The sequence below is a fragment of the Streptomyces sp. NPDC101165 genome, from assembly GCF_044768135.1.
Classification (GTDB): Bacteria; Actinomycetota; Actinomycetes; order Streptomycetales; family Streptomycetaceae; genus Streptomyces.
The window spans coordinates 1-112,367 of the sequence record NZ_JBIWPG010000023.1; the positions used below are offsets into that span (position 1 = coordinate 1).

109 protein-coding genes, 1 tRNA gene and 2 pseudogenes (1 of these 112 running past the window's edge) are annotated in these 112,367 nt (G+C 70.0%); 40 read left to right on the forward strand and 72 right to left on the reverse strand.

Annotated features, from left to right (window positions below; genetic code table 11):
- The 3 genes from ACIRVH_RS37190 to glgB all read left to right on the forward strand — a co-directional run.
- On the forward strand, positions 1-318 hold a 318-nt coding region (locus tag ACIRVH_RS37190; protein WP_403963090.1), incomplete at its 5' end, for an alpha-glucosidase C-terminal domain-containing protein.
- 93 nt (positions 319-411) lie between these two features.
- Positions 412-1,836: a maltokinase gene (locus tag ACIRVH_RS37195; protein WP_403963093.1), complete on the forward strand. Its 1,425-nt coding sequence runs from the start codon at positions 412-414 to the stop codon at positions 1,834-1,836.
- Positions 1,833-4,328 carry a 1,4-alpha-glucan branching enzyme gene (glgB, locus tag ACIRVH_RS37200; protein WP_403963095.1) on the forward strand — a complete coding sequence of 832 codons (2,496 nt, stop codon included), beginning with the start codon at positions 1,833-1,835 and terminating at the stop codon, positions 4,326-4,328. Before ACIRVH_RS37195 ends, glgB begins: the two co-directional genes overlap by 4 nt.
- A gap of 3 nt (positions 4,329-4,331) precedes the next feature.
- On the opposite strand, the gene ACIRVH_RS37205 is transcribed toward glgB, so the two are convergent.
- The 4 genes from ACIRVH_RS37205 to ACIRVH_RS37220 form a co-directional block, all read right to left on the reverse strand.
- Positions 4,332-6,611: a HelD family protein gene (locus ACIRVH_RS37205; protein ID WP_403963098.1), complete on the reverse strand. Its 2,280-nt coding sequence runs from the start codon at positions 6,609-6,611 to the stop codon at positions 4,332-4,334.
- Between the two features lie 193 nt (positions 6,612-6,804).
- Entirely contained in the window at positions 6,805-7,119 is a 315-nt protein-coding gene (locus tag ACIRVH_RS37210) for a thioredoxin family protein (protein WP_403963485.1), read from the reverse strand.
- Positions 7,120-7,133: 14 nt separating this feature from the next.
- Positions 7,134-7,562, reverse strand: coding sequence for a MerR family transcriptional regulator (locus tag ACIRVH_RS37215; protein WP_403963101.1), 429 nt, complete (start codon positions 7,560-7,562; stop codon positions 7,134-7,136).
- Positions 7,563-7,591: 29 nt separating this feature from the next.
- The gene (locus tag ACIRVH_RS37220) at positions 7,592-8,113 is read right to left on the reverse strand and encodes an Lrp/AsnC family transcriptional regulator (protein WP_403963103.1); all 522 of its coding nucleotides are present in this window, start codon (positions 8,111-8,113) and stop codon (positions 7,592-7,594) included.
- A 45-nt stretch (positions 8,114-8,158) separates the two neighbouring features.
- On the opposite strand from ACIRVH_RS37220, the gene ACIRVH_RS37225 reads away from it, so the two are divergent.
- The 3 genes from ACIRVH_RS37225 to ACIRVH_RS37235 all read left to right on the forward strand — a co-directional run bounded on the left by ACIRVH_RS37225 (position 8,159) and on the right by ACIRVH_RS37235 (position 10,453).
- Positions 8,159-9,070 carry an NAD-dependent epimerase/dehydratase family protein gene (locus tag ACIRVH_RS37225; protein WP_403963105.1) on the forward strand — a complete coding sequence of 304 codons (912 nt, stop codon included), beginning with the start codon at positions 8,159-8,161 and terminating at the stop codon, positions 9,068-9,070.
- A gap of 1 nt (position 9,071) precedes the next feature.
- Complete coding sequence (locus ACIRVH_RS37230) at positions 9,072-9,965, forward strand: aldo/keto reductase (RefSeq protein ID WP_403963108.1); 894 nt, start codon at positions 9,072-9,074, stop codon at positions 9,963-9,965.
- A gap of 68 nt (positions 9,966-10,033) precedes the next feature.
- Positions 10,034-10,453, forward strand: coding sequence for a hypothetical protein (locus tag ACIRVH_RS37235; RefSeq protein ID WP_403963111.1), 420 nt, complete (start codon positions 10,034-10,036; stop codon positions 10,451-10,453).
- A gap of 23 nt (positions 10,454-10,476) precedes the next feature.
- Here the strand turns inward: ACIRVH_RS37235 and ACIRVH_RS37240 are convergent, their stop codons facing one another.
- Positions 10,477-11,244, reverse strand: coding sequence for a DUF2127 domain-containing protein (locus ACIRVH_RS37240; protein WP_403963114.1), 768 nt, complete (start codon positions 11,242-11,244; stop codon positions 10,477-10,479).
- Between the two features lie 100 nt (positions 11,245-11,344).
- Positions 11,345-13,036 carry an MFS transporter gene (locus ACIRVH_RS37245; protein ID WP_403963117.1) on the reverse strand — a complete coding sequence of 564 codons (1,692 nt, stop codon included), beginning with the start codon at positions 13,034-13,036 and terminating at the stop codon, positions 11,345-11,347.
- Between the two features lie 118 nt (positions 13,037-13,154).
- Here ACIRVH_RS37245 and ACIRVH_RS37250 point away from each other — a divergent pair, with 118 nt between their 5' ends.
- Complete coding sequence (locus ACIRVH_RS37250) at positions 13,155-13,778, forward strand: TetR/AcrR family transcriptional regulator (RefSeq protein ID WP_403963120.1); 624 nt, start codon at positions 13,155-13,157, stop codon at positions 13,776-13,778.
- Positions 13,779-13,901: 123 nt separating this feature from the next.
- Here ACIRVH_RS37250 and ACIRVH_RS37255 read toward each other — a convergent pair whose 3' ends face one another.
- Positions 13,902-15,320 (reverse strand): cation:dicarboxylate symporter family transporter, encoded by a 1,419-nt coding sequence (locus tag ACIRVH_RS37255; RefSeq protein WP_403963489.1) that lies wholly within the window; start codon positions 15,318-15,320, stop codon positions 13,902-13,904.
- A gap of 121 nt (positions 15,321-15,441) precedes the next feature.
- Between ACIRVH_RS37255 and ACIRVH_RS37260 the strand changes: the two genes are divergently transcribed.
- Both ACIRVH_RS37260 and ACIRVH_RS37265 read left to right on the forward strand, forming a co-directional pair.
- The gene (locus tag ACIRVH_RS37260) at positions 15,442-17,070 is read left to right on the forward strand and encodes an ATP-binding protein (RefSeq protein ID WP_403963123.1); all 1,629 of its coding nucleotides are present in this window, start codon (positions 15,442-15,444) and stop codon (positions 17,068-17,070) included.
- Positions 17,067-17,762, forward strand: a complete 696-nt coding sequence (locus tag ACIRVH_RS37265; RefSeq protein WP_403963127.1) for a response regulator — start codon at positions 17,067-17,069, stop codon at positions 17,760-17,762. Before ACIRVH_RS37260 ends, ACIRVH_RS37265 begins: the two co-directional genes overlap by 4 nt.
- On the opposite strand, the gene ACIRVH_RS37270 is transcribed toward ACIRVH_RS37265, so the two are convergent.
- The 4 genes and pseudogenes from ACIRVH_RS37270 to ACIRVH_RS37285 all read right to left on the reverse strand — a co-directional run bounded on the left by ACIRVH_RS37270 (position 17,644) and on the right by ACIRVH_RS37285 (position 21,990).
- Positions 17,644-18,021 carry a tetratricopeptide repeat protein gene (locus ACIRVH_RS37270; protein ID WP_403963130.1) on the reverse strand — a complete coding sequence of 126 codons (378 nt, stop codon included), beginning with the start codon at positions 18,019-18,021 and terminating at the stop codon, positions 17,644-17,646. The two genes, ACIRVH_RS37265 and ACIRVH_RS37270, sit on opposite strands and share 119 nt — an antisense overlap.
- Before the next feature lie 494 nt (positions 18,022-18,515).
- Positions 18,516-19,220, reverse strand: a pseudogene (locus ACIRVH_RS37275) (NB-ARC domain-containing protein); the annotation flags it as partial.
- The gene (locus ACIRVH_RS37280; protein ID WP_403963133.1) at positions 19,217-19,774 is read right to left on the reverse strand and encodes a hypothetical protein; all 558 of its coding nucleotides are present in this window, start codon (positions 19,772-19,774) and stop codon (positions 19,217-19,219) included. The gene ACIRVH_RS37280 and the pseudogene ACIRVH_RS37275, both read right to left, overlap by 4 nt.
- A gap of 32 nt (positions 19,775-19,806) precedes the next feature.
- The gene (locus tag ACIRVH_RS37285) at positions 19,807-21,990 is read right to left on the reverse strand and encodes a tetratricopeptide repeat protein (protein ID WP_403963136.1); all 2,184 of its coding nucleotides are present in this window, start codon (positions 21,988-21,990) and stop codon (positions 19,807-19,809) included.
- A 341-nt stretch (positions 21,991-22,331) separates the two neighbouring features.
- Here ACIRVH_RS37285 and ACIRVH_RS37290 point away from each other — a divergent pair, with 341 nt between their 5' ends.
- The 6 genes from ACIRVH_RS37290 to ACIRVH_RS37315 all read left to right on the forward strand — a co-directional run bounded on the left by ACIRVH_RS37290 (position 22,332) and on the right by ACIRVH_RS37315 (position 27,757).
- Entirely contained in the window at positions 22,332-23,207 is an 876-nt protein-coding gene (locus tag ACIRVH_RS37290; RefSeq protein WP_403963139.1) for a nucleosidase, read from the forward strand.
- A gap of 107 nt (positions 23,208-23,314) precedes the next feature.
- Positions 23,315-24,682: an extracellular solute-binding protein gene (locus tag ACIRVH_RS37295; RefSeq protein WP_403963142.1), complete on the forward strand. Its 1,368-nt coding sequence runs from the start codon at positions 23,315-23,317 to the stop codon at positions 24,680-24,682.
- Positions 24,679-25,542: a carbohydrate ABC transporter permease gene (locus ACIRVH_RS37300; RefSeq protein WP_403963145.1), complete on the forward strand. Its 864-nt coding sequence runs from the start codon at positions 24,679-24,681 to the stop codon at positions 25,540-25,542. Before ACIRVH_RS37295 ends, ACIRVH_RS37300 begins: the two co-directional genes overlap by 4 nt.
- 8 nt (positions 25,543-25,550) lie before the next feature.
- Positions 25,551-26,378, forward strand: coding sequence for a carbohydrate ABC transporter permease (locus ACIRVH_RS37305; protein ID WP_386578907.1), 828 nt, complete (start codon positions 25,551-25,553; stop codon positions 26,376-26,378).
- 137 nt (positions 26,379-26,515) lie between these two features.
- A complete protein-coding gene (locus tag ACIRVH_RS37310; protein ID WP_403963149.1) occupies positions 26,516-27,223 on the forward strand; it encodes a helix-turn-helix domain-containing protein in 708 nt (235 codons plus the stop codon).
- A gap of 321 nt (positions 27,224-27,544) precedes the next feature.
- A complete protein-coding gene (locus ACIRVH_RS37315; RefSeq protein ID WP_403963152.1) occupies positions 27,545-27,757 on the forward strand; it encodes a hypothetical protein in 213 nt (70 codons plus the stop codon).
- Positions 27,758-28,208: 451 nt separating this feature from the next.
- Here the strand turns inward: ACIRVH_RS37315 and ACIRVH_RS37320 are convergent, their stop codons facing one another.
- Positions 28,209-29,234, reverse strand: a complete 1,026-nt coding sequence (locus ACIRVH_RS37320) for an ATP-dependent 6-phosphofructokinase (protein WP_403963155.1) — start codon at positions 29,232-29,234, stop codon at positions 28,209-28,211.
- A 212-nt stretch (positions 29,235-29,446) separates the two neighbouring features.
- Between ACIRVH_RS37320 and pta the strand changes: the two genes are divergently transcribed.
- From pta to pyk, 3 genes are all read left to right on the forward strand, one after another.
- On the forward strand, positions 29,447-31,537 hold the full coding sequence (pta, locus tag ACIRVH_RS37325; protein WP_403963159.1) for a phosphate acetyltransferase: 2,091 nt from the start codon (positions 29,447-29,449) through the stop codon (positions 31,535-31,537).
- Positions 31,534-32,745, forward strand: coding sequence for an acetate kinase (locus ACIRVH_RS37330; protein ID WP_403963163.1), 1,212 nt, complete (start codon positions 31,534-31,536; stop codon positions 32,743-32,745). The genes pta and ACIRVH_RS37330 overlap by 4 nt, the downstream gene beginning before the upstream one ends.
- A gap of 132 nt (positions 32,746-32,877) precedes the next feature.
- A complete protein-coding gene (pyk, locus tag ACIRVH_RS37335; RefSeq protein WP_403963166.1) occupies positions 32,878-34,305 on the forward strand; it encodes a pyruvate kinase in 1,428 nt (475 codons plus the stop codon).
- 145 nt (positions 34,306-34,450) lie between these two features.
- On the opposite strand, the gene ACIRVH_RS37340 is transcribed toward pyk, so the two are convergent.
- The 4 genes from ACIRVH_RS37340 to ACIRVH_RS37355 form a co-directional block, all read right to left on the reverse strand.
- Positions 34,451-35,785: a hypothetical protein gene (locus ACIRVH_RS37340; protein WP_403963168.1), complete on the reverse strand. Its 1,335-nt coding sequence runs from the start codon at positions 35,783-35,785 to the stop codon at positions 34,451-34,453.
- A complete protein-coding gene (locus ACIRVH_RS37345) occupies positions 35,775-36,332 on the reverse strand; it encodes a DUF6114 domain-containing protein (protein ID WP_403963171.1) in 558 nt (185 codons plus the stop codon). The genes ACIRVH_RS37340 and ACIRVH_RS37345 overlap by 11 nt, the downstream gene beginning before the upstream one ends.
- 119 nt (positions 36,333-36,451) lie before the next feature.
- Positions 36,452-37,099, reverse strand: a complete 648-nt coding sequence (locus ACIRVH_RS37350; protein ID WP_403963174.1) for a DUF6230 family protein — start codon at positions 37,097-37,099, stop codon at positions 36,452-36,454.
- A 620-nt stretch (positions 37,100-37,719) separates the two neighbouring features.
- On the reverse strand, positions 37,720-38,691 hold the full coding sequence (locus tag ACIRVH_RS37355) for a tetratricopeptide repeat protein (protein WP_403963177.1): 972 nt from the start codon (positions 38,689-38,691) through the stop codon (positions 37,720-37,722).
- Positions 38,692-38,901: 210 nt separating this feature from the next.
- On the opposite strand from ACIRVH_RS37355, the gene ACIRVH_RS37360 reads away from it, so the two are divergent.
- A complete protein-coding gene (locus ACIRVH_RS37360; protein ID WP_403963180.1) occupies positions 38,902-39,519 on the forward strand; it encodes a TetR/AcrR family transcriptional regulator in 618 nt (205 codons plus the stop codon).
- A gap of 72 nt (positions 39,520-39,591) precedes the next feature.
- Here ACIRVH_RS37360 and ACIRVH_RS37365 read toward each other — a convergent pair whose 3' ends face one another.
- The 8 genes and pseudogenes from ACIRVH_RS37365 to ACIRVH_RS37400 form a co-directional block, all read right to left on the reverse strand.
- Complete coding sequence (locus tag ACIRVH_RS37365) at positions 39,592-41,292, reverse strand: methylmalonyl-CoA mutase (protein ID WP_403963183.1); 1,701 nt, start codon at positions 41,290-41,292, stop codon at positions 39,592-39,594.
- 96 nt (positions 41,293-41,388) lie between these two features.
- Positions 41,389-41,727 (reverse strand): DUF3817 domain-containing protein, encoded by a 339-nt coding sequence (locus ACIRVH_RS37370; protein ID WP_403963186.1) that lies wholly within the window; start codon positions 41,725-41,727, stop codon positions 41,389-41,391.
- 43 nt (positions 41,728-41,770) lie between these two features.
- Positions 41,771-42,280 (reverse strand): MarR family winged helix-turn-helix transcriptional regulator, encoded by a 510-nt coding sequence (locus ACIRVH_RS37375; RefSeq protein WP_403963188.1) that lies wholly within the window; start codon positions 42,278-42,280, stop codon positions 41,771-41,773.
- Positions 42,281-42,430: 150 nt separating this feature from the next.
- The gene (locus ACIRVH_RS37380) at positions 42,431-43,081 is read right to left on the reverse strand and encodes a TetR/AcrR family transcriptional regulator (protein WP_403963191.1); all 651 of its coding nucleotides are present in this window, start codon (positions 43,079-43,081) and stop codon (positions 42,431-42,433) included.
- Between the two features lie 20 nt (positions 43,082-43,101).
- Positions 43,102-43,263: pseudogene (locus ACIRVH_RS37385) on the reverse strand (DUF4166 domain-containing protein); the annotation flags it as partial.
- A gap of 44 nt (positions 43,264-43,307) precedes the next feature.
- Positions 43,308-44,066: a hypothetical protein gene (locus tag ACIRVH_RS37390; RefSeq protein WP_403963194.1), complete on the reverse strand. Its 759-nt coding sequence runs from the start codon at positions 44,064-44,066 to the stop codon at positions 43,308-43,310.
- Positions 44,067-44,215: 149 nt separating this feature from the next.
- Positions 44,216-44,509, reverse strand: a complete 294-nt coding sequence (locus tag ACIRVH_RS37395; RefSeq protein ID WP_403963197.1) for an MTH1187 family thiamine-binding protein — start codon at positions 44,507-44,509, stop codon at positions 44,216-44,218.
- Positions 44,506-44,856 (reverse strand): DUF3817 domain-containing protein, encoded by a 351-nt coding sequence (locus ACIRVH_RS37400; protein ID WP_403963200.1) that lies wholly within the window; start codon positions 44,854-44,856, stop codon positions 44,506-44,508. The genes ACIRVH_RS37395 and ACIRVH_RS37400 overlap by 4 nt, the downstream gene beginning before the upstream one ends.
- A gap of 200 nt (positions 44,857-45,056) precedes the next feature.
- On the opposite strand from ACIRVH_RS37400, the gene ACIRVH_RS37405 reads away from it, so the two are divergent.
- The 4 genes from ACIRVH_RS37405 (at position 45,057) to ACIRVH_RS37420 (ending at position 47,719) form a co-directional block, all read left to right on the forward strand.
- Positions 45,057-45,695 (forward strand): AIM24 family protein, encoded by a 639-nt coding sequence (locus ACIRVH_RS37405; protein ID WP_403963203.1) that lies wholly within the window; start codon positions 45,057-45,059, stop codon positions 45,693-45,695.
- A gap of 1 nt (position 45,696) precedes the next feature.
- On the forward strand, positions 45,697-46,347 hold the full coding sequence (locus ACIRVH_RS37410) for an AIM24 family protein (protein WP_403963207.1): 651 nt from the start codon (positions 45,697-45,699) through the stop codon (positions 46,345-46,347).
- 41 nt (positions 46,348-46,388) lie between these two features.
- Positions 46,389-47,150, forward strand: coding sequence for an AIM24 family protein (locus ACIRVH_RS37415; protein ID WP_403963210.1), 762 nt, complete (start codon positions 46,389-46,391; stop codon positions 47,148-47,150).
- A 92-nt stretch (positions 47,151-47,242) separates the two neighbouring features.
- Positions 47,243-47,719, forward strand: coding sequence for a MarR family winged helix-turn-helix transcriptional regulator (locus ACIRVH_RS37420; protein ID WP_403963213.1), 477 nt, complete (start codon positions 47,243-47,245; stop codon positions 47,717-47,719).
- Between the two features lie 59 nt (positions 47,720-47,778).
- Here ACIRVH_RS37420 and ACIRVH_RS37425 read toward each other — a convergent pair whose 3' ends face one another.
- The 3 genes from ACIRVH_RS37425 to ACIRVH_RS37435 all read right to left on the reverse strand — a co-directional run bounded on the left by ACIRVH_RS37425 (position 47,779) and on the right by ACIRVH_RS37435 (position 51,359).
- Complete coding sequence (locus tag ACIRVH_RS37425; protein ID WP_403963216.1) at positions 47,779-49,008, reverse strand: MFS transporter; 1,230 nt, start codon at positions 49,006-49,008, stop codon at positions 47,779-47,781.
- A gap of 157 nt (positions 49,009-49,165) precedes the next feature.
- A complete protein-coding gene (gene meaB, locus ACIRVH_RS37430; RefSeq protein ID WP_403963219.1) occupies positions 49,166-50,122 on the reverse strand; it encodes a methylmalonyl Co-A mutase-associated GTPase MeaB in 957 nt (318 codons plus the stop codon).
- A 37-nt stretch (positions 50,123-50,159) separates the two neighbouring features.
- Positions 50,160-51,359 (reverse strand): acetyl-CoA C-acetyltransferase, encoded by a 1,200-nt coding sequence (locus ACIRVH_RS37435; protein ID WP_403963223.1) that lies wholly within the window; start codon positions 51,357-51,359, stop codon positions 50,160-50,162.
- A gap of 149 nt (positions 51,360-51,508) precedes the next feature.
- Here ACIRVH_RS37435 and mce point away from each other — a divergent pair, with 149 nt between their 5' ends.
- From mce to ACIRVH_RS37450, 3 genes are all read left to right on the forward strand, one after another.
- Entirely contained in the window at positions 51,509-51,949 is a 441-nt protein-coding gene (gene mce, locus ACIRVH_RS37440; protein WP_094216060.1) for a methylmalonyl-CoA epimerase, read from the forward strand.
- A 206-nt stretch (positions 51,950-52,155) separates the two neighbouring features.
- Complete coding sequence (gene scy / locus ACIRVH_RS37445; RefSeq protein ID WP_403963227.1) at positions 52,156-56,004, forward strand: polarized growth protein Scy; 3,849 nt, start codon at positions 52,156-52,158, stop codon at positions 56,002-56,004.
- Between the two features lie 183 nt (positions 56,005-56,187).
- The gene (locus ACIRVH_RS37450) at positions 56,188-57,123 is read left to right on the forward strand and encodes a cellulose-binding protein (RefSeq protein ID WP_403963230.1); all 936 of its coding nucleotides are present in this window, start codon (positions 56,188-56,190) and stop codon (positions 57,121-57,123) included.
- 77 nt (positions 57,124-57,200) lie between these two features.
- Here the strand turns inward: ACIRVH_RS37450 and ACIRVH_RS37455 are convergent, their stop codons facing one another.
- On the reverse strand, positions 57,201-58,718 hold the full coding sequence (locus ACIRVH_RS37455) for a PQQ-binding-like beta-propeller repeat protein (RefSeq protein WP_403963233.1): 1,518 nt from the start codon (positions 58,716-58,718) through the stop codon (positions 57,201-57,203).
- Positions 58,719-58,868: 150 nt separating this feature from the next.
- Between ACIRVH_RS37455 and ACIRVH_RS37460 the strand changes: the two genes are divergently transcribed.
- From ACIRVH_RS37460 to ACIRVH_RS37475, 4 genes are all read left to right on the forward strand, one after another.
- Positions 58,869-59,822: an ATP-binding cassette domain-containing protein gene (locus tag ACIRVH_RS37460; protein ID WP_403963236.1), complete on the forward strand. Its 954-nt coding sequence runs from the start codon at positions 58,869-58,871 to the stop codon at positions 59,820-59,822.
- A 4-nt stretch (positions 59,823-59,826) separates the two neighbouring features.
- On the forward strand, positions 59,827-60,600 hold the full coding sequence (locus ACIRVH_RS37465; protein WP_403963239.1) for an ABC transporter permease: 774 nt from the start codon (positions 59,827-59,829) through the stop codon (positions 60,598-60,600).
- 131 nt (positions 60,601-60,731) lie between these two features.
- Complete coding sequence (locus ACIRVH_RS37470; RefSeq protein ID WP_403963242.1) at positions 60,732-61,979, forward strand: ABC transporter ATP-binding protein; 1,248 nt, start codon at positions 60,732-60,734, stop codon at positions 61,977-61,979.
- Positions 61,976-62,854, forward strand: a complete 879-nt coding sequence (locus tag ACIRVH_RS37475) for an ABC transporter permease (RefSeq protein WP_403963245.1) — start codon at positions 61,976-61,978, stop codon at positions 62,852-62,854. Before ACIRVH_RS37470 ends, ACIRVH_RS37475 begins: the two co-directional genes overlap by 4 nt.
- A gap of 1 nt (position 62,855) precedes the next feature.
- Here the strand turns inward: ACIRVH_RS37475 and ACIRVH_RS37480 are convergent, their stop codons facing one another.
- A complete protein-coding gene (locus ACIRVH_RS37480; RefSeq protein ID WP_403963249.1) occupies positions 62,856-63,188 on the reverse strand; it encodes an ATP/GTP-binding protein in 333 nt (110 codons plus the stop codon).
- Positions 63,189-63,409: 221 nt separating this feature from the next.
- Here ACIRVH_RS37480 and ACIRVH_RS37485 point away from each other — a divergent pair, with 221 nt between their 5' ends.
- Positions 63,410-64,438 carry an LLM class flavin-dependent oxidoreductase gene (locus ACIRVH_RS37485; protein WP_403963254.1) on the forward strand — a complete coding sequence of 343 codons (1,029 nt, stop codon included), beginning with the start codon at positions 63,410-63,412 and terminating at the stop codon, positions 64,436-64,438.
- A 116-nt stretch (positions 64,439-64,554) separates the two neighbouring features.
- On the opposite strand, the gene ACIRVH_RS37490 is transcribed toward ACIRVH_RS37485, so the two are convergent.
- Entirely contained in the window at positions 64,555-64,947 is a 393-nt protein-coding gene (locus tag ACIRVH_RS37490) for an SCO5389 family protein (protein WP_014675028.1), read from the reverse strand.
- Positions 64,948-65,246: 299 nt separating this feature from the next.
- On the opposite strand from ACIRVH_RS37490, the gene nucS reads away from it, so the two are divergent.
- Complete coding sequence (gene nucS, locus ACIRVH_RS37495) at positions 65,247-65,918, forward strand: endonuclease NucS (protein ID WP_031171882.1); 672 nt, start codon at positions 65,247-65,249, stop codon at positions 65,916-65,918.
- 183 nt (positions 65,919-66,101) lie between these two features.
- Here the strand turns inward: nucS and ACIRVH_RS37500 are convergent, their stop codons facing one another.
- The 4 genes from ACIRVH_RS37500 to ACIRVH_RS37515 all read right to left on the reverse strand — a co-directional run bounded on the left by ACIRVH_RS37500 (position 66,102) and on the right by ACIRVH_RS37515 (position 70,907).
- Complete coding sequence (locus ACIRVH_RS37500; RefSeq protein ID WP_403963258.1) at positions 66,102-68,513, reverse strand: ATP-binding protein; 2,412 nt, start codon at positions 68,511-68,513, stop codon at positions 66,102-66,104.
- Positions 68,514-68,800: 287 nt separating this feature from the next.
- Entirely contained in the window at positions 68,801-69,124 is a 324-nt protein-coding gene (locus tag ACIRVH_RS37505) for an STAS domain-containing protein (protein WP_030656141.1), read from the reverse strand.
- A gap of 170 nt (positions 69,125-69,294) precedes the next feature.
- Positions 69,295-70,143 carry a 3-hydroxyacyl-CoA dehydrogenase family protein gene (locus tag ACIRVH_RS37510; RefSeq protein WP_403963261.1) on the reverse strand — a complete coding sequence of 283 codons (849 nt, stop codon included), beginning with the start codon at positions 70,141-70,143 and terminating at the stop codon, positions 69,295-69,297.
- Positions 70,144-70,265: 122 nt separating this feature from the next.
- Positions 70,266-70,907: a TetR/AcrR family transcriptional regulator gene (locus ACIRVH_RS37515; RefSeq protein ID WP_403963263.1), complete on the reverse strand. Its 642-nt coding sequence runs from the start codon at positions 70,905-70,907 to the stop codon at positions 70,266-70,268.
- Positions 70,908-70,986: 79 nt separating this feature from the next.
- Here ACIRVH_RS37515 and ACIRVH_RS37520 point away from each other — a divergent pair, with 79 nt between their 5' ends.
- The 3 genes from ACIRVH_RS37520 to ACIRVH_RS37530 are packed head-to-tail and all read left to right on the forward strand — an operon-like array spanning position 70,987 to position 73,144.
- Positions 70,987-71,772, forward strand: a complete 786-nt coding sequence (locus ACIRVH_RS37520) for an ABC transporter ATP-binding protein (RefSeq protein WP_403963266.1) — start codon at positions 70,987-70,989, stop codon at positions 71,770-71,772.
- A gap of 36 nt (positions 71,773-71,808) precedes the next feature.
- Positions 71,809-72,558, forward strand: a complete 750-nt coding sequence (locus ACIRVH_RS37525; RefSeq protein WP_403963269.1) for an ABC transporter permease — start codon at positions 71,809-71,811, stop codon at positions 72,556-72,558.
- A 13-nt stretch (positions 72,559-72,571) separates the two neighbouring features.
- Complete coding sequence (locus ACIRVH_RS37530; RefSeq protein ID WP_403963272.1) at positions 72,572-73,144, forward strand: cob(I)yrinic acid a,c-diamide adenosyltransferase; 573 nt, start codon at positions 72,572-72,574, stop codon at positions 73,142-73,144.
- Here the strand turns inward: ACIRVH_RS37530 and ACIRVH_RS37535 are convergent.
- Complete coding sequence (locus ACIRVH_RS37535; RefSeq protein ID WP_403963275.1) at positions 73,141-73,710, reverse strand: hypothetical protein; 570 nt, start codon at positions 73,708-73,710, stop codon at positions 73,141-73,143. The two genes, ACIRVH_RS37530 and ACIRVH_RS37535, sit on opposite strands and share 4 nt — an antisense overlap.
- A gap of 151 nt (positions 73,711-73,861) precedes the next feature.
- Between ACIRVH_RS37535 and ACIRVH_RS37540 the strand changes: the two genes are divergently transcribed.
- From ACIRVH_RS37540 to ACIRVH_RS37550, 3 genes are all read left to right on the forward strand, one after another.
- Entirely contained in the window at positions 73,862-75,034 is a 1,173-nt protein-coding gene (locus ACIRVH_RS37540; protein ID WP_403963277.1) for a sensor histidine kinase, read from the forward strand.
- Positions 75,031-75,681, forward strand: coding sequence for a response regulator (locus tag ACIRVH_RS37545; RefSeq protein ID WP_403963280.1), 651 nt, complete (start codon positions 75,031-75,033; stop codon positions 75,679-75,681). The genes ACIRVH_RS37540 and ACIRVH_RS37545 overlap by 4 nt, the downstream gene beginning before the upstream one ends.
- A 126-nt stretch (positions 75,682-75,807) precedes the next feature.
- A complete protein-coding gene (locus ACIRVH_RS37550; protein ID WP_403963284.1) occupies positions 75,808-77,628 on the forward strand; it encodes a glycosyl hydrolase family 18 protein in 1,821 nt (606 codons plus the stop codon).
- 67 nt (positions 77,629-77,695) lie between these two features.
- Here ACIRVH_RS37550 and ACIRVH_RS37555 read toward each other — a convergent pair whose 3' ends face one another.
- The 26 genes from ACIRVH_RS37555 to ACIRVH_RS37680 form a co-directional block, all read right to left on the reverse strand.
- A complete protein-coding gene (locus tag ACIRVH_RS37555; RefSeq protein WP_145883641.1) occupies positions 77,696-78,142 on the reverse strand; it encodes a DUF2550 domain-containing protein in 447 nt (148 codons plus the stop codon).
- Between the two features lie 138 nt (positions 78,143-78,280).
- Positions 78,281-78,658: a F0F1 ATP synthase subunit epsilon gene (locus ACIRVH_RS37560; protein ID WP_094216090.1), complete on the reverse strand. Its 378-nt coding sequence runs from the start codon at positions 78,656-78,658 to the stop codon at positions 78,281-78,283.
- 128 nt (positions 78,659-78,786) lie between these two features.
- Positions 78,787-80,223 (reverse strand): F0F1 ATP synthase subunit beta, encoded by a 1,437-nt coding sequence (gene atpD, locus ACIRVH_RS37565; protein WP_403963288.1) that lies wholly within the window; start codon positions 80,221-80,223, stop codon positions 78,787-78,789.
- On the reverse strand, positions 80,223-81,140 hold the full coding sequence (locus ACIRVH_RS37570; RefSeq protein WP_403963290.1) for a F0F1 ATP synthase subunit gamma: 918 nt from the start codon (positions 81,138-81,140) through the stop codon (positions 80,223-80,225). Before ACIRVH_RS37570 ends, atpD begins: the two co-directional genes overlap by 1 nt.
- Positions 81,141-81,161: 21 nt before the next feature.
- Complete coding sequence (gene atpA / locus ACIRVH_RS37575; RefSeq protein ID WP_403963293.1) at positions 81,162-82,754, reverse strand: F0F1 ATP synthase subunit alpha; 1,593 nt, start codon at positions 82,752-82,754, stop codon at positions 81,162-81,164.
- Between the two features lie 129 nt (positions 82,755-82,883).
- Positions 82,884-83,699, reverse strand: coding sequence for a F0F1 ATP synthase subunit delta (locus tag ACIRVH_RS37580; protein WP_403963295.1), 816 nt, complete (start codon positions 83,697-83,699; stop codon positions 82,884-82,886).
- Complete coding sequence (locus ACIRVH_RS37585; protein WP_094216095.1) at positions 83,696-84,241, reverse strand: F0F1 ATP synthase subunit B; 546 nt, start codon at positions 84,239-84,241, stop codon at positions 83,696-83,698. Before ACIRVH_RS37585 ends, ACIRVH_RS37580 begins: the two co-directional genes overlap by 4 nt.
- 41 nt (positions 84,242-84,282) lie before the next feature.
- Positions 84,283-84,525 (reverse strand): ATP synthase F0 subunit C, encoded by a 243-nt coding sequence (atpE, locus tag ACIRVH_RS37590; protein WP_094216096.1) that lies wholly within the window; start codon positions 84,523-84,525, stop codon positions 84,283-84,285.
- Between the two features lie 80 nt (positions 84,526-84,605).
- Positions 84,606-85,436, reverse strand: coding sequence for a F0F1 ATP synthase subunit A (gene atpB / locus ACIRVH_RS37595; RefSeq protein ID WP_403963300.1), 831 nt, complete (start codon positions 85,434-85,436; stop codon positions 84,606-84,608).
- A 210-nt stretch (positions 85,437-85,646) separates the two neighbouring features.
- Positions 85,647-86,087 (reverse strand): hypothetical protein, encoded by a 441-nt coding sequence (locus tag ACIRVH_RS37600; RefSeq protein WP_403963303.1) that lies wholly within the window; start codon positions 86,085-86,087, stop codon positions 85,647-85,649.
- Between the two features lie 499 nt (positions 86,088-86,586).
- Positions 86,587-87,879: an MraY family glycosyltransferase gene (locus tag ACIRVH_RS37605; protein ID WP_403963306.1), complete on the reverse strand. Its 1,293-nt coding sequence runs from the start codon at positions 87,877-87,879 to the stop codon at positions 86,587-86,589.
- A 151-nt stretch (positions 87,880-88,030) separates the two neighbouring features.
- Positions 88,031-89,269 (reverse strand): serine hydroxymethyltransferase, encoded by a 1,239-nt coding sequence (gene glyA / locus ACIRVH_RS37610; RefSeq protein ID WP_403963309.1) that lies wholly within the window; start codon positions 89,267-89,269, stop codon positions 88,031-88,033.
- A gap of 69 nt (positions 89,270-89,338) precedes the next feature.
- On the reverse strand, positions 89,339-90,016 hold the full coding sequence (locus ACIRVH_RS37615) for a protein-tyrosine-phosphatase (RefSeq protein ID WP_403963312.1): 678 nt from the start codon (positions 90,014-90,016) through the stop codon (positions 89,339-89,341).
- The gene (locus ACIRVH_RS37620) at positions 90,013-90,660 is read right to left on the reverse strand and encodes an L-threonylcarbamoyladenylate synthase (protein ID WP_403963316.1); all 648 of its coding nucleotides are present in this window, start codon (positions 90,658-90,660) and stop codon (positions 90,013-90,015) included. The genes ACIRVH_RS37615 and ACIRVH_RS37620 overlap by 4 nt, the downstream gene beginning before the upstream one ends.
- 52 nt (positions 90,661-90,712) lie before the next feature.
- On the reverse strand, positions 90,713-91,558 hold the full coding sequence (gene prmC, locus ACIRVH_RS37625) for a peptide chain release factor N(5)-glutamine methyltransferase (RefSeq protein WP_145883688.1): 846 nt from the start codon (positions 91,556-91,558) through the stop codon (positions 90,713-90,715).
- 29 nt (positions 91,559-91,587) lie between these two features.
- On the reverse strand, positions 91,588-92,664 hold the full coding sequence (prfA, locus tag ACIRVH_RS37630) for a peptide chain release factor 1 (protein WP_403963320.1): 1,077 nt from the start codon (positions 92,662-92,664) through the stop codon (positions 91,588-91,590).
- A gap of 106 nt (positions 92,665-92,770) precedes the next feature.
- Positions 92,771-92,995, reverse strand: a complete 225-nt coding sequence (rpmE, locus tag ACIRVH_RS37635) for a 50S ribosomal protein L31 (protein WP_030672379.1) — start codon at positions 92,993-92,995, stop codon at positions 92,771-92,773.
- A gap of 146 nt (positions 92,996-93,141) precedes the next feature.
- Positions 93,142-94,272, reverse strand: coding sequence for an LCP family protein (locus tag ACIRVH_RS37640; RefSeq protein ID WP_403963323.1), 1,131 nt, complete (start codon positions 94,270-94,272; stop codon positions 93,142-93,144).
- A 196-nt stretch (positions 94,273-94,468) separates the two neighbouring features.
- On the reverse strand, positions 94,469-96,184 hold the full coding sequence (locus tag ACIRVH_RS37645; RefSeq protein ID WP_403963325.1) for a trypsin-like serine protease: 1,716 nt from the start codon (positions 96,182-96,184) through the stop codon (positions 94,469-94,471).
- A gap of 267 nt (positions 96,185-96,451) precedes the next feature.
- A complete protein-coding gene (gene rho, locus ACIRVH_RS37650) occupies positions 96,452-98,488 on the reverse strand; it encodes a transcription termination factor Rho (protein ID WP_403963328.1) in 2,037 nt (678 codons plus the stop codon).
- 403 nt (positions 98,489-98,891) lie between these two features.
- On the reverse strand, positions 98,892-99,809 hold the full coding sequence (gene thrB / locus ACIRVH_RS37655; protein WP_403963332.1) for a homoserine kinase: 918 nt from the start codon (positions 99,807-99,809) through the stop codon (positions 98,892-98,894).
- Between the two features lie 282 nt (positions 99,810-100,091).
- Positions 100,092-101,150: a threonine synthase gene (thrC, locus tag ACIRVH_RS37660; protein ID WP_403963334.1), complete on the reverse strand. Its 1,059-nt coding sequence runs from the start codon at positions 101,148-101,150 to the stop codon at positions 100,092-100,094.
- A gap of 6 nt (positions 101,151-101,156) precedes the next feature.
- Positions 101,157-102,449, reverse strand: coding sequence for a homoserine dehydrogenase (locus ACIRVH_RS37665; protein WP_403963337.1), 1,293 nt, complete (start codon positions 102,447-102,449; stop codon positions 101,157-101,159).
- 157 nt (positions 102,450-102,606) lie between these two features.
- Positions 102,607-103,998 carry a diaminopimelate decarboxylase gene (lysA, locus tag ACIRVH_RS37670; protein WP_403963340.1) on the reverse strand — a complete coding sequence of 464 codons (1,392 nt, stop codon included), beginning with the start codon at positions 103,996-103,998 and terminating at the stop codon, positions 102,607-102,609.
- 60 nt (positions 103,999-104,058) lie between these two features.
- A complete protein-coding gene (gene nrtL, locus ACIRVH_RS37675; RefSeq protein WP_403963343.1) occupies positions 104,059-105,030 on the reverse strand; it encodes an ArgS-related anticodon-binding protein NrtL in 972 nt (323 codons plus the stop codon).
- A 225-nt stretch (positions 105,031-105,255) separates the two neighbouring features.
- Positions 105,256-105,885, reverse strand: a complete 630-nt coding sequence (locus ACIRVH_RS37680; RefSeq protein ID WP_403963345.1) for a response regulator — start codon at positions 105,883-105,885, stop codon at positions 105,256-105,258.
- A gap of 147 nt (positions 105,886-106,032) precedes the next feature.
- On the opposite strand from ACIRVH_RS37680, the gene ACIRVH_RS37685 reads away from it, so the two are divergent.
- Positions 106,033-106,104: transfer RNA gene (locus tag ACIRVH_RS37685), tRNA-Arg, on the forward strand.
- A 340-nt stretch (positions 106,105-106,444) separates the two neighbouring features.
- Positions 106,445-106,915 carry a GNAT family N-acetyltransferase gene (locus tag ACIRVH_RS37690; RefSeq protein WP_403963348.1) on the forward strand — a complete coding sequence of 157 codons (471 nt, stop codon included), beginning with the start codon at positions 106,445-106,447 and terminating at the stop codon, positions 106,913-106,915.
- A 48-nt stretch (positions 106,916-106,963) separates the two neighbouring features.
- On the opposite strand, the gene ACIRVH_RS37695 is transcribed toward ACIRVH_RS37690, so the two are convergent.
- The 11 genes from ACIRVH_RS37695 to ACIRVH_RS37745 form a co-directional block, all read right to left on the reverse strand.
- Positions 106,964-107,509, reverse strand: a complete 546-nt coding sequence (locus ACIRVH_RS37695; protein ID WP_403963351.1) for a DUF6083 domain-containing protein — start codon at positions 107,507-107,509, stop codon at positions 106,964-106,966.
- Between the two features lie 32 nt (positions 107,510-107,541).
- Positions 107,542-108,915: a tyrosine-type recombinase/integrase gene (locus ACIRVH_RS37700; protein ID WP_403963354.1), complete on the reverse strand. Its 1,374-nt coding sequence runs from the start codon at positions 108,913-108,915 to the stop codon at positions 107,542-107,544.
- Positions 108,912-109,085 carry a helix-turn-helix transcriptional regulator gene (locus ACIRVH_RS37705; protein WP_403963491.1) on the reverse strand — a complete coding sequence of 58 codons (174 nt, stop codon included), beginning with the start codon at positions 109,083-109,085 and terminating at the stop codon, positions 108,912-108,914. The genes ACIRVH_RS37700 and ACIRVH_RS37705 overlap by 4 nt, the downstream gene beginning before the upstream one ends.
- 11 nt (positions 109,086-109,096) lie before the next feature.
- Complete coding sequence (gene repSA, locus ACIRVH_RS37710) at positions 109,097-110,488, reverse strand: replication initiator protein RepSA (RefSeq protein ID WP_403963357.1); 1,392 nt, start codon at positions 110,486-110,488, stop codon at positions 109,097-109,099.
- 30 nt (positions 110,489-110,518) lie between these two features.
- Positions 110,519-110,932, reverse strand: coding sequence for a hypothetical protein (locus ACIRVH_RS37715; protein WP_403963359.1), 414 nt, complete (start codon positions 110,930-110,932; stop codon positions 110,519-110,521).
- Positions 110,929-111,165, reverse strand: a complete 237-nt coding sequence (locus ACIRVH_RS37720; protein ID WP_403963362.1) for a hypothetical protein — start codon at positions 111,163-111,165, stop codon at positions 110,929-110,931. The genes ACIRVH_RS37715 and ACIRVH_RS37720 overlap by 4 nt, the downstream gene beginning before the upstream one ends.
- Complete coding sequence (locus tag ACIRVH_RS37725; protein WP_403963366.1) at positions 111,162-111,368, reverse strand: hypothetical protein; 207 nt, start codon at positions 111,366-111,368, stop codon at positions 111,162-111,164. Before ACIRVH_RS37725 ends, ACIRVH_RS37720 begins: the two co-directional genes overlap by 4 nt.
- Positions 111,369-111,460: 92 nt before the next feature.
- Positions 111,461-111,778 (reverse strand): SpdD-like protein, encoded by a 318-nt coding sequence (locus ACIRVH_RS37730; RefSeq protein WP_403963371.1) that lies wholly within the window; start codon positions 111,776-111,778, stop codon positions 111,461-111,463.
- Between the two features lie 24 nt (positions 111,779-111,802).
- On the reverse strand, positions 111,803-111,958 hold the full coding sequence (locus ACIRVH_RS37735; RefSeq protein ID WP_235460801.1) for a hypothetical protein: 156 nt from the start codon (positions 111,956-111,958) through the stop codon (positions 111,803-111,805).
- Between the two features lie 17 nt (positions 111,959-111,975).
- Positions 111,976-112,179, reverse strand: a complete 204-nt coding sequence (locus ACIRVH_RS37740) for a mobile element transfer protein (protein WP_399726905.1) — start codon at positions 112,177-112,179, stop codon at positions 111,976-111,978.
- 19 nt (positions 112,180-112,198) lie between these two features.
- Positions 112,199-112,367, reverse strand: partial view of a DUF2637 domain-containing protein gene (locus ACIRVH_RS37745; RefSeq protein WP_403963376.1) — the 3' end only. Its footprint extends 497 nt past the window's final position; 169 of the gene's 666 nt are visible here — the last part of the coding sequence; the start codon falls outside the window, past its right edge; it ends in the stop codon at positions 112,199-112,201.

Genomic DNA, 112,367 nt, shown 5'->3' on the forward strand with positions numbered 1-112,367 from the left:
ATGATCGAGATCCGCAAACAGAACCCCGCCTTCGGACTCGGCACCTACACCGAACTCCAGTCCTCCAACCCCGCCGTCCTCGCCTTCCTCCGCGAGGCCCCCTTGTCCGAGGAGGGAGGGGACGACCTGGTGCTCTGCGTCCACAACTTCTCCCGGTTCGCACAGCCCACGGAGCTGGATCTGAGGCGGTTCGGGGGGCGGCATCCGGTCGAGCTGTTCGGCGGGGTGCGGTTCCCGGCGATCGGCGAGCTGCCGTACCTGCTGACCCTGGCGGGCCACGGCTTCTACTGGTTCCGGCTGCGCCGGGACGCCGCGTAGTCCGGCCGGGCGGGACGGCGACCGGTTTCCGCCGTCCCGCCCGGGGCACCCATCAGTCACACCCCGACGACCCGGGGAAAGGACGTGACGCCCATGGCGGATACGGTCACCCCTTCCGGTACGACTCCCACTTCCGGTCGCCTCCTCACCTCGCTCGAACCCCTGTTGCGCGAGTGGCTGCCCAGACAGCGCTGGTTCGCGGGCAAAGGCCGCCCGATCACCGGGTTCACCCAGGTGGCGGCCACCGAACTACTGCCCCACGACCGTCGGCTGGGGCTCCACCACCTGCTCCTGCGCGTGCACCAGCCGCCCGTGCTCGGCGCCCCGGCGCACCCCGGTGACTGCTACCAGCTGCTGATAGGCGTGCGCGAGGCGCTGCCGCCCCGGCTGGCGCCCGCGCTCATCGGACATGTCACCGAGGGCCCGCTCGCCGGCCGCACGGTGTACGAGGCCCTGTACGACCCCCGGCCCGCCGACGTTCTCCTGGAGGCCCTGCGCACCCGGGCGCGCGTCGGCGGGCTTCGGTTCGAACGGGACCTGGACCAGGAGATCCGGGAGGGACTGGTGGCCCGTCTGATGACCGGCGAGCAGTCCAACTCCTCGATCGTCTACGGCGATACGTTCATCCTGAAGCTGTTGCGCCGGGTGGTCCCCGGCGTCAACCCCGATCTGGAGATACCGCGCGCCCTGGCCCGCGAGGGCTGCGCCCGGGTGCCCGCGCCGACGGCGTGGCTGCGGACCGAGCCTGCCGACGAGGCCGACGCGTCGTACGTCCTGGCCGTGCTCCAGCCGTTCGTGAGCGGCGCCGCCGACGGCTGGGAGCTGGCACTGCGCGAACTGGCCAAGGGCGAGGACTTCGTCGCCGAGGCCCGGGCGCTGGGCCGGGCCACCGCCGAGGTGCACACCGCCCTCGCCCACGCCCTGCCGACGGTCACCCTGGGCCATGCCCAGCTGCGGCTGCTGGTGGACGGCATGACCGAGCGGCTGACGGCGGCCGTCCAGGCGGTGCCGGCGCTCAGGCCGTACGAGCAGGGGCTGCGCTCGGCCTATGCGGCGCTGGACGACCTGGCCGCCGAGGGGCGCACCTGGACCGCCCAGCGCATCCACGGCGACCTGCATCTCGGCCAGTGTCTGCGCTCACCGTCCGGCACCTGGTCGCTGATCGACTTCGAGGGCGAGCCGGCCCGGCCGCTGGCCGAACGGCGCCTGCCGCAGCCGCCGGTGCGGGACATCGCCGGGATGCTGCGCTCCTTCGACTACGCCGCACACTCGGTCAGCCCGCCCGCGCCGGGCTGGGCCGAGCGCTGCCGGGCCGCGTACTGCTCCGGGTACGCGGAGGCGGCCGGCCGCGACCCGCGCACCGATCCCGTACTGCTGCGGGCCTACGAGACGGACAAGGCCGTCTACGAAGTCGTCTACGAGGCCCGCCACCGCCCCGACTGGCTGCCTGTACCCCTTGCCGCGGTACGCCGCCTCGCCACGTCCGACCCGACCCTCGCCCGGGAGACCCGTCCGTGACGTCCAAGAAGCCTGCCACCTCGAAGAACGACAAGTCCGGCAAGAGCAAGGCCGAGCAGAGCAGAGAGGAGACGAGCACAGCCGAGCAGGCCGGGGCCGGGAAGAAGGCCGCGGCCAAGAAGACCGCCGCCAAGAAGGCCACGGCCAAGAAGACCACGGCCAAGAACGTCGCTGCCAAGAAGGCCACTGCCAGGAAGGCCGGTGCCGCCGCGAAATCCGGTTCTGCCGCAAAGACCGGTGCCGCCAGGATCCCGGGCGCCCGCAAGCCCGAACCGCCCGCCCGGGAGCGCCCTGCCGAGGTCGCCGTCTCCCCCGCGCTCGACGCCGGCGACCGCGAGCGGCTGCTGCACGGCGCCCACCACGCCCCGCACGCCGTCCTCGGCGCCCACCCGGTGCCGGGCGGGGTCGCCTTCCGCGCCTTCCGTCCCTACGCGCAGGCGGTGACCGTGGTCTCCGGCGGCCTGCGGGCAAACCTGCACGACGACGGGGACGGCTTCTTCTCCGGGCTCCTCCCGCTCACCGAAGTCCCCGCCTACCGGCTGCTGGTGACGTACGACGGCACCGTCCACGAGACCGAGGACGCCTACCGCTTCCTGCCCGCGCTCGGCGAACTGGACCTGCACCTGATCGGCGAGGGCCGGCACGAGCAGCTGTGGGGGGTGCTCGGCGCCCACGTCCTGACCCACCAGGGCGTGACCGGCACCCGGTTCTCGGTGTGGGCACCGAACGCGCGGGGAGTGCGCGTCGCGGGGAACTTCAACTTCTGGGACGCCGGCGGACACCCGATGCGCTCGCTCGGCTCCTCGGGGGTGTGGGAGCTGTTCGTGCCGGGCATCGGCGAGGGCGAGCTGTACAAGTTCGAGATCACCCGCCCGGACGGCTCGCGCACCCTGCGCGCCGACCCGATGGCCCGCCGTACCGAGGTCCCGCCGGCCACCTCGTCGATCGTGCACTCCTCGCACCACGAGTGGGGCGACGCGGAGTGGATGGCCCATCGCGCCGACACGCCCGTGCACGAGGCGCCGCTCTCCGTGTACGAGGTCCATCTGCCCTCCTGGCGTCCCGGCTTGACGTACCGCCAACTGGCCGACCAACTCCCCGCTTACGTCACGGAGATGGGCTTCACCCACGTGGAGATGATGCCGGTCGCCGAGCATCCCTTCGGCGGCTCCTGGGGTTACCAGGTCACCGGCTTCTACGCCCCGACGGCCCGGCTCGGCACCCCGGACGACTTCAAGCACCTGGTGGACCGGCTGCACCAGGCCGGTATCGGCGTCCTGATGGACTGGGTGCCGGCGCACTTCCCGCGCGACGACTGGGCGCTGGCCGAGTTCGACGGGCGCCCGCTGTACGAGCACCACGACCCGCTGCGGGCCGCGCACCCCGACTGGGGCACCCTGGAGTTCGACTTCGGCCGCCGCGAGGTGCGCAACTTCCTCGTCGCCAACGCCGTGTACTGGTGCGAGGAGTTCCACATCGACGGGCTGCGGGTGGACGCCGTCGCCTCCATGCTCTACCTCGACTACTCACGCGAGCCCGGCCAGTGGACGCCGAACGAACACGGCGGCCGGGAGAACCTGGACGCGGTGGCCTTCCTGCAGGAGATGAACGCCACCGTGTACCGCCGCTGCCCCGGGGTGGTGACCATCGCGGAGGAGTCCACCGCCTGGGACGGTGTCACCCGCCCCACCCATCACAGGGGCCCCAGCGGCTTCGGCGGTCTGGGCTTCGGCCTGAAGTGGAACATGGGCTGGATGCACGACTCGCTCCAGTACATGACCCACGACCCCGTCCACCGCAAGTACCACCACCACGAGATGACCTTCTCGATGGTGTACGCGTACAGCGAGAACTACGTGCTGCCGATCTCCCACGACGAGGTCGTGCACGGCAAGCGGTCCCTCGTCTCGAAGATGCCGGGCGACTGGTGGCAGCAGCGGGCCAACCACCGCGCCTACCTCGGCTTCATGTGGGCCCACCCCGGCAAACAACTGCTCTTCATGGGCCATGAGTTCGCCCAGGGCGCCGAGTGGTCCGAGGCGCACGGCCCGGACTGGTGGCTGCTCGACCCGTCGTACGGCGCGGAGGCGGACCACCGGGGCGTCCGGGACCTGGTCCGCGACCTGAACGCCGGCTACCGCGCCGCTCCGGCCCTGTGGCAGCGCGACACCGATCCGGCGGGCTTCCAGTGGATCACGGGGGACGCGGCGGACGACAACGTCTTCGCGTTCCTGCGTCACTCCGCCGACGGCACCCCGCTGCTGGCGGTCTCCCACCTGGCCCCCGTGGTCCGCCACGACTACCGCATCGGCGTCCCCGAGGACGTCCCGGCCTGGCTGGAGGTCCTGAACACCGACGCGGCCCGCTACGGGGGCAGCGACGTGGTCCACCCCGACCCGGTCAAACCGGAGCCGCCGGGCGCCCATGGGCGTCCGGCGAGCATCCGGCTGACCCTGCCTCCGCTGGCCACGGTATGGCTGCGGCCGGCCTAGCGATCAAGGCCGGTCCGCCACCGCCTCGGCCAGGGCCCGCGGCAGCGGTCCCGTGTGCAGCACGCCGAGTCGCTGGGTCGCCCGGGTCAGTGCCACGTACAGGTCGCTGGTGCCGTACCGGCCCGGCTCGACGACCAGCACCGAGTCGAACTCCAGGCCCTTGGACTGGCGGGGGTCGAGGAGGACGACGGTGCGGGTCAGGTCGGGCTCCGCGCCCGCCGTCACCCCGTCCAGCCGTGCGGCCAGCTTGCGGTGCAGGTGGCGCGGGGCGATGACCGCGAGGCGGCCCTCGGTGGGGGTCAGTTCCGCGACGGCCTTGGCTACGGCGCCGGGCAGGTCGTCGGTGGCGCGCACCCAGGGCCGTACGCCGGTCGAACGGACCGAACTCGGGGGTTCGAAGCCGGGGTTCTCGGCGCGGACGACGGCAGCCGCGAGTTCCATGATCTCGGCCGGCGTGCGGTAGTTGACGCCGAGGCGCGTGTGCTCCCAGCGGTCCTCGACGTACGGACGGAGGATCTTCGACCAGGAGCCGACGCCCGCCGCCTCCGCCGTCTGGGCCGGATCGCCGACCAGGGTCATCGAGCGGGTCGGACTGCGCCGCATGAGCAGCCGCCACGCCATCGGCGACAGCTCCTGCGCCTCGTCGACGATGATGTGCCCGAACGCCCAGGTCCGGTCGGCCGCGGCCCGCTCGGCGGCGCTGCGGTGGTCCGCCTCCTCCTGGCGCTCGGCGAACCGCTCGGCGTCGATGATGTCGTGGGCGGACAGGACCTCGGAGGCGTCGGGGTCACCGTCCTCCTTGTCCTCGAACTCGTAGGTGCGGGAGGCGTAGGAGACGTCGAGCACGCCCTGTGCATAGGCCACCTGCGTCTCCCGCTCCCGCTCCGCCCGCGCCCGCGCCCACCGCTCGTCCACGCCGAGCAGCTCGGCCGCCTCGTCCAGCAGCGGTACGTCCGCCACGGTCCACTCCCGGGTCACCGGCCGGCGGATGACCGCCGCGTCCTCGTCGGAGACGTAGCCCACGGGGTCGGCGAGGAAGTCCGCGACCAGGCGCTGCGGTGTCAGGCGCGGCCACAACTGGTCGATGGCCGCCCAGACCTCGGGGTTCTCGGCCAGCTCGTCGCGGATCTGGGTGATGTCGGAGGCGTCCAGCAGGCTGCTGCCGTCGTACGGGTCGGTGCCCACGCGCTCGGCGTACAGCTCGGTGAGCGTGTTGAGGATGTGGCCCTCGAAGTACTCCCGGGCCACGTTGTGCGGCAGCTTGGCGGCGCGGGTGCGTTCGCGGGCGACCTTCACCAGGCCGTCGTCGAGCATCAGGATCTCGCGGTCGTGCTCGATCGCGATCACCGGATCGGGCAGCGACTGCCAGTCCTGTACGACCTCGGCGAGTACGGCCGCCATGTCGGCGCGGCCCTTCACCGCGGCCGCCTCCCGGCCGTCGGTCACCGTCGCCTTCACACCGGGGAACAGCTCACCGACCGTGGCCAGCAGCACTCCGGTCTCACCGAGGGAGGGCAGCACCTCGCCGATGTAGCCGAGGAAGGCCGGGTTGGGGCCGACGATGAGGACCGCACGGCGGGCCAGCAGCTCCCGGTGTTCGTAGAGGAGATACGCCGCCCGGTGCAGCGCCACCGCCGTCTTGCCGGTGCCGGGGCCGCCCTCGACGACCAGCACCCCGCGGTGCGGTGCCCGGATGATGCGGTCCTGGTCGGCCTGGATGGTCTGCACGATGTCGCCCATCCGGCCGGTGCGGGCCGAGTTGAGCGCGGCCAGCAGCACGGCGTCCCCGGTCGGGTCCTCGTGACCGGTGCGGGTGGCGTCGCCGAGGTCCAGGATCTCGTCGTGCAGCGAGGTCACCGTCCGGCCCTGGGTGGCGATGTGCCGGCGGCGGCGCAGGCCCATCGGGGTGTGACCGGTGGCCAGGTAGAAGGGACGGGCGACGTCGGCCCGCCAGTCGACGAGGACGGGTGTGTGTTCGGTGTCGTCCTCGCGCAGCCCGATCCGGCCGATGTGGTGGACCGTGGCCGATGGGGGTCCCCCCTGCTCGAGCGAAGTCGAGAGCTTGGGGGACAGGTCGATCCGGCCGAAGCAGAGCGAGCCGTCGACGGCGTTCAGCGCGGCGAGCAGCCCCGAGCGCTCGGCGACCAGGATGTCCCGCTCCAGCCGGGCCTGCATGGGCTTGTCGCCCTGGGCGAGCGCATCCGCGACCGAGGTCTCGGCCTCACCGCGCAGCACGTCCACGCGCGCGTACAGTCCGTCGATGAATTCCTGTTCGTGGCGCAATTCATCATCTGGAAATTCGGTGTTTGACAATTCCGCTCCCGCCCGGATATACTGTGCCCAGTGAACTTCTCCGCGACCGCTCCGAATTGAAGTCGCGAATCACTGAATATACGCAGAGAAATCCCCCGAGCGCAATTGCTCGGGGGATTTCTCGTGTCAGGCGACGCTCAGGCGCTTCAGTGTGCTGGGGGCGCTACAGCACGTCGGCCAGCTCGTCCAGCAGTCGGCGCTTGGGCCGTGCGCCCACCATCGACCGCACGGGCTCGCCGTTCCGGAAGAGCATGAGGGTCGGGGTCGACAGCACCCCGTGGGCGACCGTCGTGGAGGGATTGCGGTCCACGTCGATCTGGACGATTTTCAGCCGGTCGCCCTCCTCGAAGGCGATGTCCTTCAGCACGGGCGCCAGCTGCCGGCACGGCCCGCACCAGTCGGCGGTGAACTGCACCAGCACCGGAAGGTCCGCGCCGATCACCTCCGCCTCGAAGTCCGCGTCCGTCACCTCGGCCAGTCCGCTCACCAAGCTCACCACTGCTGCCCTCCCAGCTCGCACAGGGGATCCGGACCTCCCGGAACCAGCGCCTCGGCGGCCAGCTCGTTCCGGGCCTCCTCCGCCCGCCGCAACTGCCCCGCGACCGTCTCCCGCACCGCCGTCAGCTGCCCGATCAGCGCGTCCAGTTCGTCCAGCTTGCGCCGGTAGACCACGAGGGACGCCGGGCAGGAGTCGCCCTCCGGGTGCCCGGCCCGCAGGCACTCCACGAACGGCCGCGTCTCCTCCAGGTCGAACCCGAAGTCCTGCAGCGTCCGGATCTGCCGGAGCAGCCTGACGTCCGCCTCGTCGTACGTGCGGTGTCCCTTGTCGTCGCGCCGGGCGGGCAGCAGCCCCCGTGCCTCGTAGTAGCGCAGGGTGCGGGTGGTGGTCCCGGCCCGTGCGGCCAGCTCGCCGATTCGCATACCCACGACCGTAGGTGTTGACGTCGGCGTCAAGGCAAGACGGGCGGCAGCAGCGGCTTGCGGCGCACCGGTGAGGACAGCACGATCGAGGTCGTCGTACGGCCCAGCGCCGAGGTCTGCTCCAGGATCTCCTCCAGGTGCACGGTGTCGGTGACGGCGACCTTGACGATCCAGCAGTCCTCCCCGACGACGTGGTGCACCTCGGTGATCTCCGGGCGGTCGAGCAGCTCCAGGGTCCTCGGGTGCTTGAGGGTGTAGCCGCCGTGCGGGTTGACCCGGATGAAGGCCTGGATGCCGTAGCCGAGGCGGGCGGGCGCGACCTGCGCGCCGTACCCCTCGACCACCCCCGCCGCCTCCAGCCGGCGCACCCGCTCGGCGACGGCCGCCGGGCTCAGACTGACCCGCCGCCCCAGCTCGCTGAGCTTGATCCGCCCGTCGGTCTGCAGCAGTTCGAGGAGGTGCCGGTCCACCGCGTCGAAGGCCACTGGTGTTTCGTTGGTGACGGCCCGCAGATGCCGTTGTTCTTTCGGTGCGGTGACCGCATCTCCCATGTCTCCCCCTTCAGGAACCCGTGTGACGCCCGGAGAATTATGGTCATGGAAAAGGCGCGAGAGGTACTGGTCATCGGCGGCAACCGCTATTTCGGCAAGCGGCTGATCGCCCGTCTGATGGCGGCCGGCGACCGGGTCACGGTCCTGAATCGCGGTTCGTCCGCACCCCCGCCGGGAGTGGTGCATCTGGTGGCCGACCGCGACGACGAAAAGGCCCTGGCCGAAGCCGTCGGCACCCGCGTGTTCGACGTCGTCCTCGACCAGGTCTGCTACACCCCGCGCCAGGCGGCCGTCGCCCGCCGCGTCTTCGCCGGACGCACCGGCCGCTATGTGCTGACCTCGACGGTCGAGGTGTACGAACACGAGGACTCCGGGGAACTGGTGCCGGAGGGTGCCGTGGACCCCGCCACGGTCGCCGTGGACCTGGAACTGCCCTGGGACGAACCCGAGTTCCTGGAGTCCCACTACGGCGAGGGCAAGCGGCAGGCGGAGGCGGTGTTCACGACCGACCCCGCGTTCCCGTTCGTGTCCGTCCGGGTGGCCCACGTGCTCGGCGGCGACGACGACTTCACGGGCCGCCTCCAGCACTACGCCGACCGCATCCGCACCGGCGCCCCCGTCGCCGTACCACCGGTCACGCACCCGGCGACGTACGTCCACGTCGAGGAGATCGCCGACTTCCTGTTCTGGGCGGCCGGCGAGGACTTCACGGGCCCGGTGAACGCCGCCTCCCACGGCCTCCTGGCACTGGACGAGCTGGGTACGGCCGTGGCGTCCCAACTCCCCGACGGGGCAGTGGTGTTCGAGGTGACCGAGTCCGGCGAGGTCTCCCCCTTCGCCTTCCGCCGCCGCTACGGCATGGACAACTCCCGGGCCACGCGGCTCGGTTTCACCTTCGGTGACGTACGGCAGTGGCTGCCGAAGGCCGTCGCCGAGACCCTCGGAAAGGACGACTGACGTGCGGTACCGCACCCTTGGCGGACTGAAGGTGAGCGCGGTCGGGCTCGGCGCCATGCCGCTGTCGATCGAGGGCCGGCCCGACGAACGACGCGCCCTGGCCACGGTGCACGCGGCCCTCGACGCCGGCGTGACCCTGCTGGACACGGCCGACTCCTACCATCTGCCGGGCCAGGACCCCGGCCACAACGAACTCCTCCTCGCCCGCGCCCTCGCGGCCTACGGCGGTGACACCGATGCCGTGCTCGTGGCCACGAAGGGCGGCCGGGGCCGCCCCGCCGACGGCAGCTGGACGGTGACGGGCTCACCCCGGCACCTCAGGACGGCCGCCGAGGCCTCCCTGAAGCGGCTCCGCGTCGAGGCGATCGGCCTCTACCAGCTGCACAAGCCCGACCCGGCCGTGCCCTTCGAGGACTCCGTCGGCGCACTGCGCGACCTGCTGGACGAGGGCAAGATCCGCCTTGTGGGCCTCTCCAACGTGACCACGGAGCAGATCCACCGCGCCCGCGCCGTCCTCGGCGACCGGCTGGCGTCGGTCCAGAACCGCTACTCCCCCGAGGTCCGCGACAGCGAGCCCGAGTTGCGGCTGTGCGCGGAGCTGGGGCTGGCGTTCCTGCCCTGGAGCCCGCTGGGCGGGATCTCACGCAGCTCACTGGACGGCCCGTCGAGGCCGGCGGGCAGCGCCCGGTTCGCGGCGTTCCACGAGGTGGCCCGGGAACGCGGGGTGAGCCCCCAACAGGTGTGCCTCGCCTGGCTGTTGTCCCTCTCCCCGACCGTGGTCCCGATCCCGGGCGCGAGCCGTCCGGAGACTGTCCAGAACTCGGCCGGGGCAGCGAACCTGGTGCTGAGCGAGGAGGAGCTGACCCGGCTGACGCGGTCCACGCGGACGCCGTGAATCCCCTCCCCCGTCACCCGCACGGTCCGAAGAACCACGCCATCGCCCCATGAAGCCTGGAGATTCGCATGGACGCCCTGCACCTCACCGACGCCAGCCGCATCCTCGCCGGCGTCGTCCTGCTCACCGTTCCGACCATCGAGATCGGCGGCTGGTTCATGACCCGCATCGTGCGCGGCATGGTGCCGATGACACCGTTCCAGAAGTCGTTCGCCCGAGCGGGCCACGCGCACGCCGGTGTGCTCGTCATCCTCAGCCTGGTGTGTCTGCTGTACGCCGACGCGGCCGGCCTGTCCGGCGCGGTCGGCTGGATCGCGCGCCTCGGGGTCCCGGCCGCGGCGATCCTGCTGCCCGGCGGCTTCTTCGCCTCCGCCATGGGCCCCGGCGACATCGACCGCCCGAACGGGATGTTCGCTCTGGTGTGGGCCGGGGCCGTCGCGCTCGCCGTAGGCGTGGTCAGCGTGGGAATCGGGCTCCTGACAGCCTGATCCGGCCCGGGGTGGGGGTCGGCTCAGCCGACGGCCACCCCGGCCGACTCCTCGACCTCCATCAGGGAGGCACTGTGCCGCTCCTCCTCGAACTTCCGGCGGCCGCCGCGCAGGCCGAACAGGCGCTTGGTCAGGGCGATGTAGAGCACCGCGAGGATGTTGAGGACCAGGGTCGCGATCTTCAACCAGCTGATGTGCTCGGTGAGTTCGTAGATCTCCAGCGGGAGGAAGGCGGCGGTGGCCACCACCGTCAGGTACTCCGCCCAGCGCTTGGCGTACCAGAGGCCGACCGCCTCCACCAGCTCGATCAGCGCGTATGCGAGGAGCAGGGCCGCGACCAGCAGCAGCGTGTCGTGCTTGTAGCCGAAGGCCTTCTGGATGGAGCCGACGACGGGTGAGTGGTCGAGGTCGTAGTGGAAGTGCCGGAACACGGGCCGGAAGGCGTCCAGGTAGTCGTTGAAGAGCTTCCGTACCGCGTCCTGGCTGTTGCTGAACTTCCACACCGCGACCGCGACCAGCACGATGAACACTCCGCGCACCGCCCGCTCGATCGCCAGGAAGCGCAGGATGAACAGGTCCCGCAGCACCTTCCCGCGCGCCACCAGCGGCGCCTCGTCGGCCGGCCCCGAGCCGTGCGGCTCACCCAGCACGAAGTCCCCGCAGCGCAGACAGCGCCACACGTCACCGAGCGCGGTCTGCGCGTGCAGCGGTACCCGCAGCCGGGGATCATCGGGCGCGTAGGTCACGTGCCCCTTCCGCGCGCAGGTCCGCCGGTCCCAGTCGATCTTCATCCCCCGTGCCTCCATGCTCGTTCGGGAACACGCACGAACGTGCCGTTCCGGTTCCGGATCGGCACGTTAGTGGACGCGGGTGAGAAGACGTCGTGGGGGATCAGCCGGCTGCGCTCTCCGCGAGTTCCCTTTCCTCGGCCTTCTGCTCCGCCACGGCGGCCTCGTCCTCTACGGCGGCCTCGCGGCGCGGCAGCAGCACGGCCACCAGAATCGTGCCGATGCCCAGGACCACCGCGCCGATCAGGCTGGTGTGGGCGACGGCGTCGGAGAAGGCGGAGCCGACCGCTTCGGCCATCCGGTGGGCGCCGGAGGCGAGCTGTGTGGCCTGCTGCTTGAGCTGGGCGGCCTGCTGCGGGTCGCTCGTCCGCGCGGCCTGTACGGCCAGCTGGTGCGCCTTGTCGCCGATGCCCTGAGCGACGGCGTATCCGGCGCCGACGGAGTCCTGTGCGGTCTCGAGGGCGCTCGCCGGGAGCTTGCTGCCTGCGGTGGCGTCGGTGAGGTGGTCGCCGTACGAGGTGGCGAGCAGGGAGCCGAGGATCGCGATGCCGAGCGAGCCGCCCAGCTCCAGCGAGGTGTCGTTGACCGCGCCGCCGACGCCCAGCTCGGACTCCGGGAAGGCGCCCATGATCGCGTCGGTGCAGGGCGAGAGGGCGAGGCCGATGGCGAGGCCCAGGATGATCAGGGGGGCCAGGAAGTCGGTGTACGTCGAGCCGGCGTCGACCCGGGTGAGCAGTGCCAGTGCCGTCGTGCCGCCGACCATGCCCGCGGTGACGGTGAGCTTCATGCCGACGCGCGGGGTGAGCCAGCCGGTGAGGGCCGAGCCGACGAAGACCGCGCCGGCCAGCGGCAGCATGCGGACGCCGGTCTCCAGGGCGTCGTAGCCGAGGACGAACTGCAGGTGCTGGGTGAGATAGTAGAAGGCACCGAAGACCGCGAGGAAGAACAGGGCGACGGCGAGGTTGGAGCCGGCGAAGCGGCGGTCGGTGAAGCGGCGCACGTCCAGGATCGGGCGGGGGTGGCGCAGCTCCCGGACGACGAAGGCGACCAGGCCCAGGCCCGCGACGACGGCGGCGGTGACGGCCTTGGTGCCCCAGCCGAAGTGCGGCCCCTCGATGATCATGTAGACCAGCGAGCCGGTCCAGATCACCGACAGCAGTCCGCCGACGTAGTCGATGCGGTCGTGGTGCCCGGCCTTGGACGGCGGTACGAGGACGAGGGCGCCGATGATCGCCAGCGCGGCGATGGGCACATTGATCAGGAAGGTCGAGGACCAGCCGTGGTCGCGCAGCAGGGCGCCCGCGACCACGGGTCCGGCGGCGATGGCGAGCCCGGCGGTGGCGGTCCAGAGCGTGATGGCCTTGGCCCGCTCGGCGCGCGGGAAGGTCGCGGCGAGGAGGGAGAGCGTGGCGGGCATGATCAGCGCGGCACCGACACCCATCACGGCGCGGGCCGCGATGACCGCCGTGGAGCTGTCGGCGAGGTAGCCGGCGATCGCTCCGCCGCCGAAGACGACGAGGCCGAGGACGAGGGCGCCGCGGCGGCTGTACTTGTCGCCGATCGCGCCGAGCAGCAGCATCAGCGCCGCGTACGGGACGGTGTAGCCGTCGATCACCCACTGCAGGTCGGCGCTGGACAGACCGAGGTCCCGGGTCATGTCGGGCGCCGCGACCGTGAGGGCGGTGTTGGCCATCACGATGATCAGCAGGCTCAGGCAGAGCACCAGGAGCGCCCACCAGCGCCGGGCATAGGGCCGGTCCGTCCTTTCGACCGGTTCGTTCATGACGAGTCGCATGGCAGGGGTCGCCTTCCTCGGTTACGCGACGGGACTTGCACAGCGGCGTGCAATTGCACAACCATGTGCAATGTACGCCGTTGCACAGCACTGTGCAAGTCGCGGAGGGGCGTGCAGAATGACTGCCATGACCACGGGTAGCTCCAGCCGCGCCGACGCCAACCGGCGCCGCATCCTCGACGTCGCCCTCGCCGAGCTGCTGCGCGACCCCGACGCCTCCATGGACCAGATCGCCCGCGCCGCGGGGGTCGTACGGCGGACGGTGTACGGGCACTTCCCGAGCCGTGAGGCGCTGATCAGCACGCTCGTCGACGGAGCGGTGGAGGCGCTGGCGCAGGCGGACGCGGGGGCTCGTGCGGGGGTGGCCGACCCGGCGGAGGCGGTGGCCCGGTCGGTACTCGCGATCTGGCAGATCGCCGACCGCTACCGGCTGCTGGTCGCCCTGGCCCAGCGCACGGTCACCGTGCAGGGCATCCGCGAACGCCTCGCACCCCTGCGCGAGAACAAGGTCCAGCTGCTCCAACACGGCCTGGACGAGGGCGTCTTCAGCTCCCCGCTGCCCGCGCCGGCCCTCGCGTACGTGCACGAGCAGCTGCTGTTCGCGGTGACGGAGGCGGTGAACGACGGCCTGGTGACAGCGGAGGAGGCGGGCCGCTCGGCCACGGTCACCGTACTGACCGCGGCGGGCGTACCCGCCTCCACGGCCACCGAGCTGGTGGCCAAGGTGAGCGCGGAGTCGTAGACCCCTAAAGACATGGAAGCCGGGCGGCTGGGTGAACGGGGGGAGACCCAGCCGCCCGGCGGTGGTTCCCGGACGCCCGGCCCGGGTTCAGGCGGGGCCGGACGTCCGGAGCTTTCTCAGGAGTCAGGCCTTGGCCAGCTCCTTCTCCCCGTCCTCGCGAGGCTCGGGAAGCTCCTTGACCGCGGCCTCGTGCTCGTCCAGCAGGGTCGTCTCGTCGAACGGCAGCTCACCGGCGAGGACCTGCCTGACCCGGCTCTTGTCGATCTCCTTCGTCCAGGTGCCGACCAGGACGGTGGCGACCGCGTTGCCCGCGAAGTTGGTCAGCGCACGCGCCTCGCTCATGAAGCGGTCGATGCCGACGATCAGACCGACACCGTCGACCAGCGCGGGCTTGTGCGACTGAAGGCCGCCGGCCAGCGTCGCCAGACCCGCACCGCTGACGCCCGCCGCGCCCTTGGAGGCCAGCAGCAGGAAGAGCAGCAGCGGGATCTGCTCGCCGATGGACATCGGGGTGCCCAGGGCGTCGGCGATGTAGAGGGACGCCATGGTCATGTAGATCATGGTGCCGTCGAGGTTGAAGGAGTAGCCGGTCGGCACGGTGATGCCGACGACCGGCTTGCTGATGCCCAGGTGCTCCATCTTCGCGATGAGCCGCGGCAGCGCGGACTCGGAGGAGGAGGTCGACAGGATCAGCAGGAACTCGCGGGCCAGGTACTTGAAGAGCGTGAAGATGTTCAGCCCCGCGACGATCCGCAGCAGCGCGCCGAGCACGATGAAGACGAACAGGAAGCAGGTCACGTAGAACCCGAGCATCAGCACGGCGAGGCTCTTCAGCGCGTCCAGGCCCGCGGAGCCGACGACGGCCGCGATGGCACCGAAGGCGCCGATCGGCGCGGCCCACATGACCATGGACAGGATGCGGAAGACCAGCCGCTGGATGTGCTCGACGCCCCGCAGCACCGGCTGCCCGGCCGGCCCCATGGCCTGCAGCGCGAACCCGGCGAGCAGCGCGACCAGCAGGGTCTGCAGCACCTGGCCCTCGGTGAACGCGGACACGAAGGTGAGCGGGATGATCGACAGGACGAAGTCGACCGGCGGCAGCGCGTCGGGGGACACCTGGTCGTGCCCGGTCGCCTTGATGGCGTTGGTGATGTGCAGCCCGTCCCCCGGGTGCAGGACGTTGCCGACGACGAGGCCGATGGCGAGCGCGACGAGCGACATCACCAGGAAGTAGCCGAGCGCGATACCGCCGACGGCACCGACCTTCGCGGCCTTCCGTACGGAGCCGATGCCGAGCACGATCGTGCAGAAGATGATCGGCGAGATCATCATCTTGATCAGGTTCACGAAGCCGGTGCCCAGCGGCTTCAGCTCGACTCCGGCATCGGGCCAGATGAGCCCCACAGCGATGCCGAGCGCGACCGCCACAATGACGGCGATGTACAGGTAGTGGGTCCGGTCCCGCTTCACGCGGGGTGCGGCAGGTGCCGTATCGGGGGAACTGGCGGCCACGGCTGCCCTCCTTGACGTCTTCGTCGGCATCACCGGCGTGCGGCTCACGTCCGGGGGTTGTGGGGGATGCCTGGACTATCTCCCGGTCTGTGAGGGCGGTCACCCTTCCGTTCATTTAGTTCATGCTTAACCCGAGAGGCACACTGCTGACATGCGCTTCCCGTCCCTCCCCCGCCCCCGCAGCCTGGCCGGCCAGCTGTTCGCCATGCAGGCCGTGCTGATAGCGGTGGTCGTGGCCGGGTACGCGCTGTTCACCTACGTCAGCGACGAACGGCAGGCCGAGGACGCGGCCGCCCGGCACGCGACGGCCGTGGCCCGCTCGATCGCGGACTCCCCCTCGGTCCGCTCGGCGATCCACACCCCCGATCCGACCGAGCGGCTCCAGCCCTACGCGATGCAGGTCATGCGGGACGCGAACGTCGACTTCGTGACGATCATGACCCCGGCCGGGATCCGCTGGACCCACCCCGACGAGAATCAGATCGGCAAGCACTTCCTCGGCCGCATCGGCCCCGCGCAGCACGGCCGCACCTTCACCGAGACCTACACCGGCACCCTCGGCGCGTCCGTCCGCGCGGTCACCCCGGTGGAGGAGAACGGCAGGGTCATCGGCCTGGTCAGCGCCGGCATCAAGGTCGAGGCGATCAGCGCACGGGTCCGGGGCCAGGTCACGGCCCTGCTCGGCGTGGCCGGCGTCGCACTGCTGCTGGGCGCCGTCGGCACGTACGTGGTCAACGCCCGTCTGCGCCGCCACACCCACGGCATGAACGCGGCCGAGCTGAGCCGGATGCACGACTACCACCAGGCGGCGCTGCACGCGGTCCGCGAGGGGCTGCTGATGCTGGACGGGCAGTTCAGGGTGGCGCTGATCAACGACGGCGGCCGGGAGCTGCTGGGGGTCGGCGAGGAGGAGGACGTGATCGGCAGGTCGGTGGCCGACCTCGGCCTGCCGACTCCGCTGACCGGGGCGCTGCTGTCCTCGGAGCCGCGCGTGGACGAGGTGCACCTGACGGCGTCCCGGGTGCTGGTGGTGAACACCTCACCGGTGTCCGGGGGCGAACGCCGCGGCACCGTGGCGACCCTGCGAGACGTCACCGAACTCCAGTCCCTCATGGGTGAGTTGGACTCGGAGCGGGGCTTCACACAGGCCCTGCGCTCGCAGGCTCACGAGGCGGCGAACCGCCTCCACACGGTCGTCTCGCTGATCGAGCTGGGCCGGGCGCAGGAGGCCGTGGACTTCGCCACGGCGGAACTGGAGCTGGCCCAGGCCCTCACCGACCAGGTGGTGGCCGCCGTGAGCGAGCCGGTGCTGGCCGCCCTGCTGCTGGGCAAGACGGCCCAGGCGAACGAGCGGGGCGTCGAGCTGGTGGTGTCGCCGGACAGCCGGCTGGACGACGGCGTGCTCCCCGCCGAGCTGTCCCCGCGGGACCTGGTCACGGTCCTCGGCAATCTGATCGACAACGCCGTCGACGCGGCCCAGGGCAGTGCACGGGCGCGGGTGACCGTGACGGCGTACGCCTCGGCCGCCGAACTGGTGCTGCGCGTGTCCGACACGGGACCTGGTGTCGACCCCGCCCATGCCGACCTGGTATTCCAACGGGGGTTCACGACGAAGCCGGCGGGACCCGGCGGGCGGGGCCTGGGTCTGGCCCTGGTCCGGCAGGCGGTGACCCGGCTCGACGGGACGTTGACGGTGGCGGAGTCCGACGAGGAAGGGGAGGGCGGAGCGGTGTTCGAGGTGCGGTTGCCGTTGCGCACATCGGTGGGTGACAGCAGATGACGGGTTCGGTGTCGCAACCCATTCGGGTCCTCGTCGTCGAGGACGACCCGGTGGCCGCCGACGCGCATGTGATGTACGTCGGCCGGGTGCCGGGATTCGTGGCGGTGGGCAAGGCGCACACGGGCGCCGAGGCGCGCCGCTTCCTGGACCGTACGCCCGTGGACCTGCTGTTGCTGGACCTGCATCTGCCGGATGTGCACGGGCTGCAGCTGGCACGGTCACTGCGGGCGGCCGGGCATCACGCGGACGTGATAGCGGTGACGTCGGCGCGGGACCTGGCGGTGGTGCGGGAAGGGGTCTCGCTCGGGGTCGTCCAGTACGTCCTGAAGCCGTTCACGTTCGCGACGCTGCGGGATCGGCTGGTGCGGTATGCCGAGTTCCATGCGGCCGTGGGGGAAGCGAGCGGTCAGGACGAGGTGGACCGGGCGTTGGCGGTGCTCCGGGCGCCTGGGCCTGCGGCGCTTCCGAAGGGGTTGAGCGCGCCGACGCTGGAACGGGTCACGGGGGTGCTTCGGGAGGCGTCGGAGGGGCTTACGGCTGCGGGGGTGGCTGAGGCTGTGGGGATTTCGCGGATTACTGCTCGGCGGTATCTGGAGCATCTGGTGGAGGCGGGGCGGGCTGGGCGGGAGCCGGTTTATGGGCAGGTGGGGAGGCCGGAGTTGGTTTATCGGTGGGTTTCTCAGGGGCGGTGAGGGCGGCGGCCTGGGCGCGGGCTTGGGCGGCTTGGGCGAGGGAGTTGGCCCGAGCGAAGGCTCCAGCGGCTTGAAGCCACACGGCACGGGCTTGGGCGGGGCCGCTACTGGCCACCTGGATGAGGGTGAGATTCGCAAGGGTCTGCCCTTCTCTGTACCAGTCCTCGAACCCTCTGTAGATGTCCAGCGCCTCCTTGTACGCTTCGACGGCCTCCTCCGTCCGGCCTGCTTCCTGCAGAGCCTTACCGAGGTTGAACAAGGCAGGGCCCTCCCTGTGACGACGTCCAAAGGCCGACGGTAAAACCCCATCACCCGATCCCGCGCCGCCCCGCCCTCCGCCTGCAAGTGCACGCCCTGTGCCACGACACCGGCCCCGAACGCCCGGACCAGGTCATGCGACCTCCACCGCCCACGCGCACTCCCCCGCTCCACGAGATGCGCACGTGCCAGCGACCTCAGGTCCCTCAGCGGAGGAGCCTCGGTGCCGACGAGCACGGCGGCGACCTCATCGCTCGCCTCGGGGCCCGGCGCGAGGGCAAGCAGACGTAGCAGACGGGCCTGGTCAGAAGGCAGTCGCCGGTAGGAGAGGTCGAAGGCGGCGCGGACGGTGCGCGCGCCGTCGTCGAGGAGACCGAGACGGTCGCGCGCGGCAGCGAACTCATCGACGAGTTCCGCCACCGGCTGATCCGGGTCCTCCGCCAACAGCGCCGCCGCGATCTGCAAGGCCAGCGGCAGATGTCCGCACAGGTCGGCCAACCGCCCGGCCCCCTCGGGGTCATCAGTGACGCGGCTGTCGTCGGGATCGGCGGTTTTCAGAGCAAGGTCGAGAAGGTCGTACGATTCGTCGGGCTCGAGCTGTTCCAAGGGGACCCGCCTGACTCCGAGTTGAGGCAGACGATCTCTGGATGTGACGAGAACCCGGTGCCGGTTGCCGCCGGGCAGCAGAGGTAGTGCCTGATCCGGCGAGGACACGTTGTCCGTGAGGATCAGCATGGCCTCCCGCTCGTTGAGCAGCGACCGATAAAGCCCCGACCGCTCGTCCGCGCTGGCCGGAATGTGCTCGGGCTCGACGCCGAGCGCCCGAAGCAACGACTGAAGTGCCTGGTCTGCCGTCACCGGTGCGTCGTCGTACCCGTGCAGATCCACGAAGAGCACACCACCCGGAAACCACCCCGCTTCCCTGGCCGCGTACGCCGCCTCCACCGCCAGCGCGGTCTTGCCGATGCCGCCCAGCCCTGACACTGCGGTGACGAGCACGGCTTGGGGCTCACCCGGACCGGCCGCCGGGTTCAGCACATCGCGCAGTCGGCCCAAGTCCCCTTCGCGCCCGGTGAATCCCGCCGTTCTGGGAGGCAACGCGTCCAACGCCGTAGGCGCCGGCGCTGGCTGCCGGTACTCCGCCTTCCCGATGACCGTCCCTCTGAACTCCCCGTCCTGGAAGTGGATGTGATCGCTCACCCCGCCCGGCCTCCGCTCCCGAACGGCAGGGCGTACTGAACGATGTACACCCCCAGCCCGACCACCGAAACCGCCTCCGGAACGGAGAGAATCACCAACCCGGTCGAGGCGTCATCCCCCACCCAGTACACGACCAGCGCACTCAACGGCACGACGCAGAAGGCCAGCAGGTCGATCACGCACTGCATGACCTTCCGGGAGAACCGGCGGGCGTCTCCCCGATGGGCGACCTCCCACTTGAAGACCTCGGTCCCCTGCACCTGCACCATCTCGGCAAGCCGAGGCCCCAACTCCCCCCGCACATAGGCCCCGATTGCCGAGATCTTCTGGTCATTGACGAGATACGTCCACCCGAGCACGACGCACACCGGCGGCAACGCCAACAGCATCGCGGTCTGCTTGGCCTGTGCCGCGGCGGCGATCACGGCAGCCACCACGGTCAAGGTCACATACAGCAGATTGTCCCGGAACCCGATCCGCGTCTTCTGCTCGTCCTTGATCGCCTGATACTCGGTGAGCAGCAACTGCCCTGCGGTCACATCACGTTCGGCCACTCCACCCCCCCTATCGGGTACTCGCTGCCTCTTCATTCCACTGCCGGCCCGCCCAATCCCTCCATGGCCAGGCGCAGGTTGTTCCATGCCCCCATCTCACGCACTCGGTCACCGGCTCGTTGGAAGGCGTTGAGTGCCAGGGTGAGGGCGTCGGCGGCTTCACGGGGCCGGCCGGTCTCCAGCAGTGCCAGGCCCAGGTTGTTCCACGCCCTCCCCGCACCGTCCGGGTCGTCGGCATCGGTATAGGCGGCGCGTGCCTCGTTCAGGGCGTCGATCGCCTCCTCGTATCGTCCCATCTGGGTGAGAAGGACAGCCATGTTGTTGAGCTGCTCTGCCACGGACCGGCTGTCATCGCTCTGCCTGTGGATCTCCGCAGCCCTGGAGAAGGCGGCGAACGCCTCCTCCGGTCTTCCAGCGAGCTGGAGTGCTCTGCCGAGGTTGTTGGACGCCATTGCTTCACCGATGGCGTCCCCCACTCTGCCCGCGAGGTCGCGGGCGGTCCGGCCGACGAGGATGGCGTCGTCCGAAAAGCCGCGCCAGCACAGGTACTCACCCAGGCACAGGGCCAGGTCAACGGCGCTGGTGGCGTGCTGCAGGTCGGCGGCGCCCCACTGCACGGCCGCGACCAGTCCCACCCGCTCCTTGTCCAGCCAGTCCAATGCCGCTTCCCGGCTCTCGAAGACGGCGGTGCTCGGATCCACCGGCAGATCTCGCAACAGGTCGTCCGCCGCGTTGGCCCACCTCCGGTAGAAACGCAGTAGGCGCGAACGAGCCGCCTCGGCCTCCGAACGAAGCACAGGGTCGGCCACGGTGACGCTCATCGCGTACTCCCGCACGAGGTCATGGAGCCGCCATTCCGTACGGCTGCTGCCTCGGTCGACGAGGTACGCCCGCTCCAGTCCGGCCAGAGTCCCTGCCGGCGGCGTGTCTTCGCCCACCAGGGCGCAGATCGTGTGCGCGCTGATCTCCGAACCCGACGCCAGCGCCAGCAGTCGCAGCAGCCGGGCCTGGTCCTCGGGCAACCGGTCATAGGAGAGAGCAAAGGCGGCACAGATGCTGCGCTCACCGTCGTCAAGGAGCGTGACCCGCATGCTGTACTGCTTCTTGAGGGCCGCGACGAACTCGACGACCGGCATCCCCGGGTCATAGGCGAGCAGTGCGGCAGCGATCTGCAGAGCAAGAGGTAAGTGGCCGCAGAGTGCGGCGAGTTCGTGTGCCGCACTCGGGTCGTCGGAGATCCGCGCGTCATCGGGTACGGCCGTACGGAGCGCTTCGTCGAGCAGCTCGACGGACGCATCGGGTGCCAGCTCTCCGAGGGAGAGCGAGAAGGCGCCCAGCGATGCGGGCAGCCGGGTGCGCGAGGTGACCAGAACCCGATGACGCACGTCACCAGGGATCAGCGGTCGCACCTGAGCGGGTGACGAGGCGTTGTCCACCAGGATCAGCACGCGATCGGTGCGTTCCGCGAGCCGCGTGCGGTAGTGGGCGGCTCGCTCTTCCTCCCCGGACGGAATGTGCTCGGACGGCATCCCCAGCGCACGCAGGAGCGAGTGCAGGGCGCGCCCCGCGGTGACTGGTACCGCATCGTATCCGTGCAGGTCGACGAAGAGTGTTCCGCCCAGAAACCACCCCTCGCCGTCCGCAGCGTGCGCGGCCTCCACAGCGAGGGCGGTCTTGCCCGCTCCGGCCAGGCCGGTCACAGCTGCGACCGCGGACCGGCCCGGTGCGCGGTCAGATGTCGGTGCGAGGGCGGCCAGGAGCTTGCGCAGGTCGCCCTGCCGGCCGGTGAAACCCGGTTGGGTGGGCGGGAGCTGGGCCATGGCGGGCGGTACGGGGCCGAGGTTGTTGTACACGACCTGCGCGCCGACGACACTGCCGAGGAACATGCCCTGACCGAAGTCGAGGTGATCGCCCTGGTACCAGGCGCCGGTACCGGGCGCCTGCCGGTCCATCGCGGCAGCGACCGCGGATGCCGTCTCGAGATCGTCCGCGAGCGTGTGTTGAACCCGCTTGGCCCAGGTCACCAACTCCGCCCGCAGTGCGGGCTCCTGCCCTCCGCGCGTATGGGTGGTCGCGGCAAGACCGACGGGATCGACGCGTCCGACGTCGCCGGGCGCATCGTCTGTTCCGTGCACCAGTTCGGCCAGGGCCTTCAGCGCCTCACGCCCGAGGGAGCCGACCTCGCCGTCGGCGAGTGCCGTCAGCAGTACCGTCAAGGCCGCTTCCATGTGCTTCCCCCGTGACGTCCAGACGTCCGCAACGTCCCGTGACCGGTGCACCAGTGACCGGACGGTCCGGTGAACCGGTCATCCGATGTCACCTGGTGTGCATTCAAGTTACTGGGCCATGGGCCGGCCGGACAGCCATTCCGCGAGAGCCGTGGCAACCAGACCGGCCGGTGCCGTTCGACGGCCGGCTGCCCGCTGCACCGCTCCCGGGCGGCATGTCGCGGGAGGGCCCGCCGTGCCGGTGCATGCCGTAACTTGAAGTATTCGGACCCGCGGCAGTCCCTGCCTCAGGGGTGAACATACTCAGGCGAGTTGGGATGGGCGGAACGGTGGAAGACGTACTCCCCACATTGGTGATCCTCACGGCGCTCCCCGTCGAGTACGAGGCCGTCCGAGAACGACTCACCGGTTGCGAGCCGCTGGTGCACCCCTCCGGTACGAGGGTCGAGCGGGGCCGGCTGGCAGGTACCGAATGGCACGTGGCGCTCGCCCAGATCGGAGAGGGCAATCAGACCGCCGCGATCGTCACCGAACGCCTCAGCACATGGCTGAGCCCCCAGGCGCTGTTCTTCGTGGGAGTCGCGGGCGGCCTCAAGGAGGAGATCCGGATCGGTGACGTCGTGGTGGGCACGCGCGTGTACGCCTATCACGGCGGCAAGCAGACACCGGAAGGCTTCTACGCCCGCCCGCGCGCCTGGGACGCCTCACACCGCCTGGAGCAGGCCGCCAGATACGCACTGCGCGGGCCACGCTGGCGGGACAGAGTGCACTTCAAGCCGATCGCCGCCGGTGAAGTGGTCCTCAACCATGCCGAGTCGGACCTGGCCGACCAACTCCACCGTCACTACAACGACGCCGTTGCCATCGAGATGGAGAGCGCTGGCGTCGCCCACGCCGCCCATCTCGTCGGTGGCCTGGACACCCTCACCGTACGCGGCATCAGCGACAAGGCCGACGGGGCGAAACACCTGGCCGACGCGTCCGGCTCGCAGCCGCTGGCCGCTGCGACCGCCGCTCGGGCGGTCATGGCCATCATCGCCGAGCTGGAGCCCACGGTCCGGCCGCACGCATCGGCCCAGCGCGAGCCCTCCGCGCCGAGCGTCCGGTACGGGGGCGACCACATCGACTTCCGCGGCGGGACCTTCTACGGGCCGGTCACCGGCAAAGTGGTACGCGGGCCGGAGGCGCCAGGCGCCGACAGGTGAAGCAGGGGCCCAATCCCACGCAGACGCATTGACCTGACTAGACCACTCCTCTTACGTTCACACGGCAGCCATTCCCGCGCCACCACCCAGTGAGTTCGCAGGAGGTCATGCCCGTGCGCCCCACCGCCACCGCCCTCGTAGCACTCACCCTCGCCGCAACCACCCTCACCGCCTGCGGCAACGGTTCCGGCAGCAGCCCCAACACCGTCAAGGTCTCCTTCAAGCAGTCGACGGACAACTCCATCAAGGTGATGGACACCTACCTCGCCGACATCAAGAAGCAGTTCGAGAAGAAGTACCCCGGCAAGAAGGTGGAGCTGGTCCCCATCAAGGCTCCGGACTCGGAGTACTACACCAAGCTGCAGCAGATGCTCCGCTCCCCCAGGACCGCCCCGGACCTGGTGTACGAGGACACCTTCCTGATCAACTCGGACATCACGAGCGGGTACTTGAAGCCCCTCGACCCGTATCTCGCCAAGTGGCCGGACTGGCAGCAGTTCATCGACACCGCCAAGAGCGCGGCGAGGGGCGAGGACGGGAAGACGTACGGCGTCCCGGACGGCACCGACACGCGGGGTCTCTGGTTCGACAAGCGCGTCTTCAAGAAGGCCGGTCTGCCCGCCGACTGGCAGCCGAAGAACTGGGACGACGTCCTCGCCGCCGCGCGCACCATCAAGCAGAAGGTCCCCGGCGTCACCCCGCTCAACGTCTACACCGGCAAGCCGGCGGGTGAGCGGGCCACCATGCAGGGGTTCGAGATGCTTCTGTACGGCACCGGCGACGGGACGTCGGACCCCCTGTACGACAGCGGCAGCAAGAAGTGGATCGCCGGGAGCCAGGGGTTCAGGGACTCGCTGAAGTTCGTCGAGACCGTGTACGAGGAGAAGCTCGGCCCCGACGTCTCCGACGCCCTCGATCCCAACTTCGCCACCACCGTCAACGGCGAGCTTCTCCCCCAGGGCAAGCTCGGCATCGACCTCGACGGCTCCTGGCTCCCGCAGGCCTGGCTGCCGGGCAGCGGGCACGAGTGGAAGGACTGGTCCGAGCGGCTGGGGCTCGCCCACATGCCCACCCAGCACGGCCAGGCCCCGGGGAAGGTGAGCATGTCCGGCGGCTGGACCTGGGCCGTCCCGGCCAAGGCCGCCCATCCGGACCTCGCCTTCGACTTCATCAGGACCATGCAGACGAAGGACAACGCCCGGAAGTGGTACATCGCCAACTCCGGTATCGCGGTGCGGAAGGACGTGGCGAGCGACCCGGCGTACGCCACCGCCCAGCCCGGCATCAAGTTCTTCACCGACCTCGTCGCCAGCACCCACTACCGGCCCGCCTACCCCGCGTACCCGAAGGTGTCGACCGCAGTCCAGGACGCCATGGAGGGTGTCAGCACCGGTGACCGATCCGTGGACGAGGCGGCACATGGCTACGACTCCGCCCTCAAGGACGTCACCGGCGACGAAGTCGTCCGGAAGTGAGGCGCTGTCAGGGGGTCACCCGTGCTCTCCCCCTCGTCCCCGGTCTGGTCCTCCTGCTTCTCTTCCTCGCCGGCCCCATCGCCTACTGCGTCTACATCGCCTTCACCGACCTCCAGCTGACCGGCCAGGCCCACTCCTCCTTCGTCGGCCTCGACAACTTCCGCAGGGCCTTCCACGACGACGCGTTCCTCAACGCGGTGTGGCTGACGCTGGTGTTCACCGTGCTGTCCTCGCTCGTCGGGCAGAACACCCTGGGTCTCGCCCTCGCGGCGCTGATGAAACGAGCCTCCAGACCCGTGCGCACCATCACCGGCACGGTCGTGATCACCGCCTGGGTGCTGCCCGAGGTCGTCGCCGGGTTCCTGCTCTACGCCTTCTTCCGGCGCGAGGGCACCCTGAACGCCATCCTCCAGCACCTCCATCTGCCGGCGCAGAACTGGCTGTTCACCCTGCCCATCCTCGCCGTCTCCTTCGCCAACGTCTGGCGCGGTACGGCGTTCTCGATGCTCGTCTACTCGGCCGCGCTCGACGAGATACCGAGCGAGATCGGCGAGGCCGCGGAAGTGGACGGTGCGGGCGGTTGGCGGCGGATGTGGCACATCACCCTGCCGATGATCCGGCGTTCCATCGGCACCAACCTCATGCTCAACACCCTGCAGACGCTCTCCGTCTTCGGGCTGATCTGGGTGATGACCCGGGGCGGGCCCGGCGACAAGAGCCAGACCCTGCCGCTGTTCATGTACGAACAGGCCTTCCAGAACAGCATGATCGGGTACGGCACCGCCGTCGCCCTGCTCCTGCTGCTCGTGGGCTCCCTGTTCTCCGTCGTCTATCTGCGTCTGCTGCGGACGGAGGTGTAGGACCGGTCATGCCCCGACATCGTCCCTCGCGTCGCCTCGCCGCCGACGCCGGGCTGCTCGTCGTCGCCCTCGCCTTCGCGCTGCCGCTCGCCTGGGTGCTGCTGTCCTCCGTGGACCCGCACGCGGACTTGAAGGTCAAGGTGCCCGACGGGCTCACGCTCGGCAACTTCGACGCGATCCTCACCCCGGACATCACCTACACCCCGCTGCTCAACAGCCTGATCCTGTGCGGCGGGGCCACCGCGCTGACCGTCGTCTGCGCGGCCCTCGCCGCCTATCCGCTCTCCCGGTTCCGATCTCGGCTCAATCGGCCGTTCCTACTGACGATCCTGTTCGCGACGAGTCTGCCGATCACCGCGATCATGGTGCCGGTGTACGCGCTGTTCGTGCGGGTGAACCTGATCGACACCCTGCAGGGGACGATCTTCTTCTTCGCCGCCTCCCAACTCCCGTTCGCCATCTGGCTGATGAAGAACTTCATGGACGGGGTGCCGAAGGAGCTGGAGGAGGCGGCCTGGACGGACGGGGCGTCGTCGTTGCAGTCCCTCGTCCGGATCGTGCTGCCGTTGATGGGGCCGGGGCTGGCCGTCGTGACCGTCTTCTCGTTCGTGATGATGTGGGGAAACTTCTTCGTCCCCTTCATGCTCCTGCTCACCCCGGACCAGATGCCGGCCTCGGTCAGCATCAACGACTTCTTCGGCAACCGGGGCATGGTGGCGTACGGGCAGCTCGCCGCGTTCTCCGTGATCTACTCGACGCCGGTGATCCTTCTGTACGTGCTCGTGGCACGGCGGCTGGGGGGTGGCTTCGCACTCGGTGGCGCGGTCAAGGGATAGCGGGCAGGGGTGATCCGCCCGTTACCTACCGAACGGCCGGAACGTACCGAACGGCCGGAACCGTACGTTCCTACAACTAGTAATCCTGTCGGAACGGCCCGTAGTCACCGCCCCGGTGCGCCCCTAGCTTGTGCGGGGTGCGCCAACCCTCACCCCAACCCAACCTCTCGACTCCCCCGTTCAACGCCCCGGCCGCCCGCAGGCTCCGTGCCGCCCTCGGCATGGGGCCCGAGCACGTCGCCTACGGCATGCGGGCCTCGTACGGGCTGCCGTACGTCACACCCGACCTGGTGACCGCCTGGGAGCGCGGGATCGCCTCCCCCGGCAATCCCGAACTCACGGCCCTCGCGGGCGTGCTGTGGTGCTCTCCGGGTGAACTCATCGGCAGGCCTCGGACCCTGCGCGAGCACCGCGTCGCGCGTGGGATCGCGCCGGAGGACGTCGCCCGTGCCGTCGGCCTGGATCTGTCCGGGTATCTGCGGATGGAGGAGAGCGGGGCGTGGCAGGGCAACGAGCGCCAGTCGGCGGTGCTCGCGGAGGTGCTTCAGCTGGCCTTGCCCGACTTCGTGACCGTCACGGGCCGCGAGAGGAAGCTCGCCGAGCTGCTGCACAGCGCGGTGACCACCCGCTGGCAGGCCTATGTGCGCCCGGTGGCGAAGGTCGCGCCCCTGGACCGGGCAGTCCTGGAGGACGTGCTGCAGGAGCTGCACCAGGACTACCAGGGGCACATGGCCGCCACCCTCAGCTGGGGCGGCGGCAGCAGCGATGCCAGCGAGTCCGGCCAGGACTTCGTCGGCCGGATCGTGGAGATCTTCTGGACGGCCGTCGAGAACAGGAACGGCTGAGTGCGTCCGCAAACCATGCCCAGTCGGTCTTGAGCTTGTAGAGCACGGCGAGTTCCGACTGGTGATGACCTCGAGGGCTCTGTGGCAGGCGTCATCTCCGATCAACAACCGGCGCCCGGCAATCTGACCTGCCTTGGTGGCACGGAAGACGACGGTGTCGTTGCGATTACCGGCTCAGGAGGTCATGTTGGGCGGCCGCACAGCTATACGGAACTCGAATGCGTGACCTTTTCAGGAGGGTTTCGTTGATCGAGTGCTGGCACCGCGAGCGGGAACGTGCAGTGCCGCGCGGGCTGACCATTGCGCTGGGGAGGGGTGATCATGCAGGCTGCCCAGCCGCAGCGGAGGTCCCGGGGCAAGAACAAGGCTCGCATGTGGACCAAGCCGGACGACGGGATCGTATCGGTGATGGTGCTGCCGCTGGCCGTCACCGACCCCGCCGACCTGGCCCGGCTGGAAAAGCTGTTCGGCGCGATGTGGTCGATCAAGCGTGCCGTCCAGCACGACGCTCGCGCCAAGATCGGTGCGTACTGAGCCGCCAAGCATGAGCGCCACCGCACCGGGGGAAAGGCCGTGCGGCAGCGCCTCGGCCTGTCCCGGGAGGCACAAGTGCATCGCCTGCGGTCTCGTCGGCCGGCGCGACCTCGTGTCCGCCGCGCTCGCCGCCTTCGTGGACCTGACCGACCCCGACGACCCGAACACCGCGACCCTGGACAGGGCCCGGTCGCGGCACGCACAGATCATCTTCTCTGAAGGGCTGGAAGAAGCCCTGCGTGAGTCAACCACACCGCGCCAGAACACCCTTCGGGGTGCTGGTCGCGTGGCAGTCCCCCGCCAGCGGGTGACCTCTGCTCACCAAACCGCCGGACGGCGGGACCGAGCGACCCCGGATGAGCCGCGCCCCGTGCGCGACCACGCCGGAAAGCCCGGACCCCGCCCTGCGTGCAGTCCACAGCTCACCCTCTGGTGAATTGCGGATCAAGTCTCAGAAGACCGACTCCGCCTCGTCCATGCGGTCCTTCGGGACCGTCTTCAGCTCGGTGACCGCCTCCGCGAGCGGCACCATCCGGACGTCGGTGCCGCGGAGCGCGGTCATCTTGCCGAAGTCGCCGCGGTGTGCGGCCTCGACGGCGTGCCAGCCGAAGCGGGTGGCGAGGACGCGGTCGTACGCGGTCGGGACGCCGCCGCGCTGGACGTGGCCGAGGATGACCGGCTTGGCCTCCTTGCCGAGGCGTCGCTCCAGCTCGTAGGCGAGCGCGGTGCCGATGCCCAGGAAGCGCTCGTGGCCGTACTGGTCGATCTCGCCCTTGCCGTAGTCCATGGTGCCGTCGACGGGGTGGGCGCCCTCGGCGACGCAGACGACCGCGAACTTCTTGCCGCGGGAGAACCGCTCCTCGACCATCTTGATCAGGTCGGCGGGGTCGAAGGGGCGCTCGGGCAGGCAGATGCCGTGGGCGCCGGCGGCCATGCCGGACTCCAGGGCGATCCAGCCGGCATGCCGGCCCATGACCTCGACGACCATCACGCGCTGGTGGGACTCGGCCGTGGTCTTCAGGCGGTCCATGGCCTCGGTGGCGACGCCGACGGCGGTGTCGAAGCCGAAGGTGCGGTCCGTGGAGGAGATGTCGTTGTCGATGGTCTTGGGGACGCCGACGACCGGCAGGCCCGCGTCGGAGAGCATGCGGGCCGCGGTCAGCGTGCCCTCGCCGCCGATCGGGATCAGCGCGTCGATGCCGAACTCCTCGGCCATGTCGGTGGCGCGCTCGCAGGCCTCGCGCAGCCGGTCGCGCTCCAGGCGGGAGGAGCCGAGGATGGTGCCGCCGCGGGCCAGGATGCCGCTGACCGCGTCCAGGTCGAGGGTGCGGTAGTGGCGGTCGAGCAGACCCCGGTAGCCGTCCTCGAAGCCGATGACCTCGTCGCCGTACTGCGCCACCGCCCGGTGCACGACCGAACGGATCACGGCGTTCAGGCCGGGGCAGTCGCCGCCTGCGGTGAGAACTCCGATGCGCATCGTGCTGTGTCTCCTGCTCGCTTTCGGTGCCGGTGAGCCAGTGCCGATTCTTTCACGTCCGCCGGAGCAGTGAAGTCCTGACGGGCGCCTTATCCGGCACCGGGGGTATTGTCAAGAGGGTTCTGCTCACCTTGGTGGGCGATTTTTATGCCGTAGAACAAGACAGCACCGCCGAGACATCACCGACGAGCCACAGGGAACGGAGTGCACACGTGACGCGCAGCGTGTACGTGACCGGGATCGACCGCGGCGACGGCCGCCAGGTCGTGGAGCTGGGGGTCATGGAGCTCCTGACCCGGCAGGTCGACCGGGTGGGTGTGTTCCGCCCGCTCGTGCATGACCGGCCCGACCGGATGTTCGAGCTGCTGCGGTCGCGGTACCGCCTCTCCCAGGACCCGGCGACCGTCTACGGCATGGACTATCTGGAGGCGTCCGCGCTCCAGGCCGAACAGGGCACGGACGAGCTGGTCTCCGCGCTGGTCGACCGTTTCCACCTGGTGGCCCGGGACTACGACGTCGTCCTCGTCCTCGGCACCGACTTCGCCGACACCCAGCTGCCGGACGAGCTGTCGCTGAACGCCCGTCTCGCCAACGAGTTCGGCGCGTCCGTGATCCCGGTGGTCGGCGGCCGCAGGCAGACGGCCGAGTCCGTGCTGGCCGAGACCCGCAACGCCTACCGCGCGTACGACGGGCTGGGCTGCGACGTCCTCGCCATGGTCACCAACCGGGTGGCGCGTGAGGACCGCGACGCGATCGCCGAGCGGCTCGCGGACCGTCTGCCGGTGCCCTGCTACGTGGTGCCCGACGAGCCCGCGCTGTCCGCGCCGACCGTCGCGCAGATCGCCCAGACCCTCGGCGCCAAGGTGCTGCTCGGGGACGACTCCGGGCTCGCCCGGGACGCGCTGGGCTTCGTCTTCGGCGGTGCGATGCTGCCGAACTTCCTGGGTGCCCTGACCCCGGGCTGTCTGGTCGTGACCCCGGGCGACCGCGCCGATCTGGTCGTCGGCTCGCTGGCCGCGCACAGCGCCGGCACCCCGCCGATAGCCGGCGTGCTGCTCACGCTGGACGAGGTGCCGAGCGAGGGGATCCTCACGCTGGCCGCCCGGCTCGCCCCGGGCACCCCGGTGCTCTCGGTGTCCGGCACCAGTTTCCCCACCGCCGAGCACCTCTTCTCCCTGGAGGGGAAGATGACCGCGGCCACCCCGCGCAAGGCGGAGACCGCGCTCGGCCTGTTCGAGCGGTACGCCGACACCGCCGAGCTGGCCCGCCGGGTCTCGGCTCCGAGCAGCGACCGGGTCACCCCGATGATGTTCGAGCACAAGCTGCTCGAACAGGCCCGTTCCGACAGGCGACGGGTCGTTCTCCCGGAGGGCACCGAGGAGCGGGTGCTGCACGCGGCCGAGGTGCTGCTGCGCCGGGGTGTGTGCGACCTGACCCTGCTCGGCCCGGTCGACCGGATCCGCAAGAAGGCCGCCGACCTGGGCATCGACCTCGGCGACACCCAGCTGATCGACCCGGCCACCAGCGAGCTGCGCGACGCCTTCGCCGAGCAGTACGCCCTGCTGCGCGCCCACAAGGGCGTGACGGTGGAGCTGGCCTACGACGTCGTCTCCGACGCGAACTACTTCGGCACCCTGATGGTCCAGGAGGGGCTGGCCGACGGCATGGTGTCGGGCTCGGTGCACTCCACGGCGGCCACCATCCGGCCCGCTTTCGAGATCATCAAGACCAAGCCGGACTCCTCGATCGTGTCGTCCGTCTTCTTCATGTGCCTGGCCGACAAGGTGCTGGTCTACGGCGACTGCGCGGTCAACCCGGACCCGAACGCCGAGCAGCTGGCGGACATCGCCATCCAGTCGGCGGCCACGGCGGCGCAGTTCGGCGTGGAGCCGCGGATCGCGATGCTGTCGTACTCGACCGGTACGTCGGGCTCGGGCGCCGACGTCGACAAGGTGCGCGAGGCCACCGAGCTGGCGCGCTCGCGCCGGCCCGACCTGAAGATCGAGGGTCCGATCCAGTACGACGCCGCCGTCGAGCCGTCCATCGCCGCGACCAAGCTGCCGGACTCCGATGTCGCCGGGCAGGCCAGCGTGCTGATCTTCCCCGACCTCAACACCGGCAACAACACCTACAAGGCCGTGCAGCGCTCGGCCGGCGCGATCGCCGTCGGCCCGGTCCTGCAGGGCCTGCGCAAGCCGGTCAACGACCTGTCCCGCGGCGCACTCGTCCAGGACATCGTCTCCACCGTCGCCATCACGGCGATCCAGGCCCAGAACCCGAGCGAGAAGGCGTCCGAGCAGTGACCTCCCCGACCCGTGTCCTCGTCCTCAACTCCGGCTCCTCGTCGGTGAAGTACCAGCTGCTGGACATGCGGGACAGCAGCCGGCTGGCGGTGGGTCTGGTCGAGCGGATCGGCGAGCAGACCTCCCGGCTCAAGCACACCTGCCGCACCACGGGCGAGACCCGTGAGCACACCGGCCCGATCGCCGACCACGACGCGGCCCTCAAGGCGGTCGCCGAGGAGCTGGGCCGGGACGGCCTGGGCCTGGACTCGCCGGAACTGGCCGCGATCGGGCACCGGGTGGTGCACGGCGGCATGTTCTTCACCGAGCCCACCGTCATCGACGACGAGGTGCTCGCCGAGATCGAGCGGCTGATCCCCGTCGCGCCGCTGCACAACCCGGCCAACCTCACGGGAATCCGCACCGCGCAGGCGCTGCGCCCCGACCTGCCGCAGGTCGCGGTGTTCGACACGGCGTTCCACACGACGATGCCGGAGTCCGCGGCCCGCTACGCCATCGACCCGAAGATCGCGGACCGGCACCGCATCCGCCGCTACGGCTTCCACGGCACCTCGCACGCGTACGTCTCCCGCGAGACCGCGCGGCTGCTGGGCAAGGACCCGTCGGAGGTGAACGTGATCGTGCTGCACCTCGGCAACGGCGCCTCGGCGTCGGCGGTGGAGAAGGGCCGGTGCGTGGATACCTCCATGGGGCTGACGCCACTGGAGGGCCTCGTCATGGGTACGCGCTCCGGCGACCTGGATCCCGCCGTCATCTTCCATTTGGCGCGTGTTGGCGGAATGTCCATGGACGAGATCGACACTCTTCTCAACAAGAGGAGCGGTCTGTTCGGCCTGTGCGGGGACAATGACATGCGGGAGATCCGCCGCCGGATCGACGAGGGCGACGAAGAGGCCGCGCTCGCCTTCGACATTTACATTCACCGGCTCAAGAAGTACATCGGCGCCTATTGCGCGGTGCTCGGCCGGGTGGACGCGGTCGCGTTCACGGCGGGGGTCGGCGAGAACGCGGCGCCCGTGCGGGAGGCTGCGATCGCGGGCCTGGAGGGGCTCGGCCTGGCGGTCGACGGCGAGCTGAACGCCGTACGCGGCGACGAGCCGCGACTGATCTCGCCCGAGTCCGCGCGGGTCGCGGTCGCCGTGGTGCCGACCGACGAGGAACTGGAGATCGCCACGCAGACCTACGCACTGGTCGGAAAGAGCAGTTGAGCAAAAGGCAGTACAGCTGAGCAGTAGAACTGAGTAATACACGGCAGTAACACGCCTGAGCGCATGTCCGCCCATTTGTATCTTCCGCCAGACGGAATATTCCGCAGCGAAACAAACCGATAGGATCGCCCCATGCGCCGTTCGAAAATCGTCTGTACTCTCGGCCCCGCGGTCGACTCCCACGAGATGCTCGTCGCCATGATCGAGGCGGGTATGAATGTGGCCCGCTTCAACTTCAGCCACGGCACCCACACCGAGCACCAGGCGCGGTACGACCGCGTCCGTGCGGCTTCGAAGGAGACCGGCCGGGCCATCGGTGTCCTCGCCGACCTGCAGGGCCCGAAGATCCGCCTGGAGACCTTCGCCGAGGGTCCGGTCGAGCTGGAGCGCGGTGACGAGTTCGTCATCACGACCGAGGACGTGCCGGGTGACAAGCACATCTGCGGTACGACGTACAAGGGGCTGCCGGGCGACGTCTCGCGCGGTGACCAGGTCCTCATCAACGACGGCAACGTCGAGCTGAAGGTCCTGGACGTCGAGGGTCCGCGGGTGCGGACGATCGTCATCGAGGGCGGTGTCGTCTCCGACCACAAGGGCATCAACCTGCCCGGCGCGGCGGTCAACGTCCCGGCGCTGTCCGAGAAGGACATCGAGGACCTGCGCTTCGCCCTCCGCATGGGCTGCGACATGGTCGCGCTGTCCTTCGTCCGCGACGCCAAGGACGTGCAGGACGTCCACCGCGTGATGGACGAGGAGGGCCACCGGGTCCCGGTGATCGCCAAGGTGGAGAAGCCGCAGGCGGTCGAGAACATGGAGGACGTCGTCCTGGCGTTCGACGGTGTGATGGTCGCCCGTGGTGACCTCGCCGTCGAGTACCCGCTGGAGAAGGTCCCGATGGTGCAGAAGCGCCTGGTGGAGTTGTGCCGGCGCAACGCCAAGCCGGTGATCGTGGCGACCCAGATGATGGAGTCGATGATCACCAACTCCCGGCCGACCCGCGCCGAGGCCTCCGACGTGGCCAACGCGATCCTGGACGGTGCCGACGCGGTCATGCTGTCGGCGGAGTCCTCGGTGGGCGCCTACCCGGTCGAGACGGTCAAGACGATGTCGAAGATCGTCACCGCGGCCGAGCAGGAGCTGCTCTCCAAGGGCCTGCAGCCCCTGGTCCCCGGCAAGAAGCCGCGCACCCAGGGTGGTTCGGTCGCCCGCGCGGCCTGCGAGATCGCCGACTTCCTCGGCGGCAAGGGGCTGATCGCCTTCACCCAGTCCGGCGACACCGCCCGCCGCCTGTCCCGCTACCGCGCGGCCCAGCCGATCCTCGCCTTCACCACCGACGAGGGCACCCGCAACCAGCTGACCCTCAGCTGGGGCGTGGAGCCCCACGTCGTGCCCTTCGTCAACACCACCGACGAGATGGTGGACATGGTCGACCAGGAGCTGGCCAAGCTCGGCCGCTTCAACCCCGCCGACACGGTCATCATCACCGCCGGCTCGCCCCCCGGCGTCCCCGGCACCACCAACATGGTCCGGGTCCACCACGTGGGCGGCGAGACCAAGTAACGCTCCCCGCAAGGACCTTGTACGACAGTGAGGGCGCCCCCTGCCACAGGGGGCGCCCTCACTGTCGTACAAGGCCGTGGCCCGGTCCTCCACAAGTGGAGGACCGGGCCACGGCGTGCGGCTCCCGAACGGGTCGAGTGGGTGCTCAGTCGCTGGTGTACACGTGCATGCCGGGCACGTGGAGGTCGCCACCGAACTGGGCTGCCTGCGTCACCTTCACGTTGGTGAAGTAGATCAGCGGGATGTTGAGCGGCGGCGGGCTGTCGGGGCTGAACGTCACCGGGATCAGGCCGAACAGGTTGCCCGAGATGCTCTGGGTGTACATCACGGTGTCGCCGTTGCGGATGGTGGACGTCGAGCCCTTCTCGGCCTGCACGTGGTAGACCTTGCCGGACTGCTTGTCGTTGACCGTCTGGTGCAGGTCACCGATGTCGGTCCCGCCGGAGATGACGTACTTCAGCACCTTCTTCGTGGTGCCGTTGGCCGTCTTCACCTCGACGATGCCCTGGTAGTCGGCGCCCTTCAGCAGCAGCGAACTGGCGTTCAGGTACCAGGGGTCGTCCGCCACCGGCACCTTGTTGTCGACACCGCTGACGTCGTCGGTGGCCGCCGGACAGTCGGCCGAGGACGTCGAGGAGCTCGCGGAGGGGCTGGGCGTGGCCGACGCGGCCGCGTCCTTGACCGCCTGGGTGGTGTCCGCGGCCGTCTTGGAGACCGTGTCGGTGGTGTTCTTCACCGTGTCCGTGACCGTCTCGGCGGCCTTGGTCGCGGTGTCCTTGACGGTGTCGGCGGTGCTGCCCTTGTCCGAGGTGCCGGACGAGGACGACGTGGCCGGCGACGACGACTCGGACGCGGACGGCGTCGGGCTCGCGGACGTACCGGAGTCCTTCGTGCCACCGGTGAGGACGTCACCGATGTCACCGATCGTGTCGCCGATGGTGTCCAGGATGGTGCCACCGCTGCTCTGCGACGCCGACGGGGTCGGCGTGGCCGTGCTGCCGCCACCGGAGCCCGAGGAGCCGGAGTCCGAACCCGAGCCGGAGGTCGCCGTCGGCGTGGGCGTGGCCTGGTCGCCGGAACCTGAATCCGACGAAGAGGTCGTGCCCGTCGTCTTGCTGTCCTGGGTCGCGGCGGACGCCGTGGGGGTCGGCGTGGCCGTGGCGGTGGACTCGCTCGCGGACGGCGACGGCGAGGCCGAGGCGTCCTTGGAGCCGTCCAGCGCCGCGACACAGTCCTTGTAGTCCGCGGCCTTCTGGCTGTTGGACGTCGACGGCGTGGTGCCGTTGTCGGCGAGGGCCAGGGTCGAGGTGAAACCCATGCCCACGATGACCGCCGTGGGCATCGCCACGGAGGCGATCGCCTTGCCGCCCGGCATATGGAACCTGGTGAACAGCGGCCTCTTGGGTGCCGCGTGGCGTGGCCCGGTTCTCGCGCGGGACCCGTCCACGTCGGTCCCGTGGGCCACCTCGTCAGCCGGCACTGTGCCTCCCGTTCGCCTCGTTGGCCGGGCTCGTCCCTGACAGGTCGTACGACTCGCTCACCTCGTCCGCGGCCTGCGACGGCAGCGGTGCGGCTTCGGGGGCTGCGCCCTCAGCCGGGCCGGGCCCGGCCGGCGGCTCCGGCTGCGGCTCCGCGCCCGGCACCCACGCCACGGCCATCGCTCCGCCGACGAGGGCGAGCAGGAAGCCCATGATGAAGCCACCGAAGTTGGAGACGGGGAGCGACACGAGCGCCAGCAGGATCGCGGCGACTCCCGCGAACGTCCGTACGTGCTTCTGGAACCAGAGGCTGACGCCCAGCACGATGAGCAGCACACCGATGATCAGGGAGCCAGCGCCCGCCGTGGTCGCCATCGCCAGCGTCAGGTGACCAAGCTGGAGGTGGAAGTACGGGAAGTACATGATCGGAAGACCGCTGAGCAGGACGTACAGCCCGGCCCAGAACGGACGGGCGCCCCGCCATGCGCGGAACTGCAGCCTCCGGTGGGTGAACTGGCCGGGTTCGGCGGCAGGAGTCTCGGCGCTCATGGAAAACAGCTCCCTGGTGCGGCGTTGCTGTGGTGGTGATGTGTGCCGCGCGTGAAGACGCGGCCGGAGTGCGGGTCGGGCGGGGGCGCCGTCGGCTCCCCCGCCCGATCACCGAGTGCCTAGTAGCACTCGATTCCCTTGCCGTCGCCCTGGTGCAGCGACATGTGCAGACCACTGAGCTTGAAGGTGCCGGCGGTGGTGGCCCACGCCGTCTGCTGCACGTTGGTCAGGTCCGCCGAGTCCGCCTGCTGGGCGAAGCCGAACGGGTTGGCCTGCTCACCGTTGCCCTTCATGCCCGGACCCTTGCTGGCGTCCTTGGCGGCCACACCGATGTCGATGCCGTTGAAGGTCGCATCGGCCTTCAGGTCGTCAACATCGATGTAGAGGTTGTGGGCCTGGACCTTGTCGTGGCCCGCGCCGCCAGCCTCCAGACGGAGGGTGACCGACCCGAGGAACGGCACGTTCGGGGTAACCACGGACTGGCACATGTTGGTGATCGTGGCGTCGTTGAACGACGAGACGGCGACCGCGTGGGCCGTCTTCTTCCCGTCGAGCGTGTAGCCGCCGTCGACCGCCCCGTACTGGGCGAAGCCCTCACCGTGGAGGGTGTCGGCCGTCACCTTGAACTGCTGACCCGAAACGCTGAACGAAGCTGCGAGAGCGCCCTGCGCGAGGGCGACACCTATCGCGGCCGTAGCGGCGACGCTGGGCACCATGACCACAGCGAAGCGCTTCCATCTGGTCCCGCCACGCACCTGGGACTCCATATTTCCTCCTTCTCGGACGTACATCTCCTGGCCCGGACTCGCCCCAGTCGGCGGCTCAGCCAGGCAGGGATGGGAGAAGTGCTACGTCCTCGGGAAGGAGAGCGCCTGTACCCGGAGGCGCGAACTGCGCCCGAATCACCGGCGATCACCCCCGAGCGACAACCACTGGTCGCGCCTGACACACATCACGCACAACCTCTGGACAGGCTTCGCGGTGAGGCGAAGACCCCCCTGCCCTAGAGCCGGCGCCACTGCCGCCGGCTCTGCTCGGTGGGGACCCAGAGTCTCCCGTGACCCAACCGGCTGTCGGGGTGCGGGAATGGACCGAGCGTCGCCGATCGTGGTGCATTCTCGCGCCGGGCACAAGGGGGTTCGTTACTCGCTAGTAACGGCCGGATAACCGAAGAACGACCCGCCGGTCTCGGAAGGCCACCCTGGGTGGCACCAGAGGGCGGAGCAATGCCATTTATTTCAGGACAAAACCAGACAGGTCAAAGGCCCTGATTTACTGCGAGTAACAGCGGCCGCGATTACCAAGATTTGGTAAAGCGCGGCCGCCCTGATGCCTCGTCGGCAAATCTTTCACCCCGGCATCACAAGCCGTGGCGTTTAGTAACTGGTCAGAACAGGGCTCGGGCCAGTGCCCGGCGGGCCCCGATCACCCGCGGATCCTCGGGTCCGACGACCTCGAACAGCTCCAGCAGCCGACGCCGCACCGCGTCCCGGTCGTCACCCACCGTGCGCTGCACGGTCTCGATGAGCCGCCCGAAGGCGTCCTCCACATGACCGCCCACCAGGTCGAGGTCGGCGGCCGCGATCTGCACGTCCACGTCGCCCGGCTTCTCGGCGGCCTCCTTGCGCACCTGCTGCGGGTCCGCGCCCTGCACCCGCTGGAGCAGCTCGGCCTGCGCGAGACCGAGGTTGGCCTCCGTGTTGGCCGGGTCGTCGGCCAGTACGTTCTTGTACGCCTGGATGGCCCCACCCAGGTCGCCCGCGTCCAGCGCCTGCACGGCGGCCTCCAGCAGGGCGTCGTACGGGCCGGCCGGCACCTCGCGCTCGGCGACGGCGCCAGGCTGCGCGTCCGGGTCGACGGTGAGGCCGGTCAGTCCGAAGCGCTGCTCCGCGACCTGCACCAACTGGTCCAGGGTCTGCCGGATCTGCTCCTCCCCGGCAGCACCCTGGAAGAGCGGCAGCGCCTGTCCGGCGACGACCGCGAACACAGCGGGGATCCCCTGCACCCCGAACTGCTGCATCAACATCTGGTTGGCGTCGACGTCGATCTTGGCGAGCAGGAAGCGCCCGTTGTACTCGACGGCCAGTCGCTCCAGGACCGGGCTCAGCTGCTTGCAGGGCTGACACCACTCGGCCCAGAAATCGATCACGACAGGGACTTCGGCGGAGCGCTGCAGGACATCGCGCTCAAAGCCGGCTTCGTCGACATCGATGACGAGGTCGGCCGGAGAGACGGCCCCCGCCCCGCCCTGCCGGGCGGCTTCGGCGCGCGCGTGCTCGGCCTTGCTCTTGGCCTCCTGGGCCGCCTTCACCGCGGCGAGGTCGACGACGCCGCTCATGGACATGTTCCGTGGCTGCATGCGTCTATCCTCCCCCGTTCCCGCGTATGAATGAAAAAGCGTTGTGGTGGGCGTCGGGGTCCCCACCCCACGCCGGTGATCGTCGCCCGTGTACGTCCCTCACGAGCTTTCGCTACGAGTCGTAGCGTAATGGCACGAGGGGCCGCCGCGACACCACACCCCGGTGATCTCCCTCACGGCATCACAGAAACGGCCGGTTATGGTCGTGGGATGCAGAGCCGCACCCCCGCCAGCCGTACCGGACGCCCGCGCAGCGCCGCCGCTGACGCCGCGATCCTGGCGGCCACGCGTGCGGCGCTGGTGGAACTCGGCTGGTCCAAGCTCACCCTCGGAGACGTGGCGACGCGGGCCGGGGTTGCAAAGACGACGCTGTACCGCCGCTGGGCCGGCAAGCACGAACTGGTGGTCGACGCGGTCGCCGAACTCTTCGACGAACTGGAACTGCCCGACCGCGGCAGCCTGGCCGCCGACATCGAGGGCGTGGTCCTGCAGTTCGCGGCGATCCTGGACCGCCCGGAGGCCCGCAGCGGCCTGATGGCGGTGGTCGCGGAGGCGACCAGGGACGACGCCCTGCGGGAACGGATCCGCGCCTCCATCGTGGACCGCCAGATGCGCCTGGTCCTGGAGGGCCGTGCCCGCGCCCAGTGCCGCGGCGAACTCCCCCCGGAGCCGGACCCCGCGGAATCCGCCCGTACGGGGGACCTCATCTTCGACATGGTCGCGGGTGCGGTGGTCCACCGCACCCTGGTGAGCGGCAAGCCGGCGGACGAGGAATGGGTACGAAGTTTCACCCGAGTGCTGCTGACGGGCCTGGCGTCTCAGCAGTAAGTCCGTCGGGTGGTGGTGGGGACAGGCCGGGGTCCCAGGAGTGGAACCCCTTGGGACCCCGGCCGACGGTTCCTAGAAACCCGCGGGCTCCGTGTACACCCCCCACTCCTCCCGCAGCACCCCGCAGATCTCACCGAGGGTCGCCTCGGCCCGCACCGCATCCAGCATCGGCTCGATCATGTTCGCCCCGGAGCGAGCCGCGGCCAGCATCGCGTCCAGCGCGCTCCGAACCGCCGCCTCGTCCCGCGCGCCCTTCCGGGCACCCAGCACCCGGACCTGCTCCCGCTCCACCTCATGGCTGACCCGCAGGATCTCCAGGTCCCCGGTCACCGACCCGGTGTGGACGTTGACGCCGACGACCCTCTTCTCGCCCTTCTCCAGCGCCTGCTGGTACCGGAACGCGGACTCCGCGATCTCCCCGGTGAACCAGCCGTCCTCGATCCCGCGCAGGATGCCGGACGTGATCGGCCCGATCGGGTGCCGCCCGTCCGGGTGGGCCCTCAGACCCCGCTCCCTGATCTGCTCGAAGATCTTCTCCGCGTCCGCCTCGATCCGGTCCGTCAGCTGCTCGATGTACCACGAACCGCCCAGCGGATCCGCCACGTTGGCGACCCCGGTCTCCTCCATCAGCACCTGCTGGGTGCGCAGCGCGATCTCCGCGGCCTGCTCGCTCGGCAGCGCGAGGGTCTCGTCCAGGGCGTTGGTGTGCAGCGAGTTGGTCCCGCCGAGCACGGCGGCCAGCGCCTCCACGGCCGTACGCACCACGTTGTTGTACGGCTGCTGCGCGGTCAGCGAGACACCGGCGGTCTGCGTGTGGAACCGCAGCCACTGCGCCTTGTCGCTCTTCGCCCCGTACACGTCCCGCATCCAGCGGGCCCAGATGCGCCGGGCCGCACGGAACTTGGCGATCTCCTCGAAGAAGTCGAGGTGGGCGTCGAAGAAGAAGGACAGCCCCGGTGCGAACACGTCCACGTCGAGTCCGCGCGAGAGCCCCAGCTCCACGTACCCGAACCCGTCCGCGAGCGTGTACGCCAGCTCCTGCGCGGCCGTGGCCCCGGCCTCACGGATGTGGTAGCCGGAGACGGAGAGCGGCTTGTAGGCGGGGATACCGGCGGCGCAGTACTCCATGAGGTCGCCGATGAGGCGCAGATGGGGCTCCGGCTGGAAGAGCCACTCCTTCTGCGCGATGTACTCCTTGAAGATGTCGGTCTGCAGGGTCCCGTTGAGCACCCCCGGATCCACACCCTGCCGTTCGGCGGCGACCAGGTACATGCAGAAGACGGGTACGGCGGGTCCACTGATGGTCATCGACGTCGTGACGTCGCCGAGCGGGATGTCCTTGAACAGGACCTCCATGTCGGCGGCCGAGTCGATCGCCACCCCGCAGTGCCCGACCTCGCCCAGCGAGCGCGGGTCGTCGGAGTCGCGGCCCATCAGGGTCGGCATGTCGAAGGCCACGGACAGACCCCCGCCACCGGCGGCGAGAATCATCTTGTAGCGCTCGTTGGTCTGCTCGGCGTTGCCGAACCCGGCGAACTGGCGGATCGTCCAGGTGCGTCCTCGGTAGCCGGTCGGATGGAGCCCGCGCGTGAAGGGGTACTCCCCGGGCCAGCCGATCCGCTCGAATCCCTCGTACGTGTCCCCCGGCCGGGGTCCGTACACCGGCTCCACGGGATCGCCGGAGAGCGTAGTGAAGTCTGCGTCGCGCTTGCGCGCGGCGTCGTATCGGGCCTGCCAGCGTCGGCGGCCCTCCTCGATGGCGTGAGCGTCCATACCATCGAATTTACTTGGACGTCCTAGTAAATGTCGATGGGCAACCGCCGTACGGGTGTCGTACGGCGGTGGAACCGCAGTGGATCGCGGTGGAAACTACGCCTTGGCGACGGCCGGGGCCGGCTCGGCGACCTTGCTCTCCAGCTCGCGGCTGATCTTCCGCTCGACGAAGAAGGCGGCCGTCGGGATCGTCCCCGCCAGCAGCACCCACAGCTGCTTGCCGACCGGCCACTTCGCCTTGGAGCCCAGGTCGAAGGCGAAGACCAGGTAGACGACGTACAGCCAGCCGTGCGCGATGGCGACGACCCGGGTGAAGTCGGCGGCACCGTCGACGTCCATCCCGTACTTGGCGATCATGCTCAGGCACAGCAGGACCAGCAGCACACCGGTGACGTAGGCCAGGACGCGGTAGCGGGTCAGCACGCTCTTCTTCATGCGGTCGAGCGTAACCGTCCGTTCCGGGAGATCTTGCCCCGGGTCACTCCTCGTCGAAGTCGTGTGCCGAGACCCGCAGCGGGCGCAGCATCGCGAAGATCTCCGCGCACTCCTCGGCGTCGTACACCCCGAGGCCGAAGTCCATCTCCATCAGGTCGCGGGTGGCCGCGTCGACCACCTCGCGGCCCTTGTCGGTGATGACGGCGAGCGTGCCGCGGCCGTCGTTGGGGTTGGGGCGCTTGGCCACCAGGCCGGACTTCACCAGCCGGTCCACGGTGTTCGTCACGGACGTGGGGTGCACCATCAGCCGCTCGCCGATCTTGGACATCGGCAGCTCACCGGCCTTGGAGAAGGTGAGCAGCACCAGCGCCTCGTAGCGCGCGAAGGTCAGTCCGTACGGCTTGACCACCGCGTCGACCTCGGCCAGCAGGATCTGCTGGGCCCGCATGATCGAGGTGATCGCGGCCATCGAGGGCACGTTTCCCCAGCGCTGCTTCCAGAGCTCGTCGGCACGGGCGATGGGGTCGAAGGGGAGGCTGAGAGGCTTCGGCACGTCATCAGACCCTACCGGCCGGTCATATGCCGGTCAGCCCCGTCTCGGTCTTCGGTCGTTCGGCCGGCACTCCGGTGATGTCCGTCACGACGATCCGGCGATGACACGTCACGTTTCGTTAGGGAAAGCGACGGAATGGGTGTCCGGTGGTCAGCGGCGACCGGTGCGGCGCAGGTGGTGGCGGACCGCGCGCTGGGCGACCGGGCCCAGCTCCTCCAGGGCCGCGACCAGCGCGCCCAGCTGTTCGAGCGCGTCCAGGGCCGCGTGTGCGCCGGCCTCGTCCACGCCCTCGTACAGCTCTACGCCGACGAAGGAGGCGGCGACGGCGCGGGCCAGGCCCGTCGGGTCGGCGAACCCGCCTAAGGGCGTCGAGGCGAGCACCCGGCGCAGCACCTGCTCGATCTCGGCGATCCACAGGTCGAGGCCGGCGGCCGTGGCCGGGCCGAGGGCGGCATGGGTCTGGGCGCCCGCCAGGAGCTGGCCGAGGAGGGTGACGTGCCCGCCGGCCCGTTCCTGCTCGTGTATCTCCCGGCCGACGGCGAGCAGCTCGGCGAGGGAGGTGACGGAGGCGAGCCGGCCGCGGTGCCGCGCCACGGACCTCTCGGCGCCGTAGCGGCAGGCGGCGGCGAGCAGCTCGTCGACCGAGCCGAAGTGATAGAAGACCAGCGCCTGGTTGACCCCGGCCGCGGAGGCCACCGTACGGGCGGACGTCCTGGCGATGCCCTGCTCGGTGAGCGTGCGCAGCGCGCCCTCCAGGAGGCGGGTCTTGGTCTCCTGGGCCTTCACCGTCTCCGGGCTCATGCGCGCGTCTCCTCCCGCATGTCGAGGCTGCGGTCGTCCTCGGGGCCGAGCTCTGTCCGGGCGTCGAAGCCGCGGGAGCCGCCGGGCAGGTCGAAGGTGCGCACGAAGGTCACCGTCTCACGGCCGAGGGGGTCGGCGTAGGGCACCTTCTCGATCACGAAGGGAATGTCCCGGCCGGTGCGGCCGTACCCGCTCGCCGGGCCCGCCGAGGAGCGGCACGCCGGGATCACCCGTGCTTCTCCTGGGCCAGGGTGCGCAGGAGACGGGGGGTGCGTGCCTGGGTGATCGGGGCGCGCAGGCAGCGGCGGGCGGCCGGGGTGCAGGCGAGCGGCGCCTTGAGGAGGGAGAGCGAGAGCGCGACCATCAGCAACAGCGGACACAGGAAGGCCACGGCGGGCGCGAACGGGCCGAAGACGCGGATGCCGGACTCCAGCCCCAGACCTGACAGGCACGCCGTGAGCACCAGCGCGCGCACGGCCAGCTCGGTCAGCCAGTTGACCAGGGCCCGCTCGGGGGTGATGCCCCGCTCCAGCCACAGCCGCAGCCGGTCGAAGGACCAGGCGGTGGCCCAGCCCATCAGCGGCCGGAACACCAGCCGGTCGGCGAGCGCACCGAAGGCGCCCCAGCGGGGGCGGTAGTCGTAGCCGGTGAGGAAGCGGACGCCTTGGGCGTCGGGCACGTAGCGCCAGTAGCCGCTGCCCTCGGCGGGCAGGGAGAGGGGGTGCGGGGAGGCGAAGCGCAGGGCGGCGGTGCGGGTGCCGTCGGGGCGCTCTTTCTCGCCCGCGGCGACGCCGGAGCCGGACACCGTGAGGAACGGCAGCACGCGCGCGGCGTAACGGAAGCGCTGCGGTTCGCCCTCCGTACGCGGGAGGTAGTCGATCTCGCTGACCCGCAGGTCCCAGCGCAGGTGCTGGGCGGGGTCCTGCGTGCGCGCCCAGAGATCGTCCAGGTCGGTGCGGATATGCGTCTCTATGTAGAGACCCATGGTGTTCCCCCACGTCAGAGTGGCGCTTGAGCGACTGCTCAAACTGTCTGGGTGGGAAAGTACCCCCCTTTGAGCGACCGCTCAAAGAAAGCGGTTGACAAAACCCCGACCCCTGAGGGCCGGGGTTTTGCGCGCCGGTCGGCCGGTGTTCACCCGGCCAGGTGCCGCTCGACGGTCTCGACCTTGGAGGTGAGCCCGTCGGTCACACCGGGCCGGATGTCGGCCTTGAGGACGAGCGACACGCGCGGCGCCCGCTCCTCGACGACGGCCACGGCACGCTTGACCACGTCCATGACCTCGTCCCACTCCCCCTCGACGGAGGTGAACATCGCGTCGGTGCGGTTGGGCAGGCCCGACTCACGGACGACACGGACGGCGTCGGCGACGTACTCCCCCACGTCCTCGCCGACACCCAGCGGTGTCACGGAGAAGGCGACGATCATACGTTCACGACCCCTTCCTTGCGGGCGCGGGCCGCGATGACGGCGTCCTCGGCCTCACGGCGCAGCGCGCGTTCGATGATGAAGCCGCCGCCCGGGATGATCGAGTACGCGAAGTAGAGGGCGGCCTTGCCCTTGGCCCACTTGGTGCGGTTCCAGGCGTCCGCCCAGAAGATCACGTAGAGGATGAACAGCACGCCGTGGATCGGGCCCAGCACCGGGGCGACGTCGAAGCCCGAGGCGACCGTGTACTTGATGATCGTGCAGGTCGCGAGAATGATCCAGGAGATGCCCTCCGGCACGGAGATCAGACGGAGGCGGCGGATGGCGGATGCTGTCTTGAGGTCCACGGGTCACCTTCGGTGGGAGTGTCGCTGAGGGGCGCGGTCACTTGGTGATCGGCTTGCCGATCGGCTTGGCGGTCCGCTTTGTGAACAGAAGCACAAGCATTCGCCCATTGTGGCAAACGGCGCCCCTAGGGGTGCGCTCAGGGTCGCTCTCCACCCACGGGCCCTGTTCCGCCCACCCGTGGCGCCGCTACTTTCGCAGCGTGGCGACGTTCCGGCTCCAAGGGAGCAAGGTGCTCGCCGTCGACATGACCGGGGACGCCGTGAAGACGAAGAACGGCTCGATGGTCGCGTACGACGGGCAGATGGCCTTCAAGAAGCTGAGTGGTGGTGGCGAGGGGCTGCGCGGGATGGTGACCCGGCGGCTCACCGGCGAACAGATGACGGTGATGGAGGTGAGAGGGCACGGGACGTGCTGGTTCGCGGACCGGGCCTCGGAGATCAACCTGGTCGGCCTCCAGGGGGACAAGCTCTACGTCGAGTCGAGCAACCTGCTCGCGACCGACGCCGGGCTCCGGACGGGCACGACGTTCACCGGGCTGCGCGGCGCCTCGCAGGGCAACGGGCTGTTCACGACGACCGTCGAGGGACACGGACAGGCGGCGATCGTCTCCGACGGCCCGGCCGTGGTGCTCCGGGTCAGCCCGCAGTACCCGCTGATCGTCGACCCGGGCGCCTACATCGCCCACCAGGGGAACGTACGGCAGTCCTTCCAGTCCGGTGTGACGTTCCGCACGCTCTTCGGGGAGGGCGGCGGCGAGGCCTTCCAGATCCGCTTCGAGGGCGACGGACTGGTCTATGTGCAGCCGAGCGAGCGGAACACGATCGCGGGGGACCTGTGAGATGAGCTTCCGGGAGATCAACTCCAAGATGGTCGAGGCGACCGTGCTGCCCGGCCGTCGGCTGTTCAGCCAGCGCGGCGCGATGCTCGCCTACAAGGGGGACGTGTCCTTCACGCCCAATCTCCAGGGCGGCCAGGGCGGGCTGATGTCCATGCTCGGGCGGCGAGTGGCCGGCGAGGCGACCCCGCTGATGACCGTCGAGGGCAGCGGCACCGTCTTCTTCGGGCACGGCGGCCACCACGTGCACGTCATCAACCTCTCCGGCGACACCCTGTACGTCGAGGCCGACCGGCTGCTCGCCTTCGAGGGCACCCTGCAGCAGGGCACGATGTTCATGGGCTCGCAGGGCGGGGTCATGGGCCTGGTCCGGGGCCAGGTCACCGGGCAGGGCCTGTTCACCACCACGCTCCAGGGGCAGGGGGCGGTGGCCGTGATGGCGCACGGCGGCGTCTTCGAGATCCCCGTCACACCCCAGCGCCCGGCCCATGTGGACCCGCAGGCGTACGTCGCCCACCACGGCGACGTGCGCAACAAGCTGTCCACCGCGCTCGGCTGGCGCGACATGGTGGGCCGCGGCTCCGGCGAGGCGTTCCAGCTGGAGCTGAGCGGCAGCGGCACGGTCTACGTCCAGGCCTCGGAGGAGAAGCTGTGAGCGCGTACGGACCCCCCGGCGGCCCGGTGGTGTACGACCCGATGACGCTGCCCGTCGACGACAACGTGAACAAGTACACCTTCTGCGTCGAGCTCAAGAGCGGGCAGTGGTTCCTGCAGAAGGGGAAGATGATCGCCTACTACGGGGCGATCGAGTTCAACGGCATCGGACACGGCCGACTCGACCGACTTGTCCGTACGTCTTTCCATTCGCCACTGCACGCGAGCGACTGGGTCGTGGCGCAGGGCTCGGGCAAGATGCTGCTGGCCGACCGGGCCTTCGACGTCAACTCCTACGACCTGGACGACGGGAACTTGACCATTCGCGCGGGCAACCTGCTCGCTTTTCAGCCAAGTCTCGCGCTCAAACAGTCGATCGTGCCAGGTTTTCTGACCCTTATCGGAACCGGAAAGTTTGTGGCCGCATCTAACGGTCCGGTGGTGTTCCTGGAACCTCCGATCCGGGTGGACCCCCAGGCGCTGGTCGGGTGGGCCGACTGCCCGTCGCCGTGCCATCACTACGACCACGGGTACCTGACGGGCGTAATGGGCGGTCTACGTGCGATGACGGGCCTGGGCGGGGCCTCCGGCGAGGAGCACCAGTTCGAGTTCGTGGGAGCCGGGACGGTCCTGCTGCAGTCGAGCGAGACCCTGATGGCCGAGCAGGCGACGGGTGCTGTTCCGCCCGAACCGGGGGTGCCCGGCGGTGGCGGAGCGACACCGTCCGGACACGGTCCGCAATCAGCGGCCGTACCGCGCCTTCCCGGACAGCTGGGGGACCTCCAGCGTCGCTTCGGGCTGTGAGCGGTAGTCTGCGGAGTGTGACGTCGAACGCGTGCGCACAGTCACACCACCCGAAGTAGTTCGTCATTCAACTTCTTAGGTAGACTTCATTCATGGAGACCGAGACGGCCACGCGCTGGCTGACCGATGCGGAGCAGTGCGCCTGGCGCACCCACCTGGAGGTCAACAGGCTGTTGACGTACCAGCTCGAAAAGGATCTGCAGCCGTTCGGCCTGACTATGAACGACTACGAGATCCTCGTAAACCTGTCCGAGTCGGACGACGTGCGGATGCGGATGAGCGATCTGGCCTCCGCGACGCTGCAGTCCAAGAGCCGGCTCTCGCACCAGATCACGCGGATGGAGAACGCGAACCTGGTGCGGCGCGAGAACTGCGAGTCCGACCGGCGCGGGTTGTACGCCGTGCTGACGGAGCACGGCATGGAGACGATGAAGAAGGTCGCGCCGTATCACGTGGCATCGGTGCGGAAGCACTTCATCGATCTGCTCTCGCCGGAGGCGTTGATAGAGCTGGACAAGGGGTTGAAGCCGATCGCCGACCATCTGAGGGGGCAGCGGGGGCGCCCCTGAGGCTCTCCGAGAACCTCAGGGAGCAGCAGCTGGGCGGGGGTGGGGCGCGCGACCCGGCGCTAGCGGCCCACCCGTGCCGCCCGGGGGTCCCCCCAGGCTCTTGAGGCACTGGGGGAGCCACGACTGCCCGCAGCCACGGCGGCGACCAGGGCGGTCCCGCCCGCCAGAGCGAAGCACAGTGCCAGCGGCATGCGGCCGATCAGCACCCCCGTCACCAGCGCTCCCCCCGAGCTGCCCGCGTTCACCCCGGTGTTCACCCATGCCCCGGCCCGGGTTCGAGCGCCCTCCGTCGCGGTCTCGTCGGCCAGGAGATAGGCCGTCGTCAGGGCCGGGGCGATGAACGCGCCCGCGCAGGCCGTCGCCGCCGTCAGTGTCCACAGGTCCGGTGCCAGGCCCGCCGCAGCGACGGTCAGGCCGAGCCCCGTCGCGAAGCGGCGCAGCCGCACCCGGGCGGGTGTACGCCACCGCACCGCCCCGTTGACCAGCCCGCCCACCGCGCTGCCCGCCGAGAGCGCGCCCAGCACCCAGGGCACCAGGGCGGTGTCGTACGACCGTTCGGCGGCGAAGGCCAGCACCAGCAGTTCGATGCCGCTGAGGGTCAGTCCGACGCCCGTGGCCACGACGACCGGGGGCAGCAGGCCGCGAACGCCGCCGCGCCCCTTCCCGCGGGGCGTGGGACGTGGTCCGGGCATCGTCGGGGACGTCACGAAGGCGCAGGTGCCGGCGGTGTTCAGCAGCGCGCTCAGCAGGATGCCGGAGGCCGGCGGTGCGTATCCCACCAGCAGGCCGACCAGCGCCGGACCGGAGACGAACAGCAGTTCCTCGGCGACGCCGTCGAGGCTGTAGGCGCGCGGCAGCAGGCTCCGGTCGGTGACCAGTTCGGCCCACAGGGCGCGCATGGCGGGGCCCAGTGGGGGCGCGCAGGCACCGGCGAGGGCGGCGGCCGCGGCGATGAGGGGCGCCGGGGCCCCGGGCCGCCAGGTGAGGGCGGCCAGAGCGCACAGGAAGGTGCCGTAGAGGGTGGCCATCGGGAGCAGGGCGCGGCGCGGGCCGTGCCGGTCGACCAGGGACGCCCGCAGGGGCATCAGGAAGACCGCCGCGCCTCCGAACAGGGACATCACGGCACCGGAGACGGCGTAGGACCCGGTGGCGCGGGTGACGGAGAGCAGGACGGCCAGGGAGACCGTGCCGTAGGACAGGCGTGCCACGAGGGCGGCGCCGAAGGTGCGGCGCGCGTACGGGACACGCAGGACGGCGGCGTACGAGGGCCGCGCGAGGTGCGTGGACAACGCTCGAGTTCCTCTGTGAGAGGCGGAGAAGGGACACCGGAGGGACACGGCAGCCTGTCGTCAGGCCCCGCGGTCCGGTGCGCTCTATGCCAAGGAGAGGAACATGCCGGTCAACCTAGCAGCAGCTCGGCCGAGTTGACGACCGAGTTGACGGCCTTCAGCCCTCGGTCAGCCCGGTCACCAGTTCGTCCGCCGCGCGGTACGGGTCCAGTGCGCCTGCCACGATGCGTTCCGCGAGGGCGCTCAGCCGGCGGTCGCCGTGGAGGTCGCCGATGCGTTCGCGCAGGGCCGTGACCGCGATGGTCTCCACCTCGCGGGCCGCGCGGGCCTTGCGGCGCTCGTCGAGGACGCCGTGCTCCTCCATCCAGGCACGGTGCTTCTCCAGGGCCTCGACCACCTCGTCGACGCCCTCGGCGCGGGCCGCGACCGTCTTGACGATGGGCGGGCGCCAGTCGCCGGGACCGCGGGCCTCGCCCAGGCCCAGCATGTGGTTCAGCTCACGAGCGGTGGCGTCGGCGCCGTCCCGGTCCGCCTTGTTGACGACGTAGACGTCGCCGATCTCGAGGATGCCGGCCTTGGCCGCCTGGATGCCGTCGCCCATGCCGGGGGCCAGCAGGACGACCGAGGTGTCGGCCTGGGAGGCGATCTCCACCTCCGACTGGCCGACGCCGACCGTCTCGACCAGGATCACGTCGCAGCCCGCCGCGTCCAGGACGCGGATGGCCTGGGGCGCGGCCCAGGCGAGGCCGCCGAGGTGGCCGCGCGTGGCCATGGAGCGGATGTAGACGCCGGGGTCGGAGGCGTGGTCCGACATGCGCACCCGGTCGCCGAGCAGGGCGCCGCCGGAGAACGGGGACGACGGGTCGACGGCCAGGACGCCGACCCGCCTGCCCTGTTTGCGGTACGCCGTGACGAGGGCGGAGGTGGAGGTCGACTTGCCGACACCGGGCGAACCCGTCAGACCGACCACGTAGGCGTTGCCGGTCAGCGGGGCCAGTGCCGCCATGACCTCCCTGAGCTGCGGGGACGCCCCCTCCACCAGGGAGATGAGCCGGGCCACGGCCCGCGGGCGGCCTTCCCTGGCCTGGGCCACCAGAGAGGAGACGTCCTGCATCAAACAGCTCCGTTCACTTCACAGACGTAACTGAAACTCAGGCCTTCGGTACCCGCACGATCAGTGCGTCACCCTGGCCGCCGCCACCGCACAGCGCGGCCGCGCCGACGCCGCCGCCCCGGCGCTTGAGCTCCAGCGCCAAGTGGAGCACGACACGGGCGCCGGACATACCGATCGGGTGACCCAGCGCGATGGCGCCACCGTTGACGTTCACCTTTTCCGTGGATACGCCGAGGTCCTTCATTGACTGCACGGCGACCGCGGCGAAGGCCTCGTTGATCTCGATGAGGTCCAGGTCGGAAACCTCCAGGCCCTCCTTCTTCAGGGCGTGCTGGATGGCGTTGGAGGGCTGGGACTGCAGCGAGTTGTCCGGCCCGGCCACGTTGCCGTGGGCGCCGATCTCGGCGAGCCACTCCAGGCCCAGCTCCTCGGCCTTGGCCTTGCTCATCACGACCACGGCCGCCGCACCGTCCGAGATCTGCGAGGAGGTGCCGGCGGTGATCGTGCCGTCCTTGGCGAAGGCCGGGCGCAGCTTGGCCAGGGACTCCACGGTGGTGTCGCCGCGGATGCCCTCGTCCTTGCTGAAGACGACCGGCTCGCCCTTGCGCTGCGGGATCTCGACCGGGGTGATCTCGGCCTCGAAGACGCCGTTCTTCTGCGCGGCGGCGGCCCGCTGGTGGGACAGGGCGGCGATCTCGTCCTGCTCGGGGCGCCGGATGCCGAGGCGCGCGTTGTGCTTCTCCGTCGACTCGCCCATGGCGACGCCCTCGAAGGAGTCGGTCAGGCCGTCGTAGGCCATCGCGTCGAGCATCTCCACCGCGCCGTACTTGAAGCCCTCGCGGGACTTCGGCAGCAGGTGGGGGGCGTTGGTCATGGACTCCTGGCCGCCGGCGACCACGATGTCGAACTCGCCGGCGCGGATCAGCTGGTCGGCGAGGGCGATCGCGTCCAGGCCGGAGAGGCACACCTTGTTGATGGTGAGCGCCGGGACGTTCATCGGGATGCCGGCCTTGACCGCGGCCTGCCGGGCCGGGATCTGCCCCGCCCCGGCCTGGAGCACCTGGCCCATGATCACGTACTGCACCTGGTCGCCACCGATCCCCGCACGGTCGAGGGCGGCCTTGATCGCGAAGCCGCCGAGGTCGGCTCCGGAGAAGGACTTCAGCGAGCCCAGCAGTCGCCCCATGGGCGTACGCGCGCCCGCGACGATCACCGAGCTGGTCGTTCCAGAAGACATGAGCTGCGATCCCCTTCCAGCTACAAGGAGCCGAGGAGTGAACGAGGGTTTACTTCGAATGTACTGAGTGGCACTCCGTGCCGTCACCGGCCTGTCGGTGTGATCGCGCGCACGTTGCGTAACCACCTCCGTAGCGCTGCACTGAATCCATGCTGACGCGAATCGACCACATCGGGATCGCCTGTCACGACCTCGACGCCACCGTCGAGTTCTACAAGGCCACCTACGGCTTCGAGGTGTTCCACACCGAGGTCAACGAGGAGCAGGGCGTGCGGGAGGCCATGCTCAAGATCAACGAGACGTCCGACGGCGGCGCCTCCTACCTCCAGCTGCTGGAGCCGACCCGCGAGGACTCCGCGGTCGGCAAGTGGCTGGCGAAGAACGGGGAGGGCGTCCACCACATCGCTTTCGGTACGGCGGATGTGGACGGGGACGCCGAGGACATCCGCGGCAAGGGCGTACGCGTTCTGTACGACGAGCCACGACGCGGCTCCATGGGGTCGCGGATCACCTTTCTGCACCCCAAGGATTGCCACGGTGTCCTGACAGAACTGGTCACTTCGGCCCCTGTTGAGTCGCCCGAGCACTGACCCTCGTACATAAGGGCCGGTAGGGTTGGGGGCGGTCGTCGCCACAACCGGGACGACCGCATGCCGGGGTCCGGGTTTCGGGGGACGAGCGTCGGGGCGGCAGCCCGTGCTCCGCCGTTGATCTGACACCATTCCCCGGGGGCCCCGTTCGGCGGATGGACGGAGCTCGTTGGAGAAGCTGACCAGGGGACGGATGGGACCGCGCAGTGCGGGGCTACGAGAGCCAGGAGCGAGAGCCGGCGGCTGACGTCGACCACCTCTCTCGGTTCGAGGCCGAGATGAAGCGGCTGAAGACCGAGCGGGAAAAGGCGATCCAGCACGCCGAGGACCTCGGCTACCAGGTCGAGGTGCTGCGCGCCAAGCTGCACGAGGCGCGCCGCACCCTGATGACCCGGCCCGCCTATGACGGCGGTGACATCGGTTATCAGGCCGAGCAGTTGCTCCGTAATGCCCAGATCCAGGCCGATCAGCTGCGCCAGGACGCCGAACGGGAGCTGAGCCAGGCCCGGGCGCAGACCCAGCGCATCCTGCAGGAGCACGCCGAGCAGGCCGCCCGGCTCCAGGCCGAGCTGCACCAGGAGGCGGTCACCCGCCGGCAGCAGCTGGACCAGGAGCTGGCCGAGCGCCGGCAGACCGTCGAGTCGCACGTCAACGAGAACGTGGCGTGGGCCGAGCAGCTGCGCGCCCGCAGCGAGTCGCAGGCCCGCCGGCTCCTCGACGAGTCCCGCACCGAGGCCGATCAGGCCATGACCGCCGCCCGGACCGAGGCCGAACGGCTGACCGGCGAGGCCCGGCAGCGGCTGCAGAACGACGCCGAGGCGGCACGTGCCGAGGCCGATCAGATCCTGCGCCGCGCCCGCACGGACGCCGAGCGGCTGCTGAACGCCGCCTCCACGCAGGCCCAGGAGGCCACCGACCACGCCGAGCAGCTGCGCACCTCCACCGTCAGCGAGTCGGACGCCGCCCGCCGGCAGGTCACCGAGCTGAGCCGGGCCGCCGAGGAGCGCATGGCGCAGGCCGAGGAGGCGCTGCGCAAGGCGCAGTCCGAGGCCGAGAAGCTGGTCACGGAGGCCGAGCAGGCCGCCGCCAAGACCCTGTCGAGCGCCGAGGCCGCCAACGAGACCCGTACGCGTACGGCCAAGGAGCAGGTCGCCCGGCTGGTCAGCGAGGCCACCAAGGAGGCCGAGACCACCAAGGCGGACGCCGAGCAGCTGGTCGCGGACGCCCGTTCCGAGGCCGAGAAGATCGTCGCGGAGGCCTCCGAGAAGGCCCGCACGATCACCGCCGAGGAGAGCGCGACCCAGCTGTCCAAGGCCGCCAAGACCGCCGAGGACGTCCTCAACAGGGCGTCGGACGAGGCCAAGAACACCACCAAGGCCGCCGCCGAGGAGGCCGAGCGGATCCGCACGGAGGCCGAGGCCGAGGCGGACCGGCTGCGTGCCGAGGCGCACGACATCGTCGAGCAGCTCAAGGGCGCGGCGAAGGACGACACCAAGGAGTACCGCGCCAAGACGGTCGAGCTGCAGGAGGAGGCCCGCCGGCTGCGCGGCGAGGCCGAGCAGCTGCGCGCCGACGCGGTGGCCGAGGGCGAGTCCATCCGCGCCGAGGCCCGCCGCGAGGCCGTGGTGCAGATCGAGGAGGCGGCCAAGTCCGCCGAGGAGCTGCTGGCCAAGGCCAAGGTGGACGCCGACGAGCTGCGGCAGAAGGCGACCACGGACAGCGAGAAGGTCCGCACCGAGGCGATCGAGCGGGCCACCGGGCTGCGCCGGCAGGCCGAGGAGACCCTGGACCGCACCCGCAAGGAGGCCGAGCGGCTCCGCGAGGAGGCCGGTGAGCAGGCCGAGGCGGTCCGGTCGGACGCCGAGCAGGCCGCGCGTGAGCTGCGCGAGGAGACCGAGCGCGCGGCCGAGGCCCGGCGCGCCGAGGCCGCCGAGGAACTGACCCGGCTGCAGACGGAGACCCAGGAGCGGCTGGCGGCGGCCGAGCAGGCGCTCACCGACGCCCGCGAGGAGGCGGGCGGAATCCGCCGGGAGGCCGCCGAGGAGACCGAGCGACTGCGCGCCGAGGCCGCCGAGCGGATCCGTACGCTCCAGCAGCAGGCCGACGCCGAGGCCGAACGGCTGCGCACGGAGGCCGCGTCCGACGCGTCCGCCTCGCGCGCCGAGGGCGAGGCCATCGCCGTACGCCTGCGTTCGGAAGCCGCCGCCGAGGCCGAGCGGCTCAAGGTGGAGGCCCAGGACACCGCCGACCGGGTCCGCGCGGAGGCGCAGGCCGCCGCCGAGCGGCTCGGCACGGAGGCGTCCGAGACGCTGGCCGCCGCGCAGGAGGAGGCCACCCGGCGCCGCCGCGAGGCCGAGGAGCTGCTCGGTGCCGCGCGGTCCGAGGCCGACCAGGAGCGCGAGCGGGCCCGCGAGCAGAGCGAGGAGCTGCTGGCCTCGGCGCGCAGGCGCGTGGAGGACGCCCAGACCGAGGCGACCCGGCTGGTCGAGGAGGCCGACCGGCGCGCCACCGAGATGGTGTCCGCCGCCGAGCAGCACGCGCAGCAGGTACGGGACTCCGTCATCGGGCTGCACGAGCAGGCGCAGGAGGAGATCACCGGGCTGCGCTCGGCCGCCGAGCACGCGGCGGACCGTACCCGCAGGGAGGCCGAGGAGGAGGCGGACCGGGTCCGCGCCGACGCCTACGCCGAGCGGGAGCGGGCGAGCGAGGACGCGTCGCGGGTCCGGCGCGAGGCGGGCGACGAGGCGGAGGCCGCCAAGGCACTCGCCGAGCGTACGGTCACCGACGCGCTCGCGGAGTCCGAGCGGCTGCGCTCGGACTCGGCCGCGCACGCCCAGCGGGTGCGCACGGAGGCGTCGGACGCGCTGGCCGAGGCCGACCAGGCCGCGGCGCGCACCCGGGCGGACGCCCGCGAGGACGCCAACCGCATCCGCTCGGACGCGGCGACGCAGGCGGACACGCTCATCACCGAGGCGCGCAGCGAGGCGGAGCGGCTGCAGTCGGAGACGGTCGCCGAGGCGGACCGGGTCCGTACCGAGGCCGTCGCGGGCGCCGAGCAGCTCATGGCGGACGCCACCGACGACGCGGAGCGGCTGCGCGCCGAGGCCGCCGAGACGGTCGGCTCGGCCCAGCAGCACGCGGAGCGGCTGCGGGGCGAGGCCGAGCGGCTGCGGGCGGACGCGGAGGCGGAGGCCGAGCGGCTCGTCAACTCGGCGCGCGAGGAGTCCGAGCGGACCCTCGACGAGGCCCGCAAGGACGCCAACAAGCGGCGCTCGGAGGCGGCCGAACAGGTCGACACGCTCATCACGGAGACCACGGCCGAGGCGGACAAGCTGCTCACCGAGGCCCAGCAGCAGGCGCTGAAGACCACCGCGGACGCGGAGTCGCAGGCCGACACAATGGTGGGTGCGGCCCGCAGCGAGGCCGAGCGGCTCGTCTCCGAGGCGACCGTCGAGGGGAACTCGCGGGTCGAGAAGTCCCGTACCGACGCGGACGAGCTGCTGGTCGGCGCCCGCCGGGACGCGACCGCCATAAGGGAGCGCGCAGAGGAGCTGCGCGACCGCATCACGACCGAGATCGAGGAGCTGCACGAGCGGGCCCGCCGCGAGGCCGCCGAGACGATGAAGTCCACCGGCGACCGCTGCGACGCGCTGATCAAGGCGGCCGAGGAGCAGCTGGCCAAGGCGCAGGCGAAGGCCAAGGAGCTGGTGTCGGAGGCCAGCTCCGAGGCGGGCAAGGTCCGGATCGCCGCGGTCAGGAAAGCGGAGGGCCTGCTCAAGGAGGCCGAGCTGAAGAAGGCGTCCCTGATCAAGGAGGCCGAGGAGCTGAAGGCCGAGGCGATCCGCGAGGCCCGGCGCACGGTCGAGGAAGGAAAGCGCGAACTGGAGATCCTGGTGCGCCGGCGCGAGGACATCAACGCCGAGATCTCCCGTGTCCAGGACGTGCTGGAGGCGTTGGAGTCCTTCGAGGCGCCGTCGGCCGGCAAGGACGGCGGAGTCAAGGCGGGCGCTACCGTGGGCGCCCCCCGATCGGGTGGCAAGTCCTCGGACGGCTAGCGGGCGGCACGGATTCCGGTGTCTTCTGGGGGCTTTGTCCCGTTCTTTGGCAAGCCGTCCTGCGGTCAGCCACCCAAAAGAGGTGTCATTCTCCAGATCAAACACGTATCCGCTCGATGACACACCGCTTCGGCCCCTAGGATTCCCCCTATCACCTCACCGGTCTCTTTCGACAGGAACCCCATGAGCGACACTTCCCCCTACGGCTTCGAGCTTGTGCGGCGTGGGTACGACCGCGCTCAGGTGGACGAACGAATCTCCAAGCTCGTCTCCGACCGTGACAGCGCTCTCGCCCGCATCACCGCTCTGGAAAAGCGCATCGAGGAGCTCCACCTCGAGACGCAGAACGCCCAGGCCCAGGTGACCGACGCCGAGCCGTCGTACGCCGGTCTCGGCGCGCGTGTCGAGAAGATCCTGCGCCTCGCCGAGGAAGAGGCCAAGGATCTGCGCGAGGAGGCCCGGCGCGCGGCCGAGCAGCACCGCGAGCTGGCCGAGTCGGCGGCCCAGCAGGTGCGCAACGACGCAGAATCGTTCGCTGCGGAGCGCAAGGCCAAGGCCGAGGACGAGGGCGTCCGGATCGTCGAGAAGGCCAAGAGTGAAGCCTCCCAGCTGCGTTCCGAGGCGCAGAAGGACGCGCAGTCCAAGCGCGAGGAGGCGGACGCCCTCTTCGAGGAGACCCGCGCCAAGGCCGCGCAGGCCGCTGCCGACTTCGAGACGAACCTCGCCAAGCGCCGCGAGCAGTCCGAGCGCGACCTGGCCTCCCGCCAGCAGAAGGCCGAGAAGCGCCTCGCCGAGATCGAGCACCGCGCCGAGCAGCTCCGTCTGGAGGCGGAGAAGCTGCGCACGGACGCCGAGCGCCGCGCCCGCCAGACGGTGGAGACGGCCCAGCGCCAGGCCGAGGACATCGTGGCCGACGCCAACGCCAAGGCCGACCGCATCCGCTCGGAATCCGAGCGCGAGCTCGCGGCCCTCACCAACCGCCGCGACAGCATCAACGCCCAGCTGACGAACGTCCGCGAGATGCTCGCCACGCTGACCGGCGCCGCGGTGGCCGCGGCCGGCTCCCCCGCCGAGGACGAGCCGATCTCCCGGGGCGTTCCGGCGCAGCAGTCCCGGTAGGCACGGGTAGGAGTACGCCTCCGTGAGGGGCGGTGGGACCCGGTCCCGCCGCCCCTTCCGCATGTGTTCCGCATGCCCTAGCGCAGTCCCAGCAGCGGCGGTCTGCTCGTGCCGTCGCCGTTGACGACGACCCAGGTGTCGCCGGCTCGCAGCAGTTGGCCGCCGGTGGCGTACCGGTCCGTGCGCACCGCCGTGCCGTCGTCCTCGCCGACGCTCCGGCCGTGGGCCGTGTCGAGTGTCCGCAGCCGGCCGTTCCCGAGCACCGCCACCCGGCCGCGGCCGGCCGGAGCCAGCGCGGCGACCTCACCCACGTCGGCGTGCCACAGGTGCCGGCCGTCGCGCAGCGCGTAGCCCGAGACACCACCGGCAGAGGAGGCACCCGGCTCGGCACCGGCGACGACGAGCGTGTCCCCGCTGACGGTCGTCCAGAGCGCCGGCCGCGCCTTGAAGGTGTCGTAGTCGGCCGGCCGCGGGACGAGGTCCTCGTCGTCGCCGGTGAGCGGGATCCGCACCGGGTCGTCCGCGGGGTCCGGGTAGGCCAGGACGGCCGCGACGCCACGCTTGTCGCTCTCCGTCAGCAGAAGGGTGAAGGGGTCCGCGCAGAGCACCATGACCGTCTCGGCGGGGCTCTCGACGGGCAGGGCCAGGCTGCCGCGCTGCTTGCCGGTCGCGTTGTCCAGGGTCACCAGCCGGCCGCTGCCGCCGTCCGCGGTCTCGCACGTCACCACGATCGTGGTGGTGCCGCCGGCGGCGGAGACGACGTTCGGCGCGCACGCCTCGCCGTCACGGTGCTTGCGGTGCAGATCGGCGCTCCAGCGCGGTCGGCCGTCGGCCAGGCCGTACGCCTGGACGCCCGTGTCGGTCAGCGCGACGGCCACGTCCCGGTCGGCCGCGAGCAGGCTGTCGCTGGCGGAGGTGAACCGGGCGACGCCCTTGATGTGCCGCTCCCACAGCGTGCGGCCGGTGCGGGTGTCGACGCCCCACACCGTGTCGCAGGGCTTCCTGTACCGCGCGAAGGCGACCAGTCCGACGCCGTCGACGACGCGCTCGCTCATCCCGCACACCGACTCGCGCACGGGGGCGCGCAGCGTCCAGCGGCGGTCGCCGCCGTGGGAGTCGTAGGAGACGAGCGCGTCGTCGCGCACCCGCACGACGGTCGGGGCGTCCCGGCCCACGGTCCACACGCCCTGGGCCCGTACGGTCGCCGGCCGGTCCGGCGCGGCCTGCCAGGAGGCGTCGAGAACCGGGCCGCGCATCCACAGGTACGCCTGCCGGCCGGGCCAGAGCGCGAGCAGCACGCCCACCAGGGTGAGGGCGGCGGGCACGGCCTTGCCGGGACTCCGCTCGGTGAACGACTGGAACGCGCGGGCCAGGACGCCGAAGCCGACGAACGTCAGCAGGAACGCCAGCAGAAGAGTGGGTGCGGTGCCTTCCGGACAGGGCGTCGAGTCGCCGCCGCACTCGCCGCCCGGAATGGACGTCCACCCCAGCACATGGAACTCCACCGCGAGCCCGACCGCGGCCCCCGCGACCACGACCGCCAGCCCCGCCCACACCGCGCCCGACCGCGTGCGCGGTCTGCCGTCCTCAACCACTTCCGCCCCCGCCGTGTTCTGTTTTCCGGCGCTCCCCAGCACCGCCCCCGTTGATCAGGGGAGCTGGAGCATAACCCGCCGGTAGGGGCGCACGGACTCCCCCCGACCGCTCGAGTGGCCGCGGCCCGACACCCGTCCTAGCGTGGCCGCATGATCGAGCTGGTGGGGCTGACCAAGCGGTACGGCGAGAAGCTGGCGGTCGACGGCCTCACCTTCACGGTCAGGCCCGGCATCGTCACCGGGTTTCTCGGGCCCAACGGCGCCGGCAAGTCCACGACCATGCGGATGATCCTCGGCCTTGACCGGCCCACCGCCGGGGACGTCCGGATCGACGGGCTGCACTACGCCCAGCTGAAGGACCCGCTGACGTACATCGGGGCCCTGCTGGACGCGAAGGCCGTGCACGGCGGGCGCACCGCGTTCAACCATCTGCTGTGTCTCGCGCAGAGCAACGGGATCCCTGGGCGGCGGGTGGACGAAGTGCTCGACGTCGTCGGGCTCACCGCCGTGGCCCGGAAGAAGGCCAAGGGGTTCTCGTACGGGATGGGCCAGCGGCTCGGGATCGCGGCCGCACTGCTCGGTGATCCGCGGATCCTGATGTTCGACGAGCCGGTCAACGGGCTCGACCCCGAGGGCATCCACTGGATCCGGAACCTGATGAAGTCGCTGGCCACGCAGGGGCGGACCGTGTTCGTCTCGAGTCATCTGATGAGCGAGATGGCACTGACCGCGGATCATCTGGTGGTCATCGGGCAGGGACGGCTGCTCGCCGACACCTCGATGACGGACTTCGTCCGGCAGAACGCGCGCAGCTATGTACGGATCCGTTCTCCGCAGCGTGAGCGGCTGCTGGACGTGCTGCACGAGGACGGCATCACCGTCGTGGAGGCGGGCGGCGAAACGCTGGAGGTGGCGGGCGGCAAGGCCGAGCGGATCGGGGAGCTGGCCACGCGGTACGGGATCGTGCTGCACGAGCTGAGCCCGCAGCAGGCCTCGCTGGAGGAGGCGTTCATGCAGCTGACGGCGGAGTCGGTGGAGTACCACGCGCACGCCGCGCCCGCGCCCGCCCCGCAGGACTGGGGCGCCGGCTGGAAGGGGGCCTGAGGCCATGGCAGTCCGTCAGGTCGTGCGGTCGGAATGGACCAAGATCCGGTCCGTCGCCTCCACGGTGTGGACACTGTCGCTCGCCGTGGTGGTCACGCTCGCCCTCGGGACGCTCATCTCCGCGCTGTCGAAGAGCCAGTACGAGAACATGCCGCTGCGGGAGCGGCTCTCCTTCGACCCGACGGTCATCAGCTTCGCGGGTATGACCCTCGGCCAGCTCGCCATGATCGTGTTCGGGGTGCTCGTCGTCTCCAACGAGTACAGCACCGGCATGATCCGCGTCTCACTGGCCGCCGTGCCGCAACGCGGCACCTTCCTGTTCAGCAAGATCGCCGTGGCGGGCGCGCTCGCCCTGGCCGTCGGCATGGTCACCGGCTTCGCCGCCTTCTTCCTCGGGCAGGCGATGCTCGGCGACCTCGGCACCCGGATCGACGACCCCGGGGTGCTGCGTGCGGTGATCGGCGGCGGGCTCTACATGGCCCTCATCGCGATGTTCTCCATGGGCATCGCCACGATGCTGCGCTCCCCCATGCTGTCGCTGGGCATCCTGATGCCGTTCTTCTTCCTGATCTCCAACATCCTGGGCAACGTCGACGCCACCAAGAAGGTCGGCCGCTTCCTGCCCGACCAGGCCGGCAGCCGGATCATGCAGGTGGTGCCGAGAGTCGGCGACGACACGCCCTACGGCCCCTGGGGCGGGCTGGGGATCATGGCGCTGTGGGTGGTCGCGGCGGTCGCGGGCGGTTACGCCCTGCTGAAGCACCGGGACGCCCAGTAGGCGTCCGAGCCACGTTCCGTGATGCCTTGGCTTTACTTACTCTTGGGCGGAACCGTCAGCGCCCGGATATCCTCCTATCCCTTACGGGGGCGTGTGCCCCGCTGTCCTGAACCTTTCGATGGGTGCGGAGCATGATCGAGGCTGTAGGCCTTACCAAGCGCTACGGCGACAAGACCGCCGTGTACAACCTTTCCTTCCAGGTGCGACCGGGAGCCGTGACCGGCTTCCTCGGGCCCAACGGATCGGGCAAGTCGACGACCATGCGGATGATCCTCGGGCTGGACAACCCGACGTCCGGCGCGGTGACCATCGGCGGCTTCCCGTACCGCAAGCTGCCCAACGCCCCCCGCCAGGTGGGCGCGCTGCTCGACGCCAAGGCGGTGCACGGCGGCCGGGCCGCCCGCAACCACCTGCTGAGCCTCGCCCAGCTGTCGGGCATCCCGGCCCGGCGGGTGGACGAGGTGCTCGGGGTCGTCGGCCTGCAGGAGGTCGCGAGGAAACGTTCCAAGGGCTTCTCGCTCGGCATGGGCCAGCGCCTCGGCATCGCCGCCGCGCTGCTCGGCGACCCCCAGGTGCTGCTCTTCGACGAGCCGGTCAACGGCCTCGACCCCGAGGGCATCCTCTGGGTGCGCAACCTGATGAAGGCCCTCGCGGCCGAGGGCCGTACGGTCTTCGTCTCCTCGCACCTGATGAGCGAGATGGCGCTGACCGCCGACCACCTCATCGTGATCGGGCGCGGACAGCTGCTCGCCGACATGAGCGTGACGGAGTTCATCTCCGCCAACTCCGCCGACTTCGCGCGGGTGCGCACCCCGGACACCGAGCCCCAGCTGCGCGAGAAGCTGTCCTCCGCGCTCACCGAGGCGGGCGGCCACGTGCTGCCGGAGCAGGACGGCGCGCTGCGCGTGACCGGGCTGCCGCTGCCCCGGATCAGCGACCTGGCGCACGAGGCGGACGTACGGCTGTGGGAGCTGTCGCCGCACCAGGCCTCGCTGGAGGAGGCGTACATGCGGATGACGCAGGGCGCCGTCGACTACCGCTCGACCATCGACCAGAAGGCGGGCCTGCAGCAGCCCCTGCCGCCCGGCGCCCAGCCGCCCATGCCGGTTCCCGGCCAGGGCCAGCCGGGCTGGTACGCCCCGCCGCCGCCCCAGCAGGGCGGCGGGCAGCCGTTCGCGATGCAGACGCCGCCCTCGGGTCCGTACGGCGCCGCGCCCGCCGGCGCGCCGGGCGCTCCGGGTGCGGGTGCGCCCAACCCGTACGCGGCCCCGCAGGGGCAGCCTCCGGTGGCCGCTCCCCCGGCCCCGGCCGCAGCACCGTCCCAGCCCGCTCCCGCGGCCCCGGCCGCCGACCTGACCAAGTCCGAGGACGCCCGATGAGCACCCACCAGCCCCCGATGCCGCAGGCAACCGCAGCCGCGCCCGAGTGGCAGGCGGCGCCCGGCGGTCCGTACCCCGGTTACAACTCGCCGATCCCGGTCGTGCGCACCCACCTCGGGCACGCGCTCGCGTCCGAGTGGACGAAGATCAAGTCGGTGCGGTCGACGATGTGGACGCTCGGCGTCTTCGTCCTGCTCGTGGTCGGCATCGGCCTGCTGGCCGGTGTCACGGTGCAGAACTCCAGCTCCGACCTGGGCGGCGAGAGCCCGCTCACCCTCGGCTTCTTCGGCCTGCTGATCGGCATCATGTGCATCATCACGCTCGGCGTGCTGACCACGGCCTCCGAGTACGGCACGGGCATGATCCGTACGACGATGACCGCGTGCCCGAGCCGGGGCCGGGTGCTGGCGGCCAAGTCGATCGTGTTCTTCGTGATCGCCTTCGTGGTGACGCTGGCCACCGTGTCGTTCGTGGCGATGGTGCAGGCGTCGATGCTGAAGGGCCACGGCGCGGGAACCCCGTCCAGCGGGGAGTGGCTGAAGGCCACGGTCGGCATCAGCCTCTACATCGCTCTGCTCGGGCTGCTCTCGCTGCTCGTCGGCTCGATCATCCGGCACTCCGCGGGCGCCATCACGATCATGATCGGCACGGTCCTCGCCCCGCTGGTGCTCGCGCTGTTCATGAACGCGGAGTCGCTGCAGAAGGTGCAGAAGGCGCTGCTCGAGTACTCGATCCCGAGCCAGATGGGCGTCTTCTACAACAACACCCTGAGTCAGTCCGGCCCGACGGGCTGGGACCCGCTGTGGATCATCCTGGGCGTGACGGCGGCCGCGTACGCCGGCGCCTACGCGCTGCTGCAGAGCCGGGACGTGTAGCTCAGAACTTCGGCGCGTTACGGGACCGCTGCACCCGGATGGTGCGGCGGTCCTTCGCGTTCCAGCACGCCTTGTGCCAGTGGCGGCGGTCGTCGACGCCCGAGTGCTCCGGCCAGGCCACCACGTGCGGGACACCGGAGGGGATCATCTGGTCGCAGCCGGGGCAGCGGTAGGTCTTGCCCTCGGCGCTCGCCCCGGCGACATGGCGCACGCTCCACTCCTCGCCCTGCCAGCTCTCCGTGGACTGCCAGCCGCCGTACCGGCCGGCACGGTCGTCCTCGGCGCTCTGGCCGGACGACCCGGCTGCCTTCGGTCGGTTGCGACGCGGGGACACGGGACACCTCTCGGAGCTATACAGGAAGCACGGGCTGCATCCAGCCTACGCGGCCCCGACGGGGGTACACGTAGCGCGCCAACCCGTACAAGTCCCCCTCCCGGGCGGCTCATTCTGCAGACAATCCGCAAATCTCCCCGCCAGGCCGTGTCCTAGGCACGTGTCAGACGGTTATGCCGGTTGGGGGAGCTCCGGTCGGAGCCAAGGAAGCAGGAAGAGCGATGCACGTAGGAAGTTTTGTGCTGGCGGCCCAGTTCCCGGGCCAGGGGCCGGGGGAGGCCCTTCACCGGGCGGTCCGCTCGGCGGAGGTCTCCGAGGAGGCCGGGCTGGACACGGTGTGGCTGGCCGAGCACCACTTCGTGCCGTACGGCACATGCCCGTCAGCGATCACCCTGGCCGCGCTGCTGCTCGGCCGCACCCAGCGTATCCGGATCGGTACGGCGGTCAGTGTGCTGCCCACCGCGCACCCGGTCGCCCTCGGCGAACAGGCAGCGCTGCTGCATATGACAAGCGGCGGCCGGTTCACGCTGGGCGTGGGGCGCGGCGGCCCCTGGGTGGACCTGGAGGTGTTCGGCACGGGCCTCGACGCGTACGAGCACGGGTTCCCGGAATCACTCGATCTGCTGGTGCGCTGGCTGCGCGAGCCGTCGGTGTCGGCTTCGGGTAAACGGTTCTCCTTCCGTGAGGTACCCGTCGTGCCGCGCCCGTCGGAGGCACTGACGGAGACGCCCGGGCCCGAGGTCGTCGTCGCCTGCACCTCGCCGGCCAGCGTGCGGCTGGCCGCCGAGCGCGGGCTGCCGATGCTGCTCGGCATGCACATCGGGGACGAGGAAAAGGCCGAGATGGTCGCCCTGTGGCGGCAGTTCGCGCGGGCCGCCGGACGCCCGGCCGAGGAGATCGCGGGTGCGGCCCATGTCTCGGCCGGCGTCTGCCAGATCGCGGACCGGCGCACGGACGCGGCCGAGGCGCTGCTGAAGGCGATGCCGGGGTGGCTGAAACAGGGCCTCGACGCCCACGTCACCGTAGACGGCCGAATGCGTACGATGCGCGATCCGTACGCGTACACCGAACTGCTCTGCGGGCTGCACCCGGTGGGCACCCCGAGGCTGGCCGCCGACCGGCTCGCGGCCACTTCGGAGCGGACCGGAATCTCCCGGTTCGCCCTGCTCGTCGAGGGGTCGGGCGACCTCGCGGCGACGGAGGAGAACCTGCGGCGACTGGGCGCCGAGGTGCTGCCCCAGCTACGCTGACCGGCCGCCGACTCCCTTCTGCCGTAGGGCGCTTGCCGCCCCAGTACGAACGCACCTCCCCGTGGATGGAGCGGCAAGCAAGCGGCTCACCGAGTCGGGAGCACGACAGCCGCGCGTCAGCAGTCCCGAAGCTCCGGCGACTGGTTCAGCAACTGGTTGCGCACCGAGGTGAAGCGGGCCAATGTCTCGTCCACCGAGGCATCCAGAGGGAACACCGCCACCCGGTGGCAGTTCTGGAAGGCCAGCCGCACACCGAAGTGCCGCTGCAGCGCACCGCGTATGGCGTCACTCGCGAGCGCACGCAGCAGCTGACCTCGTGCCTGCTCGTCCGGCGGGGGCGTCTGGTTGTCGGCGAAGGGTCCGCCGTCCACCTTCAGCTGGGCCACCAGGGAGCTGATCATCTCCCACGCATAGGGCAGGGAGGTCCGGACGCAGTCGACGAAAGCTGCTTCGTCGACCTCGCCTCGCTCGGCCTGTTCGAGTAGGGCCGGTGAGACGTCGAGCGACATGGGTTCTCCTCTCGCACCCCCGACGAGCAGGGGTTGCCTGACAGATAAGGAAGTTCGCGATTTCGAACACGCTCAGTACACAGGTCGCGACCTCCCGTTTACTACGGTAGGCAACGGTCGGTGACCACACCAGCAGATTGCGTATATGGAACGGCCCCTTTGGGCACACAATCAGCCAGGGATGAACAAGAGTTTCCTGGATGAATGGGGTGACCCACCGGGTCCCGGTTGACGCCGGGGGCGGGCGGTGGGGAGGGCGAATCGCGTCTACCCGTGGGTGTCGAGTAGCGTTGCCGACCATGCGTCTCGTCATTGCCCGATGCTCGGTCGACTACGCCGGCCGGCTCACCGCCCACCTGCCCTCGGCGCCCCGCCTGATCCTGGTCAAGGCGGACGGCAGCGTCTCCATCCACGCGGACGACCGGGCCTACAAGCCCCTCAACTGGATGTCGCCGCCCTGCACCCTGAAGGAGGGCACGGGCGAGGACGAGGGCGTGTGGACCGTCGTCAACAAGGCGGGCGAGAAACTGATCATCACGATGGAGGAGATCCTCCACGACTCCTCGCACGAACTCGGTGTGGACCCCGGTCTGATCAAGGACGGCGTGGAAGCGCACCTGCAGGAGCTGCTCGCCGACCGCATCGAGACGCTCGGCGAGGGCTACACCCTCATCCGCCGCGAGTACATGACCGCGATCGGCCCGGTGGACATCCTGTGCCGGGACGCGGACGGGCAGACGGTCGCGGTGGAGATCAAGCGCCGCGGTGAGATCGACGGCGTGGAGCAACTCACGCGCTACCTGGAGCTGTTGAACCGCGACCCGCATCTCGCCCCGGTCCGCGGCGTCTTCGCGGCCCAGGAGATCAAGCCCCAGGCCCGGGTCCTCGCCACGGACCGCGGCATCAACTGCCAGGTCCTGGACTACGACGCGATGCGCGGGATCGAGGACGACAAACTGCGGCTGTTCTGACCGGGGCGCTCCGCTACGGCAGGCCGACAGCACCTTGCAGCGGCTGGCAAGCCATTCCCGCCGCGACGATGCTCAGCCCGTACGGCTGTGACCGGGGTGCCGAACCCGCCTGAGGCCGGTTGGGCACCGCCGGTCACACCCTCGTGGTTGAGCACCGTCGCGGCGGAGAAATTGTGCTTGCCCCTACATCACCGGGTCGGAGCCGTCTGCCGGGCTGCTCGATGATGGCGGGCCGCTGGCCGAGTTGGTGGTCGACGGGGTCGTTTCCGTCTGGGTCGGGGTGGGCGTGGGGGTGGGGGTCGGCGAGGAGCTGCTCGGCGTGGCCGACGGCGTCGTCCTCGTCGGCCTCGGTGAGCTGGGCTTCGTCGTCTGCGACTTGGACGGGGAGGGAGACGTACCCCCGCCACCCGTCCCCCTCGTACTGGTCGGGCTCGCCGAAGGCGCCGTCGCCGACGGGGTCGGGGCAACCGAGGTGCCGTCCGGACCCGGACCCGTCGGACTTCCGGAGGGCGTGCCGGCGCTGCCGGTCGATGCGCTGTCCTTCGGGTCCGCGCCCAGGCCGCCGTCGTCCAGTCCCTGACTCGCGGACGGATTGACGCCGACCTGTCCGGCCGGGTTCTTGTCCGCGCTCTCGTGGGACGTCATGCCGAGCGTGACGACCGTGCCGAGGACGGCGACGAGCAGAGCGCCGGAGCCGGCCGCGACCATGTTGCGGCGGGCCAGACGGCGGATGCCGCCGATCGACTTGAGGGACGGGGGCTGCTGGGTGACCAGGGTGTCGTCGGCAGGGGTGTACATCGGCTGGTAGGGCACCGGCAGCCCGCCGGGAGGCGACGCCGACTCCTCGTGACGGGCGGCCGGTATCTCCTCGCCCGCCATCGGTCCGGGCACATCGCCCGCGAGGTCGGCGACCAGGGCCAGGGCCCGGCGTCCGGCGACGGTGCCCCGCTTGTCGGCGAGCGCCGCGCGCAGGCCGCCCGAGGACTCCAGCTCGGCGCGGGCCCGGTCCAGCTGTCCGCCGCAGAGCGCGAGGACGCCCAACTCGTGGTGGAACCAGGCCTGTTCGGAGACCTCGCCGGAGAGCCGGGAGGCCTCGGCACCGGACCGCAGGGCCCGTTCCCAGGCGCTCCAGTGCAGCCCGGCGGCGAAGGCGGGTGCGGCCGTACGGGCGAGCCGTGCCGCGACGCTCTCCTCGCCCTCGACCGGAGGCACGGTGTCCGGCACCACGACCGCGAGCGCGGCAAGGACCGCGTCGGCCTCGGCGGACACCCGCTCGGGCGTGACCGAGGGGTGCCCGGCCCACCAGGCGTAGTGCTCGGCGGCGGTGAGGGCCTGCGCAGGGGCGTCGGCGGCATAGCCGGCGGCCTCCAGCTGGGCCGGCACTCCGGCCGCGAGGCGGTAGCGGGAGCCGACCGGGGAGACCAGTCCGCAGCTCGCGAGTTCACCGAGCGCGGCGTCCGCGTGGGTGTCGCCGACCAGCGCGGGCAGATGCGCCTGGTGCGGCACCTCGCCACCGAGCGCGACGGCGAAGCGCAGGGTGGCGCGGGCGGAGGCGCTGAGCCGGGAGGCGAGCAGCGGCGCGGGCGCGGCCGCCTCGCCGAGGGACGGCAGCGGGACGTCCTCCGCCTCCGCCGCGTCCAGGGGTGCCTCGACGGGAATGCGTACGTCCTCGAAGACGCCGTACTCGTCCACCGCGCCGGTGCTGGCGCGCAGTTGGTCGCGTTGCAGGAGCAGGGCGCCGGCCTGGACGAACCGCAGCGGCAGGCCCTCGGACTCGAACCACAGGTCGCCGGCCCAGTTGGCCTCCTCCTCGGTGAGGACCCGGCCCACGGCGCGCTCCAGGATCTCCACGCCGGCCGCGCGGTCCAGGCCGGTGAGGGCGACCTCCTCGACGTCGGAGCCGGCGGCGGGCGCGGGGACGTCCGGGGTGGCGCCGAGCAGGAAGGCGCACTCGGGGGTGGCGGCGAGCAGTTCGTCCAGGGCGGCGCCGCCGAGCTCCAGGTCGTCCACGACCACGACCGCACCGATCTCGGCGACCAGTTCGCGCAACTGGCCCCGTTCGGGCCGGTACAGGGGGGCGTCGTAGACGGCGTGGAAGAGGTCGTACAGGAGGTCGGTGGCGGTGCGGTGGAAGCCGGTGAGGTGGACCACGCCGTCGGGGGCGAGGTCCAGGCAGTCCTCGGCGACCAGATCGAGCAGGGCGGTGCGGCCGGAGCCGGCGGGGCCGGTGAGGCGCACCGAGCGGCCGCGGGCGAGGAGGCGGACCAGGCGTTCGCGGTCGTCCTGGCGCTCGAGGAGAGCCGGCGTGGGCTGCGCCGGACCCGCCGGCACGGGCGGGCGGGCGGCGCGCTCGGTCTCGGCGCGCTCGGCGGCGGTCCGCTTGCGCGGCCGCCCCGGCCGCTCGTGCGGCGGGCAGGGTTCTATCTCGCTTCCGTCGACCGGATTGACGGTCAGCAGGAAGTCGCCGGAGACCAGCTGCACCGTGCGGGCGAGCGCGGGCGTGCTCTGGCCGAAGTCGGAGGTGAGGGATTCCCGGGGCGGGCGACGGCTCGGAGTCTGGCCGTGCTCACCGGGTCCCGGAGTGATCGGGTCCATAGGTTCAAGCCCCCCAAAAGCGTCGTGTGCCCTGACATACCGGCCCCTCCCGGCCTTGCTGCACACCGCGCTGTCGCTTCTGGTCCGGGCCCGCGCGATCGAGGGTTTGAGGCAGCGGGCGACCGAACCCTAAACCTTCGCACAGTATCTACGACAGGGCGGGGTGCCGCGCGGTCCGAAGCATCACAGTCCGGTGAGGATTGCCCTCGACGTGCGCTTCGGCAGCTGCGTCCGGGTCTCCCCTGTCGCCCGGTTCACACCCGATCGGGGTGTTCACCCGGGACGCGTCACACGCGGGGCAGCGACTCCACCCCGATGCCGCCCTCGATGGCGAGGATGCGGTGCAGCCGGGTGGCCACCAGCAGGCGCTGCATCTGCGGCGGGACACCGCGCAGCACCAGACGGCGCCCGCAGCGGCCGGCCCGCCGGTGGGCACCCATGATCACCCCGAGTCCGGTGGCGTCCCAGGAGTCCAGTTCGGACAGGTCGAGCACCAGGTCGCCGACTCCGGTGTCGACGGCCGAGTGCAGGGCCGTACGGGCGTCCGCCGCGCTGCGGACGTCGAGGCGGCCCCCGACGACCAGCTCGGCGTGGTCGCCCCTGATGTACATATGCGCTCCCCGTTGAGTGCGGTGTGGCGTACTCCGTGACGGTGCTGGTGCTGATGCTGTGCAACGTCTGACTGCCTGAGTGGCAGAGCGGTTGCTGCTTGTAAGCGAACCGATACCGAATTCACCCCCGGGAGTGACGCTCCCGGGGTGTGCGTCCGGTCGTGTACGGGTCAGTACTTGTAGAAGCCCTGCCCGCTCTTGCGCCCGATGTCACCGGCGTCCACCATCCGGCGCATCAGCTCCGGCGCGGCGAACTTCTCGTCCTGGGACTCGGTGTAGATGTTGCTGGTGGCGTGCAGCAGGATGTCCACGCCGGTCAGGTCCGCGGTGGCCAGCGGGCCCATCGCGTGGCCGAAGCCCAGCTTGCAGGCGAGGTCGATGTCCTCGGCGGTCGCGACGCCGGACTCGTAGAGCTTGGTCGCCTCGACGACGAGGGCGGAGATGAGCCGGGTGGTCACGAACCCGGCGACATCGCGGTTGACGACGATGCAGGTCTTGCCGACGGACTCCGCGAACTCCCGCGCGGTGGCGAGGGTTTCGTCGCTGGTCTTGTAGCCGCGGACGAGCTCGACGAGCTGCATCATCGGCACCGGCGAGAAGAAGTGCACACCGACGACCCGCTCGGGGCGCTCGGTGGCCGCCGCGATCTTGGTGATCGGGATGGCGGAGGTGTTGGAGGCGAGCACGGTCTCCGGGCGCACGATCTTGTCGAGCGCGCGGAAGATCTCGTGCTTGACCTCCAGCTTCTCGAAGACGGCCTCCACGACGATGTCGGCGTCGGCGGCGGCGTCCAGGTCGGTGGTGGCGGTGATGCGGGCGAGGGCGGCCTCGGCGTCCTGCGCCTCCAGCTTGCCCTTGCCGACGAACTTGTCGTACGAGGCCTTGATGCCGTCGGTGCCACGCTTGATTGCCTCGTCGGTGACGTCGCGCAGAACGACGTCCCAGCCCGCCTGTGCGGCGACCTGGGCGATGCCGGATCCCATGAGACCGGCCCCGATGACGGCGAGCTTCCGTGCCACTCCGACTCCCTCAACGCTGTTGACGTCTGGCTCTTCGGCGGACCATAGCGCTCCGGAGCCGCTGTGTGACCGGTAAGTAACGCGCGTCACGTCTCAATTGACGGACATCACACCGGCAGGGGTCAGGACGAGCCACGGACGGCGTAGTTGAGGACCTTTTCGCTCAACAGGTCCTCGATGTCGTCGAGGAGAACGAGTACCTCTCGTGACACTTCGCGCGGTTCGCGCCCCTTGACCATCTCGCGTGAGATGACCGCCATGACCGTACTGTGCACCCAGCCGATCTGACCCGACATCAGGGTGGGCAGCTCGTCGTCGTCGGCCGCGCCGGTCTCCTCGCGCAGCGCGCGTTCCAGGTTGGCCTGGACCTCCTGGGCGATGACCCACAGCCGGGAGCGCAGCGCGGGGGCCTCCTCGATGACCCGCATGAAGCTCGCGTATCCGGGGATCAGGCCGACCCGGGGTGAGACCGCCTCGATCTCCTCGCGCAGCTCGCGCAGGACCGCGACGACCGCGGACTCACCGGCGGGGCGGCCCCGCACCCAGCGGGCGAGCCGGTCGACCATGCCGGCGGAGCGGTCGAAGAAGAGGTCCTCCTTCGCCGGGAAGTAGTTGTAGACGGTGTTGACGGAGACGTTCGCGGCCTCGGCGATCTCCGCGACCGTCACGGCGTCGAAGCCGCGCTCCAGGAACAGCCCCGTGGCGACATCCGAGATGTACTGCCTGGTCTGCCGTTTCTTCCGCTCCCTGAGTCCCTCAGCCATGTCCGCATCCTAACTTTGCTGGGCCCACTGAAAACTTGGTGTCATTGCAAAATTTCAGGGACTCTGTTTTTCTGTGGGCATGGCAGCAGTCATCAGCGCGGCCGGACTGGCCCGCACCTTCCAGACGAGAACCGGCCCCGTGGAGGCCGTGCGATGCGTCGACCTCACCGTCCGCGAAGGCGAGATCCTCGGCTTCCTCGGCCCCAACGGCGCCGGCAAGACGACCACCCTGCGGATGCTCACCACCCTGCTGAAGCCCACCGGCGGTGCGGCCACCGTCGCCGGGTGCGACCTGGCGACCGACCCGGCCGGCGTGCGCCGGGCCTCCGGCTACGTCGCCCAGTCCGGCGGGGTGGACCCACAGATCACGGTCCGGGAAGAGCTGGTCACCCAGGCCCGGATGTACCGCCTGTCGAAGGCCGAGGCCGTCGAGCGCACCGCGGAACTCGCCCGGGAGCTGGACCTCACCGAACCGCTCGACCGGAAGACGGGTGCCCTCTCCGGCGGGCAGCGGCGCCGCCTCGACATCGCGATGGCGCTCACCCACCGCCCGAAGGTCCTGTTCCTGGACGAGCCGACGACCGGACTGGACCCGGGCAGCCGGGCCGACCTGTGGGATCTGGTGCGCCGGCTCCGCGACGAGCACGGCACCACGGTCTTCCTGACCACCCACTACCTGGACGAGGCCGACGCCCTCGCCGACCGGCTCGTCGTCGTCGACCGGGGCGTCGTCGTGGCCGACGGCACGCCGAGCGCACTCAAGCTGGCCCACGGCGGCTCGATCGACGCCACCCTCCAGGACACCTTCCTCGCCATCACCGGCCGCGGCCCCACCCCGGCCGACACCGCCCCCGTCGCCGTATAGGACCGTTCACGTCGGACCGCTCACGGAATCAGAGAGATGCTTCTTCACGACACCGGCCTCGTCTTCGGCCGTTACCTCCGCCAGTCCCTGCGCTCCCGCTTCGCGCTGCTCTTCGGCGTGCTGACCCCGCTCCTCTATCTCCTGTTCTTCGGCCCGCTCCTCACCGACCTGCCGCTCGGCGGGAAGGGCAGTTCCTGGCAGGTGCTCGTGCCCGGGCTGCTGCTCCAACTCGGTCTGTTCGGGGCTCTGTTCGCGGGCTTCACGATCATCATGGAGAACGCCCAGGGGGTGGTGGAGCGGATGCGGGTGACGCCGGTCAGCCGGCTCGCCCTGCTCCTCGGCCGGGTGCTGCGGGACGCCACGGTCTTCGTCTTCCAGGCGGTGCTGCTGGTGCTCGCCGCGGTGGTGATGGGCCTGCGCGCGCCCCTGCCGGGCATCCTCATCGGCTTCGGGTTCGTCGCCCTGCTCACGCTCTCGCTGGCCTCGCTGTCGTACGCGCTGGGTATGCGGGTCCGCACCCCGCAGGAGTTCGGTCCGCTGATCAACGCGCTGTCGATGCCGTCGATGCTGCTGTCCGGCCTGATGCTCCCGATGACGCTCGCGCCCACCTGGCTGGACGTGCTCTCGCACTTCGTCCCGTTCCGCTATCTGGTGGACGCGGTGCGCGACGCGTACGTCGGCCAGTACACGAGCGCGCACATGCTGTACGGCGTGCTCGTCGCGGTCGGCTTCGCGGGGCTCGCCGTGACAGTGGGCACCCGTGTGTTCCGGACGGCCGGAGCGTAACTACGCTGGTCACATGGTCAATCTGACACGCATCTACACCAGGACCGGCGACAAGGGCACCACCGCCCTCGGTGACATGAGCCGGGTCGCCAAGACCGACCTCAGGATCTCGGCCTACGCCGACGCCAACGAGGCCAACGCCGTGATCGGCACCGCGATCGCACTGGGCGGCCTGGACGAGGAGGTCGTCAAGGTCCTCACCCGCGTCCAGAACGACCTGTTCGACGTGGGCGCGGACCTGTCGACGCCGGTGGTGGAGAACCCGGAGTTCCCGCCGCTCCGGGTCGAGCAGTTCTACGTCGACCGGCTGGAGGCGGACTGCGACCGCTTCAACGAGCGGCTGGAGAAGCTGCGTTCCTTCATCCTCCCCGGCGGCACCCCCGGCGCGGCCCTGCTGCACCAGGCCTGCACGGTGGTCCGCCGGGCCGAACGCTCCACCTGGGCGGCCCTGGAGGTGCACGGCGAGCACATGAACGCGCTCACCGCGACCTACCTGAACCGGCTCTCGGACCTGCTCTTCATTCTGGCCAGGACCGCGAACAAGGAGACCGGGGACGTGCTGTGGGTACCGGGCGGGGAGCGCTAACGCTTCTGCTCGGGGGCCCTGGCGGCCTCGGACCCCTTGGGGAGTCTGGGGAACAGCGTGTAGCTCGCGGCGACCAGCACGTTGATCCCGATCACCCACACCATCCTCAGCTGCCACGCCCGCAGCGAGCCGGTGTCGCCGTCGCCGCCGACGTACCAGGCCGCGCCCTGCAGCAGGGCGAGGGCGACGAGCGAGGCCAGGATCCAGCGGCCCGCGACCTTCCACTCGTGGAGGGCGCGGGCCGTGCCGTACTTCGGGGGCTTCACGGGCGGCGGGCCGCCGGCGAAGCGGTGGGCGACGCGGGCGTCCGCCCACTTGATCGTGGAGTGGCCGAGGCCGACGGTGAAGCCGATGTAGACGGCGGCGAGGCCGTGCCGCCAGTCGGGTTCCGCGCCGTTCTTGAGGTCGATCGCGGTGACCACGAACAGCACCACCTCCAGCAGCGGCTCGCACAGCAGCAGTGCGAGGCCCGTGCGGGGCATGCGCCACAGGTAGCGGAAGGCCAGCCCGGCGGCCAGCAGCACCCAGAAGGCCACCTCACAGGCGACGATCAATCCGACGATCAAGGTTCTCCCCCTTCGCTCACCCTTCCAGGCTGCCGTCGGCCGAGCCACGGATCATCGTCGGCGCGGGCGAACCCGCCGTAATCGAAAGTTGCAGTTCGGGACCCTTCCCGAGGGGCAGGCGCGGTGGCCGCGGGCCGTGTTGGATGGGGTCATGCCCCTCGCACTCCCCCGCCCGCACCGCGACGACCTGCGCATCACCGTGGGCGGCCTGCTCGGCGGGGTACTGCTGTGGGTGCTCGGGATCCACCCGCGCGTGGCCTCGGACCACCTCGTGCTGTGGCAGGCGCCCTGGGCCCCGCTGGTGCCGCTCGCGATGACCGCCGCCTGTGAGCCGCTGCGCCGCATCCGGCCCCGCGCCGGCCTGTTGGTCGGCACCGTCGCGCTGACCCTGGACACGGTGACCCTCGGCAGCATCGTCACGGTCGTGCTGTACACCGACCTGGTGTACGCGGCCGTCCTGTACGGCAGTCCCGCCGCCGCCCGGCGGATCCCCTGGATCACCGGGATGCTGACGGTTCTCGGCGGAGTCGTGCCCGCCGCCCTCTGGCGTGACCCACAAGGGCTGTTGATCGGTGTGGGCGTCGGCGTGGTCGCGTTCGCACCGGCCTCCACGGGCTGGGTGGTCCGCAACCACCGCGACGCGGCCGAGGCGGCCCGGCTGCGCGCCGAACAGACCGCGCTGCTGGCCGAGATGGACCGCACCCAGGCGGTCACCGTCGAACGGGCCCGGTTCGCACGGGAGTTGCACGACATGGTGGCCAACCACCTCTCGGCGATCGCCATCCACTCCACGGCCGCGCTCTCCCTGGACGACCCGAAGACCTCCATGGACGCGCTGGCGGTCATCCGGGAGAACAGCGTCGAGGGGCTGGCCGAGATGCGGCGGCTGATCGGGATTCTGCGGGACGGCTCCGGCGACCGGGAGCCCGCCGCTTCGCCCACGCTCGACGGCCTCGGCGCCCTGGTCGACGGCGCCCGCTCGAACGGTCTGGAGGTGACCCTCGAGGCCGGCCACGACAGCGTGCCCGTGCCGGTCGAGCTGGCCGCCTACCGGATCGTGCAGGAGTCGCTGACCAACGCTCTGAAGCATGCGGCGAAGGGGTGTGTCCATGTCGCCCTGCGACAGGAGAGCGGCACCCTTCAGGTGCGGGTGACCAGCCCGTACCGGCCCGGCGACAGTCCTCGCGCCCCCGGCTCCGGCGCCGGTCTCACCGGGATGCGGGAGCGGGCCGCGCTGCTCGGCGGCAGCTTCGAGGCCGGGCCCGAGGGCGGCCGCTGGGCCGTACGCGCCGCTCTTCCGCTCACCGAAGGAGACCCCGCATGAACCGCGCCGTCCGGGTCCTCGTCGCCGAGGACCAGTCCGCCGTCCGCGCCGGCCTGGTCCTCATCCTCGACAGCGCGCCCGACATCGAGGTGGCCGGGGAGGCGGCGGACGGACAGCGGGCGGTCGAACTGGCCCGGGAACTGCGGCCGGACGTGGTGCTGATGGACGTGCAGATGCCGCGCCTGGACGGGGTGTCGGCGACCCGGCAGATCGTCGCGGAAAGGACGGCGGACGTCCTGGTGCTGACCACCTTCGACCTCGACGAGTACGTGTTCGGGGCGCTGCGGGCGGGGGCGGCCGGGTTCCTGCTGAAGAACACCGAGGCACGCGATCTGCTGGAGGCCGTGCGGACGGTGGCGCGCGGGGAGGGAATCGTCGCGCCGGCCGTCACGCGGCGGCTGATCGCCGAGTTCGCGGCGAAGCCGGTGCGCGAGCCGACGGCCGACCCGGCCGCGCTGGACTCTCTCACCCGGCGTGAGCGCGAGGTGCTGTCGTGCATCGGCGAGGGGCTGTCCAACGCCGAGATCGCGGCGCGGCTGGAGATGGCGGAGGGCACGGTGAAGACGCACGTCAGCCGTCTGCTGGCGAAGCTGGAGCTGCGCAGCCGGGTTCAAGCGGCCGTACTGGCGCAGGAGTTGGGGATCTAGCGGGCCCGTCGGGCAAGTGGTCCAGACCTATTGACCTGTGGTCCAGACCTTTCTATTCTCGCGGCACCGTGGGCGTGAAGGCTCAGTCATGCCCCTGACACCCCCGACACACGAGGGAGGCGCAGCATGCGCTTCAGACACAGAGCCGCGGCAGGGTTCGCGACCCTGTTGCTCCCCCTGGCCGGTCTGGTCGGTCTCGCGGGCCCCGCCCAGGCCGCGACGAACGCCACCGCCACCTACACCAAGACCAGCGACTGGGGAACCGGCTTCGGCGGTCAGTGGACCATCAAGAACACCGGCACCAGCAGCATCAGTTCCTGGACCGTCGAGTGGGACTTCCCCTCCGGTACGTCGGTCACCTCCGCATGGGATGCGGACGTCACCAACTCCGGCACCCACTGGACCGCCAAGAACAAGTCGTACAACGGCACCCTGGCCCCAGGCGCCACCGTGTCCTTCGGCTTCAACGGCGCCGGTTCCGGCTCCCCGTCCAACTGCAAGCTCAACGGCGACAGCTGCGACGGCACCACGGTCCCCGGTGACGCGGCCCCCTCCGCGCCCGGCACCCCGACCGCGTCCTCCGTCACCGACACCTCCGTGAAGCTCGGCTGGAGCGCGGCCACCGACGACAAGGGCGTCAAGAACTACGACGTGCTGCGCGACGGCAAGGTCGTCGGCACCGTGACGACCACGTCGTACACGGACACCGGCCTCACCGCCGGCACCGACTACTCCTACACCGTGCAGGCCCGCGACACCGCCGACCAGACCGGACCGGTCAGCGGCGCCGTCGCCGTGCACACCACCGGCGGCGGCACCACTCCCCCGCCCACCGGCAACAAGGTCAAGCTCGGCTACTTCACCGAGTGGGGCATCTACGGGCGCAACTACAACGTCAAGAACCTGGTGACGTCCGGCTCCGCCTCGAAGATCACGCACATCAACTACGCCTTCGGCAACGTCACCGGCGGCAAGTGCGCGATCGGTGACTCCTACGCCGACTACGACAAGGCGTTCAGCGCCGACCAGTCGGTCAGCGGCGTCGCGGACACCTGGGACCAGCCGCTGCGCGGCAACTTCAACCAGCTGCGCGAGCTGAAGGCCAAGTACCCGAACATCAAGGTGCTGTGGTCCTTCGGCGGCTGGACCTGGTCCGGCGGTTTCGGTGAGGCCGCGAAGAACCCGGCCGCGTTCGCGCAGTCCTGCTACGACCTGGTCGAGGACCCGCGCTGGGCCGACGTCTTCGACGGCATCGACATCGACTGGGAGTACCCGAACGCCTGCGGCCTGAGCTGTGACACCAGCGGGGCCGCGGCCTACAAGAACCTGATGGCCGCGCTCCGCGCCAAGTTCGGCTCGAACAACCTGGTCACCTCGGCCGTCACCGCCGACGGCTCCTCCGGCGGCAAGATCGAGGCCGCCGACTACGCGGGTGCCGCGCAGTACGTCGACTGGTACAACGTGATGACGTACGACTTCTTCGGTGCCTGGGACGCCCAGGGTCCGACGGCCCCGCACTCCCCGCTCACCTCGTACAGCGGTATCCCGAAGGCGGGCTTCACCACCGCCGACGCGATGGCCAAGTACAAGGCGATCGGTGTCCCGGCGAGCAAGCTGCTCATCGGCATCGGCTTCTACGGCCGCGGCTGGACCGGCGTGACGCAGGACGCCCCGGGCGGCACGGCCACGGGTCCGGCGGCCGGCACGTACGAGCAGGGCATCGAGGACTACAAGGTGCTGAAGACGTCCTGCCCGGCGACCGGCACCGTCGCGGGTACGGCGTACGCGCACTGCGGCAGCAACTGGTGGTCGTACGACACCCCCGCCACCATCGCGACGAAGATGGCCTGGGCCAAGAACCAGGGCCTCGGCGGCGCGTTCTTCTGGGAGTTCAGCGGTGACACCAGCAACGGCGAGCTGGTGAGCGCCATCAGCAACAACCTGTAGTCGGGCAGATCCGGCTCAGAGCCACATTCGCTCCCCCTCGGCTTCGTCTGGGGGAGAGTGAATGTGGCTACGCCACATTCACTCGCTGTCCGGGCGGGGCTGCCTCCAGCCACGCGAGAAATCCGGTCAGCGCGTCTTCGCTCATCGCGAGTTCGAGGCGCGTGCCCCGGTGGGTACAGGCGAGGACCACCGCGTCGGAGAGCAGCGCCAGCTCCTCCTCGCCCTCGGGCAGCCGGCGGCCGGCCACCTCGATGGCGGCGCGCTCCAGGGTGCGGCGCGGGCGGGGTGCGTAGGAGAAGACGCGGTACCACTCGATGCGGTCGCCGTTGTAGCGGGCGACGCCGTAGCTCCAGCCCTTGCCGTTGGTGTCCGGTTTCTCGGGCACGTCCCAGCGCAGCGAGCAGTCGAAGGTGCCACCGGAGCGCTGGATCAGTCTGCGGCGCAGTCCGAACAGGAACAGTCCCACCACCACGAGCGCGATCACGATCCCGCACACAGTCAGAGCGAGGACCATCGGCACCGACCTCCTCGTCTCCTAGGCGATGAAACTGAGTAATGAAAAGGAAAAAACACCCACATCTGCCTCAGCCGCGACCGGCACCGGATTGCTCCGGGCCGGCCGCGGCTGAGTGACGTCATACCGCGCGCTGGATCAGCGCGCCGCGGTCGCCGCCCGCAGGCGGACATCCGCACGACGCTCGGCCTCGGCGTCGTCCTCCGCCTTCGCGCGCTCGAGCTCGCGCTCCGTGCGCTGGACGTCGATCTCGTCCGACAGCTCGGCGATCTCCGCCAGCAGCGACAGCTTGTTGTCCGCGAACGAGATGAAACCGCCGTGCACAGCGGCGACGACCGTTCCACCATCACTCGTACGGATGGTCACCGGGCCCGACTCCAGCACACCGAGCAGCGGCTGGTGACCGGGCATGACGCCGATGTCGCCGGACGTGGTGCGCGCGACGACCAGGGTGGCCTCACCGGACCAGACCTGGCGGTCGGCGGCGACCAGCTCGACGTGCAGCTCAGCAGCCATGGGTGGCTCCTCGGGTCACCACCCGGCGGTAGTGCCGGGTGTTGGGGTCAATTCTAATGGGCGTGGAGAGAGGGGCTGGACACACCCCGGAAGGGTGGGTCCGCGCCCCTCTCAGATGAGCGCGAGGCTCAGGAGACGCCCAGCTCCTTGGCGTTGGCCTTGAGGTCCTCGATGCCACCGCACATGAAGAACGCCTGCTCGGGGAAGTGGTCGTACTCACCGTCGCAGATCGCGTTGAACGCGGCGATCGACTCGTCGAGCGGCACGTCCGAGCCGTCCACGCCGGTGAACTGCTTGGCGACGTGGGTGTTCTGGGACAGGAAGCGCTCCACACGACGGGCACGGTGGACAACGAGCTTGTCCTCCTCGCCCAGCTCGTCGATACCGAGGATCGCGATGATGTCCTGGAGGTCCTTGTACTTCTGCAGGATCGTCTTCACGCGCATGGCCGCGTTGTAGTGATCCGCAGCGATGTAGCGCGGGTCCAGGATCCGGGACGTGGAGTCCAGCGGGTCCACGGCCGGGTAGATGCCCTTCTCGGAGATCGGACGGGACAGAACCGTCGTCGCGTCGAGGTGGGCGAAGGTGGTGGCCGGGGCCGGGTCGGTCAGGTCGTCCGCGGGGACGTAGATCGCCTGCATCGAGGTGATCGAGTGACCACGGGTCGAGGTGATGCGCTCCTGGAGGAGACCCATCTCGTCGGCCAGGTTCGGCTGGTAGCCCACCGCGGAGGGCATACGGCCGAGCAGGGTCGACACCTCGGAACCGGCCTGCGTGAAGCGGAAGATGTTGTCGATGAAGAACAGCACGTCCTGCTTCTGGACGTCACGGAAGTACTCGGCCATGGTGAGGCCGGCCAGCGCGACGCGCAGACGGGTGCCCGGGGGCTCGTCCATCTGACCGAAGACCAGAGCGGTCTTGTCGATGACGCCCGAGTCCGACATCTCCTCGATGAGGTCGTTGCCCTCACGGGTGCGCTCACCGACACCGGCGAACACGGAGACACCGTCGTGGTTGTTGGCGACACGGTAGATCATCTCCTGGATGAGCACCGTCTTGCCGACGCCGGCACCGCCGAACAGACCGATCTTGCCGCCCTTGACGTACGGGGTCAGCAGGTCGATGACCTTGACGCCGGTCTCGAACATCTCGGTCTTCGACTCGAGCTCGTCGAAGTTCGGGGCCTTGCGGTGGATGCCCCAGCGCTCGCCCTCGTACTGCTCGTCGACGTTCAGCACCTCACCGAGGGTGTTGAACACCTTGCCCTTGGTGAAGTCGCCGACCGGCACCGTGATGGAGCTGCCGGTGTCGGTGACCACGGCCTGGCGGACCAGACCGTCGGTGGGCTGCATGGAGATGGTGCGGACCAGGCCGTCGCCCAGGTGCTGGGCGACCTCGAGGGTCAGCGTCTTCTTCTCGCCGGCGTTGGCCGGGTCGGCCACCTCGACGTGAAGGGCGTTGTAGATGTCCGGCATCGCGTCGACGGGGAACTCCACGTCGACGACCGGGCCGATGACCCGGGCGACGCGGCCCGTAGCCGTCGCGGTCTCAACAGTGGTGGTCATTATCGGTCACTCCCCGCGGTCGCGTCGGCCAGGGCGCTGGCGCCACCGACGATCTCGCTGATTTCCTGGGTGATTTCGGCCTGGCGGGCCGCGTTGGCAAGACGGGAGAGCGTGTTGATCAGCTCGCCCGCGTTGTCGGTGGCCGACTTCATCGCGCGCCGCGTGGCGGCGTGCTTCGAAGCGGCCGACTGGAGCAGCGCGTTGTAGATGCGGCTCTCCACGTAGCGCGGCAGCAGGGCGTCGAGGACGTCCTCCGCCGAAGGCTCGAAGTCGTACAGCGGGAGAATCTCGCCCGTGGGGGCGGCCTCTTCCGCGACCTCTTCGAGACGCAGCGGCAGCAGCCGGGCGTCGAGCGCGGTCTGCGTCATCATCGAGACGAACTCGGTGTAGACGATGTGGAGTTCGTCCACACCACCCTCGGCCGTGTCCTTCTCGATGGCCTCGATCAGAGGCTCCGCCACCTTCTTGGCGTCCGCGTACGACGGCTCGTCGGTGAAGCCCGTCCACGACTCCGAGATCTTGCGCTCACGGAAGTTGTAGTGGGCGACACCACGGCGGCCGACGATGTACGTGTCCACCTGCTTGCCCTCGCGCTCCAGGCGCTCGGTCAGCTGCTCCGCCGCCTTGATGGCGTTGGAGTTGAAGGCGCCGGCCAGACCGCGGTCGCTCGTGAGGAGCAGGACCGCGGCACGGGTCGGGTTCTCCGCCTCCGTGGTGAGCGGGTGCTTGGTGTTCGAACCCGTACCGACCGCCGTGACCGCGCGCGTCAGCTCGGTCGCGTACGGCGTGGAGGCCACCACCTTGCGCTGCGCCTTGACGACGCGCGAGGCGGCGATCATCTCCATCGCCTTCGTGATCTTCTTGGTCGCGCTGACGGATCGGATGCGACGCTTGTAGACCCGGAGCTGGGCTCCCATGAGTCAGGTCCCTTCCTTACGTCACTTGGCGGCAGCGGCAGGAACGTCCTCGCCGAGCAGCTTGCCGTCCGAGGTCTCGAACTGCTTCTTGAACTCTGCGACGGCGTCGTCGATCGCCTGGATGGTGTCGTTCGACATCTTGGCGCCCTCGCGGATCGAGGTGAGCAGGCCCGACTCCTTGCGGTGCAGGTAGTCCAGCAGCTCGCGCTCGAAGCGGCGGATGTCGACGACCGGAACGTCGTCCATGCGGCCGTTGGTGCCGGCCCAGACGGAGACGACCTGGTTCTCGGTGGCCATCGGCTGGTACTGGTCCTGCTTCAGCAGCTCGACCATGCGCTGACCGCGCTCCAGCTGCTGCTTCGACGCGGCGTCCAGGTCGGAACCGAAGGCGGCGAACGCCTCCAGCTCACGGAACTGGGCGAGGTCCACGCGAAGACGGCCGGAGACCTGGCGCATCGCCTTGTGCTGCGCGGAACCACCGACTCGGGAGACGGAGATACCGACGTTCAGCGCGGGACGCTGACCGGCGTTGAACAGGTCCGACTCCAGGAAGCACTGGCCGTCGGTGATGGAGATGACGTTGGTCGGGATGAACGCCGAGACGTCGTTGGCCTTGGTCTCGACGATCGGCAGACCGGTCATCGAGCCGGCACCCATGTCGTCGGAGAGCTTGGCGCAGCGCTCCAGCAGACGGGAGTGCAGGTAGAAGACGTCACCCGGGTAGGCCTCACGGCCCGGCGGGCGGCGCAGCAGCAGGGACACGGCGCGGTAGGCGTCGGCCTGCTTCGACAGGTCGTCGAAGATGATGAGGACGTGCTTGCCCTCGTACATCCACTGCTGACCGATGGCCGAACCGGTGTACGGCGCCAGGTACTTGAAGCCGGCCGGGTCGGACGCCGGGGCGGCGACGATGGTCGTGTACTCCAGGGCGCCGTTCTCCTCCAGCGCGCGGCGCACGCCGGCGATGGTGGAGCCCTTCTGGCCGATGGCGACGTAGATGCAGCGGACCTGCTTCTTCGGGTCGCCCGAGCGCCAGTTGTCGCGCTGGTTGATGATCGTGTCGACGGCCAGGGCGGTCTTGCCGGTCTGGCGGTCACCGATGATCAGCTGACGCTGACCACGGCCGATCGGGGTCATCGCGTCGACGGCCTTGTAGCCCGTCTCCATCGGCTCGTGCACCGACTTGCGCTGCATGACCGTGGGGGCCTGCAGCTCGAGGGCGCGGCGGCCGGACGTCTCGATCTCGCCGAGGCCGTCGATCGGGTTGCCGAGCGGGTCGACGACACGGCCGAGGTAGCCCTCGCCGACCGCGACGGAGAGGACCTCACCGGTACGCGTGACCGGCTGACCCTCCTCGATGCCGCTGAACTCACCGAGGACGATGGCACCGATCTCGCGCTCCTCGAGGTTGAGGGCGAGGCCGAGGGTGCCGTCCTCGAACTTCAGCAGTTCGTTGGCCATGGCCGAGGGCAGGCCCTCGACCTTCGCGATGCCGTCGCCGGCAAGGGTGACCGAACCGACCTCCTCGCGCGAGGCCGCGTCCGGCTTGTACGACTGGACAAAGTTCTCCAGCGCGTCCCGGATCTCCTCCGGCCGGATCGTGAGCTCCGCCATCTGGGTTCCCTGCTCTCCTTGTTGGGCCCGAAGTTTCGGTGGGGGTCTGGGGGCGACCCCCAGGAATCCTCTTCACGGCCCAACCAGGGCCGTAAGTACGTACTGCTTTTCTCGAATGCCGAGGTGCTGCTAGCTCGCCATGCGGCGGGCCGCGTCCTCCAGCCGGTCCGCGAGGGAACCGTTGATGACCTCGTCACCGACCTGCACCCGGATCCCGCCGACGACCTCGGGGTCGACGTCCAGGTTGAGGTGCATCCGGCGGCCGTAGAGCTTGGTCAGCGCGGCGCCGAGGCGCTGCTTCTGCCCGTCGCTCAGCGGCACCGCCGAGGTGACGACGGCGACCATGCGGTCCCGGCGCTCGGCGGCGAGCTTGGACAGGGACTCCAGTCCCGATTCCAGGCTACGTCCACGCGGCGCGGTCACGAGGCGCGTCACCAGACGCTCGGTGGCGGGCTTGGCCCGGCCGCCGAGGAGCCGGTGCAGCAGCTCGATCTTGGCCGAGGTGCTCGCGGAGCGGTCGGTGAGCGCTGCACGCAGCTCGGTGTTCGAGGAGACGATCCGGCCGAACCGGAACAGCTCGTCCTCGACGTCGTCGAGCGTGTCCGTCTTCTGCGCCGCCGTGAGGTCGGCGATGTCCGCCAGCTCCTCCAGCGAGTCCACCAGGTCACGCGGCTGCGACCAGCGGGAACGGACCATGCCGGACACCACGTCGAGCGTGGTCTCGCCGACCTGGCCACCGATGAGGCGCCGGGCCAGCTCGGCCTTGGCCTCACCGGGCTGCGCCGGGTCGGTGAGGACCCGACGCAGGCTGGGCTCGCGGTCGAGCAGCGCGGTGACGGCCGCCAGCTCGTCCGCGAGCTGGACGGCGTCCACGGACGTGGAGTCCGTCAGCGCGTCGAGACGCTCACGTGCGGCTGCCAGGGCCTCGCGGCTCGCTCCGTTCATCGCGTGGCCTCGGCCTTCTCCTCGAGCTCGTCGAGGAAGCGGTCGATCACGCGGCTCTGCCGGGCGTGGTCCTCGAGGGACTCACCGACGAGCTTGCCGGCCAGTTCGGTGGCGAGCTTGCCGACGTCCTGCCGCAGGGCGCCCGCGGCGGCCTTGCGGTCGGCCTCGATCTGGGTGTGACCGGCGGCGACGATCTCCTCGCGCTGCCGCTGGCCCTCGGCCCGCATCTCGGCGATGAGGGCGGCACCCTGCTCCTGCGCCTCCTGGCGCAGGCGCGCGGCCTCGTGCCGGGCCTCGGCGAGCTGGGCCTTGTACTGCTCGAGGACGCTCTGGGCCTCGGTCTGCGCGGCCTCGGCCTTCTCAATACCGCCCTCGATGGCCTCGCGACGCTCTTCCAGAACCTTGTTGATGGTCGGGAGGAGCTTCTTGGCGAGGAAGATGAAGACGATGGCGAAAGCAATCAGGCCGATGACAAGCTCTGGGATCTCGGGGATCAGAGGATTCTGCTCCTCTGTCGCCGCCAGCGTTACCAGGGCGTTCACATCAGTGCCTTCCGTCTAAGGGAGTTGCGTCGAAGCGCGCTTCAGCTACGGAAGAGGAAGCCCATGACGATACCGATCAGCGCCAGGGCCTCACAGAAGGCGAAACCCATGATCTGGTTGGCGCGGATCAGACCGGCAGCCTCGGGCTGGCGGGCGAGAGCCTGGGTGCCGTTACCGAAGATGATGCCGACGCCGATGCCGGGGCCGATCGCAGCGAGGCCGTAGCCGACCGAACCGAGGTTGCCGGTGACGCCGTCGGCGGCAAGGAACTGGAGAGCGGACATGCCGGATCTTCCTTCTCTTTACGCGTACCGGTGGGGGTTGGCCACCGGTCAGTCAGATTGGACAGGGAGGGCGAGGAGGCTCAGTGGTGCTCGGCGAGAGCGCCCTGAACGTAGTTGCAGGCGAGGAGTACGAAGACGTACGCCTGAACAGCCTGGATGAAGAGCTCGAACGCCGTGAGCAGGATGGTCATCACGAACGAGGCGCCAGCGTAGACGATGCCGACTCCGTTCAGCAGGTACCAGGTGCCGATGGTGAAGGTCAGCAGCAGCAGGTGGCCGGCGAACATGTTCGCGAAGAGTCGGACCGCGTGCGTGAAGGGGCGGATCAGCACGTTCGAGAAGAGGTCGATGATCACGATCACCGGCAGTACGGCGCCGAGCGACTTGTCGTAACCGGTGATGTTCTTCAGACCGCCGGTGAACCCGTGCTTCTTGAACGTCAGGAACATCCACAGGATGTAGACGATGGCCGCCAGACCTGCCGGGAAGGCGATCATGGACGTCACGGGGAACTGTGCCAGCGGGATCACGGACCACAGGTTCATGATCCAGATGAAGAAGAAGAGCGAGACCATGAGGGGTACGTACTTCTCGCCCTCGCGCTTGCCCAGCGTCTCGTAGACGATGCCGCGGCGCACGAAGTCGTACCCGGCCTCACCGATCATCTGGAGCTTGCCAGGCACGAGCTTGGGCCTGGCGAACGCGGCCCAGAAGAAAGCGACGATCGCGACCGTGCCCAGCAGGGCCAGCAGCATCGGCTTGTTGAACTCGAACCCGCCGACAGTGAAGAGCGGCTTGAAGACAAAGGAATGCAGGCCGGGAGCCGGGAATCCACATCCGGTGAAGATGTGACAGTCGGACTCGAAGGCGAGCACCTGCGTCGGGTCAGCACTCACCGCGGACTCCTTCATCGTGGCGCATAGATACGGCAACCTCGTTGTGTCGGCGCGACGCGGGGCCGCGGTTCGGCACGGGACTGGTGTTACGGATGTGGGGGCGGCTGTGGGGCATCTCGCCTCGCGATTGAACAGGCGTCAGCTCAGATGCCCGCGCCCGCGATGCCGCAGTTGGCACCGGACGATAGCAGCATCTCCTGCATGCCTTTATCCCGGCCCTACCTCTCACCGCGAGTGCCCTGTCTTCTCGGGCTTGTCGCCCGCCGACGAGGCATCAGGTTCGACGTAGAGGATCTTGGCCTTCATGTGGGCACGGGTCTGCGCGACGATCCACGCCAGAGTGGTGACCACGAGAACGACGGCGAAGACACGGGGATTGAACAGGTTCGTGTCCTTGAACACGGCCACGAAGACGACCAGCAGCAGCAGCTGGGCGGTGTAGAGCATCAGGCCCATGCCCTGGAAGAGCTGCGGAAGTGACCTGGCGATGCGCTGCAGAACGTAGAGACCGGACCCCATGAAGAGGCACACGACCGCCGTCGCGACGACAGCCCCGATCGCTCCCTTGCCGCCCGCGACCACTCCGCTGACGACGGCGGCGAGCGCGCCGACGACAGCCGTGGGTACGGCGGCCTGGGCCAGGATCCGGGCGTCATTGGACGGCATGGCGGCAACTCCGCTTTCACAGGGGGCAGGTGTCGTCATGGACGAGCGTAGTCCCGGGCTGAGTGATCGAGACCTCACGCCATTGGACCGACGCACTTCGGTCCTTCGGCTCTCTCCGGGGTTCTCGTGAACCGTATCACAAACTATTTGATGAGGTCTTTACCTGGTAGGTGTGCGCGCTGTCACACATGAGAGTGACGGCGCGCGTCTGTGCAAAAACCGGGGTGTCTTGTCTGGTATTAGGGCGCTTTACTCCCCCACGACTTGGCAATGCTCTAGTCAGATTCTTACCTTGCCAAGCCGCGCGACCGGGGCCTCACCTGCTGACGCGACCGGCTTGAGGGCCTCTTCGATCAGGCTCTCCACGACCTCGGATTCGGGCACGCCCAGGTCCGCCTACGTCCACCTGCGCCCGGCCGGCGGTCGCCAGCAGCGCACAGCGATGGGGGCGCCGTCGCCGATCACCTCTACGAGGGCTGAGATGCCGGCCCCCGCCGGGCTACCGGACGTCGGCCTCCGCGCCCCGGTCCGGCACCAGTGCCTGGTCGCGGAGTGCGGTGGCCCCGTGGCACTCGCGCACCGTGCCGCCCGCCGGCACCGCGGCGTCGAGCGTGGGCACCGCCCGCCGCCTGCGGTACCGCGGCGGCACGAAGCGCTCCGCCCACCTGGGGGCACGCGGCGTGAAGCGGGGCAGCAGGAGCAGCGCCAGGCCGACCGCGCTGAGGAAGACCACGCCCAGCACGATCCACATCGACGCCGAGTTCACCGAGTACGCCAGCGCGCCGAAGGCGATCAGCGCCGACCAGAAGTACATGATCAGCACGGCCCGGCTGTGCGAGTGGCCGATCTCCAGCAGCCGGTGGTGCAGATGGCCCCGGTCGGCCGCGAACGGGGACTGGCCGCGCCAGGTGCGGCGCACGATGGCCAGCACCAGGTCCGCCGCCGGTACGGCGATGATCGTCAGCGGGAGCAGCAGCGGGATGTAGACCGGCACCGTCTGGTGCACCGCCGCCTTCTCCGAGCCCGTGAAGAGGGCCAGCGCGTCCGGGTCGACCTGACCCGTGATGGAGATCGCGCCCGCGGCCAGCACCAGCCCGATCAGCATCGAGCCCGAGTCGCCCATGAAGATCCGCGCCGGGTGCATGTTGTGCGGCAGGAAGCCCAGGCACATGCCCATCAGGATCGCCGCGAACAGGGTCGCCGGAGCGGCGGCCTCGATGCCGTACGAGTACCAGATCCGGTACGAGTACAGGAAGAACGCCGCCGCCGCGATGCACACCATGCCCGCGGCCAGGCCGTCCAGGCCGTCGACGAAGTTCACCGCGTTGATCGTGATGACGACCAGGGCGACCGTGAGCAGCGTGCCCTGCCACTGGGTCAGCGCCACGTTGCCGACGCCCGGGATGGGCAGCCACAGGATCGTCAGACCCTGCATCACCATGACGCCCGCGGCGATCATCTGGCCGCCCAGCTTGATCAGCGCGTCGATCTCGAACTTGTCGTCCAGGACACCGATCAGCCAGATCAGCGCGGCCCCGGAGAGCAGCGCCCGTGGCTCGTTGGATCTGGCGAAGACCTGGTTGAGGTTCGTGAGGTGGTCCGCGACCAGCAGGCCGGCGCACAGGCCGAAGAACATGGCGATCCCGCCGAGGCGCGGAGTGGGCTCCCGGTGCACGTCACGTGCCCGGATCTCCGGCATGGCTCCCGCCACGATCGCGAACTTCCGTACCGGCCCTGTCAGCAGATACGTCACCGCGGCCGTGATGCAGAGCGTCAGCAGGTATTCACGCACGGGCTTCCCCACAGATCTCGCTGGCCATCACAGCCCACCACCCTAGCGAGCGATGCATATGGATGAGGACTTCCGGGTAGCGACGATGGTTGCACGAATGGCTGTGCACGTCGGTGCATACCGGGGTGTACGGCCGTGCGCCTACCCCCGCTCAGCCGGGATAAGGCGGAAATCTACCGGCCAGCTCGCGCACCTCCTCCCGCGCCGGGGCCGGTTCCGTCTCGCCCCGCAGCACCGAGGCCAGCAGCGCGGCGATCTTGACCATCTCCGGCTCCCCCATGCCCTGTGTGGTCACCGCGGCCGTCCCCAGGCGCAGCCCGCGCCCGTCGCCGTGCGGCAGCACACAGCAGTCCAGGACGAATCCGGCGGCGGCCAGCCGGCCGCGTGCGGTGCGCCCGTCCACGCCGAGCGGGGCCGGGTCGGTGGTGATCAGGTGGGTGTCCGTGCCGCCGGTGGTGACCGCGAGGCCCTCGGCGGCCAGCTGAGCCGCGAGCACCCTCGCATTGGCGACCACCTGATGGGCGTACACGCCGAACGCCGGTGTCGCCGCCTCGCCGAACGCGACGGCCTTGGCGGCGATGGTGTGCATCTGCGCGCCGCCCTGGGTGAAGGGGAACACGGCCCGGTCGACGCGCTCGGCCAGTTCGCCGCCGCACAGGATCATTCCGCCGCGCGGGCCGCGCAGCACCTTGTGGGTGGTGGCGCACACCACGTCGGCGTACGGCACCGGGTTGGGCGCAGCTCCCCCGGCGACCAGGCCGATCGGATGCGCGGCGTCCGCGATGAGATACGCCCCGACCTCGTCGGCGACCTCACGGAAGAAGGCGTAGTCGAGGTGGCGGGGATAGGCGATCGAGCCGCACACGATGGCCTTGGGCCGGTGGTTGCGGGCCAGGTGGCGCACCTGGTCGTGGTCGATGAGCCCGGTCTCGGCGTCGACTCCGTACCCGACGAAGTCGAACCAGCGGCCGGAGAAGTTCGCGGGCGAGCCGTGGGTGAGATGGCCGCCGTAGGGCAGCCCGAGGGCGAGAACGGTGTCTCCGGGGCGCAGCAGGGCGGCGTAGGCGGCCAGGACGGCCGAGGAGCCCGAGTGGGCCTGGACGTTGGCGTGCCGGGCGCCGAAGAGCGCCTTGGCCCGCTCGACCGCGAGGCGTTCGGCGACGTCGACCAGTTCACAGCCGCCGTGGTGCCGGGCGCCGGGGTAGCCCTCGGCGTACTTGTTGGCGAGCGGTGAGCCGAGGGCGGCGAGCACGGCCGGCGAGGTGAAGTTCTCGGCGGCGATCAGCTGCAGCGTCGTCGACTGCCGTTCCAGCTCCGCGTGCACGATCTCGGCCAGCTCCAGGTCCTGTCGCCGCAGGACATCGGTCTCGAGGGTATGGGTGACCGACATGGCGGGCTCCCGGGCGGTCGACGGTGACGTAGGTCCAATGTAGGCCTGGGACCGGTGGGGTGCGCGGTGTCACATCCTCGCGGTCACACCCGTCAGCGCGGTCACCACCGGATCCAGCGCCTCATGTATCTCGTCCCCGATCGACCGGAAGAACGGCAGCGGTGCCCCGTACGGGTCGTACACCTCGTCCGCCTCGGCGGTGGGGGCCAGCAGCCACCCGCGTAGAGCCGCGGCCGCACGGACCAGCGCCCGCGCCCGCGCGACCACGCCGTCCTCCAGCGGCGGCAGCGTGGCCGGATCTATCGCCCGGACCAGGCGGGTGAACTCCTTCAGCGTGAACGTCCGCAGCCCCGCCGAGTGCCCCATCGAGATCACCTGGGCCCGGTGGTCCCGCGTGGCCGTCAGCACCAGGTCGGACGTGATCACGTGCTCGTCGAGCAGCTCCCTGCCGACGAAGCCGGAGGCGTCCGCGCCGAACTCGGCCAGCACGGCCTCCGCGTTGGCCTCCATGGGCGCGCCCTCGTGGCCCCAGGTTCCCGCGCTCTCCACGATCAGCCCGCCGCCGAGTACGCCGAGCCGCTCCGCCACGAAATGGCGGGTCAGCCGCTCGGTGATCGGCGAGCGGCACACGTTGCCGGTGCTGACGTGGAGGATGCGGAAGGTGTCGCGCGGAAACCCGAACGTCGTCGTCAGTTCCGCTTCACGTTCCCCGTTGCCTATGCCACGCCCCGCCTCAGGGGCCGTCAATTCGCCACCTCGAGGTCGGGTACGACCTTCCGCAGCTCGTCCGGGGAGATCGCGCCCTCGCGCAGCAGCACCGGAACCGGGCCGGTGACGTCCACGATGGACGAGGGCACGTTGCCCGGGGTGGGGCCGCCGTCGAGGTAGACGGAGACGGAGTCGCCGAGCATGTTCTGGGCGGCGTCGCAGTCCTCCGGCGCCGGGTGGCCGGTGAGGTTCGCCGAGGACACGGCCATGGGGCCGACCTCGGTGAGCAGCTCGATGGCGACCGGGTGCAGCGGCATGCGGACGGCGACCGTGCCGCGAGTCTCGCCGAGGTCCCACTGCAGGGACGGCTGGTGCCGGGCGACCAGGGTGAGGGCACCCGGCCAGAACGCGTCGACCAGTTCCCAGGCCGGCTCGGAGAAGTCCGTGACCAGGCCGTGCAGGGTGTTCGGGGAGCCGATGAGGACAGGGGTGGGCATGTTGCGGCCCCGGCCCTTGGCGGCGAGCAGGTCGGCGACGGCCTCGGGGGAGAACGCGTCGGCGCCGATGCCGTACACCGTGTCGGTCGGGAGCACCACCAGCTCGCCCCGGCGGACCGCGGACGCGGCTTCACGCAGACCCGTCACGCGGTCGGTCGCGTCGTTGGTGTCGTATCGCCGTGCCATGTCTAGCGGGCCTCCTCGTACACGTACTGCGGGCTGGAAGTCGTCGGGGTGGTCACGGCAGCGCCCTGCGGGCGGTCGCGAACCGGGGGCGGTTGTTGAGGTCGGGGTGATCGGCCGCGTCGGCCCAGCCCCGCTCCTCGGTGAAGATCCACGGCACCTGGCCGCCCTGGGTGTCGGCGTGCTCGATGACGACGACACCGCCGGGGCGCAGCAGTCGGTGCGCGGTGCGTTCGAGGCCCCGGATGAGGTCCAGGCCGTCCTCGCCGGAGAACAGCGCCAGCTCCGGGTCGTAGTCGCGGGCCTCCGGGGCGACGTACTCCCACTCGGTGAGCGGGATGTACGGCGGGTTGGAGATGACCAGGTCGACCTGTCCGTCGAGGTCGCGGAAGGCGTCCAGGGCGTCGCCCTGGCGCAGGTCGACCCTGGACCCGGCCACGTTCTTGCGCGTCCACACCAGGGCGTCGTCGGACAGCTCCACGGCGTGCACGCGCGAGCGCGGCACCTCCTGGGCGAGGGCGAGCGCGATGGCGCCCGAGCCGGTGCACAGGTCGACGATGCAGGGCTCGACGACGTCCATGGCACGCACGGCGTCTATGGCCCAGCCGACCACGGACTCGGTCTCCGGCCGGGGCACGAAGACACCCGGGCCGACCTGGAGTTCCAGGTACCGGAAGTAGGCGCGCCCGGTGATGTGCTGCAGCGGCTCGCGCTGCTCACGCCGGGCGATGACCTCCCAGTAGCGGGCGTCGAAGTCGGAGTCCTTCACGGAGTGCAACGCGCCCCGCTTCACGCCGTGCACGAACGCGGCGAGCTCCTCCGCGTCGTTGCGCGGCGAGGGCACGCCGGCGTCGGCCAGCCGCTGGGCGGCCTGGGCCACCTCCGCGAGCAGCAGGTTCACGCAAGTCCTCCGGGTAACTCGTACGTGCCTTATGCAGCTGCCAGCTTCGCCGCCGAGTCGGCGTCGACGCAGGCCTGGATCATCGCGTCGAGGTCGCCGTCCAGGACCTGGTCCAGGTTGTACGCCTTGAATCCGACGCGGTGGTCGGAGATGCGGTTCTCCGGGAAGTTGTAGGTGCGGATCTTCTCGGAGCGGTCGACGGTGCGGACCTGGCTGCGGCGGGCGTCGGCGGCCTCCCGCTCGGCCTCCTCCTGCGCCGCGGCGAGCAGCCTGGAGCGCAGGATACGCATCGCCTGCTCCTTGTTCTGGAGCTGGCTCTTCTCGTTCTGGCAGGAGGCGACGACTCCGGTCGGGATGTGCGTGATGCGCACGGCGGAGTCGGTGGTGTTGACGGACTGGCCGCCGGGGCCGGAGGACCGGTACACGTCGATGCGAAGGTCGTTCGGGTTGATCTCGACGTCGACCTCCTCGGCCTCGGGGGTGACGAGCACACCGGCGGCGGAGGTGTGGATACGGCCCTGGGACTCGGTGGCCGGCACACGCTGCACGCGGTGCACACCGCCCTCGTACTTCAGCCGGGCCCACACGCCCTGGCCGGGCTCGGTCGCGCCCTGGCCGCCCTTGGTCTTCACAGCGACCTGGACGTCCTTGTATCCGCCCAGCTCGGACTCGGTGGCGTCGATGACCTCGGTCTTCCAGCCGACGCGCTCGGCGTAGCGCAGGTACATGCGCAGCAGGTCACCGGCGAACAGGGCGGACTCGTCGCCGCCGGCGCCCGCCTTGATCTCCAGGATGACGTCCTTGTCGTCGCTCGGGTCGCGCGGGACGAGCAGCAGGCGCAGCTTCTCGGTGAGCTCGTCGCGCTGCTTGTCCAGTTCCTTGACCTCTGCGGCGAAGTCAGGGTCGTCGGCGGCAAGCTCGCGCGCGGTCTCCATGTCGTCGCCGGTCTGCTTCCAGGAGCGGTACGTGGCGACGATCGGGGTCAGCTCGGCGTAGCGCTTGTTCAGCTTGCGCGCGTTCGCCTGGTCGGAGTGGACCGACGGATCGGCGAGCTTCTTCTCCAGATCGGCGTGCTCGGCGACGAGTTCCTCGACTGCCTCGAACATCTTTCGGCTCCTGTACTGCGGGGGGAGGGGTGGCGGGCGACCAAAAACGCCGGTCCCGGGCACACCCCGGTGGGGGCGCGACCGTGGACCGGCGAATGGGGGCTCGCTACTTCTTGGAGCCGGCGGCAGCCTTGCCGAAGCGGGCCTCGAAGCGGGCCACACGGCCACCGGTGTCGAGGATCTTCTGCTTGCCCGTGTAGAACGGGTGGCACTCGGAGCAGACCTCAGCCCGGATGGTGCCGGACTGGATCGTGCTACGGGTGGTGAACGACGCGCCACAGGTGCAGCTGACCTGCGTCTCGACGTACTCGGGGTGGATGTCGCGCTTCAAGGTGTCTCCTAGATTTCGGGAGGGCGCCGGGTCGCTGTCGCGGGCTGCGAAAGCGTGAACCGGAGCCGACGTACCAGTCTGCCAGGACTGGCGCCATCCCCCAAAACCGGGGGGCGTCGTCGTCTATTCCCCGGGGGTGAGCGGGCTCAGGGAGTCACCACGCCCTTGGCTTCGCCCGTGGCCGTTCCCTTGGTCGCCGACGCCGGGATCGACCGGTCGTTCTGCAGGGCGTCCCAGACCAGCTGGGCCTTCGCCTTCGCCACCAGGACCCGGTTGAGGTTGTCCGGGTCGTACTGGACGGGCATCGTGACCATCTTCGCGTGGGACGAGCTGATGCCCTTCAGGCCGTTCGCGAAGTCCGCGAGGGCGTTGACCGAGCCGAGGTCGGAGTCGGTGGTGACGGCCTTGGTGGCGGTGTCGGCGAGGTCGTACAGCTTCTTCGGGCTGCTGAACACGCCGACGTGCTTGACCTGGTCCATCAGCGCCTTGACGAACGCCTGCTGGAGCTGGATGCGGCCCAGGTCCGAGCCGTCGCCGACGCCGTGCCGGGTGCGGACCAGGCCGAGTGCCTGCTCCCCGTCGAGGGTGTGGGTGCCGGCCTTGAGCTTCAGGTGGCTCTGCGGGTCGTCGATGTTCGCGGTCGTGGTGACCGGGACCCCGCCGAGGTCGTCGATGAGCTTCTGGAAGCCGGCGAAGTCGACCTCCAGGTAGTGGTCCATGCGGATACCGGTGAGCGACTCGACGGTCTTGACGGTGCAGGCCGCGCCGCCGGTGGAGTACGCCTCGTTGAACATCACGCCGGACGCGGCCGGATGCGTGGTGCCGTTGGTGTCGGTGCACTCGGGTCGGTCGATGAGGGTGTCACGCGGGATGGAGACCACACTGGCCTTCTGATGGCCCTTGTAGACGTGGACGATCATCGCCGTGTCGGAGCGGGCGCTGCCGTCGTCGGTGCCGCCGCCGAGCTTCTTGTTGGAGCCGGAGCGGGAGTCCGAGCCGAGGACCAGGATGTTCTCGGAGCCGTTGTCGATCTTCATGGGCCGGTCGGCGCCGAGGGCCTGATCGATGTCGACGCTCTTGATGTTGCCGTTGAGCTTGAAGTAGACGTACCCGGCGCCGGTGCCTCCCAGCACGACCACGCCCGCGGCCGTCCAGGCCGTGACGAGCAGGGCCTTGTGGCGGGTGCTGCGGGTCGTGCGGCGGCTGCCGTTGCCACGGCGGGATCCGGTCTCGCCCGGCCCCGGTATACCGGGCTCCGGCGTGCTCTCGGCGGACACGTCACTCCTAGGTCTCGTCCGGTCGGTTACCCCCTGCTTTCAGGGTCGGGTGCGGTCGTCACCGCACCATCGTCACCCCGTCAGGTCAGACGGAGAAACTCGGGAAAGGGTTGCACGACGCAAAGTGCCCATCGCGTACGGCGATGGGCACTCTGTGTAGCCGCGTGAACGGGATGAACCCCGCTCACCAGCATTTTCAGCCGAAAAGGTCGTAAGCCTGGAATCCGGTGCCGACCGAGACCCTTGTGGCAAAGATCTCGCTGGTCGCCTTGCCGGTGCCCTTGTACAGGTAGAGCGTGCCGCCGGAGGTACGGGCCAGGAAGTCGGCCTTGCCGTCACCGCTCACGTCGCCCACCGCGGCGAAGGCGTTGTAGCCGGTCCAGGCGCTGCGCACCTTGATCCGGGCGGCGAAGGCACCGGAGCCGGACTTCCCGGTTCCCTTGTACAGGTACAGGTCGCCGGTGCTGCTCCTGCGGGCGAGCAGGTCGGCCTTGCCGTCACCGGTGAAGTCGCCGTGGCCGAGCACCATGTTGTACTGCCCCCAGCCGGTGCCGACCTGCACCCGCGCGCCGAAGGTGCCGTTGCCCTTGCCCGGGTAGAGCCAGAGCGTGCCGCCCGAGTCGACGGACAGCACGTCGGGCAGGTAGTCACCGGTGAGGTCGCCCGGCGTGATGATCCGCGTGCGGGTCTTCCAGCCGGAGAAGAGCTTCGTCGTGGTCCAGGTGCCCTGGGTCCGGTCGCTGCTCAGCACGACGTGGTCCCAGTACACGTCACCGGTGGAGCTGACCCGGTAGACCAGGTCCTGGTAGCCGTCCCGGTTCAGGTCGGTCTGCCGGACCAGGTTGACGCCGCTCCAGTCGCCCCAGGAGACCCGGGCGCCGAAGGAGGTTCCGCTGGAGTCCTTCTCGTAGCCGGTCTTCGTGGAGGAGGCTCGCACGAAGAGGTCGGCCTTGCCGTCGGTCTTGTTGTTGAAGAGGCTCAGGTTGCTGTCGTCGATCTGCGGATAGACCGCGCCGACGTAGCTGGAGACCTTGCTGAAGACGCTGTAGGCGCCCTTCGCCACGCAGTCCTCGACGCCCCAGGAGACCACGCCGGCGATCCGGCCGTTCACCACGAGCGGCCCACCGGAGTCACCGTTGCACGCGGAGGTCGTACCGGCGTCGCTCCCGCTGGCGGGGTTGCCCGCGCACACCATGTGGCCCTTGACGAACCCGGCGTAGTAGCCGGAGCAGGTGCTGTCGGACTGGATGGGCAGCGTGGCCGTCTTCAGCGTCGGGGAGATGTCGTCACTGGTGGAGCTGGTACGGCCCCAGCCGTAGACCGTGGCACCGCTGCTGGTGTACGAGGCGGTGTCGCCGGAGGTGACCATGCGGATCGGCGTGGCCTTGACCGGAACGGCCAGGGTGAGCACGGCGATGTCGTTGTCGATCGTCGACGGGTTGTACGACGCGTTCCACTGGCGCACCACACCGGTGGCCTGGCCGCCGTGCAGGTCGCTCCCGGTGGCCAGCTGGTCGGTGCCGGTGACGACGGCACCGTACGCCTTCCAGTTGTAGGCCTTGTTGTTCTCGTCCCGGACGCAGTGCGCGGCGGTGAGGATCTTCGTCGGCGAGACGACCGAGCCGCCGCAGAAGAAGCCGAAGTCGTCGCTGGTGTCGGTGGTGCCCTTGTCGTCGTAGTACCAGAGCTGGGCCATCCAGGGCGCCGTGGAGATGGTGGTCTCGGTGCCACCGATGATCTTCGGAGAGACGGCGGACTGGCTGCCGGTCTTCGTCGAGCTGTCGCCACCGGAGGCGCCGGCGATGCGCTTCTCCAGAGTGGCCTGGGAGGGCTGGCTGACGACGGGCTGGGCTGTCGGCTTCGGCAGCGCGGTGGCCGCACCGGCGGACCCCGTCAACAGCGCGGCGGTCACGGCACCGGCGACACCGACAGCGGCAAGGGGCAGAGCAAGGCGTATGCGACGTCTGTGCCGCCCGGACAGGGGCGTGGGCAAGGAGGTCCCCCAGGGAGAGGTGAGCAGGGAGGGGCGCGTGTTGCACTCCATACCTCTCAGCGCCAAAAGGCCGCCCCCCGTCACTTCTGGACGGGGGGCGGCCTCAACACCCCAAGGGGTGCGGGGAACTGCGCGATCGACCACGGAGCACCCGCAGCCGACCGACGACGGTCAGCTCAACGGCGCTCAGTCACCGTTGCCCGGAGTCGGCGTCGTCTTCTGAATCTGCATCAGGAACTCGGCGTTCGACTTGGTCTGCTTCATCTTGTCGAGGAGCAGTTCGACCGCCTGCTGCTGGTCGAGGGCGTGCAGCACCCGGCGCAGCTTCCAGACGATGGCGAGCTCGTCGCTGGCGAGCAGGATCTCTTCCTTACGGGTACCGGACGCGTCGACGTCCACCGCGGGGAAGATGCGCTTGTCGGCGAGCTTGCGGTCGAGCTTGAGCTCCGCGTTGCCGGTGCCCTTGAACTCCTCGAAGATCACCTCGTCCATGCGGGACCCGGTGTCCACCAGGGCGGTGGCGAGGATGGTCAGCGAGCCGCCGTCCTCGATGTTGCGGGCCGCACCGAAGAAGCGCTTCGGCGGGTACAGGGCGGTCGAGTCGACACCACCGGACAGGATGCGGCCGGAGGCCGGGGCGGCGAGGTTGTACGCACGGCCCAGACGCGTGATCGAGTCGAGCAGCACGACGACGTCGTGACCCAGCTCCACCAGACGCTTGGCGCGCTCGATGGCGAGCTCGGCGACCGTGGTGTGGTCCTCGGCCGGACGGTCGAAGGTCGAGGAGATGACCTCGCCCTTGACCGACCGCTGCATGTCGGTGACCTCTTCCGGACGCTCGTCGACAAGGACGACCATCAGGTGGCACTCGGGGTTGTTGTGCGTGATCGCGTTGGCGATCGCCTGCATGATCATGGTCTTGCCGGTCTTCGGCGGGGCCACGATCAGACCGCGCTGGCCCTTACCGATCGGCGACACGAGGTCGATGATGCGGGTGGTCAGCACGCCCGGGTCCGTCTCCAGGCGGAGGCGGTCCTGCGGGTAGAGCGGGGTCAGCTTGTTGAACTCCGGGCGGCCACGGCCGTGTTCGGGCGCCATGCCGTTGACGGAGTCGAGGCGGACCAGCGCGTTGAACTTCTCGCGGCGCTCGCCCTCCTTGGGCTGACGGACCGCACCGGTGACGTGGTCACCCTTGCGCAGACCGTTCTTGCGGACCTGGGCGAGGGAGACGTACACGTCGTTCGGACCCGGCAGGTAGCCCGACGTACGGATGAAGGCGTAGTTGTCGAGGATGTCCAGGATGCCCGCGACGGGGATCAGGACGTCGTCCTCGGCGAGCTGCGGCTCGTTGCCGGCGAACTCGTCACGGCCACGACGGCCACGACGGTCCCGGTAGCGGCCGCGACGGCCACGCCGGCCGCCCTCGAAGTCGTCGTCATCCTGCTGCTGGCCGCGCTCCGGGCGACCGCCGCCGCCCTGCTGCTGACCCTGCTGCGGGCCCTGCTGGCGCTGACCGCCCTGGCCCTGCTGGTCGTCGCCCTTGCCCCGGCGGTCGCGGTCCCGGTCGCGGTCCCGGTCCCGGCCACGCTCACGGCGGTCGCGACGGCCACGGCCGTCACCCTCACCGGCGTCGCCCTTGGCCTCGCCCTGCTGCGCGGGCGTCTCGGCCTTGGGCTCGGCCTTCGCCTCGGCGACGACGGTCTCGGCGCTGCTCGCGGCCGGGGCGCCCGCCTCGGCGGTGGCGCGACGGCGACGGCGCTCGGTCGGGGCCTCGTCTCCCCCACGCTCGGAGGTGCCCCCGGCCGGCTGGCCGGGAATCTCGATCTGCTGCTGGGCCACGGCCTTGTCGGCGGGGGCCTCCGGGGCCTTCTCCGCCTTCTTCTCGGCGGCGGCCTCGCCCGTCCGGGCCTTCGAGGTGGTCCGGCGCTTCGGCTTGGTCTCGGTGGCGTCCCCGGCGGGGGAGGTCGCAGCCTTGGGGGCGGCACCCCCACCGGCCTGGGCCTCCTTGATGACCTCGATCAGCTGGCTCTTGCGCATACGCGCGGTGCCCCTGATACCGAGGCCCGAGGCGACCTGCTGCAGCTCGGCCAGCACCATGCCCTCGAGGCCGGTACCACGGCGCCGCCGGGAGCCGGCACCGCTGGCAGGCGCGGAGGCGTCCGTGGCGGGCGCGGCAGCGGTCTCCTCGACACGTGCGCCCATCAGATCGGTGGTGTCGCTCACGAAGGGTCCTTCCCTGGAGCGGACGTCGGCCTGTCTGGCTCGGCGACCGGTTGTGCTGTCCGGCTACGGTCCTGTCTCTGCGAACCGTGCCGGGGCGGTGGTCCGCCAACGCGGCGGAAGAGATTTGCAGGTGATGGCGCTTCCGCGAACTGTGGCACCCAGTGTCACGTGGCGTGGTAGCACCGATTCCGAAGCGTGCCCGGTGGCCCGCTCAGTGCGCGCATACGGCGTACTGCCCAGGTACGACGCATGGAACACGGAGTGGCTCGGGAGGCTCCCGGAAGAAGGTCTGTCCCGGACGGGGACACGAAGCACCTCGCCATGGTGGGGTCGGGTGCAGACTTGAGGTTAACACTACCGGATCCAACAAACATTCCCCCTCTCCAAATCCGGCAACCGTGTGTCAGGGCGCAAGCGGCAGCACGCTCGCTCCCTGCGCATCCAGGCTCAGCCGGTTGGCGGCCCAGTCGGTGCCGGCCAGGGCTTCGACCTTGTCGGCGGTGCCGACGTCGGTCAGGGCCATGACGGTGGGCCCGGCGCCCGAGATGACAGCCGGGATCCCGTCGGCCCGCAGCCGCTCCACCAGCGCGGCGCTCTCCGGCATGGCCGGGGCGCGGTACTCCTGGTGGAGGCGGTCCTCGGTGGCGGGCAGCAGCAGCTCGGGGCGCCGGGTGAGGGCCTCGACGAGCAGGGCGGCACGGCCCGCGTTGGTGGCGGCGTCGACATGCGGCACGGTGCGCGGCAGCAGGCCGCGCGCGGTCTCGGTCAGAACCGGCTTCCCGGGCACGAAAACCACCGGAACGATGGAATCATTCGGCTCCATCCTGATCGCCCGGGCGGCGCCGGCCTCCATCCAGGACAGGGTGAAACCGCCGAGCAGGCAGGCCGCCACGTTGTCCGGATGGCCCTCGATCTCGGTGGCCAGCTCCAGCAGCGCGGCGTCGTCGAGCCGGGCCTCACCGCCTATGGTCACCGCGCGGGCGGCGACGATGCCGGCACAGATGGCGGCGGAGGAGGAGCCCAGGCCGCGGCCGTGCGGAATGCGGTTGGCACAGACGATTTCGAGGCCGCGGGGCTGTCCGCCGAGCAGGTCGAAGGCGGTGCGCAGGGAACGGACGAGCAGGTGGCTCTCGTCCCGGGGCAGGGTCTCGCTGCCCTCACCCGCGATGTCGATGTGCAGCCCGGAGTCGGCCACCCGGACGACGACGTCGTCGTACAGCCCCAGCGCGAGGCCCAGGGCGTCGAAGCCCGGACCGAGATTGGCGCTGGTGGCGGGAACGCGCACCCGGACGGCGGCGGCGCGGAACGCTGGACCGGCCATCGCTCGAAGACTCTCCTTGAGCTGCGTGACTGTCGAAAGACATCCGATGGATTCGAATGTCACCCGTTGGATTCAATGGACATTCGATGACGTACGAAGACCCTTCGGGGCGCGGTGACGGCGCGACCCCGTGCCCACACGCAGGGGCATATGCGGTAGGCGGATTCAGTACAGCCTATCGAAGGAAGGTTCTGCCGCGACATAGGGCGCACAGGAGGCGCACGATGCGTGTCGTAAGCCCCCTGTGCACCCTGACGCGGGTTACCCCTGCTCAGGCCGGTTTCAGGCCAGGCCGAGGCGCTCGGCCGCGGTGGTCGCGTCGACCGGCACGGTGACCGGCTGCGGGGCGCCGGCGACGGCCCAGTCGGGGTCCTTCAGACCGTTGCCGGTGACGGTGCACACGATGCGCTGTCCCGGGTCGACCTTGCCCTGCTCGGCGGCCTTGAGCAGACCGGCCACGGAGGCGGCGGAGGCGGGCTCCACGAAGACACCCTCCTGCGCGGCCAACAGCCGGTAGGCGCGCAGGATTTCACGGTCCGTCACCTCGTCGATGGCACCGCCGGACTCGTCCCGGGCGGCCAGGGCGTACTGCCAGGAGGCGGGGTTGCCGATGCGGATCGCGGTGGCGATGGTCGACGGGTCCTTGACGACCTCGCCGCGCACGATCGGGGCACTGCCGGAGGCCTGGAATCCCCACATGCGCGGGGTCCTGGAGGCGATGCCGTCGGCGGCGTACTCCTTGTAGCCCTTCCAGTAGGCGGTGATGTTGCCCGCGTTGCCCACCGGCAGGACGTGGATGTCGGGGGCGTCGCCCAGCATGTCCACGATCTCGAAGGCGGCCGTCTTCTGGCCCTCGATGCGCACCGGGTTGACCGAATTGACCAGCGCCACAGGGTAGTTCTCGCTCAGCTCGCGGGCGAGCGTGAGGCAGTCGTCGAAGTTTCCGTCGACCTGGAGGATCTTCGCGCCGTGCACGAGGGCCTGGCCCATCTTGCCGAGCGCGATCTTGCCCTGCGGCACGAGCACGGCGGAGACCATGCCCGCGCGGACCGCGTAGGCCGCGGCGGAGGCGGAGGTGTTGCCGGTGGAGGCGCAGATGACCGCCTTCGCCCCCTCCTCCTTGGCCCTGGAGATGGCCATGGTCATGCCGCGGTCCTTGAAGGACCCCGTGGGGTTGGCCCCCTCCACCTTGAGGTGGACCTCACAGCCCGTGCGCTCGGAGAGCACCTGGGCGGGCACGAGAGGCGTGCCGCCCTCGCGGAGCGTCACGACCGGCGTGGTGTCGGAGACCGGCAGCCTGTCCCGGTACTCCTCGATGATGCCGCGCCACTGGTGAGTCATTGCTGGTTACTCTCCTTCAACCCGCATGATGCTGGCGACACCCCGCACGGTGTCGAGCTTGCGCAGCGCCTCGACGGTCCCGGTGAGGGAGGCGTCGGACGCGCGGTGGGTGACGACGACGAGGGAGGCCTCGCCGTCCTTGCCCTGCTGCCGAACCGTATCGATCGACACCCCGTGCTCGGCGAAGACGGTCGCGACCTGGGCGAGAACACCCGGTTTGTCCGCGACGTCGAGGCTGATGTGGTACCGGGTGACGACCTCGCCCATGGGCGAGACGGGCAGGGCCGCGTACGCCGACTCACCGGGCCCCGTTGCGCCGTTGAGCCGGTTGCGGCAGACGGCGACGAGGTCGCCGAGCACGGCCGAGGCGGTCGGGGAACCGCCGGCGCCGGGGCCGTAGAACATGAGCTGGCCGGCCGCGTCGGACTCCACGAAGACGGCGTTGTACGCGCCGCGCACGGAGGCGAGCGGGTGGCTCAGCGGAATCATGGCGGGGTGCACGCGCGCGGTGACGGACGCCCCGTCCTTGGACCGCTCGCAGATGGCGAGCAGCTTGATGGTGCAGCCCATCTCCTTGGCGGAGCGGAAGTCGGCCGCGGTGACCTCGGTCATGCCCTCGCGGTAGACGTCGTCCAGGCGCACCCGGGTGTGGAAGGCGATGCCGGCGAGGATGGCGGCCTTGGCGGCGGCGTCGAACGCCTCGACGTCGGCGGTCGGGTCGGCCTCCGCGTAGCCCAGGGCGGTGGCCTCGTCGAGGGCCTCCTGGTAGCCCGCCCCCGTGGTGTCCATCTTGTCGAGGATGAAGTTGGTCGTCCCGTTGACGATGCCCATCACCCGGTTGATCTTGTCGCCGGCGAGGGACTCGCGCAGCGGCCGGATCAGCGGGATGGCACCGGCGACGGCGGCCTCGTAGTAGAGGTCCTTGCCGTGCGCCTCGGCGGCGGCGTGCAGGGCGGCGCCGTCCTGGGCGAGCAGGGCCTTGTTCGCGGAGACGACGGACGCCCCGTGCTCGAAAGCGGTGGTGATGAGGCCCCGGGCGGGCTCGATCCCGCCGATGACCTCCACCACGACGTCGATGTCGCCGCGTTTGACGAGGGCGGTGGCGTCGGTGGTGACGAGTTCCTGCGCAATGCCCTCACGGACCTTGGAGGGCCGCCGTACCGCGACTCCCGCCAGCTCCACGGGGGCGCCGATACGGGCGGCGAGGTCGTCGGCGTGCGTCGTCATGATGCGCGCCACCTCTGAGCCGACCACTCCACAGCCCAGCAGCGCCACCTTCAGCGGACGCGTACGCATCATCCGACCTCGTTTCCTCATACCGTCTACGGTTGGACCAGTCTCACTCACCGGACGGCGGTTTCTACCCTTCGTCCGGATCGTGAGACATCTATTTCATGTTGCCGGGACGACCGGACCGAAGAATCTCCGGTCCGTCATCCCTGTCGCTGTTTCTTTGTCACCCGACGTCGAGACGCAGGAGGTCGTCCTCCGTCTCGCGCCGGACGATGACCCGGGCCTTGCCGTCCTTCACGGCGATGACGGGCGGCCGGAGCACGTGGTTGTAGTTGCTGGCCATGGACCGGCAGTAGGCGCCGGTGGCGGGTACGGCGATGAGGTCGCCCGGCGCCAGGTCGGCGGGCAGGAACGCGTCCTTGACCACGATGTCCCCGCTCTCGCAGTGCTTGCCGACCACGCGGGCGAGCATGGGCTCGGCGTCGCTGGTGCGCGAGACGAGGGCGACGCTGTACTCGGCGTCGTACAGCGCGGTGCGGATGTTGTCGGACATGCCACCGTCGACGGAGACGTACGTCCGCAGCCCGTCGAGCGGCTTGACGGTGCCGACCTCGTACAGCGTGAACGCGGTCGGGCCCACGATGGCGCGCCCCGGCTCGACGGAGATCCGCGGAGTCCGCAGCCGGGCCGCGTCGCACTCCCGCGTGACGATCTCGGTGAGCGCCTTGGCGATCTCATGCGGCTCACGCGGATCGTCGTCGCTGGTGTAGGCGATACCGAGCCCGCCACCGAGGTCGATCTCGGGCAGCTCGACCCCGTGCTCGTCCCGGATGTCCTTCAGCAGCCCGACGACACGGTGGGCGGCGACCTCGAACCCGGACATGTCGAAGATCTGCGACCCGATGTGGCTGTGAATGCCGATCAGTTCGAGCCCGTCCAGCAGCAGGGCCCGCCGCACGGCCTCGGCGGCCTGCCCGCCCGCGAGCGGAATGCCGAACTTCTGGTCCTCGTGAGCGGTGGCGATGAACTCGTGGGTGTGCGCCTCCACGCCCACGGTGATCCGGATCTGCACCTTCTGCCGCTTGCCGAGCGACTCGGCGATGTGGGCGACGCGCACGATCTCCTGGAAGGAGTCGAGCACGATCCGCCCGACACCGGCCTCTATGGCCCGCTCGATCTCCTGGACCGACTTGTTGTTGCCGTGGAAGGCGATGCGCTCGGCGGGCATGCCGCCGGAGAGAGCGGTGGCCAGCTCCCCGCCCGAACAGACGTCCAGGTTGAGCCCCTCCTCGTGCAGCCACCGCACGACGGCACGCGAGAGGAAGGCCTTCCCGGCGTAGAACACGTCGGCGTCGGTACCGAAGGCGGTGCGCCAGGCGCGCGCCCGGCCGCGGAAGTCGGCCTCGTCGAGGATGTAGGCGGGGGTGCCGAACTCCTCGGCGAGCCGGGAGGCGGGAATCCCGGCGACGGTGAGGACACCGTCCTCGTCCCGGCCGACGGTCTGGGCCCACACCTTGGGGTCGAGGGCGTTGAGGTCGGCGGGCGGGGCGGAGTAGTGCCCTTCGGACAGGACGTCGGCGTGACGGGGCCCGGCAGGATGGGCGGAACGACTCATGACGTTGGCTCTCAGACTCTCTGTCTCGCTCCGGGGCTCATGCGTGTCGCTCTGAGTCCCTCAGAGGTGTTCGGGTGCGTCGATGCCGAGCAGGGACAGGCCGCCGGCCAGCACCGTCCCGGCGGCTTCGGCGAGGGCGAGCCGGGCACGGTGGGCGGCCGAGGGTTTCTCCTCGCCGCGCGGAAGCACGGTGGGCAGAAAGGGCAGGACGGCATCGGCGACGGTGACGAGATGCCGGGCAAGCCGGTCCGGGCCGCGATGGGTGGCGGCCGCGGTGAGAATACGCGGGTAGTCGGAGAGGGCGGCGAGAATCTCTCGGGCGTCGACAGGACCGGGTTCGGCGCCGAACCCGAGACGCCCGGCGTTACGGCTGACGGCCCGGACCCGGGCATGCGCGTACCGCACCCGGAACAGCGGATTGCTCTCCCGCTGCACGAGGTGGTCGGCGGTGATCCGGGGCCGGTCGTGCGGCGCGGGATGGAGCAGGGCCCACTGCGCGGCGTCGGCCCCGAGCGGCGCGGGATCCTCCGGCGCCGGAACCGGCCGCAGATTCACGGGCTCCCCGTGCTCGACCTCACACCGCCCGCCCTGTGTCCCGACGATCCGCACGACCGCGTCCGCGACGACCTCGGCGCGCACGTCGTACGGAACCCGAAGGACGACAACCTGCCCCTTGAGGGCCTCACTGTGCCCGTACCCGCCCCCGCACTCACGGATGTCCCGTACGACTCCGGCGGCGAGGTCGGCCTCCTCACCGAGGCTGATGTTGAGAAACCCGGGACCGGTGACGACGACGTCCCTGATCCCTTCAGACCCGACGAGATACGGCCGCAGAATCTCGGCGACCCGCAGCGGCGTCTCCTGGGCCGCCCGAGCGAGCTGCAGCGCGACGTTGGTGGCGTAGTCCCCACACCCCCCGGCCCCCGGCTCGGTCACGACGACCCGCTCCGGCACGGACACATGCAGCTCCCCCTGCTCGACGGCACGACGCACTGCGTGCACCACGGTGCGGGAGAGCTCGACGGGGGTCACGGGACAAGCGTAGGGGAGGTAGGGGGTGGGTATGCGAGCTGGTTTATGCCGGGTGGGTGGGGGTGGGTTGTGGGGGGGGTGGGAAGGGAGGTGGGCTATGGGGGATTCGGGTGGGGGTGGCTGGGGGGCGGTGGGACACCGTGGGGCTTGGTGGGACACCGTCGGACACCGTGGGGCTGGGGGGGCTCGGTGGGGCTCGGAGGGCCTCACTGGAACTCACCGGAACTATCCGCTGAAGGACACCCCATCGACCACGCCACCGGGCAGGCCGCCGCCGGCCACACCACCAGTCAGACCACTGGCAAAGCCACCCGTGGCCCCGCCACGAACGCCTCCACCAATCCCCCCACCACCCTCACCATCCCCGTCAATCTCCCCTTCACTCTCCCCATCACCTTCGCCTCGCGCTCCACTCCTACCCCCGGGCCGCCGCTCGATGAGGTGCTTGACGAGGCGAACGAGTTCCGCGGGTTCGAAGGGCTTGGCGAGGAAGGCGTCGACGCCGACGTCGAGGCCGGTCTCGACCTCGTACTGGGTACAGGCGCTGATGATGGCGAGGGGAAGATCATGCGTCCGCGGATCGGCCCGAAGCCGAGCGGCGGTCCGGAGCCCGTCCAGCCGGGGCATGACGACATCGAGGGTGACGACATCGGGCCGCACCTGATGCACCACATCCAGACACTCGGCACCATCGGCCGCGGTCACGACCTCAAGCCCCTCCAGCTCGAGGTTGACCCTGATCAGCTGCCGGATGACCTTGTTGTCGTCCACAACAAGCACCCGACCCGACGCGCCTGGCACAACTCGAGAGTAGGTCCAGACCGGCCACCGCGTCCGGGTTTTCCCCACTTCCAACCCCTGCGAGGGAGCTGGGCCACCCTGCCCTCGAACCCACCCCACTCCGACCAGGACACCCACCCCGGGAAACCCGTTCCTGATCACCCCACAAGACCTGCTAGGGTTCTACCCGTCGCCGCAAGCAAGAAGTTCAGCGCCCGACACGCCCCCGTAGCTCAGGGGATAGAGCAACGGCCTCCGGAGCCGTGTGCGCAGGTTCGAATCCTGCCGGGGGCACCCTTTATGAGGTGCCCAAAGACCCCGCCATCAGCGCTTTAGCTGAGAACGGGGTCTTCGCGTATGTGCAGCCATATGCAGCGCTGAGCGGCCCTAGGACACGGTCTGTGGACTATTTGTGGACAGGATCTTGGAGTGTCTGTCCAGGTCAAAGCAGCTACCTCCGAGCGGACACAGCCCGGCGTGCCAGTCCCGCTCCAGAGCCACTGCGCCGAATACGCTGCGAAGACGTTCAACCTGACGTCCTTGACATTGCGTGCACGCAACGGACTGACGCGCGGCGGCGGCTCTTCGCATCGGCCCGGATGGCGCAGCAGACGGATGCAGGAAGGGGTGTGGCATGAGGTCCCCAGACGTACACCTGCGGGAGATCACCGACGACAACCGGGATGCCGTTCGTGCCCTCCGCGTCCGACGTGACCAGAAGCAGTTCGTCGCCTCCGTGTCCAAGTCGCTCAAGGAGGCGGCAAAGAAGCCGGAGGCCAATCCCTGGTACCGCGCCGTGTACCGCGGCGACGAGCCAGTCGGCTTCGTGATGCTGGCGTGGAAGCCGCCGGCTGGTCCTTACAAGGGGCGGCACTTCATCTGGCGCCTCCTCGTCGACAAGCGGCACCAGAGGCGAGGGATCGGCCGAGAGGCACTCACGCAGATCGTCGCCCTGGTTCGCGCGGACGGCGCCGCCGAGCTGCTGACCAGCTACGATCCCGGCGAGGGCGAACCTTGGCCCTTCTACCAAAAGTTCGGGTTCGAGCCTACGGGCGAGATCGACGACGGCGAGATCGTTCTGCGGCTGCCCTTCCCTGCTCGGTGAGCTCATACGGGTAGCGGCGGACGGCTTCATGTCTGCCTTAAGGGACCGTTACCCCGCATCCGGCCATTCCTCCGGAGGCTCTGGCGGCTCCGTGTCAGCCTGCCGCTCCACTCGCCGACCGTTCTCCACTCGCAGCGTCGTCAACCACGGCCAGAGATCCGGCTGCGGTTGCGCCGAGCAGGCCAGCCGGTGCTCGATACGGCACCGTTGAAACGGATCCGGCGGACACACCCCGTAGACGGTTACCCGACCGTCGGAGAGCTCGATCCACCGATGCTCCGCTGGCACCGTATGTGCCAGCGGAGTCATGTCCGGCTCAAGCAACACCCAGTCCTGCTCCAGCGTTGCCACGCGATCCGCCGGCAGGCCGCAGTACAGGCAGCGGGACTGCCCACCTCCCAGCCTGCGCGGTCCCTCTTCTAAAACCCCCATATCGTGAGGGTCGGCAGCCCGACGGCGTTTGCGTAGACCGCGAACTGGACGGGACGCCTGCGACCCTCGTCCATCTGTGAAATGGGACGCGCCCCGGCAGGTGCAACTAGCAACCACCGGCCGAAGGCACGCGGCCGAGACACGACGAAGCCCCCGGCCCATGCGGGCTGGGGGCTAACGGCCCATGTGCGAGATCACTCGTATTCGCGCAACAACTCTTCGATCTTGCGGTTGGCAATCTCCTGACGTCCATCGATGCATTTGGCATAGCGGCCCAACAGGACCTCAACACTGTTGCCAGCCCGTTCGGCAACCTCGGTCGGGTCCACCCCGGAGTTAAGCCAGGTCGACAGGGCCGAGTGTCGGAGGTCGTACGGCCGGGCGGCGAGTGGAGAGGCGACCGCGGCCGGCGGGAGCGCCAGCGCCCGAGCCTCCTGCCACACGCGGTAGTAGGTCGAGGAGCCGACCACTCCCCCACGTTCGTTCGTGAACAGTCGCCCGTCCTCCGCGCTGCCGAAGGTGTCGAGGTGCTGCCGAAGGATGGCGACGAGCTGGGGCGGGACGGGCACGAGCCGCACCTCTTCGGCCGGCCTGTTCTTCAGGCCGCGGTCGTCGTGGGTCTCGCCGGAGTCCGTCCACTGCTTGCCAACACTGGGACGCGTGCGGTTCAGCAGGGCTGTCCCCCAGCCGGTCTCCGGCAGCTTCAGGTCTGCTCTGGTCAGGCCGACTGCCTCAGCAGGGCGTAAGGCGCCGTAGTACATGCAGGCGAACAGGCCGACGAGTCGACGACCACGCGCCCGACCGTAACCGCCGATGTACGAGACCGCGGTCAACAGGGACCGAGCCTGCTCCGGATTGGCGACTACGCGGGGATCAACTTCCCCGGCCACCTTCGGCTTCTTCCAGCGAATGGCGGTGATCGGGTTCTCCTTGAACTCCCCAAGATCCACCGCGTAGTGCAGCGCGTTGACGAGCGTCCGACGCTTACGCCGAACCGTCTCCGCGGCCGCCGCCGTCCCGTCGAGCTTCAGCTTGAGCGAGTCCAGGACCGCCCGACCGATAGCAGCGTCACCAAGGTCAGACAGAGGCCGCGAAGCCTTTACGACCCAATGCAGAGTGTTCGCGATCTCGGTCGGCAACTCGCGATCACCGGGACCGGGCAAGACAAAGGCCCAGTTACGCAGCACCTTCCTGAGCAGATCGTCCGAGGGCCGCCCCGGACGATCGTCGAGGAGGGCCATGGTTACGGCGGTCAGCGACTCATTGATCCCGTTGCGCGTGTTCGGCGCCGCGTGCGGCCACTTCATGGCGAGGTACTTCAGAGCGAAGACGTACCAGGTGGCCGAAGAAGCCTTTTCGACCATCGAGTCGGGCAGCCCGGTGACCGTGTCGAACTCTTCGCCGTCCCGCGCAGCGCGGAGAAGCTTGGCACGGTAGTGGTCCGCAAGCCCCTTGGTACGAAACTGATCGGAGAACACGTTGCCGGCAACGGTCCATCTGACGTCATAGGACGACTTCTTGGTGTTCCTCTTACGAACGCCCCAGACCTTCACGTCGAGAGACCTCATGCCGTGGCCCTCTCACGGGCATTCAGCCATGCGTTGAAGTCACTGCGCCACACGCGCCATTCGCCGTTGGGCAACTTGAAGGCCTGCGGCGCCACCCCGAGCTCCTGCCAGCGGTAGAAGGTCCGACGTGAAATGCCCTTGAGTTCGGTACAGACCTCCAGCACAGTCATCAACTCGTCTTTCACGTCAACGCTCCCTCCTGGACGAGTTGGTCTTGTAGGGCTTCGCGGGCGGTTTCGCGGTTGAGCTGGAGGTCGCGGGCGATGGTCGCGGCGAGGGCGGATTCGCCGGGGGTGTGGCCGTGACCGGCGTACTGCCAGTCGGCCAGGACGAGGACGGTGTCCGGCTCGCGATCGTCCAGGCCGAGGGCTTCGCGTTCCTGAGTGGCCCGGTAGTCGGCGCGTACCTGCCGGAGAGCTCCAAGAGTGGTGGAGTAGCGGCGGGACTTCGACGAGAAGTGGCCGCGGAAGCCGAGCATGTGTGCCCAGGCCCACAGGCGTCGGTCCGGGTACAGCGCGTCGAGGTCCCAGCATGCGGTGATCAGGCGGCGAGCGTGGTCGGGAACGCCGTGGCGGTCGAGCTCGGCGAGCTCACCGATCCGGCGGTCGAGGGTGCCGGTGTTCTCGGCAGCTTTGGTGGCGTACTTGGCGACGTAGGAGGCCACGGCCTGTTCGGTGAGGTCGGAGCCGTCGCCGAAGGCCTTCACGGGGTGGATGTCGAGTTCCCTGCCCCAGCGAAGCGTGCGGGCGGGTTGGTCGCCGGTCGCAGGAATACGCCGGCTGGTGTACGAGTGCCGGACGGCGGCCCGGATGGCATTAGTGAGCAGGTCAACACTCGCCCAGGAGGGCGGTGTCGAGTCGGCTCCGTCGGGTCCGTCGAGGCGGATCACGGCGTGGAAGTGGATGGCGCCGCGTTTCTGGAATTCGGCGACCTTGCCGTAGGAGACCCGGCAGGCCTCGGAGAGTTCGCGCTGAGTGAGGCCGGCGCGCTTGGCGATCTCGCGGCGGAGCCGGTTGGTGAAGCGCTGCCATAAGTCGCCGGCGTGGTTGTTGAACAGCACCGCACCGGCGTAGTCGTAAGCGTCCGGATCAAGGGCGGTGCCAAGGACGGGATCGTCCTCGCGGTGGTGACGGCCGCAGCCACAGTGTCCGTGGTCGGGCCGGTTGTGGACCGGGCCGAACGAGGGTGCGGTGAGGGTGGCGAAGACACGGGGGTGGTCCCGAACGGTGGCGGGGACGTCCCGGCGATCGTCCCCGGCGAGCCCGGCCCGGATGAGGTGGTAGGTGTCGCCGGCGTAGGTGTAGGCGCAGGAGGGGCAGCGGGAGGCGCGGCGGTTGCCACAGGCGATGCGCAGCCGGCCGCCCGGTTCCCCGTGAGTGGTGTAGCGGTGGAGGGTCTCGCCGGTGGTCTTGTCGACGCGGACCGTCCAGCCGCGCAGGTGGATGGGGTCGGCGCAGCCGCCAGTGCGATGGATCTGATGTTGCCAGCGGTCGAAGTCGGGAGCGGAGGCCACCCGCAGCAGGTCACCGAGGGTGGTCGGATCAAGGCCGGCCAGCGTGGCTGTCTCGGTCATGCGAACACCTCCAGTCCGCGCGGGCCGAGGTCAGGCATGGGCTGCCTCCCGCACCAGGTCGAGGAGGTCGGCGGTTGGGGTCCACAGGCCGCGGGCGCCGGACCAGGACACGGGGCGGTGCAGGCGACGGACGTCGGTGAGGTGCCAGTGCCACTGTCCGGGGGCGGACCACAGGGTGCACATGCCGTCGTCTTCGTGGCAGTCGTCCAGGCGGGCCCAGCCGAGAACGGCGCCGGCCGGCTGAGGGCGGTGCAGGAAGGGGCGGGCCATGACCGCGTACCTGGCGGCGGGGTCGATCGTGACGCCGGCGTGGATGAGCAGCCAGCCGCGGTAGTCGGTGGCCCAGCGCCGGTTGTCGATCCGCTTGGTGCCGTACGCAATGGCGGACGCCCACGGCTGCCATACGGTCAGGGCGCGGACCTCGACGGGTTTGCGGTGGGTCATTCGGCCACCCCCGGCGTGTCGTCGTCCAGGGCATCCAGCAGGCCGGCTGCCTCGGTGGCTGCCGCGGCGAGATTGCGCAGGGCCTCGGAGGCGCCGGTGGTGGCGAGCAGTGCGATCTCGACGGAGTCGCCCTCGATGCGGAGGCTGACGAAGGGGTAGGCGCGGTCCGCGAAGGGGGTGACGCGGTAGCGGGTGTCCGGCTCGATGTGGGCCGAGGTGGTCAGAGTCTTCACGCGGCCACCTCGACATCCGCGGTGGTCAGACGCGGGCGGAGGGACACGGTGCCGGCACCGTGGCAAGTGCCGCAGTCGACGCGGAGCAGGACGCGGGTGCCGTCGCGGTGGCGGATGCCGGCGGGTACGACGGCGGTGGCGAAGCCGTCGCAGTTCGGGCAGATCCGCGTGGTTGTGATCGTGGCCGGGTTGGGGCCGGGCATGATGGAGGTTCCTTCCGGTTCTTTTGGATCGGAGAGGGGCACGGCGCCCGGGCGGCGGAGACTTGGCGGTTTCAGGGCCGCCCGGGGGCCGGTCAGCGTCGCTTCGCGTCGGAGGCGACCAGGGAGCGCAGGACGACGGCGCACACGGCGACCGAGGCACCGGTGATGGCGACCGCGAGGAACATGGAGACCAGGACGGCGCCGACGACCAGGACCACGAACGTGCCGCCGCCGAGGAGGGCGATCACGGTGCCCGAGGTGAGCTGGATCGTGGGCTTGGACGCCGCCGGCGCGACCGGGACGGGCGGCGGGGTCTGAGCGGCCGGGATGGTGGTGGTCGGCGCGACCACGGCGGGCGGGGTGGTCTGCCCGGTCGGTGTGGGCATGGTCGGGATCTTCGGGCGGAGCATGAGTCAACTCCCGTCTGCAGGGGATTACTTGACGAATGGGTCGATGGCCGGGGCAAGGAGGCTGTTGGCGAGGATGTAGCCGCCGATCAGCAGGACGATCACAAGCCAGAGCGGCGGGCGGGCGAGCTTGACGCCGGCCACGGCGATGCAGGCGATGAAGAACCACAGGGGCACGGACACGGTGTGAGTCCTTTCGGCTAGTGCCTGCTCTTGATCCGGCAGCGGTGGCCCTTGGCCGCCACGCACACGGCGCCGTAGTTGGTGTATTCGGACGACCAGCCGCACTGATCAGCGGTGCAGGAAGCGACGTAGCCCTTCTCGCCGTTCTTTGTGAGGGCGCGGCCGATCTCGACCGGGCCGTAGCGGGCGAGGCGTTCGAAGAGGAAGAACCGGTGTCCCATCGGTCTATGCCCTTTCTGATCAGGTGAGTTGGGCGGCGATGGCGGCTGCCATGGGCGCAGGGACGCCGAGGCGGGCGCGCAGCGTGTCGGGGTCGATCTCGTTGCCGGTGCGGGTGCGGTGGTCGTCTGCGACCTTGCGGGCGTGGGCGACCAACGCGGGCGGCACTGACGTGGCTGGAGCGGGCTCG

Bases quoted from the DNA above. Each gene is read 5' to 3' on its own strand.
- meaB (WP_403963219.1), bottom strand. From the start codon at position 50,122: ATGCAGGACGTCTCCTCTCTGGTGGCCCAGGCCAGGGAAGGCCGCCCG.
- ACIRVH_RS37260 (WP_403963123.1), top strand. From the start codon at position 15,442: ATGCGCTTCCCGTCCCTCCCCCGCCCCCGCAGCCTGGCCGGCCAGCTG.
- ACIRVH_RS37490 (WP_014675028.1), bottom strand. From the start codon at position 64,947: ATGTCGCTCGACGTCTCACCGGCCCTACTCGAACAGGCCGAGCGAGGC.
- ACIRVH_RS37715 (WP_403963359.1), bottom strand. From the start codon at position 110,932: ATGACCCACCGCAAACCCGTCGAGGTCCGCGCCCTGACCGTATGGCAG.
- ACIRVH_RS37520 (WP_403963266.1), top strand. From the start codon at position 70,987: ATGGCAGCAGTCATCAGCGCGGCCGGACTGGCCCGCACCTTCCAGACG.
- thrC (WP_403963334.1), bottom strand. From the start codon at position 101,150: ATGACTCACCAGTGGCGCGGCATCATCGAGGAGTACCGGGACAGGCTG.
- ACIRVH_RS37320 (WP_403963155.1), bottom strand. From the start codon at position 29,234: ATGCGCATCGGAGTTCTCACCGCAGGCGGCGACTGCCCCGGCCTGAAC.
- ACIRVH_RS37600 (WP_403963303.1), bottom strand. From the start codon at position 86,087: ATGCCGTCCAATGACGCCCGGATCCTGGCCCAGGCCGCCGTACCCACG.
- ACIRVH_RS37370 (WP_403963186.1), bottom strand. From the start codon at position 41,727: ATGAAGAAGAGCGTGCTGACCCGCTACCGCGTCCTGGCCTACGTCACC.
- ACIRVH_RS37570 (WP_403963290.1), bottom strand. From the start codon at position 81,140: ATGGGAGCCCAGCTCCGGGTCTACAAGCGTCGCATCCGATCCGTCAGC.
- ACIRVH_RS37560 (WP_094216090.1), bottom strand. From the start codon at position 78,658: ATGGCTGCTGAGCTGCACGTCGAGCTGGTCGCCGCCGACCGCCAGGTC.
- ACIRVH_RS37245 (WP_403963117.1), bottom strand. From the start codon at position 13,036: ATGCGACTCGTCATGAACGAACCGGTCGAAAGGACGGACCGGCCCTAT.
- ACIRVH_RS37255 (WP_403963489.1), bottom strand. From the start codon at position 15,320: ATGCCGACGAAGACGTCAAGGAGGGCAGCCGTGGCCGCCAGTTCCCCC.
- ACIRVH_RS37450 (WP_403963230.1), top strand. From the start codon at position 56,188: ATGAGCGACACTTCCCCCTACGGCTTCGAGCTTGTGCGGCGTGGGTAC.
- ACIRVH_RS37550 (WP_403963284.1), top strand. From the start codon at position 75,808: ATGCGCTTCAGACACAGAGCCGCGGCAGGGTTCGCGACCCTGTTGCTC.
- ACIRVH_RS37195 (WP_403963093.1), top strand. From the start codon at position 412: ATGGCGGATACGGTCACCCCTTCCGGTACGACTCCCACTTCCGGTCGC.
- ACIRVH_RS37740 (WP_399726905.1), bottom strand. From the start codon at position 112,179: ATGGGACACCGGTTCTTCCTCTTCGAACGCCTCGCCCGCTACGGCCCG.
- ACIRVH_RS37215 (WP_403963101.1), bottom strand. From the start codon at position 7,562: ATGCGAATCGGCGAGCTGGCCGCACGGGCCGGGACCACCACCCGCACC.
- ACIRVH_RS37220 (WP_403963103.1), bottom strand. From the start codon at position 8,113: ATGGGAGATGCGGTCACCGCACCGAAAGAACAACGGCATCTGCGGGCC.
- ACIRVH_RS37350 (WP_403963174.1), bottom strand. From the start codon at position 37,099: ATGGAGTCCCAGGTGCGTGGCGGGACCAGATGGAAGCGCTTCGCTGTG.
- ACIRVH_RS37545 (WP_403963280.1), top strand. From the start codon at position 75,031: ATGAACCGCGCCGTCCGGGTCCTCGTCGCCGAGGACCAGTCCGCCGTC.
- atpD (WP_403963288.1), bottom strand. From the start codon at position 80,223: ATGACCACCACTGTTGAGACCGCGACGGCTACGGGCCGCGTCGCCCGG.
- ACIRVH_RS37250 (WP_403963120.1), top strand. From the start codon at position 13,155: ATGACTGCCATGACCACGGGTAGCTCCAGCCGCGCCGACGCCAACCGG.
- ACIRVH_RS37345 (WP_403963171.1), bottom strand. From the start codon at position 36,332: ATGAGCGCCGAGACTCCTGCCGCCGAACCCGGCCAGTTCACCCACCGG.
- ACIRVH_RS37365 (WP_403963183.1), bottom strand. From the start codon at position 41,292: ATGGACGCTCACGCCATCGAGGAGGGCCGCCGACGCTGGCAGGCCCGA.
- ACIRVH_RS37265 (WP_403963127.1), top strand. From the start codon at position 17,067: ATGACGGGTTCGGTGTCGCAACCCATTCGGGTCCTCGTCGTCGAGGAC.
- ACIRVH_RS37410 (WP_403963207.1), top strand. From the start codon at position 45,697: ATGAGCTTCCGGGAGATCAACTCCAAGATGGTCGAGGCGACCGTGCTG.
- ACIRVH_RS37555 (WP_145883641.1), bottom strand. From the start codon at position 78,142: ATGGTCCTCGCTCTGACTGTGTGCGGGATCGTGATCGCGCTCGTGGTG.
- ACIRVH_RS37700 (WP_403963354.1), bottom strand. From the start codon at position 108,915: ATGAGGTCTCTCGACGTGAAGGTCTGGGGCGTTCGTAAGAGGAACACC.
- glyA (WP_403963309.1), bottom strand. From the start codon at position 89,269: ATGTCGGTCACCCATACCCTCGAGACCGATGTCCTGCGGCGACAGGAC.
- ACIRVH_RS37435 (WP_403963223.1), bottom strand. From the start codon at position 51,359: ATGTCTTCTGGAACGACCAGCTCGGTGATCGTCGCGGGCGCGCGTACG.
- ACIRVH_RS37485 (WP_403963254.1), top strand. From the start codon at position 63,410: ATGCACGTAGGAAGTTTTGTGCTGGCGGCCCAGTTCCCGGGCCAGGGG.
- ACIRVH_RS37395 (WP_403963197.1), bottom strand. From the start codon at position 44,509: ATGATCGTCGCCTTCTCCGTGACACCGCTGGGTGTCGGCGAGGACGTG.
- ACIRVH_RS37240 (WP_403963114.1), bottom strand. From the start codon at position 11,244: ATGAAGATCGACTGGGACCGGCGGACCTGCGCGCGGAAGGGGCACGTG.
- atpE (WP_094216096.1), bottom strand. From the start codon at position 84,525: ATGTCCGCTCTCCAGTTCCTTGCCGCCGACGGCGTCACCGGCAACCTC.
- ACIRVH_RS37420 (WP_403963213.1), top strand. From the start codon at position 47,243: ATGGAGACCGAGACGGCCACGCGCTGGCTGACCGATGCGGAGCAGTGC.
- atpB (WP_403963300.1), bottom strand. From the start codon at position 85,436: ATGAAGGAGTCCGCGGTGAGTGCTGACCCGACGCAGGTGCTCGCCTTC.
- ACIRVH_RS37470 (WP_403963242.1), top strand. From the start codon at position 60,732: ATGATCGAGGCTGTAGGCCTTACCAAGCGCTACGGCGACAAGACCGCC.
- ACIRVH_RS37725 (WP_403963366.1), bottom strand. From the start codon at position 111,368: ATGCCCGGCCCCAACCCGGCCACGATCACAACCACGCGGATCTGCCCG.
- ACIRVH_RS37295 (WP_403963142.1), top strand. From the start codon at position 23,315: ATGCCCGTGCGCCCCACCGCCACCGCCCTCGTAGCACTCACCCTCGCC.
- ACIRVH_RS37620 (WP_403963316.1), bottom strand. From the start codon at position 90,660: ATGGCACGGCGATACGACACCAACGACGCGACCGACCGCGTGACGGGT.
- ACIRVH_RS37360 (WP_403963180.1), top strand. From the start codon at position 38,902: ATGCAGAGCCGCACCCCCGCCAGCCGTACCGGACGCCCGCGCAGCGCC.
- ACIRVH_RS37380 (WP_403963191.1), bottom strand. From the start codon at position 43,081: ATGAGCCCGGAGACGGTGAAGGCCCAGGAGACCAAGACCCGCCTCCTG.
- ACIRVH_RS37540 (WP_403963277.1), top strand. From the start codon at position 73,862: ATGCCCCTCGCACTCCCCCGCCCGCACCGCGACGACCTGCGCATCACC.
- ACIRVH_RS37390 (WP_403963194.1), bottom strand. From the start codon at position 44,066: ATGGGTCTCTACATAGAGACGCATATCCGCACCGACCTGGACGATCTC.
- ACIRVH_RS37530 (WP_403963272.1), top strand. From the start codon at position 72,572: ATGGTCAATCTGACACGCATCTACACCAGGACCGGCGACAAGGGCACC.
- ACIRVH_RS37525 (WP_403963269.1), top strand. From the start codon at position 71,809: ATGCTTCTTCACGACACCGGCCTCGTCTTCGGCCGTTACCTCCGCCAG.
- ACIRVH_RS37690 (WP_403963348.1), top strand. From the start codon at position 106,445: ATGAGGTCCCCAGACGTACACCTGCGGGAGATCACCGACGACAACCGG.
- ACIRVH_RS37415 (WP_403963210.1), top strand. From the start codon at position 46,389: ATGACGCTGCCCGTCGACGACAACGTGAACAAGTACACCTTCTGCGTC.
- atpA (WP_403963293.1), bottom strand. From the start codon at position 82,754: ATGGCGGAGCTCACGATCCGGCCGGAGGAGATCCGGGACGCGCTGGAG.
- ACIRVH_RS37500 (WP_403963258.1), bottom strand. From the start codon at position 68,513: ATGGACCCGATCACTCCGGGACCCGGTGAGCACGGCCAGACTCCGAGC.
- ACIRVH_RS37235 (WP_403963111.1), top strand. From the start codon at position 10,034: ATGGACGCCCTGCACCTCACCGACGCCAGCCGCATCCTCGCCGGCGTC.
- ACIRVH_RS37475 (WP_403963245.1), top strand. From the start codon at position 61,976: ATGAGCACCCACCAGCCCCCGATGCCGCAGGCAACCGCAGCCGCGCCC.
- ACIRVH_RS37515 (WP_403963263.1), bottom strand. From the start codon at position 70,907: ATGGCTGAGGGACTCAGGGAGCGGAAGAAACGGCAGACCAGGCAGTAC.
- ACIRVH_RS37705 (WP_403963491.1), bottom strand. From the start codon at position 109,085: ATGACTGTGCTGGAGGTCTGTACCGAACTCAAGGGCATTTCACGTCGG.
- ACIRVH_RS37730 (WP_403963371.1), bottom strand. From the start codon at position 111,778: ATGCTCCGCCCGAAGATCCCGACCATGCCCACACCGACCGGGCAGACC.
- ACIRVH_RS37505 (WP_030656141.1), bottom strand. From the start codon at position 69,124: ATGTACATCAGGGGCGACCACGCCGAGCTGGTCGTCGGGGGCCGCCTC.
- ACIRVH_RS37460 (WP_403963236.1), top strand. From the start codon at position 58,869: ATGATCGAGCTGGTGGGGCTGACCAAGCGGTACGGCGAGAAGCTGGCG.
- lysA (WP_403963340.1), bottom strand. From the start codon at position 103,998: ATGAGTCGTTCCGCCCATCCTGCCGGGCCCCGTCACGCCGACGTCCTG.
- repSA (WP_403963357.1), bottom strand. From the start codon at position 110,488: ATGACCGAGACAGCCACGCTGGCCGGCCTTGATCCGACCACCCTCGGT.
- ACIRVH_RS37580 (WP_403963295.1), bottom strand. From the start codon at position 83,699: ATGAACGGAGCGAGCCGCGAGGCCCTGGCAGCCGCACGTGAGCGTCTC.
- ACIRVH_RS37665 (WP_403963337.1), bottom strand. From the start codon at position 102,449: ATGATGCGTACGCGTCCGCTGAAGGTGGCGCTGCTGGGCTGTGGAGTG.
- prfA (WP_403963320.1), bottom strand. From the start codon at position 92,664: ATGTTCGAGGCAGTCGAGGAACTCGTCGCCGAGCACGCCGATCTGGAG.
- nucS (WP_031171882.1), top strand. From the start codon at position 65,247: ATGCGTCTCGTCATTGCCCGATGCTCGGTCGACTACGCCGGCCGGCTC.
- ACIRVH_RS37315 (WP_403963152.1), top strand. From the start codon at position 27,545: ATGCAGGCTGCCCAGCCGCAGCGGAGGTCCCGGGGCAAGAACAAGGCT.
- ACIRVH_RS37355 (WP_403963177.1), bottom strand. From the start codon at position 38,691: ATGCAGCCACGGAACATGTCCATGAGCGGCGTCGTCGACCTCGCCGCG.
- pyk (WP_403963166.1), top strand. From the start codon at position 32,878: ATGCGCCGTTCGAAAATCGTCTGTACTCTCGGCCCCGCGGTCGACTCC.
- ACIRVH_RS37465 (WP_403963239.1), top strand. From the start codon at position 59,827: ATGGCAGTCCGTCAGGTCGTGCGGTCGGAATGGACCAAGATCCGGTCC.
- ACIRVH_RS37695 (WP_403963351.1), bottom strand. From the start codon at position 107,509: ATGGGCCGGGGGCTTCGTCGTGTCTCGGCCGCGTGCCTTCGGCCGGTG.
- thrB (WP_403963332.1), bottom strand. From the start codon at position 99,809: ATGGCCGGTCCAGCGTTCCGCGCCGCCGCCGTCCGGGTGCGCGTTCCC.
- ACIRVH_RS37225 (WP_403963105.1), top strand. From the start codon at position 8,159: ATGGAAAAGGCGCGAGAGGTACTGGTCATCGGCGGCAACCGCTATTTC.
- ACIRVH_RS37305 (WP_386578907.1), top strand. From the start codon at position 25,551: ATGCCCCGACATCGTCCCTCGCGTCGCCTCGCCGCCGACGCCGGGCTG.
- mce (WP_094216060.1), top strand. From the start codon at position 51,509: ATGCTGACGCGAATCGACCACATCGGGATCGCCTGTCACGACCTCGAC.